General features: G+C 37.5%; 105 protein-coding genes, 5 pseudogenes and 1 other annotated feature (2 of these 111 cut by a window edge). Of the genes and pseudogenes, 43 read left to right on the plus strand and 67 right to left on the minus strand.

Going from position 1 to position 115343, the window contains the following annotated elements:
* The 6 genes from recA to yfmF all read right to left on the minus strand — a co-directional run.
* On the minus strand, positions 1-428 hold the 5' portion of the coding sequence (recA, locus tag ACIFUW_RS12890) for a recombinase RecA (protein ID WP_002287328.1). Its footprint begins 622 nt before the window's first position; the window shows 428 of its 1050 coding nt (coding positions 1-428); it begins with the start codon at positions 426-428; the stop codon falls past the left edge of the window.
* A gap of 108 nt (positions 429-536) precedes the next feature.
* Positions 537-1778 carry a competence/damage-inducible protein A gene (locus ACIFUW_RS12895; protein WP_002296026.1) on the minus strand — a complete coding sequence of 414 codons (1242 nt, stop codon included), beginning with the start codon at positions 1776-1778 and terminating at the stop codon, positions 537-539.
* 239 nt (positions 1779-2017) lie between these two features.
* Positions 2018-2596, minus strand: coding sequence for a CDP-diacylglycerol--glycerol-3-phosphate 3-phosphatidyltransferase (pgsA, locus tag ACIFUW_RS12900; protein WP_002296025.1), 579 nt, complete (start codon positions 2594-2596; stop codon positions 2018-2020).
* Positions 2597-2804: 208 nt separating this feature from the next.
* Positions 2805-3728 (minus strand): RodZ domain-containing protein, encoded by a 924-nt coding sequence (locus ACIFUW_RS12905; protein ID WP_002287423.1) that lies wholly within the window; start codon positions 3726-3728, stop codon positions 2805-2807.
* 738 nt (positions 3729-4466) lie between these two features.
* Positions 4467-5753, minus strand: coding sequence for an EF-P 5-aminopentanol modification-associated protein YfmH (gene yfmH, locus ACIFUW_RS12910; protein WP_002287425.1), 1287 nt, complete (start codon positions 5751-5753; stop codon positions 4467-4469).
* Positions 5746-7014: an EF-P 5-aminopentanol modification-associated protein YfmF gene (yfmF, locus tag ACIFUW_RS12915; protein ID WP_002302836.1), complete on the minus strand. Its 1269-nt coding sequence runs from the start codon at positions 7012-7014 to the stop codon at positions 5746-5748. Before yfmF ends, yfmH begins: the two co-directional genes overlap by 8 nt.
* Positions 7015-7265: 251 nt before the next feature.
* Between yfmF and mscL the strand changes: the two genes are divergently transcribed.
* On the plus strand, positions 7266-7727 hold the full coding sequence (mscL, locus tag ACIFUW_RS12920) for a large conductance mechanosensitive channel protein MscL (RefSeq protein WP_002287431.1): 462 nt from the start codon (positions 7266-7268) through the stop codon (positions 7725-7727).
* Positions 7728-7785: 58 nt separating this feature from the next.
* Here the strand turns inward: mscL and ACIFUW_RS12925 are convergent, their stop codons facing one another.
* The 12 genes from ACIFUW_RS12925 to ACIFUW_RS12980 all read right to left on the minus strand — a co-directional run bounded on the left by ACIFUW_RS12925 (position 7786) and on the right by ACIFUW_RS12980 (position 18167).
* Positions 7786-8232, minus strand: a complete 447-nt coding sequence (locus tag ACIFUW_RS12925; RefSeq protein WP_002305536.1) for a GNAT family N-acetyltransferase — start codon at positions 8230-8232, stop codon at positions 7786-7788.
* Positions 8233-8324: 92 nt separating this feature from the next.
* Positions 8325-8570, minus strand: coding sequence for a Veg family protein (locus ACIFUW_RS12930; protein ID WP_002287434.1), 246 nt, complete (start codon positions 8568-8570; stop codon positions 8325-8327).
* 114 nt (positions 8571-8684) lie between these two features.
* The gene (locus ACIFUW_RS12935; RefSeq protein ID WP_002303450.1) at positions 8685-9263 is read right to left on the minus strand and encodes a sigma-70 family RNA polymerase sigma factor; all 579 of its coding nucleotides are present in this window, start codon (positions 9261-9263) and stop codon (positions 8685-8687) included.
* A 76-nt stretch (positions 9264-9339) separates the two neighbouring features.
* Positions 9340-9870 carry an NYN domain-containing protein gene (locus tag ACIFUW_RS12940; protein WP_002287439.1) on the minus strand — a complete coding sequence of 177 codons (531 nt, stop codon included), beginning with the start codon at positions 9868-9870 and terminating at the stop codon, positions 9340-9342.
* Between the two features lie 3 nt (positions 9871-9873).
* A complete protein-coding gene (gene rlmB, locus ACIFUW_RS12945; RefSeq protein WP_002287441.1) occupies positions 9874-10734 on the minus strand; it encodes a 23S rRNA (guanosine(2251)-2'-O)-methyltransferase RlmB in 861 nt (286 codons plus the stop codon).
* Positions 10727-11122 (minus strand): Mini-ribonuclease 3, encoded by a 396-nt coding sequence (locus ACIFUW_RS12950; RefSeq protein WP_002293091.1) that lies wholly within the window; start codon positions 11120-11122, stop codon positions 10727-10729. The genes rlmB and ACIFUW_RS12950 overlap by 8 nt, the downstream gene beginning before the upstream one ends.
* Positions 11119-12531 carry a cysteine--tRNA ligase gene (gene cysS, locus ACIFUW_RS12955; RefSeq protein WP_002287445.1) on the minus strand — a complete coding sequence of 471 codons (1413 nt, stop codon included), beginning with the start codon at positions 12529-12531 and terminating at the stop codon, positions 11119-11121. The genes ACIFUW_RS12950 and cysS overlap by 4 nt, the downstream gene beginning before the upstream one ends.
* The gene (gene epsC, locus ACIFUW_RS12960) at positions 12528-13064 is read right to left on the minus strand and encodes a serine O-acetyltransferase EpsC (RefSeq protein ID WP_002287446.1); all 537 of its coding nucleotides are present in this window, start codon (positions 13062-13064) and stop codon (positions 12528-12530) included. Before epsC ends, cysS begins: the two co-directional genes overlap by 4 nt.
* Before the next feature lie 85 nt (positions 13065-13149).
* Positions 13150-13389 (minus strand) — a binding site (T-box leader).
* Complete coding sequence (gltX, locus tag ACIFUW_RS12965; RefSeq protein ID WP_002287447.1) at positions 13386-14846, minus strand: glutamate--tRNA ligase; 1461 nt, start codon at positions 14844-14846, stop codon at positions 13386-13388. (Overlaps the previous feature by 4 nt.)
* A gap of 169 nt (positions 14847-15015) precedes the next feature.
* Positions 15016-16173 (minus strand): PIN/TRAM domain-containing protein, encoded by a 1158-nt coding sequence (locus ACIFUW_RS12970; RefSeq protein ID WP_002287448.1) that lies wholly within the window; start codon positions 16171-16173, stop codon positions 15016-15018.
* 33 nt (positions 16174-16206) lie between these two features.
* Entirely contained in the window at positions 16207-17577 is a 1371-nt protein-coding gene (gene radA, locus ACIFUW_RS12975; RefSeq protein WP_002303449.1) for a DNA repair protein RadA, read from the minus strand.
* A 62-nt stretch (positions 17578-17639) separates the two neighbouring features.
* Complete coding sequence (locus ACIFUW_RS12980) at positions 17640-18167, minus strand: dUTP diphosphatase (protein WP_002287450.1); 528 nt, start codon at positions 18165-18167, stop codon at positions 17640-17642.
* A gap of 229 nt (positions 18168-18396) precedes the next feature.
* Here ACIFUW_RS12980 and proB point away from each other — a divergent pair, with 229 nt between their 5' ends.
* The 3 genes from proB to ACIFUW_RS12995 all read left to right on the plus strand — a co-directional run bounded on the left by proB (position 18397) and on the right by ACIFUW_RS12995 (position 20867).
* Positions 18397-19203 (plus strand): glutamate 5-kinase, encoded by an 807-nt coding sequence (gene proB / locus ACIFUW_RS12985; protein ID WP_002287451.1) that lies wholly within the window; start codon positions 18397-18399, stop codon positions 19201-19203.
* Complete coding sequence (locus ACIFUW_RS12990) at positions 19200-20447, plus strand: glutamate-5-semialdehyde dehydrogenase (RefSeq protein ID WP_002298218.1); 1248 nt, start codon at positions 19200-19202, stop codon at positions 20445-20447. The genes proB and ACIFUW_RS12990 overlap by 4 nt, the downstream gene beginning before the upstream one ends.
* A 75-nt stretch (positions 20448-20522) precedes the next feature.
* Complete coding sequence (locus ACIFUW_RS12995) at positions 20523-20867, plus strand: hypothetical protein (RefSeq protein ID WP_002287507.1); 345 nt, start codon at positions 20523-20525, stop codon at positions 20865-20867.
* Between the two features lie 116 nt (positions 20868-20983).
* Here the strand turns inward: ACIFUW_RS12995 and ACIFUW_RS13000 are convergent, their stop codons facing one another.
* Both ACIFUW_RS13000 and ACIFUW_RS13005 read right to left on the minus strand, forming a co-directional pair.
* A complete protein-coding gene (locus ACIFUW_RS13000) occupies positions 20984-21310 on the minus strand; it encodes a hypothetical protein (protein WP_002287453.1) in 327 nt (108 codons plus the stop codon).
* 614 nt (positions 21311-21924) lie between these two features.
* A complete protein-coding gene (locus tag ACIFUW_RS13005; protein ID WP_002296013.1) occupies positions 21925-23127 on the minus strand; it encodes an MFS transporter in 1203 nt (400 codons plus the stop codon).
* 116 nt (positions 23128-23243) lie between these two features.
* Between ACIFUW_RS13005 and ACIFUW_RS13010 the strand changes: the two genes are divergently transcribed.
* On the plus strand, positions 23244-23759 hold the full coding sequence (locus tag ACIFUW_RS13010) for a PadR family transcriptional regulator (RefSeq protein ID WP_002287456.1): 516 nt from the start codon (positions 23244-23246) through the stop codon (positions 23757-23759).
* A gap of 198 nt (positions 23760-23957) precedes the next feature.
* Here the strand turns inward: ACIFUW_RS13010 and ACIFUW_RS13015 are convergent, their stop codons facing one another.
* The 7 genes from ACIFUW_RS13015 to ACIFUW_RS13045 form a co-directional block, all read right to left on the minus strand.
* Entirely contained in the window at positions 23958-24404 is a 447-nt protein-coding gene (locus tag ACIFUW_RS13015; protein ID WP_002287457.1) for a DUF2798 domain-containing protein, read from the minus strand.
* A 46-nt stretch (positions 24405-24450) separates the two neighbouring features.
* Positions 24451-25929, minus strand: a complete 1479-nt coding sequence (gene msr(C), locus ACIFUW_RS13020) for an ABC-F type ribosomal protection protein Msr(C) (RefSeq protein WP_002302681.1) — start codon at positions 25927-25929, stop codon at positions 24451-24453.
* A gap of 353 nt (positions 25930-26282) precedes the next feature.
* Positions 26283-26912 carry a nitroreductase family protein gene (locus ACIFUW_RS13025; RefSeq protein ID WP_002302682.1) on the minus strand — a complete coding sequence of 210 codons (630 nt, stop codon included), beginning with the start codon at positions 26910-26912 and terminating at the stop codon, positions 26283-26285.
* A complete protein-coding gene (locus ACIFUW_RS13030) occupies positions 26896-27360 on the minus strand; it encodes a MarR family winged helix-turn-helix transcriptional regulator (protein WP_002302683.1) in 465 nt (154 codons plus the stop codon). Before ACIFUW_RS13030 ends, ACIFUW_RS13025 begins: the two co-directional genes overlap by 17 nt.
* Positions 27361-27846: 486 nt before the next feature.
* Positions 27847-29115, minus strand: a complete 1269-nt coding sequence (locus ACIFUW_RS13035) for a glycoside hydrolase family 73 protein (RefSeq protein WP_002287463.1) — start codon at positions 29113-29115, stop codon at positions 27847-27849.
* Positions 29116-29345: 230 nt separating this feature from the next.
* Positions 29346-30083 carry an SDR family oxidoreductase gene (locus ACIFUW_RS13040; RefSeq protein WP_002287466.1) on the minus strand — a complete coding sequence of 246 codons (738 nt, stop codon included), beginning with the start codon at positions 30081-30083 and terminating at the stop codon, positions 29346-29348.
* Positions 30084-30149: 66 nt separating this feature from the next.
* Entirely contained in the window at positions 30150-30719 is a 570-nt protein-coding gene (locus ACIFUW_RS13045; RefSeq protein WP_002287468.1) for a DapH/DapD/GlmU-related protein, read from the minus strand.
* 127 nt (positions 30720-30846) lie between these two features.
* On the opposite strand from ACIFUW_RS13045, the gene ACIFUW_RS13050 reads away from it, so the two are divergent.
* The 3 genes from ACIFUW_RS13050 to nagE all read left to right on the plus strand — a co-directional run bounded on the left by ACIFUW_RS13050 (position 30847) and on the right by nagE (position 34888).
* Positions 30847-31719, plus strand: a complete 873-nt coding sequence (locus ACIFUW_RS13050; RefSeq protein WP_002302687.1) for a LysR family transcriptional regulator — start codon at positions 30847-30849, stop codon at positions 31717-31719.
* A 341-nt stretch (positions 31720-32060) separates the two neighbouring features.
* Positions 32061-32933, plus strand: coding sequence for a PRD domain-containing protein (locus ACIFUW_RS13055; protein ID WP_002287471.1), 873 nt, complete (start codon positions 32061-32063; stop codon positions 32931-32933).
* The gene (nagE, locus tag ACIFUW_RS13060; protein ID WP_002302691.1) at positions 32930-34888 is read left to right on the plus strand and encodes an N-acetylglucosamine-specific PTS transporter subunit IIBC; all 1959 of its coding nucleotides are present in this window, start codon (positions 32930-32932) and stop codon (positions 34886-34888) included. The genes ACIFUW_RS13055 and nagE overlap by 4 nt, the downstream gene beginning before the upstream one ends.
* A gap of 331 nt (positions 34889-35219) precedes the next feature.
* On the opposite strand, the gene ACIFUW_RS13065 is transcribed toward nagE, so the two are convergent.
* Positions 35220-36071 carry an SDR family oxidoreductase gene (locus tag ACIFUW_RS13065; RefSeq protein ID WP_002302693.1) on the minus strand — a complete coding sequence of 284 codons (852 nt, stop codon included), beginning with the start codon at positions 36069-36071 and terminating at the stop codon, positions 35220-35222.
* A gap of 122 nt (positions 36072-36193) precedes the next feature.
* On the opposite strand from ACIFUW_RS13065, the gene ACIFUW_RS13070 reads away from it, so the two are divergent.
* A complete protein-coding gene (locus ACIFUW_RS13070) occupies positions 36194-36661 on the plus strand; it encodes an Rrf2 family transcriptional regulator (RefSeq protein WP_002287477.1) in 468 nt (155 codons plus the stop codon).
* A 262-nt stretch (positions 36662-36923) separates the two neighbouring features.
* On the opposite strand, the gene ACIFUW_RS13075 is transcribed toward ACIFUW_RS13070, so the two are convergent.
* Positions 36924-37406: a GyrI-like domain-containing protein gene (locus ACIFUW_RS13075; RefSeq protein ID WP_002295999.1), complete on the minus strand. Its 483-nt coding sequence runs from the start codon at positions 37404-37406 to the stop codon at positions 36924-36926.
* A gap of 99 nt (positions 37407-37505) precedes the next feature.
* Positions 37506-38369: an AraC family transcriptional regulator gene (locus ACIFUW_RS13080; protein ID WP_002302695.1), complete on the minus strand. Its 864-nt coding sequence runs from the start codon at positions 38367-38369 to the stop codon at positions 37506-37508.
* 597 nt (positions 38370-38966) lie between these two features.
* On the opposite strand from ACIFUW_RS13080, the gene ACIFUW_RS13085 reads away from it, so the two are divergent.
* Positions 38967-39842, plus strand: coding sequence for an SWIM zinc finger family protein (locus ACIFUW_RS13085; protein ID WP_002302697.1), 876 nt, complete (start codon positions 38967-38969; stop codon positions 39840-39842).
* Positions 39843-39986: 144 nt separating this feature from the next.
* Here ACIFUW_RS13085 and ACIFUW_RS13090 read toward each other — a convergent pair.
* The 3 genes and pseudogenes from ACIFUW_RS13090 to ACIFUW_RS13100 form a co-directional block, all read right to left on the minus strand.
* Positions 39987-40145 (minus strand): annotated as a pseudogene (locus ACIFUW_RS13090) (FGGY-family carbohydrate kinase); the annotation flags it as partial.
* A 261-nt stretch (positions 40146-40406) separates the two neighbouring features.
* Complete coding sequence (locus tag ACIFUW_RS13095; RefSeq protein WP_002302699.1) at positions 40407-41738, minus strand: PTS sugar transporter subunit IIC; 1332 nt, start codon at positions 41736-41738, stop codon at positions 40407-40409.
* 148 nt (positions 41739-41886) lie between these two features.
* Positions 41887-42600, minus strand: a complete 714-nt coding sequence (locus tag ACIFUW_RS13100; protein ID WP_002302701.1) for a GntR family transcriptional regulator — start codon at positions 42598-42600, stop codon at positions 41887-41889.
* Between the two features lie 174 nt (positions 42601-42774).
* On the opposite strand from ACIFUW_RS13100, the gene ACIFUW_RS13105 reads away from it, so the two are divergent.
* The 3 genes from ACIFUW_RS13105 to ACIFUW_RS13115 all read left to right on the plus strand — a co-directional run bounded on the left by ACIFUW_RS13105 (position 42775) and on the right by ACIFUW_RS13115 (position 45515).
* Positions 42775-44199 carry a glycoside hydrolase family 1 protein gene (locus ACIFUW_RS13105; RefSeq protein ID WP_002302703.1) on the plus strand — a complete coding sequence of 475 codons (1425 nt, stop codon included), beginning with the start codon at positions 42775-42777 and terminating at the stop codon, positions 44197-44199.
* 298 nt (positions 44200-44497) lie between these two features.
* Entirely contained in the window at positions 44498-45205 is a 708-nt protein-coding gene (locus ACIFUW_RS13110) for an AzlC family ABC transporter permease (RefSeq protein WP_002302704.1), read from the plus strand.
* Positions 45192-45515 (plus strand): AzlD domain-containing protein, encoded by a 324-nt coding sequence (locus ACIFUW_RS13115; RefSeq protein ID WP_002302707.1) that lies wholly within the window; start codon positions 45192-45194, stop codon positions 45513-45515. The genes ACIFUW_RS13110 and ACIFUW_RS13115 overlap by 14 nt, the downstream gene beginning before the upstream one ends.
* A gap of 88 nt (positions 45516-45603) precedes the next feature.
* On the opposite strand, the gene ACIFUW_RS13120 is transcribed toward ACIFUW_RS13115, so the two are convergent.
* From ACIFUW_RS13120 to ACIFUW_RS13190, 15 genes are all read right to left on the minus strand, one after another.
* On the minus strand, positions 45604-46641 hold the full coding sequence (locus tag ACIFUW_RS13120; RefSeq protein ID WP_002302709.1) for a zinc-binding alcohol dehydrogenase family protein: 1038 nt from the start codon (positions 46639-46641) through the stop codon (positions 45604-45606).
* A gap of 320 nt (positions 46642-46961) precedes the next feature.
* Positions 46962-47945, minus strand: coding sequence for a tRNA dihydrouridine synthase (locus ACIFUW_RS13125; protein ID WP_002302711.1), 984 nt, complete (start codon positions 47943-47945; stop codon positions 46962-46964).
* A gap of 414 nt (positions 47946-48359) precedes the next feature.
* A complete protein-coding gene (locus ACIFUW_RS13130) occupies positions 48360-49130 on the minus strand; it encodes an ABC transporter permease (protein WP_010729822.1) in 771 nt (256 codons plus the stop codon).
* On the minus strand, positions 49123-50058 hold the full coding sequence (locus ACIFUW_RS13135) for an ABC transporter ATP-binding protein (protein WP_002303703.1): 936 nt from the start codon (positions 50056-50058) through the stop codon (positions 49123-49125). The genes ACIFUW_RS13130 and ACIFUW_RS13135 overlap by 8 nt, the downstream gene beginning before the upstream one ends.
* A 315-nt stretch (positions 50059-50373) precedes the next feature.
* Positions 50374-52023 (minus strand): MutS-related protein, encoded by a 1650-nt coding sequence (locus tag ACIFUW_RS13140; protein ID WP_002303701.1) that lies wholly within the window; start codon positions 52021-52023, stop codon positions 50374-50376.
* Between the two features lie 116 nt (positions 52024-52139).
* Positions 52140-54743 (minus strand): glycoside hydrolase family 38 N-terminal domain-containing protein, encoded by a 2604-nt coding sequence (locus ACIFUW_RS13145; protein WP_002302520.1) that lies wholly within the window; start codon positions 54741-54743, stop codon positions 52140-52142.
* Between the two features lie 11 nt (positions 54744-54754).
* The gene (locus tag ACIFUW_RS13150) at positions 54755-55804 is read right to left on the minus strand and encodes a PTS fructose transporter subunit IIC (protein ID WP_002305530.1); all 1050 of its coding nucleotides are present in this window, start codon (positions 55802-55804) and stop codon (positions 54755-54757) included.
* A 25-nt stretch (positions 55805-55829) separates the two neighbouring features.
* The gene (locus ACIFUW_RS13155; protein ID WP_002302516.1) at positions 55830-56144 is read right to left on the minus strand and encodes a PTS fructose transporter subunit IIB; all 315 of its coding nucleotides are present in this window, start codon (positions 56142-56144) and stop codon (positions 55830-55832) included.
* Between the two features lie 15 nt (positions 56145-56159).
* On the minus strand, positions 56160-56606 hold the full coding sequence (locus tag ACIFUW_RS13160; protein ID WP_002302514.1) for a PTS sugar transporter subunit IIA: 447 nt from the start codon (positions 56604-56606) through the stop codon (positions 56160-56162).
* The gene (locus tag ACIFUW_RS13165) at positions 56607-58529 is read right to left on the minus strand and encodes a BglG family transcription antiterminator (protein WP_002303700.1); all 1923 of its coding nucleotides are present in this window, start codon (positions 58527-58529) and stop codon (positions 56607-56609) included.
* 211 nt (positions 58530-58740) lie between these two features.
* The gene (locus ACIFUW_RS13170) at positions 58741-59637 is read right to left on the minus strand and encodes a sensor histidine kinase (RefSeq protein WP_002303699.1); all 897 of its coding nucleotides are present in this window, start codon (positions 59635-59637) and stop codon (positions 58741-58743) included.
* On the minus strand, positions 59630-60310 hold the full coding sequence (locus ACIFUW_RS13175) for a response regulator transcription factor (protein WP_002303698.1): 681 nt from the start codon (positions 60308-60310) through the stop codon (positions 59630-59632). The genes ACIFUW_RS13170 and ACIFUW_RS13175 overlap by 8 nt, the downstream gene beginning before the upstream one ends.
* Positions 60311-61093: an ABC transporter permease subunit gene (locus tag ACIFUW_RS13180; protein WP_002303697.1), complete on the minus strand. Its 783-nt coding sequence runs from the start codon at positions 61091-61093 to the stop codon at positions 60311-60313.
* Positions 61086-62003, minus strand: a complete 918-nt coding sequence (locus tag ACIFUW_RS13185; protein ID WP_002287502.1) for an ATP-binding cassette domain-containing protein — start codon at positions 62001-62003, stop codon at positions 61086-61088. The genes ACIFUW_RS13180 and ACIFUW_RS13185 overlap by 8 nt, the downstream gene beginning before the upstream one ends.
* Before the next feature lie 163 nt (positions 62004-62166).
* Positions 62167-62421, minus strand: coding sequence for a hypothetical protein (locus tag ACIFUW_RS13190; RefSeq protein WP_002303696.1), 255 nt, complete (start codon positions 62419-62421; stop codon positions 62167-62169).
* Positions 62422-63277: 856 nt separating this feature from the next.
* Here ACIFUW_RS13190 and fss3 point away from each other — a divergent pair.
* From fss3 to ACIFUW_RS13290, 20 genes and pseudogenes are all read left to right on the plus strand, one after another.
* The gene (gene fss3, locus ACIFUW_RS13195) at positions 63278-66505 is read left to right on the plus strand and encodes a fibrinogen-binding MSCRAMM adhesin Fss3 (protein ID WP_010729821.1); all 3228 of its coding nucleotides are present in this window, start codon (positions 63278-63280) and stop codon (positions 66503-66505) included.
* 112 nt (positions 66506-66617) lie between these two features.
* Positions 66618-66932 carry a YdcP family protein gene (locus ACIFUW_RS13200; protein WP_002297366.1) on the plus strand — a complete coding sequence of 105 codons (315 nt, stop codon included), beginning with the start codon at positions 66618-66620 and terminating at the stop codon, positions 66930-66932.
* A 12-nt stretch (positions 66933-66944) separates the two neighbouring features.
* Positions 66945-67319: a YdcP family protein gene (locus ACIFUW_RS13205; RefSeq protein ID WP_002297365.1), complete on the plus strand. Its 375-nt coding sequence runs from the start codon at positions 66945-66947 to the stop codon at positions 67317-67319.
* A gap of 9 nt (positions 67320-67328) precedes the next feature.
* On the plus strand, positions 67329-67664 hold the full coding sequence (locus ACIFUW_RS13210) for a hypothetical protein (protein ID WP_002297364.1): 336 nt from the start codon (positions 67329-67331) through the stop codon (positions 67662-67664).
* Between the two features lie 82 nt (positions 67665-67746).
* On the plus strand, positions 67747-69087 hold the full coding sequence (locus ACIFUW_RS13215) for an FtsK/SpoIIIE domain-containing protein (RefSeq protein ID WP_010729284.1): 1341 nt from the start codon (positions 67747-67749) through the stop codon (positions 69085-69087).
* A gap of 77 nt (positions 69088-69164) precedes the next feature.
* Positions 69165-69839 carry a zeta toxin family protein gene (locus ACIFUW_RS13220; protein WP_002297358.1) on the plus strand — a complete coding sequence of 225 codons (675 nt, stop codon included), beginning with the start codon at positions 69165-69167 and terminating at the stop codon, positions 69837-69839.
* Positions 69832-69996: a hypothetical protein gene (locus tag ACIFUW_RS13225; protein ID WP_002297357.1), complete on the plus strand. Its 165-nt coding sequence runs from the start codon at positions 69832-69834 to the stop codon at positions 69994-69996. Before ACIFUW_RS13220 ends, ACIFUW_RS13225 begins: the two co-directional genes overlap by 8 nt.
* A 75-nt stretch (positions 69997-70071) precedes the next feature.
* Positions 70072-71214 (plus strand): annotated as a pseudogene (gene dcm / locus ACIFUW_RS13230) (DNA (cytosine-5-)-methyltransferase).
* Positions 71204-71494, plus strand: coding sequence for a hypothetical protein (locus ACIFUW_RS13235; protein ID WP_002297354.1), 291 nt, complete (start codon positions 71204-71206; stop codon positions 71492-71494). Before dcm ends, ACIFUW_RS13235 begins: the two are co-directional and overlap by 11 nt.
* Before the next feature lie 258 nt (positions 71495-71752).
* Positions 71753-72937, plus strand: a complete 1185-nt coding sequence (gene mobT / locus ACIFUW_RS13240; RefSeq protein ID WP_002297353.1) for a MobT family relaxase — start codon at positions 71753-71755, stop codon at positions 72935-72937.
* On the plus strand, positions 72934-73071 hold the full coding sequence (locus ACIFUW_RS13245; RefSeq protein ID WP_002317225.1) for a DUF3789 domain-containing protein: 138 nt from the start codon (positions 72934-72936) through the stop codon (positions 73069-73071). Before mobT ends, ACIFUW_RS13245 begins: the two co-directional genes overlap by 4 nt.
* 745 nt (positions 73072-73816) lie before the next feature.
* Positions 73817-75727: a group II intron reverse transcriptase/maturase gene (ltrA, locus tag ACIFUW_RS13250; RefSeq protein ID WP_002286940.1), complete on the plus strand. Its 1911-nt coding sequence runs from the start codon at positions 73817-73819 to the stop codon at positions 75725-75727.
* 103 nt (positions 75728-75830) lie between these two features.
* Positions 75831-76055 (plus strand): hypothetical protein, encoded by a 225-nt coding sequence (locus ACIFUW_RS13255; protein WP_033658092.1) that lies wholly within the window; start codon positions 75831-75833, stop codon positions 76053-76055.
* A gap of 12 nt (positions 76056-76067) precedes the next feature.
* On the plus strand, positions 76068-76571 hold the full coding sequence (locus ACIFUW_RS13260; RefSeq protein WP_002297350.1) for an antirestriction protein ArdA: 504 nt from the start codon (positions 76068-76070) through the stop codon (positions 76569-76571).
* A 59-nt stretch (positions 76572-76630) separates the two neighbouring features.
* Entirely contained in the window at positions 76631-77020 is a 390-nt protein-coding gene (locus ACIFUW_RS13265) for a conjugal transfer protein (protein WP_002297349.1), read from the plus strand.
* Positions 77007-79454, plus strand: a complete 2448-nt coding sequence (tcpF, locus tag ACIFUW_RS13270) for a conjugal transfer ATPase TcpF (RefSeq protein WP_010729283.1) — start codon at positions 77007-77009, stop codon at positions 79452-79454. Before ACIFUW_RS13265 ends, tcpF begins: the two co-directional genes overlap by 14 nt.
* 4 nt (positions 79455-79458) lie before the next feature.
* Positions 79459-81582 carry an FUSC family protein gene (locus tag ACIFUW_RS13275; RefSeq protein ID WP_002297347.1) on the plus strand — a complete coding sequence of 708 codons (2124 nt, stop codon included), beginning with the start codon at positions 79459-79461 and terminating at the stop codon, positions 81580-81582.
* Positions 81579-82583: a bifunctional lytic transglycosylase/C40 family peptidase gene (locus ACIFUW_RS13280; RefSeq protein ID WP_002297346.1), complete on the plus strand. Its 1005-nt coding sequence runs from the start codon at positions 81579-81581 to the stop codon at positions 82581-82583. Before ACIFUW_RS13275 ends, ACIFUW_RS13280 begins: the two co-directional genes overlap by 4 nt.
* Positions 82584-82601: 18 nt before the next feature.
* On the plus strand, positions 82602-83513 hold the full coding sequence (locus tag ACIFUW_RS13285; protein ID WP_002297345.1) for a conjugal transfer protein: 912 nt from the start codon (positions 82602-82604) through the stop codon (positions 83511-83513).
* Positions 83514-83699: 186 nt separating this feature from the next.
* Positions 83700-83936 (plus strand): annotated as a pseudogene (locus ACIFUW_RS13290) (transposase); the annotation flags it as partial.
* 236 nt (positions 83937-84172) lie between these two features.
* Here ACIFUW_RS13290 and ACIFUW_RS13295 read toward each other — a convergent pair.
* The 5 genes and pseudogenes from ACIFUW_RS13295 to ACIFUW_RS13315 form a co-directional block, all read right to left on the minus strand.
* Entirely contained in the window at positions 84173-84388 is a 216-nt protein-coding gene (locus ACIFUW_RS13295) for a hypothetical protein (protein ID WP_002297343.1), read from the minus strand.
* Positions 84389-84636: 248 nt separating this feature from the next.
* Positions 84637-84855 (minus strand): annotated as a pseudogene (locus tag ACIFUW_RS13300) (zinc ribbon domain-containing protein); the annotation flags it as partial.
* Positions 84856-85149: 294 nt separating this feature from the next.
* Entirely contained in the window at positions 85150-86589 is a 1440-nt protein-coding gene (locus tag ACIFUW_RS13305) for an MFS transporter (RefSeq protein ID WP_002297342.1), read from the minus strand.
* Positions 86590-87176: 587 nt separating this feature from the next.
* Positions 87177-87809, minus strand: coding sequence for a hypothetical protein (locus tag ACIFUW_RS13310; RefSeq protein WP_010729820.1), 633 nt, complete (start codon positions 87807-87809; stop codon positions 87177-87179).
* 348 nt (positions 87810-88157) lie between these two features.
* Positions 88158-89609: a glucosaminidase domain-containing protein gene (locus tag ACIFUW_RS13315; protein WP_002297338.1), complete on the minus strand. Its 1452-nt coding sequence runs from the start codon at positions 89607-89609 to the stop codon at positions 88158-88160.
* A gap of 243 nt (positions 89610-89852) precedes the next feature.
* Here ACIFUW_RS13315 and ACIFUW_RS13320 point away from each other — a divergent pair, with 243 nt between their 5' ends.
* The gene (locus ACIFUW_RS13320) at positions 89853-90812 is read left to right on the plus strand and encodes an IS30 family transposase (RefSeq protein ID WP_002303350.1); all 960 of its coding nucleotides are present in this window, start codon (positions 89853-89855) and stop codon (positions 90810-90812) included.
* Here the strand turns inward: ACIFUW_RS13320 and ACIFUW_RS13325 are convergent.
* Entirely contained in the window at positions 90799-92130 is a 1332-nt protein-coding gene (locus tag ACIFUW_RS13325; protein ID WP_010729817.1) for an NAD(P)/FAD-dependent oxidoreductase, read from the minus strand. The genes ACIFUW_RS13320 and ACIFUW_RS13325 overlap by 14 nt on opposite strands.
* 193 nt (positions 92131-92323) lie before the next feature.
* On the opposite strand from ACIFUW_RS13325, the gene ACIFUW_RS13330 reads away from it, so the two are divergent.
* A complete protein-coding gene (locus tag ACIFUW_RS13330) occupies positions 92324-93619 on the plus strand; it encodes an ISL3-like element ISEfa11 family transposase (protein WP_002297218.1) in 1296 nt (431 codons plus the stop codon).
* A 166-nt stretch (positions 93620-93785) separates the two neighbouring features.
* Here ACIFUW_RS13330 and esp read toward each other — a convergent pair whose 3' ends face one another.
* From esp to ACIFUW_RS13345, 3 genes are all read right to left on the minus strand, one after another.
* Positions 93786-100205, minus strand: coding sequence for a repetitive surface protein Esp (gene esp / locus ACIFUW_RS13335; RefSeq protein ID WP_269528372.1), 6420 nt, complete (start codon positions 100203-100205; stop codon positions 93786-93788).
* 616 nt (positions 100206-100821) lie between these two features.
* On the minus strand, positions 100822-101256 hold the full coding sequence (locus tag ACIFUW_RS13340) for a DUF7006 family protein (protein ID WP_002332818.1): 435 nt from the start codon (positions 101254-101256) through the stop codon (positions 100822-100824).
* A gap of 16 nt (positions 101257-101272) precedes the next feature.
* Positions 101273-102478, minus strand: a complete 1206-nt coding sequence (locus ACIFUW_RS13345) for a YSIRK-targeted surface antigen transcriptional regulator (protein WP_002297334.1) — start codon at positions 102476-102478, stop codon at positions 101273-101275.
* 693 nt (positions 102479-103171) lie between these two features.
* Here ACIFUW_RS13345 and ACIFUW_RS13350 point away from each other — a divergent pair.
* The 6 genes and pseudogenes from ACIFUW_RS13350 (at position 103172) to ACIFUW_RS13375 (ending at position 106756) form a co-directional block, all read left to right on the plus strand.
* Positions 103172-103558 (plus strand): sigma-70 family RNA polymerase sigma factor, encoded by a 387-nt coding sequence (locus tag ACIFUW_RS13350; protein ID WP_002297333.1) that lies wholly within the window; start codon positions 103172-103174, stop codon positions 103556-103558.
* Positions 103559-103651: 93 nt separating this feature from the next.
* A complete protein-coding gene (locus ACIFUW_RS13355; RefSeq protein ID WP_002304825.1) occupies positions 103652-103843 on the plus strand; it encodes a helix-turn-helix domain-containing protein in 192 nt (63 codons plus the stop codon).
* A gap of 513 nt (positions 103844-104356) precedes the next feature.
* Positions 104357-104689, plus strand: a complete 333-nt coding sequence (locus ACIFUW_RS13360; protein WP_002311665.1) for a helix-turn-helix domain-containing protein — start codon at positions 104357-104359, stop codon at positions 104687-104689.
* A complete protein-coding gene (locus ACIFUW_RS13365; protein ID WP_002297332.1) occupies positions 104599-104793 on the plus strand; it encodes an IS3 family transposase in 195 nt (64 codons plus the stop codon). Before ACIFUW_RS13360 ends, ACIFUW_RS13365 begins: the two co-directional genes overlap by 91 nt.
* A 38-nt stretch (positions 104794-104831) precedes the next feature.
* Positions 104832-104978, plus strand: coding sequence for a transposase family protein (locus tag ACIFUW_RS13370; protein ID WP_138816292.1), 147 nt, complete (start codon positions 104832-104834; stop codon positions 104976-104978).
* A 437-nt stretch (positions 104979-105415) separates the two neighbouring features.
* Positions 105416-106756, plus strand: a pseudogene (locus ACIFUW_RS13375) (ISL3 family transposase).
* Positions 106757-106996: 240 nt separating this feature from the next.
* Here ACIFUW_RS13375 and ACIFUW_RS13380 read toward each other — a convergent pair.
* Entirely contained in the window at positions 106997-108613 is a 1617-nt protein-coding gene (locus tag ACIFUW_RS13380) for a GTP-binding protein (RefSeq protein ID WP_269528371.1), read from the minus strand.
* 117 nt (positions 108614-108730) lie between these two features.
* Here ACIFUW_RS13380 and ACIFUW_RS13385 point away from each other — a divergent pair, with 117 nt between their 5' ends.
* Together ACIFUW_RS13385 and ACIFUW_RS13390 are read left to right on the plus strand one after the other, a co-directional pair.
* Positions 108731-108949 carry a helix-turn-helix domain-containing protein gene (locus tag ACIFUW_RS13385; protein WP_002317220.1) on the plus strand — a complete coding sequence of 73 codons (219 nt, stop codon included), beginning with the start codon at positions 108731-108733 and terminating at the stop codon, positions 108947-108949.
* A 194-nt stretch (positions 108950-109143) separates the two neighbouring features.
* Positions 109144-109605, plus strand: coding sequence for an IS30 family transposase (locus ACIFUW_RS13390; protein WP_002297325.1), 462 nt, complete (start codon positions 109144-109146; stop codon positions 109603-109605).
* Positions 109606-109797: 192 nt separating this feature from the next.
* On the opposite strand, the gene ACIFUW_RS13395 is transcribed toward ACIFUW_RS13390, so the two are convergent.
* The 9 genes from ACIFUW_RS13395 to ACIFUW_RS13435 all read right to left on the minus strand — a co-directional run.
* Complete coding sequence (locus ACIFUW_RS13395; RefSeq protein WP_002304820.1) at positions 109798-110037, minus strand: helix-turn-helix domain-containing protein; 240 nt, start codon at positions 110035-110037, stop codon at positions 109798-109800.
* Positions 110038-110060: 23 nt separating this feature from the next.
* A complete protein-coding gene (locus tag ACIFUW_RS13400; protein ID WP_182482937.1) occupies positions 110061-111584 on the minus strand; it encodes a zinc ABC transporter substrate-binding protein AdcA in 1524 nt (507 codons plus the stop codon).
* Positions 111585-111601: 17 nt separating this feature from the next.
* Positions 111602-111724: a putative metal homeostasis protein gene (locus ACIFUW_RS13405; protein ID WP_002322279.1), complete on the minus strand. Its 123-nt coding sequence runs from the start codon at positions 111722-111724 to the stop codon at positions 111602-111604.
* Between the two features lie 29 nt (positions 111725-111753).
* Positions 111754-112737 (minus strand): CobW family GTP-binding protein, encoded by a 984-nt coding sequence (locus tag ACIFUW_RS13410; RefSeq protein ID WP_002304819.1) that lies wholly within the window; start codon positions 112735-112737, stop codon positions 111754-111756.
* A gap of 23 nt (positions 112738-112760) precedes the next feature.
* The gene (rpmG, locus tag ACIFUW_RS13415; protein ID WP_002297320.1) at positions 112761-112910 is read right to left on the minus strand and encodes a 50S ribosomal protein L33; all 150 of its coding nucleotides are present in this window, start codon (positions 112908-112910) and stop codon (positions 112761-112763) included.
* Positions 112911-112930: 20 nt separating this feature from the next.
* Complete coding sequence (locus ACIFUW_RS13420; RefSeq protein WP_002297319.1) at positions 112931-113308, minus strand: hypothetical protein; 378 nt, start codon at positions 113306-113308, stop codon at positions 112931-112933.
* A gap of 31 nt (positions 113309-113339) precedes the next feature.
* Complete coding sequence (rpmF, locus tag ACIFUW_RS13425) at positions 113340-113519, minus strand: 50S ribosomal protein L32 (RefSeq protein ID WP_002297318.1); 180 nt, start codon at positions 113517-113519, stop codon at positions 113340-113342.
* A gap of 14 nt (positions 113520-113533) precedes the next feature.
* Positions 113534-113803, minus strand: coding sequence for a 30S ribosomal protein S14 (gene rpsN / locus ACIFUW_RS13430; RefSeq protein WP_002297316.1), 270 nt, complete (start codon positions 113801-113803; stop codon positions 113534-113536).
* Positions 113804-114325: 522 nt separating this feature from the next.
* Positions 114326-115343 carry the 3' portion of an ABC transporter ATP-binding protein gene (locus ACIFUW_RS13435; protein ID WP_010729277.1) on the minus strand. It continues 725 nt past the right edge of the window, so only the last 1018 of its 1743 coding nucleotides appear in the window; its start codon lies off the right edge, out of view; its stop codon occupies positions 114326-114328.

Consider the following 115343-nt stretch of genomic DNA (forward strand, 5'->3'; position numbering starts at 1 on the left):
TCGACTACTACGATATCTACAGCCCCACTTGATACTAAAGCATCAGCGATCTCTAGACCTTGTTCTCCTGTGTCAGGCTGTGAAAGAAGTAGTTCATCGATATTCACACCTAATTTTTGTGCATATTGCGGATCTAACGCATGCTCAGCATCAATGAAAGCGGCCGTTCCGCCATTTTTTTGTACTTCTGCAATAGCGTGTAGTGCAACTGTTGTTTTACCTGAACTTTCAGGTCCATATACTTCGATGATACGTCCACGGGGGTAACCGCCGACACCTAAAGCGACATCTAACGCAAGAGAGCCACTTGGAATTGTAGAGATTTGTTGGTCGATTTTTTCGCCCAATTTCATAATAGAGCCTTTACCATAGCTCTTTTCAATTTTTTTCAGTGCAGCATCTAAGGCTGCTTTACGATCATCTGCCAATACGATAATCCTCCTTATATTTACAAATCAGAGCAACATTTCATTATCCTTATCATATCTTTTTTAGTGAAAAAAAGCAAGAAAAAACCGAACAAATATTCGCATTTATCATTTTCTTAAAAGCTGTTTTCTCAAAAGATCAAATCCTTGCATAACCGCATTATATCTGATAGCAGCACGATCTCTGGCAAAGTGATATTTTTCCGAAACCACGCCGTCTTTAGATGAAATAGCGATCCATACTGTTCCTGCAGATTGACCTTCTAACGTGTCCGGTCCAGCCACTCCGGTGAAAGCTACACTGTAATCTGTTCTTGCTATCTCACGTGCTTGAATGGCCATCTGCTCCACACATTCTTTGCTGACTGTTCCATATTCTGCTAATAGCTCCGGATCAATCTCCAGAAAACCAGCTTTTGTTTGGAGCGAGTAGGTAACGAATCCGCCTGGAAATACTTCAGATACACCAGCAATGTCGCCTAATGCGGCTTGGAAGGCGCCGGCTGTCAAACTTTCCGCTGCTGTTACAGTCTGCTTGTTTTCTTTCAGTAGTTCCACTACGACTTTTGCTAGCGAATTATCATCGCCGTATCCATAAAAATATTCCCCTACTCGTTCTTGGATTTTTTCTTCTAATGCTAAAAGAGCTTGATTCCCTGCCTGAACATCATTTGTTTTCACTGTCAGTCGTAATGTCACTTCATTTGGTTTGGCATATGGTGCGATCGTTGGATTGATCTGTGTCTCAATCAGATCTTTTAGCTCAGTGACCAGTCGCGATTCACCAATCCCATAAAAGCGCAAAACTTTAGAAATTAGTTTTTCTTCAGAAGGAAAACGTTCCTCTAGTAAAGGACGTACTTGTTCCACAAACATTGGTTTCAACTCATTAGGCGGACCGGGAAGAAGGATATACGCATGTGTATCTGTTTGATAAAAAGTCCCTAAAGCAAGCCCTGTACGATTTGGTAGAGGAACCCCGCCTTCGATAATCTGGGACTGTTGCAGATTGTTTTTGGTCATTTTTCGATGGGTTGTTTCAAAATATGCCAATAATTTTTTGTATCCTTCCGTATTTTGTATGAGAGACTTACCGAGGTGAGCCGCAGTTGCTTCTTTTGTCAGGTCATCTTCTGTCGGTCCCAATCCGCCACATAAGAGTATGAGTTCACTTCTTGTTTCAGCTAGAGCAATCAACTCTTCTAAACGCTGCTGATTATCTCCTACAACTGTTTGATAATAAACTTCGATACCTAGATCAGCTAGCTGTTCTGACAAGAAAGTGGCATTCGTATTCACGACTTGTCCTAGTAAAAGTTCTGTTCCGACAGCTATTATTTCTGCTTTCATTACTTCCCGCTCCCTTATATAGTATACGCTGTATTTTTATATTTTTTTATTTAAAAAGAGGGCAAGGAGCTGTGACAAAAATCTTGTCACAGCTCCTTGTTCCAAATAAACAGTGTTCTCCTGCCAAAACCTCGGTCATAAGTCACAATATACATAAAACATGAAAAGCTGTTTTTTGAAATTATCCCTTGTGACTCAGAGTTAGACGGCAGGCTCACAACCTCTCCACTAAACGATACTTACATTGATCCTTTGAACACACCGCTGTTTTTGATGAAGTAATCCACACCTGAATAGATAGTAAAGATCAGACAAGCATAAAGCATGATTTGATCTACTGGAATACCGATCAGGCTGAATGGGATATTATTGATAAACAGCAAGATAATAGCAACCATTTGTGTAGCCGTCTTGACTTTTCCCGGCCAAGCTGCAGCCATGACTTCTCCATGTTCGACAAGTAGTAAACGCAAGCCTGTGACGGCTAATTCACGACAGACAATGATCGCTACTACCCAACCAGGGGCCTTTCCTTGGTCAACCAACATGATAAAAGCAGTCATAACTAGCATTTTATCTGCCAACGGGTCCGCAAACTTGCCAAAATTAGTGACAAGGCCTCGCGCACGGGCAATTTTTCCATCTAACCAGTCTGTGATACTAGCTAAAGCAAAAATAACTGCACCTACTAGCTGTGTGACAGCCAGTGTGGTGTCTCCTACGTTAAATTGTCCCCAATCTAAAGGTAAACCTACAACCAAAATGAAAATCGGGATCATACAAATTCTAAGTACAGTTAATTTATTTGGTAAATTCACACTATCGACTCCTTTCTTCCCTATTCTACGTGACTATCAGCGAAGTTTCCACCGATATTATTTACTTTTCCAAATGAATTTATTCAAAGGAGTATTTTTATTGAAATTGATCTTTTTGAATTAACGAAGAAGGACCGCGACACAGATTTGTCACGATCCTTCTTTTTTATACCTACAAGTAAACAGATGCGTAAACTAATTTATACGATCATTCTGCGTATTGAAGAGTAAGGTTCACATTTTTTGGACTCTGATTGTTTTCCCCTGGATTAACTGGTACGGATTCTCCATTCGCTTTGATCGTTGCATTGCTTGCTGCACCAATCGTGATGGTCGCATTTGTTGCTGTTTCCGGTAACACGGTACTCTGTGTTTCATTTGCTGCCAGTGTCCCTTGATAAACATAGGCATTGTCTACTAGCACACCTAACCATACACGATTGACAGCAGTAAATTCAAGGGTTACAGGCTTGGTAGCGTCTGTGATATTTACTGCGATGGCACTGCCAGAATCTTCTCCTGTAGCTATTGCCATTTTCTTTTCTTCACTTGATTTTGTTGTTGATTCTACTGTAGAAGACTCTTTGGTCTGCGTGCTTTGCTCTGAGGAAGAGGACTCCTCGACTGATCCTTCTACTTTAAGCGAAGAAGCTGTGTCTCCGATTATTGGATCAGCTTGACGATCTTGCCAAGTCATATAGCCCACGACAACGACAATCGCCAAAGCAACCAATCCTAATAAAATGACAGGAAGACTTGTCCAAAAGCGACTTGGATGCGATTCTTCCTGATGCATTGCTTTTCTAGAAGTACTTACTGTTTCAGGCTGCGGACGTTCAGGGACCGATCCTGTCAATTTGCTTTTCCCATCAAAAACATCGACTAAATGGTCTCCATCTTCTCCTACAGCTTCAGCGTATTGCCGAATAAATGCCCGCACGTAAAATTTACCAGGCAATTGGTCAAAATCATCATTGTCGATTGCTTCCAAATAACGTTTTTGAATTTTTGTAATCTGCTGTAATTCATCTAAAGATATTTTTTTATTCAGGCGTGCTTGCCGTAATTTTTCTCCGATGGTTTCAAAAGCCACTCGTTCATCTTCTCCAGTCTGTTTGATTCTCCGAAGCATCTGCTGTTGCAACGAAAGACGTTATGTTTGGGTGCTGTGACAAAAGTCATGTCACAGCTCCTTTTTTCCGAATAAACATTGTTCTCCTGCCAACTCCTCGGTCACAAGTCACAATATCCAATAAATATAAGAAGCTGTTTTTTGAACTTGTTCCTTGTGACTCGGAGTTAAACGGCAGGCTCACGACCTCTTTCTTAAACGGTGTTCAATCAGCTGTTCCTCGGTATTAGCTCAAAAACCGGCAAAATATAAGGAGATATTTTTCCGTATGTTTCTCTAATACTCAGGTCAAAACGCTGATTTCACAACCTCTTCCTTAAACGGTGTTCAAAAGCTTGCATCTGCGGTAATAAGTCCAACCAAGTTAAAAACATTAAGAAGCTGTTTTTACTTGGCTGTTCTTATTACTTGATGCAGGGCAGCTTTTTCACAACCTCTTGGTACACGGTGTTCCAGAAGTAGCTTCTTCGGCAATAAGCCGAAATATCACAAAAATTTGAGAAGCAATTTTCGTAAATTCCTTCTTATTTCTTGAAGCTGACCACTTCTGTCACAACCTCTTTGATTACTTCGTTTGATTTTATTTTAATATAAGTTGATTAAAAGAGAGCATGATTTGTTTTATTTTCTCACTAATTTTTCCAACACAACTAAGAATACCATAAAAGCTGATTTTGGAGGAGGTTCCTACTACAAGTCTAAAACGAAATTTAAGACTTTTCCTCATAAAATACTGGTTTATTTTGGTCTCATGTAAAACTCGCTGAAGGCCTCTTCACTTATAAATGCTTCCCCAGCTGCCAGTACGTCTTTCATTTGGATCGAATCGATGATTTCAGGAAGATCAAATAAAGTTCGATCGCCAAATAAACTTTGCGTAAATTGATTGGCAATATATTCGATCGAATTTAATGATTGGAAATATTGTCCAAGCATTTTCTTCTTCAGCAAATCGAGATTTGTTTCTGACACTTCCGGATCATCAGCGAATCCAAGAATGATTTCTTTGACTTTTTCTGCTGCTTTCTCTGGTTCGTCCGTATCTCCGCTGAAGTCCGCAAAGTGAAATTCACGATCCAAGCTGAATTCAAAACCAAAGCTGTCATCGATAATTCCTTGATTGTACATCGCTAGATAGTTTCGAGAAGTATTGCCTAAAATCATTTGGAACAACAGATTGATTGCTGTTTTATAGCGTAACAGTTCTGTTCCTTCTTGCGGCAATGTGTCTAATCCTTTAATACCAAGTACAAATTTATCTCGTGTAATGGCTGCTTCCAATGCACTTTGTTTGATGATTTCTTTTGTGTTTTCAGGGAAATAACGTACAATTTCTTGCTTTGGAGGGAAATTTTTTGCTTCTTGGTTTTCCCGAATAAGTTTCATCAATTTCTCAGGCTCCATCTTACCAACTACAAATAAAACCATATTGCTTGGCTGATAAAACGTCCGATAGCACGTATACAAGTCTTGAGCTGTGATTTTGTCGATACTTTCAACCGTGCCCGCAATATCGATATGCAATGGGTGTGTAGGATACAAGTTATTTAGTATGCCAAAAAACATCCGCCAGTTAGGGTCGTCTTCATACATTTGGATTTCCTGACCGATGATTCCTTTTTCCTTGTTTACAGTTTCTTCTGTGAAGTAAGGTGCTTGTACAAAATCGATCAGAGTCGTCAGATTCTTTTCTACCTGATCCGTCGTAGAAAACAGATAGCTGGTTTTCGTAAAACTTGTGAAAGCATTGGCGGAAGCTCCTTGTTTCCCAAATAATTGAAAGACATCACCATCTTCTTTTTCAAACAACTTATGTTCTAAAAAATGGGCAATTCCATCTGGAACTTTCACCTTTTCTTTTTCACCATAGGGAATAAATTCGTTATCGATCGAACCATAATTCGTACTGAACAAACCATATGTCTTGTGATAGTCATTTTTAGGCAACAAATACACGGTCAAACCGTTTGGCAGTACTTCATGATAAAGTGTTTCATTGATTTGCTCATATTCTGTTTTATTCATTTGCATTTCCTCCTGCTAAAAAGAAGATTGCCTGCAATTCGATTTGCTCAGCTACTTGTTGTATCTCTTTGATCGTTACGCTCTCCATACGTTTCAACCATTCTTCATCAGATAATTTTGTTTCCGGCAGCCAGCTGTCCAAAAAAGAAGCTTCGATTGCCGCTTGCGGAGAGTCTAGAGAAAGCAGATATTGGTTTCTCAGCATTGCTTTTGTCTGAGACAGTTCCAACTCTGTTATTTCACCATTTCGCAAACTTTCTAATTGCTCGTGAATCAGATGAAGTACTTGATTTCGGTTCTTTTCATCGATACCGGTTTGGACACTCATGAATCCTCGGAACGTATCCACGCTACTAGAGGCATAATAAGCTAGACTTTCTTTCTCTCTGACATTCATGAAAAGTTTAGAGTGAGGAAAACCGCCAAATAAACCGTTAAAGACCATTAGCGCAAAACGTTCTGGTTCATCGTAATACACATTTGTCTGATAAGCTAGGTTCAGCTTTGCTTGAACGATTGGCTCACGTACTTGTCGTTCCTTCACGATATTCACTTGAGGTTGGGTATAAAACAGATCTGGATAAACTGTTTCCCGCGACTCAAATGGTAATTGCCCAACTGCTTCAGCTGCTTTGTCCGGATCAACATCGCCGACAACAAAAATGTCGATTTGATCATTTGCCATCATTTCTTGATAGTAGGACGCTAGCGAACTAGCAGTGATCTTGTCCAAATCTTCGACTACGCCCAACCCTGGGATCTTTTGTTCCGGGCTGTTTTCAAAATAAAGTTCTTGCAAGGCATAGGAAGCAAAAGTTTGTTTATCTTCCTTCAAACTTTCCAAATATAGACGCAGATTGTTCTTTTCCAAGTCAAACGTCAACTGATCAAACTGATGATTTTTAATATTTGGATAAAATAAAACCTCTTTTAAAAAATCTACCGCTTGAGAAAAAAGGTTTGGATCATTGACATATTCACCATTCACAAAACTGATCCCTGCGTTTAGCCAATGTAAATTTCCTTTTTTTCTAACTGATAATCCAAAGCTTGCGCCATAAAGCTCTGCAAGTTGCGCACTTAACTTTGTCTGATCCGAATAATTCAAACTATTTGTTTCCAACATGCTGCTGAGAAGTGAACGTTTCGTGATGACTTCTTGTTGCAGACGCGCAGTAAAACGGATAAAAATCCGGATCGTTTTGTATTGTTTTGTTGGTAAGACATGAAGATTCACGCCTTCTGCCAATTGATACACCATATTTATATGCTCCTTTTCACAGTTGATTGCCCGCTTACTCTTTTAATGGGTCAACCTGCCTTTTTTACTTATTCCTCTGCTTGAAATTTATAAGTTCAGGCAATTCGCCGTTTTTTCTAAATGATGTTACACTTTATAGTATAGCATAGATGTTTTTTATCAAAAGAAACAGACGGCTAAAAGCGTATATTGTTTTTTTATTTTTTATTTTTCGATATACTAAAGACAAATAAAAGAAGGGAGGGTCATTCATGATCAAAGAATTCAAAGAGTTCATCATGCGTGGAGATGTCTTGGATCTTGCTGTCGGCGTTGTTATTGGTAGTGCGTTTACAAGCATCGTAAACCAAGTGGTGCAAGGCTTGATCACACCACTAATAGGTTGGTTTGTCGCAATGATCACAGGTACTTCTGATTTAGAAGGAGCACTTTCAATTCTTGACTGGTCGCCGACAAAAGGCGTCACATTTGCGTTTGGTAACGTTATTAGTGCTATCATTACATTTCTGATCACTGGTTTTGTCTTATTCTTAGTTGTCAAAGCGGCAAACCGTGCGAAGAATTTACGCTCCAAAGAAGAGCAAGTGGAAGTGGAAGAAACTCCTACTGCAGAAGATTATCTTAGTGACATACGCGATCTTCTTGCCAAACAAGTGGCAGAAGACAATACACATCCAGTAGAGCAAACAAATCTTTCCGATACTTCTAAATAATAAAGAATCTAAAAAAAAGAAAGCCGATTTTCAGTGTCGGCTTTCTTTTTTTAGATTCTTAACTTGCTACTTGTTCCTTTTTCATGTCGATATGTGGAATATCATCTTCCAAATACACATCTGAGATTGCCTTGAATCCAAACGACTCATAAAAAGCTTGTAGGTATTCTTGTGCGCCGATCACGATTGGTTTTTCTGGAAAATTTTTCTGGATCATGTTAATCGTTTCTTGAACAATCTTTCTTCCTAAACCATCTTTACGGTTGTCCTGATGAACAAGGACACGTCCAAAATGGATACTCTCCGCTTCTTCATATACTCGCGTGTAGGCAAGGATCTTCCCATCAGTATCTTGAAAAAACGTATGCCAAGCTTCTCCATCAATGTCATCAACTTCTTGATAAGGACACTGTTGTTCCACAACAAAAACTGCGATTCGTTCTTTGACGATCGCGTAAAACTCTGCTGTTGACAATTCTTCAAATTTCTTTACCTGATATTCCACTAAGCAAACGCCCCCTGCTTTTTTATTCTTAGCATACCGATTCGCACACAAAAAAGCAAACGAACCTTACGAATCTCAGGCTCGTTTGCTTTTTAAACTGCTTCAGTTAAAAATTCGATCTCAACTGTCCGAGTAAGTACATCTGAATAGCTGTAAGATACTCGTTCAAAAGAATTTTCTTCAGGATCCAAATCAACAACGAATACTGAAGGATAGGTTTCTGTTAAAACGCCGCGGCGTTCTGTTTGACGCTTTCTTCCTGTCTGAGCAACCAACATGATTGGGCTGCCGATACGACCTTCTAAATCTTTCTTGATTGAAGCTAAAGTTGTTGGCATACAGTTCACCTCTACTATCAACTATACCACATATTTTTAAAATTTTCAAGTTTACCATAAAAAAAAAAGAAATGCAATAAAAATAAATAAGAAGCTCATTAAGATTTTTCTAAATTATTCCTCATTATAAAATTTCAAGTGTTTTTTTATTTTGAGTTTTACTCTCCCGTAAGCGCTCATTACTTGCTTGTGATCCATTGCTAAACATTCAGCCATGTCTACAAAATCAACGCCTTGCATATAATAATGAAAAATTTTAGCTTCTATTTTTGAAAACTGGATTTCGCAATTTTCGATTGCTTCTTTTAATAAAAGATGCTGAATTGCTAAAGGTTCTTGCAATGTGATCTCTGCTAAAAAGTCTGGTCCTTCTGTCTCTATTTTTTGGTCGATTGAGACTTCATCTTTTTGATCACGACGCTTCAGCGCGTTCTGCTTCCTCAACAGAGAATAGATTTGATTGCTTATAACGCTTTTATAATAACTTCCAAAGCTAACACCTTTGCTTTTTTCGTAAGTTCTCAATGCCTGATATAAAGCGATCCTTGCTTCTTGTTCCCAATCCTCAGAAACATAATTTCTTAAATAATAGGTGTTTTTCAAACGTAGTAAAAGTGGAAAATATTTTTGATACAGGGCAGCAAATGCTTCTTCGTCACCATTACGTGCAGCGCGCAATAACTCCTCAGACATAAAATAATTCCTCCATAAATTCGTTTATGGAGGAATCTTATCATCAATGATTCATCGAACTGATTAGAACGATATGTTATTTATTTTTTCTCATTAAATCGTCCAATTTTTGGGACAATTTTTTTAACTGCTCTTCATTCCATGGAGAATTACGTCGGAAATCAATAAAATGCATATCTTTATTTTCTTGGGCTATTGTTTTTTCCGTTTTTTTTATCGTCTTATATAATTCATAAGCAGAAGTTCGTAATGCTCCTTGGGAAAAGATCATCCACTGTTCTGCTAAATCGCTTGTCGCCACTGTCACTTGTGTCAAACGGTCATTCAGCTGACCAGCGATTCTCTCGATATAACTGTCAGCCGTTTCGTCTTCTTTCGTAAAAACAACATCCAACTGGTATTTCTTATAATTTTGTTGGATGCCCGGAACTAGTTGGGCATCGAAGACAACGATGACTTCCATTCCTTCATATTTCGCATAATTTGATAAACGATGTAAAAGAGCTTCTCTTGCATCCGCCATTTTGTCCTGCTTTTTAAGCTGGACAAGTTCCGGCCACGAACCAATCATGTTGTAGCCGTCTACAATCAACAGCTGTTTTTTCATGGTCTACTCCCCCTGACGTTGGGAAAAAGCCTGATACATAAGCAAACCAGCAGCAACACTGGCATTTAAGCTCTGGACGTGCCCGGTCATCGGGATCGTCAGCAATTCATCCATTTCTTTTTTCAATCCTGGACTCATTCCTTTGCCTTCATTACCAATGACTAAAGCAATTGATCCTTTGGCATTCCATTTTTGGAAGTTTGTGCCGGTCATATCTGTGCCAAATACCCAAAATCCTGTTTCTTTGAGCTGTTGCACAGCTTGTACCAAATTCGTCACGCGTGCAACAGGGACATGTTCGACTGCCCCAGTGGAAGTCTTTGTTACGATAGGTGTGATTCCAACTGCTCGGTGTTTTGGTATGATCACACCATCGACGCCACTTGCGTCTGCTGTCCGTAAAATCGACCCAAAATTGTGTGGATCTTCGATGCTATCCAAAATCAAAAAGAAGGGGTCTTCTTTTTTCTCTTTTGTTCGTTCAATCAGTTGGTCAAGGGATAAATATTCATAAGGTGTAATCGCAAGAACGACTCCTTGATGCACGCCGTGATCGCTCAAAGTTTCTAATTTTTGTTTAGGAACCCATTTGACTGGCACAGCTTGTTCACGTGCGATTTCTTTCAGTTCTTCTACTTTTTCTCCTCGTGAATCTTCTTGAAGAAAGAGTTTATTCCCTCGCCCTTGTTGTAGCGCTTCTACTGCGGCATGGTGCCCAAAGACGAAATTATCTTCTAATGCTTCTTCATTTTGATCAGAAACTGACTGATTTCGTCCAGTTTGCTTTTTATTTGAATATCTATTTTGTTTTTTGTCTTCAAATCCACGTTTCGATTGATGTTTGTTTGTTCTTTCTTTACCCATTTTTTTCACCAACTTTCTGAATACACCAGCGGATCAATTCTTCCATCCGCTCGGTTTGTTTTGTCAAATGCAGATAGCCCATGAGCGCTTCGAACCCTGTTGCGACCCGATACGTCGTAACATCAGCATTTTTTGCGCTCGTATGGCTTTTAGCATTTCTTCCTCTGCGATAATAAAGTTCTTCTTCTTCTGTCAAAAGATGTTCTTCCAGCATTTGCTGAATCAAAAAGGCTTGTGCATTCGCAGAAACATAATTCGTTGCCGCACGATGCAGCTTATTGGGTTTTGTTTCTCCTTGATCAATCAGGTGGTCACGAACATAGATTTCGTAAATCGCATCTCCAACATAAGCCAAGGCTAAACCGTTCAATTGTGTGTAATCTCTCATGCTTCTCTTCTCCATCGGGTTCCTTGCGGTGTATCTTCTAATAAGATCCCTTTTTCTTTCAACAAATCACGAATTTCGTCGCTTCGGACAAAATCACGATTGCTTCTTGCTTGATTTCGTTCTTCGATCAATTGTTCAATCTCTTCATCTAATAACTCTTCTGCTGTAAATAAAATACCGAAGATCGAAAGCCATTGCGAGAATAAAGCTTCTCCTTGTGCCAAGACAGCGGCAGAAACTTTCGGCTGGTCTAGATAAGTGTTCAGCCACTTAGCAAGCTCATAGACCACTGTGATCCCATTTGCTGCATTAAAATCATCGTCCATTTCTTCGATGAATCGCTGTTCTAAATTTTCTAACAAAGCGATTTTATCCGCATCATCTGCCAAATTCTCTGAGGCAGTTTCTTGGCGGAATTTCAAATTGTCAAACGTATTCTTCAGTCGTTGTAAATTGGTGGCTGCTTCTTTCATCGTCGTTTCACTGTAGCGGATCGGACGACGGTATTGTGTGGTCGCCATGAAGAAACGCAAGACTTGTGGATCAACGTTTTTGATCATTTCATGTACAGTGATGAAATTCCCTAGAGATTTACTCATTTTTTCATCGTCTTCGCCAATCGTTACATAGCCATTGTGCATCCAGTAATTAGCGAATTTTTTCCCTGTTTTCGCTTCACTTTGTGCGATTTCATTTTCATGATGAGGAAATTCTAAATCTTGCCCGCCACCATGGATATCGATCGTTTCTCCTAAATGTTTTGTTGCCATAACGGAACATTCAATATGCCAACCGGGACGTCCTTTGCCCCATGGTGAATCCCAAGAAATCTCGCCAGGTTTTGCTTGTTTCCATAAAGCGAAATCTAATGGGTCTTCTTTTTGCTGCTGTTCTTCCCCTGTACGCTGACTTGCTCCGACTTCCAGTTCATCGATGGATTGGTCACTTAATTTCCCATAATTTTCAAATTTACGGGTACGGTAATACACATCACCTGAAGATTCATAAGCATAGCCTTTTTCAACCAACACTTGAATAAATGCTAAAATATCTGGCATATGATCCATGACTCTTGGATGCAGTGTAGCAGGTTCGACATTCAACGCTTTCGTATCTTCTTCAAATGCTCGGATGAAACGATCAGCAACTTCTGGTGCTGTAATACCTAATTCGTTTGCTGTACGGATGATTTTATCGTCTACATCCGTGAAATTCGATACGAAATCGACTTTATAGCCTCGATATTCAAAATAGCGTCGAATTGTATCGAAAGCAATGGTGCTACGAGCATTTCCGATATGGATATAATTATACACAGTCGGTCCGCAGACATACATACCGACATGTCCCTTTTGTATAGGGATGAATTCTTCTTTTTTTCTGGTCAATGTATTGTAGATTTTTATCATTCTGATCTCCTCACTTTTTCTCCTTTGATTCGAACGACTTTTGCTGGTACTCCTACCGCTGTAGCGTCGTCTGGAACATCTTTCAACACAACGGCACCTGCACCGATTTTGGCGTTTTTTCCGATCGTTACCGGTCCTAATATCTGCGCATTCGCAGAGAGCATGGCTCCTTGTTTAACAGTTGGGTGTCTTTTACCCGTTTCTTTTCCTGTGCCGCCTAATGTTACGCCATGGAATAAAATCACATCGTCCTCGATTTCTGCGGTTTCGCCAATGACGATTCCCATTCCATGGTCGATGAACACGCCAGTTCCAATCGTTGCTCCTGGATGGATCTCAACACCAGTTAGGAAACGCCAGAATTGAGCATTGATCTTCGCCAATAAAAAGAGCCGGTGCTGATATAAAAAATGAGAGAAACGATGCCAAAACAAGGCATGAAAACCAGGGTATGTCAAAACGATCTCAGCTGTCGAACGTGCAGCCGGATCGTTTCTCTTTGCTGCATCAATCGCTCGGGTAAACCAACTCATGACTTTCCACTCCTTTCGTAAGAATTTTATGTAGGAAATCATCTTCTTATAAAGAAAAGAAGCGCCTTTTAAATAAGTTTCCTTATCAAAAGACGCTTTCCGCGTGGTTCCACTTTTCTTCATAATCAATGATTATCTCTGACAGCTAACGCCTGTTATACGTTCTTGGCTACTTTGTTTCCTATAAAACAGTTTTTCCTGTTTTCTGTGTTTCGCCAAGACCACTCCCAGAGGCATTTCGGCAACCATTCATTGATACCTTGCACCACCCGGTATCTCTCTTGTAATGATCAGCTGCTTACTTTTTTCTGTTCATCGTGTTTAGTTCAGTACTTGATTTAAATGTGCTAATGATTTTTCACGACCAAGCAATTCGATCGTTTCAGGCAATTCTGGACCATGCATTTGTCCTGATACAGCTACACGGATTGGCATGAAAAGATTTTTTCCTTTTACGCCAGTTTCTTTTTGAACAGCTTTGATGGCAGCTTTGACAGTTGGAGCATCTACTACTTCCATTTGTTCTAGCTGTGCTTTGAATGCGTGGAGAACAGTAGGAACTGTTTCACCAGCAAGTACTTCTTTTGCTGCTTCATTCAATACAGGATGTTCATTGAAAAATAGCGTAGACAGATCAACGATTTCTGCAGCATAGCTCATTTGAGGTTGATACAGGCTAACGATCTTCTTCACCCATTCGATTGTCTTTTCATCTGGGTTTTCTGCTACACGTCCATCAGCGATTAGATAAGGCAGACACATGTCAGTAAATGCATCTAGATCCATTGCTTTGATGTAATGGTTGTTTACCCATTGCAGTTTTTTCGCATCGAAAGCTGCGGGTGATTTACTTAGGCGTTTTGGATCGAACATTTTGATCAATTCTTGGTGTTCGAAGATTTCGTCTTCGCCCACAGGTGACCAGCCCAATAATGCAATAAAGTTGAACATTGCATCTGGTAGATAGCCTAATTCGCGATATTGTTCGATAAATTGCAAGATTGATTCGTCACGTTTGCTTAGTTTTTTACCTGTTTCACTGTTGATGATCAATGTCATATGTCCGAAGGTTGGTGGTGTCCAGCCAAATGCTTCATAGATCATCAGTTGTTTTGGTGTATTGGCAATATGGTCATCTCCACGTAAAACGTGAGTGATTTTCATCAAATGATCATCGACCGCAACAGCAAAATTATAAGTTGGCATACCATCGCGTTTTTGGATGACAAAGTCGCCACCGATATTATCGGATTCGAACGAAATAGCGCCTTTCACCATATCTGTAAATGCGTATTCTGTATTGCGAGGCACACGGAAACGTACAACAGATTCTAGACCTTGTGCTTCTTTTTCTGCTTGTTCTTCAGGTGTCAAGTTCGCACATGTTCCTGCGTAATGAGGCATTTCTCCTCTTGCGCGTTGTGCTTCCCGTTCTGCTTCTAATTCTTCTTCTGTGCAATAGCATTTGTATGCTCGATTGCTAGCAAGCAGCTGATCAATCAGCGGTTGATAGATTTCTTTACGTTCAGATTGACGGTAAGGGCCGTATTCTCCAGGATTTTCAGGAGATTCATCCCAATTCATTCCCAACCAAGCAAGGTTTTCCAACTGGCTTTTTTCGCCATCTTCGATATTACGTTTTTGGTCAGTATCCTCAATACGAATAATAAAGTCTCCATCATTGTGGCGGGCAAACAAATAATTGAATAATGCAGTTCTTGCATTTCCAATATGCAGGTGCCCAGTTGGACTTGGTGCATAGCGTACGCGTACTTTCGTCATTTTCTTCCTCTTCTTTCAAACTAGACTTTGACTAACAGCAAAAATTCCGTCAGTTACGGCTTCTCAAATATCATTTATTTAAAGCCACTCAGCACAAATTTTACCTTTTCTAAGGTAAATAGTAAAGCCAACTGGTTGAATTTCCTTACCAGTTGGCTGAATTTCTTTTTTATTTTGATTGTTTAGTCTTTTTCTCTGTCTCTTTTTTATTGTCGATTCCTCGTCCTGCATGTGCAGGTTTAGCAAAGATCATGCGTCCAGCAGCTGTTTGAAGGGCACTTGTTACAACGACTTCGATACGTTCATTCATGTAATGCTGTCCATCTTCTACGACAACCATCGTGCCGTCATCAAGGTAGGCTACTCCTTGTTGGCGTTCTGTCCCGGCTTTTACTACTAGAACATTCATCGTTTCACCAGGGATGACGACTGGTTTTACGGCATTTGCCAACGCATTGATATTAAGAACAGGTACATTTTGGAATTCAGAGACTTTATTCAAGTTATAGTCATTGGTTACAATGACACCATCTAAAAGCTTAGCCAATTTGATCAATTTGCTGTCTACTTCACTGATATCTTCAAAGTCTCCATCGTACATTTCGACAGATATACCCTCTTCTTTTTGCAAGGCATTTAGGATATCTAATCCGCGACGACCACGCACACGTTTCAAACTATCCCCTGAGTCCGCGATGTATTGTAGTTCGTAAAGAACAAAATTAGGGATCATCAAGGTTCCTTCTAAGAATCCAGTCTTTGTAATATCATAAATCCGACCGTCAATGATCACGCTTGTATCCAAGATTTTATATTTATGGAAATTTTCTCCTGATTTTCGTTCTAACAGTTGACTCTCAACTTGACTAGCTGTTTCTTGCTCGATTTTTTTGCTTCGTGAACCAAAAACTTTCTTCCATTCTTCGATTCGTGTCGTTCCCATTCTCAATCCCAGATAGCCTAAGATGATCATCAGTAAAATCGGCAATACACTATTGACGAATGGAATTTCCATATTGTAAAGAGGGGTCGAGATCACAACACCTAAAGTCAATCCGATGATCGCACCGATCGCACCGAAGAGAAGATAAGTCAAGCTGACCTCACTTAGTTTTTGTTCTACTTGTTTGATAATAGCTGAGATATGTTTGGCCAACAGCAAAGATAATAAAAAGAAAATAAGTGCGCCTAACAGGCTGTTGGTAAATGTATTATTCAGCCATCCGTTTGACTGTTGACCGATTGCCTGCCAAGCTGAGGGTAAAAATGAAATACCCAAGCTTGCGCCGACAATGATCATCAGCAAAGTAATGACACGTTTTTGCATCGTTTTTCCTCCGTTTCGACAATCATTTATTAGTTAGCGGAACACACGCTTCAACGTTTCAGCCAAAGTTGCTACTCCAACTATCTCGATTCCTTTTGGCGCTTCCCAGTTACCTAAGTTGTTTTTAGGTAGGTATACTTTTGTGAAGCCGAGTTTTTGGACTTCTTTGACTCGTTGTTCAATATGACTGACACGTCTGATTTCTCCAGTCAGTCCAATTTCACCGATGAAACATTCCGTTGGCTGTGTTCCTTTTTCTTTATAGCTTGAAGCAATACTGACAGCGATAGCTAAATCAATCGCTGGTTCATTTAATTTTACCCCACCTGCAGCTTTTAAGTAAGCATCTTGATTCTGAAGAAGCAACCCAGCTCTTTTTTCCAGCACTGCCATGATCAGAGATACCCGATTGAAATCAAGACCTGTTGTTGTTCGTTTGGCATTTCCGAACATAGTAGGTGTGACTAATGCTTGGATCTCTACCAAAATTGGACGTGTCCCTTCCATTGCCACAACGATAGCAGAGCCAGTTGCACCGTCTAGGCGTTCTTCTAAGAAAATCTGTGAAGGATTAGCGACTTCTTCCAATCCATGCTCATGCATTTCAAAAATCCCAATCTCATTCGTTGAGCCAAATCGGTTTTTTACTGCTCGCAAAATCCGAAAACTATGATGTTGTTCACCTTCAAAATATAACACCGTATCCACCATATGTTCTAACATTCTTGGGCCGGCGATCGAGCCTTCTTTGGTAACATGACCGACGATAAAAATGGCTATCCCATTTGTTTTAGCGGTTTTGAGTAGTTCTGCAGTGGTTTCTCTTACTTGGCTGACACTTCCTGCCACACTTGTGATGTCTGGCTGCGTCATCGTTTGGATGGAATCAATGATAACATAATCAGGGGAGATATGTTCGATGGCACGACTGATTTCGTTCATATCTGTTTCAGCGTATAGATAAAATTCTGTGTTGATACTTCCGAGGCGTTCCGCGCGTAATTTTATCTGCTCTGCGCTTTCTTCGCCGGATACATATAAGACTTTTCCGCCTATGGCTGCTAATTGCTGAGAAACTTGTAACAGCAAAGTGGATTTCCCGATACCTGGATCGCCACCAATCAAGACCATAGACCCTGGCACCACACCTCCGCCTAACACACGGTTCAGTTCTTCTAATTTTGTTTTGATCCGAGGTTCTTTTTTAGGGACGACGTCTGCGATTTTTGTTGGTTTTGCTTTTTCTCCTGTCAAACTTGTCCGAGTTCTGCGGTCCGTTGTATCTTGTTCGATTTCTTCGACCATCGTATTCCATTTTCCGCAATTTGGGCAGCGTCCCAAGAACTTAGGCGACACATACCCGCAATTTTGGCAAACAAATTGTACTTTTGATTTTTTTGCCATTGTACCGCCTCCTTTTATCCTAATCATGAGACATTAAATCAAGCTTAAGTATCTTTAACGTTTTATTTACTGGAAGAACCAAATCCGCCTTGACGTTGAGCAGTCGTTTGATCTTGATCTGCTTTTAAAAACGGCAAAAAGATCCCTTGGCCGATACGCTCGCCTTTTTTGATCACTACATCCTTGAAACCAAAGTTGGTGAATTGGAACATGATATGGCCTTCATTTGCCTCATTATTGTAATAATCACTGTCAATCACACCTACTCCGTTTGTCAACACTAAAAACCGCTTCAACGGATTGCTTGAACGGTTAGCAAGCTGCAAAAATTCATCTTCTCCCATGTAAGCTTTGATTCCAGTAGGCACGAGGGTTGGTTTCAATTGTTTTTCATTTTCTGATACATCTTTTTTCAATCCATCTGCGACTGTTTCCAACCCCTTTTTCCAGCCTGCTTTCCAGATACTTGGAATCACGACCTCTTCTGCTGCTTCAAAATCATAGCCAGCAGCATGATGTGTAGCGCGCTGCGGTAGATTGATATTTTGATCTTTATATTTAGAAATAACTTCAAATCCTCTTTTTCTCACCGGTTTTCCTCCCTAAATAAACTACTCCTATTCTAACATATCCGAGGCTGTAAAAGACTTTCTTTACAAATTCTTCAAGAAATTCTGCTATCTTAAAGTAAACCATTAATTCGTTCTTTTTCCAAACGACTGCAAGTTGTACAAAAAAACTATTTTTTACATGACTTTACTCGTCAAAACAAGTAGAATAGAACGAAATTAATGAGTGGATATTTGATTGAGGTGTCACATGCGTAAAGAAATTAAAAATGCAAAACGAATTATTGTCAAAGTAGGAACAAGTACATTGATTTATCCCAATGGAAATATCAATCTTGCGGCAATCGATCAGTTAGCTTTTGTCCTTTCTGATCTTAGAAATCGGGGAAAGGAAGTGATCTTAGTCTCATCAGGAGCTGTAGGCGTTGGTATGCATAAATTACATTTGTCAGAACGTCCGACTTTGATTCCTGAACAGCAAGCTGCGGCGGCTGTTGGTCAAGCCGAACTGATGAATATCTATAATCAAAGATTCAGTGTATATAATCAACAGACGGCACAGATCCTCGTGACAAGAGACGTGGTAGATTATCCTGAAAGTCGTAAAAATGTGAGGAATACATTGGAACAGCTTTTGATTATGGACACGATCCCTATCGTGAACGAAAACGATACTGTAGCAGTGGATGAATTAGATCATCTGACAAAATTTGGCGATAATGATCAGCTGTCAGCCATCATGGCAAAACTTGTCGCGGCAGACCTTTTGATCGTCCTTTCTGATATCGACGGGTTTTATTCAGATAATCCGACTACAAATCCCGAGGCTCAGATGTATCGCTATATCGATAAAATCGATGAAAAGATTCTGGCACAAGCAGGTGGTGCTGGTAGCACATTTGGAACAGGCGGTATGCAGAGTAAATTAAAAGCCGCTTCTAGGATATTTGAAGCAAACAGCGCAATGATTTTAGCAAATGGAAAAAATCCGGCAATTATTTTTGATATTCTTGCAGGAAAAGAAGTAGGTACTTTATTTAAGGAGGACTTGAAATGACTGACTTGATGCAATTAGGACAACAGGCAAAAGATAGCGCGCAACAACTAGCACTTATGCCTACAAACCGCAAAAATGAGCTACTTGTTCAAATGGCACAAACCATCAAAAAGAATCAACAAGCGATCATTGAAGCAAATCATAAAGACTTAGAAAAAGCAGTCGAAAACAATATCAGTGAAACGATGCAAGACCGCTTGCAGCTGACACCTGAGCGAATCAATGCCATGGCTACAGAGATCGAAAAAATTGCTTCGTTAGACGATCCTATTGGAAAAGTAGATGAGATGTGGACGAACACCGACGGATTGAGAATCGGCAAAAAGCGCGTGCCACTAGGCGTGATCGGCATCATTTACGAATCTCGTCCAAATGTCACGACAGATGCAGCTAGTCTAGCATTCAAATCAGGGAATGCCGTTATCCTTCGCGGTGGCAAAGAAGCATTCTTCTCGAATCAATTATTAGTCCAATTATTGCAGCAAGTACTGGTCAGTGCTGGCGAATCTCCTTATGCCATCCAGTTTGTCGATGATACTTCTCATGAAACTGCAGGACAGTTGATGCGATTGACAGAATACTTAGATGTGCTGATTCCTCGAGGCGGAGCAAAATTAATCCAACGAGTCAAAGAACAGGCAACGGTACCTATCATTGAAACAGGTACAGGAAATAATCACGTATATATCGATAAAGAAGCACAGTTATCTATGGCAGTGAACATCATCGTCAATGCAAAAGCTTCCCGTCCATCTGTCTGTAACGCGGCAGAAACATTGCTGATCCATTCTGAGATCGCACCTTTTTTCTTGCCAGCTATTGAAAAAGAACTGGTAGAACACGGGGTCTCTTTACGTGCGGATGCTCGTGCGTTAGAATATCTAGAGACGGCTGCTTTAGCAGAAGACACAGATTGGGATACTGAATATCTAGATTATATCCTTGCTGTCAAAGTGGTCGATTCTTTGGATGAAGCAATTGCACATATCAATCGGCATAATACTAAACATTCAGAAACGATCGTGACAGATAGTTATGCGGCTAGTCAACGTTTCTTAAATGAAGTGGACGCGGCGGCTGTCTATGTCAATGCCTCCACTCGTTTTACAGACGGATCGGTATTTGGTTTTGGTGCAGAGATTGGTATCTCTACTCAAAAGTTGCATGCCCGTGGTCCAATGGGGTTAAATGAATTAACTTCCACAAAATATATCATTTATGGCGATGGACAAATCCGCGAATAATGTTTCGTGTGAAACATTATTCCCGCCTTTTGCCTTTTTTCTGTAAAGGTTCTATCCAACTAGAAAGGTGTCAATATGTTTGAAATTTTAATGATTTTTTTTATTTACCTTATTTCTCTGAATATCGCTGCTTTTCTGGGAGTCGGTATTTTATCCCTTTTCTTTCAATTCAAAAAACGAAGCATAGGGAGTCAACGGGAAAAATGGTCGCAGTATTTTGACAAAATCGGGCAAAAAGGGCTGGTTACACGCTTGCACATTAGTTACATGGTTGCATTATGCTTATTAGCGACAATCAATTACTATTCTTTTTTCGATCATTCAATCGCTTATACGATTACGCTACTGATTGCTGGGATTTTTCACTTATCTTATAAATATCAGCTGAATAAAAACCACTTGAATCGGACTTTCCGCTAAAAAATATCCGTACGATAAGTAGAGTGCCTTGAAGATCGGCAAAAAACTGCCGGACTTTTTAGAGGCTGTGACAAAGATTTTGTCACAGCCTCTTTTTCCATATAAACGGCGTTCGCCTACCAGCTGCCTGGTAAATCTGTTTCCTCTTCGTTAAGAAGCGAAAATCCGTCAAATGTTTCGCCATCATAATAACGAAGCAGCTCATCCATGGACAAGTTCATCGTTTTTTCTTTTTCTTCTTCCGCTGATTCAGCCAGTAGCTGTTCCCGATACACCTGATACATACCAGCTATTTTTTGCTGCATCGCTTTTCTAGTTTCACCTTCCGCATTGATTATTGGCAATTCTTTGATATAGCCACGATAAATCAACCGATCATCTGAAAATTCAATGGGTAATTCAACGAGTGTCAACCCGACTTCCTGAAAATATTCTTCCAGCATCTATTATCCCCCCATTCTTTTTCTTAAATGAATTTTAGCTTACCTACTGAAAATTTTCCAGTTTCATTATTTTGAGAAAAAAAGGGAATGTGACAAAAATCGTGTCACATCCCCTTTTTCCGAATAAATGGTGTTCTTCTGCCAACTCCTCAATCATAAGTCACAATATTCAACAAACATGAGAAACTGTTTTTTGAAATTGTTCCTTGTGATTCAGAGTTAAACGACAGTCTCACAACCTCTTGGTAAACGGCGTTCAATCAGCTGACCCTCGGTATTAGCTCAAAAAACGGTAAAATATGAGAAGCTATTTTTCCGTTTTGTTTCTCTAATACTTAGGATAAAACGCTGATTTTACAACCTCTGTTAAACGGTGTTCAATCAGCTGTCCTTCGGTATTAGCTCAAAAAACGGCAAAATATGAGGAACTATTTTTCCGTTTGTTTCTCTAATACTCAGGACAAAACGCTGATTTTACAACCTCCTGATAAACGGTGTTCAAAAGCTTGCATCTGCGGTAATAAGCCCAACCAAACGAAAAATATGAGAAGCTATTTTTGTTTGGCTGTTCTTATGACTTGATGCAGGACAGCTTTTTCACAACCTCTGATTTCTTATTCTTCTTCATTTGTAGCAAAATAATTACGGTGATAAATGATACAACATACACTGATAAGAACAATGGCACCTGCAAAATAAAACGCATAGCTTTCACCAATATGTTCACCAATCACACCTGCAATAAATGGTGCTAAAGCTCCACCGAAAAAGCGGACAAAACTATAGCTGGACGAAGCAACGTTTCGTTGCAGACCTGGTATTTCCATAGCAATCGTCGTCAACAGTGTATTGATAATTCCTTGGAAAAATCCTGCTAACACAATGCTGATCGGTACAAGGACTGGCATAGAAGTTCCAGCTCCTAATAACAGCAAACAAATAATGAATAAGACAAATGCTGCTAAAATTGTCCGATAAGTCGTAAACTTCCGCTCAAGAGCCGGTGCAACGAAAATCGAAGCAATAGCCAGAAGCACACCCCAGCCAAAAAATACAAAACCGACTTCTAATTCAGAATAGCCAATCAATAAAAATGGCGCATACGCAAGTAAAGTAAAGAATCCGAAATTATATAACAATGCGATTAGTCCAACTGAACGAAGTTTATGATTGCTTAACGCTTTGACACCTTCCCAAAGGCCTACTTTTCTCTTTGGTTTCTCAGTTTCAGGTAAAAGTACCGCTAGGGCTATAAAACCGCAAAACATCAAAAATGCTACCCCAAAAAATGGATAACGCCATGAACCACTGCCCAAGACCCCACCGACTAGAGGGCCAACAGCCATTCCGCAGCCAAGTGCTGCTTCATACATCATGATTGCTTTTTCTGTGTTACCAACTAAAATACTGACGATCGTTGCTAAAGCAGTAGAGACAAATAAAGCATTCCCGACACCCCAGCCGGCACGTAACCCAATCAGCATTCCGATATTCCCAGATAATCCGCCAAGACCAGCGAATACAACGATGATAAACAATCCTGTCATCAATGTTTTTTTCAAACCGATCCGACTAGATAAGAAACCTGTAAATAGCATCACCACACCAGTGACTAACATGTAACTAGTAAATAACAGGGTCGTTTCAGCTGGCGTAGCGTTTAACTGTGCAGCAATCGTTTTTAAGATTGGGTCTACTAGACCCACTCCCATAAAAGCGATCATACAGGTAGCTGCTACAACTAGCGCTGAACTTTTCCCCTTTGTTTCTTCATTTGTTTGTTCTTGTATATCTATTTGATTCTCCAATATTTCCATCCCTTTCTCTCTATTAGCATCATACATGATTTATTTTACATGTCAATATGCACATGTAAAACGTGGAAACTTTACTGTGATATAATAAAGAAAATAAGACGAGAGGTAGGATTTTTATGAATACTTTAGCCTATATATTATTATGCGTGCTTTTATCCAAACCACGTTCTGGGTATGAATTGAAGCAGCTGATCACAATTTTTTGGGAAGCCCATCACAGTCAGATCTATACAACGCTTGCCAAGTTAGACCAGCAGGGTTATGTGACCGTTTTGGACAAAGACGAGCACTCTCAAAAAAAGATCTACCACTTGACTGATGAAGGACGTGCTCTTGTAGAGGAATGGATCAAAGAGGAAACTCCCGCTCCTACGCAAAAAGATGAATTTCTAGCAAAAATCTATGCTTTTTCGACGCTCGATAAAACAACAGCTACTGGACTGCTATTCACTAGAGAACAACAGCTGAACAAAATCATGCAAAAAAATCAAAAAAAATTGAATGACCTCTCGCTAGACAAGAAACAAGAATTTGGACGTTATGTTGTGATCCAGCGCAGAATTATGCTTTGTCAGCAGGAACTCCAATGGTGTCAGCAAGTAAGAGAACAAATGCAGCAGTTTTTTGAGTAAGGGATAAACAGAACCTTTCTAGAAATATCTATTGAAGAGCAAATTATCTTCAATAAAAGAGCAATACAGTTGGAAAAGAAAAAGCGATCCGAACGACAGGCCAAAACCTATCGTTCGGATCACTATTTTTCTAGAACTGCATTCAAGAGACTATGACAAAAAGCATGCCAAGGCCTTTTTTCAAATAACAGTGTTCCATCATTCATTACTTTGAATTGCTTTTAGCACACTTCTTGAAAGCGGGCCAACGATGATCAACTGCAACGGTAAAGCGGCAATCACATTCATTTTCCAAGCATTCATATAAGCAGAGAATAATTGATCAGGTATTCCTTGTTCCATGATCACACCGAATAAAGACATACATGTCACCATTCCTAAAACCATCAAGCATGAAATAGTTAAGATCATTTGGACCTTGCTTTCTGGATTTACTGGTAGTTTAAAGGCAATTTTTTTCGCCAGCACACCGATGATGAAGACATCCAAAATGAAAGCCACCACGAATCCAGGCACTAGACCAATCAACAAACTTGATAAATGAAGATCTTGATGCAGCCATAAATTATACGCGCTCATCCCCAAGACCATCAAAAAACACATCATTGTTGTAAAAATTATTCCTTCTTTTTTATTTGTAGGCAATCTGTACCACTCCTTTAAATTTGTCACGAAAATCATCGTAGCACATTTAAAAATTTCTCGTAAGTACTTTTTTTATTTTCTGCCCTTTTATTTCATAAACTTCATCAGCCGTACGCTCGACAAAGTAAGAATCATGAGAAGTAAACAAAATCGTTCCCGGATATATTTGCATTAGCTTCTCTAAAGCTTCGATCGTTGCCATATCAATAAAATTAGTCGGTTCATCTAACAGCAACACATTACTTGGCTTAGTAAAAAGCAAAGCAATCGTCAGACGGGTCGCTTCTCCCCCACTTAATGTACATAACGGTTTCGTCAAAGTTTCCTGAGCAAACCCTAAGTGATTCAGCAAACTACGGACAAGCGATTCTGAAAACTCTGTTTGTCTCATGACAAAACGAATGATGGATTCTTCAGATGTCATTTGATAACCCTTTTGCTGATATACTTGAAAGCTTACTTTCGGAGAGAGAAGGATTCCTTCTCCTTGTTTGCGGATATGTTCTAATAAGGTTGTCTTACCTGAACCATTTTCACCGACAATCGCGATTTTTTTACCTAAAGAAAACTGAAAATCACCATTTACCAGTAATGTTCTCCCACTTCTTTCCAATTGGACATTTTGTCCCATGATGGGATAGCGGCTGTGGAGTTCAAGAGATTTTGGTACTGGAAAACGGATTTGTTTCATCTGCTGCGGCTTGGTTGTTTCTCCTATTTTTTGGAGTCTTCTCTCTAATGTTTTCGCATTCTTTTGGATGGCTTTTTGTACACTGTCTTTTTGTTTAGAGGAAGACAACCGATCCAGTCTGATTTGTTGCTTTTTCTTTTTACTGGACACTTTTTCCAACTTTTCCGCTTGTTTTTTCTTTTCTTGGATCGATTTTTCCAATCGTTTTTTCTCTTTCATGATCGACTCTGCTTCTCGTAGCTGAGTCTTTTTCTCCAATTCCTTTTGAGTGAGATAGGCACTATAATTCCCCGAAAACTCTCGGATTTCTCCGTCTTTTACTTCCCAGATTTTCGATGCTAGCTCATCTAGAAAATAGCGATCATGACTAACAAAAACCAGCGTACCATAATAATAACGAAGCTCTTCAATCAGTCGATCAATACTTTTTCTATCTAGATGGGTTGTTGGCTCGTCTAGAAGCATCCCTTGTTCATAAGAAGAAAGAAGACGTATCAACTCGATCTTTCGTTCTTCCCCTCCGCTCCATTTCCGCTCTGAAGTTTCTTCCAGTCTTAACTGGAAATGACTGGCTAATTCCAAATTTAGGTCCTTTGCTTCAGCGAGATAGGTTAATTGAGGCAGGTAGTTGAAGGTGATCTCTGTTTGGATTTTCCCATGATCGGGAAAAAGTTCACCGGCTATTAGTTTGAGCAAAGTCGATTTACCGACACCATTTTCTCCTATGATCCCTATACGATCTTGCTGATAGACACGAAGAGAATCAATAGATAGTTCTAGCTGGTTGCCAAAGCTGACTTGTAGATTTGTTATATTTACTGCTAAATTTTCCATATGTTTTACACTCCTATTTCATGTAAAACAACAATTATCGATACTAAAAAAGAGCAGAAAAATCTGTTTGCAAAAAAACTGCATCACATCTTTTCCTACTCTGAACGAAATAACTATGACTAAATCACCAAATCTGTCATAGCTTTCACCTATTCTACTGTCGTTCGAAAAAATGGACATACTCCATCCATGAAATTGTTGTTTATACATGTCTTTTGAATTTATTTAGTTGTTATTCAAAAGTTCGAAACGTAATTTCATCGATGCAGTCATTTTTCCGACCTCCTTTTTTATTAGGTTACCACACACGATTCAAAAAAAGCAATAGCTACTGAATAGTAACTGAAAACCTTTTATTCGAACATAGTGATCTTTTCTGGTGCTAAACGAACAGACTCGTAACCTTCTTCTACCGCTTTTCCTATTGATAAAATAATAACTGGAACATAACGGTCTTTATCCAAACCAAATGCCTCTGCCAACTGATCTGCTTCGAATCCACCAATTGGATTTGTTTCATAGCCATGATCACGCGCAACTAACATGAATTGCATAGCCGCTAAGCTAGAATCGACTTTGACTACATCGTTCATTTCTTCTCTTGAAAAACTCTTGTAATAAGGAATGATCGCAGCTAATTGTTGATCTCTGACTTCTTTTGGCATCTTCCCTGATTCGTAAGCTTGGTTGTAGATTTCTTCGCCATATTCGTAACATTGCATATCGCCAAAAATCATGACCATTGCAGAAGAAGTATCATTTTGTCTCGTATTGAAACGGATCAAAGGACGCAAGATTTCTTTTGCTTCCTCGCTTTCAGCGACCACAAAGCGCCATGGTTTCATATTGACAGAAGAAGGTGCAGTCGTCGCTTCTTTGATCATTTCCAGCATTTCTTCGTGTGGGATTTTGTATGTTTCATCATATACGCGAACGGATCTTCTACCAGTCATAATTGTTGAAAAATCATTTTTTTGTTCCATTATTATTAACCTCTTTCGTTTCTGTTGTTATATTGCAAAGTTGGGTATTCAATTTATCTAAAAGTGTTAGAAATTGTTTCATTTCTACATCGCTGAAAGCCGGGGATAGCACGGAACCTGTATCTTTATGGTCCATTTCACAATGCTTGATTTTCTTCTGGGCTTTTTCTGTTAGCGCTACATACACTTCCCGGTTGTTCTGAGGATTTCTCTGACGCGAAACATAGCCATTTGCTTCCAATACCTTCAGATGACGAGTAACTGCTCCTTGATCAATCTGCAACTTTTCTTGCAAACTGCTTTGTAGCAATGGATTTTCTTCTTTCAGTCTCATCATGATCTCGTATCTAGTAAGACTTATACCGATATTTTCTTCAAAGATCTGGACGATTTTTTGATCGGCTAATTTGATTTGATATAAAAGGTGACTAATCTCTTCTAAAGACATAATTTCCTCCTTTCTAATAATTGACTCGTCAACGATTGACTTGTCAATAATAGAATAAAAAAAGAAAAAAGTCAAAGAATCAGCTGTGTAATAAAAAAAACGCTCTCAATAGAAAAGTATAGAGAAAAGAAATTTTTTGTAGAATGAACGGAAAAAATGATAAAGAAAGCACAACGCTAAAACCAAGATTATTGATTCTTATCAAACTATAGAAGATAGCTCTTCTGCAGTAGATAATTTTACACCGCCAAAAATTTCCGAAATCGCCTTTTGCAAGAATCCCGTCGAATATTAGAAATTGGATCAGTATGCTTAAACAGTAATAAAAAAGTTATGACAAGATGTTGTCACAACCTTTTTTGAGTAAACGGTGTTCAAAAACTTGCATCTGCGGTAATAAGTTCAACCAAACAAAAAACATGAAAATCTGTTTTTGTTTGGCTGTTCTTACTACTTGATGCAGGGCAGCTTTTTCACTACCTCTTTTTAATAACCATAAAATCCTATTCCTTCATATCTCCAGCCCATCGGTGTTAGCCAATCTCTTTCCTTAGCACTCAAGGTATAGTGATGGGTACCAGTTTTTTCATTTGGATTAAATAGTCGATAAATTGGCTTGGAACCACCAGAATAAAAACTTAGACCTTCATAACGCCAACCGATTTTTGTTAAAGAGTTGATCTCAGATTGTGCCATTGTGTAATGATGGTCTCCACTGTAAGGATTGTATAAACGGTAGACAGGTTGTCCGCTGTTTGGTGCTTGCCAAGCAATCCCTTCATATTCCCAGCCTACAGTTGGCAGATAATTTTTTTCTCCGGCATTCAATGTATATAAATGTTCTCCTGTATGACGGTTATACAGACGATACATCGGAGAAGTTGAAGTTGGTGCTGTATCATACTGTGTCAGATTATAGGTTTCGATTACATTGTTCAATGTAGAACCATAATTAGGCGCAGTGGCATAACGACCTGTTAGCCAAGCCGTAGCATCTTTGTAAGAGTTCGTATTGCTTTTCCATGCACCGGAATAGTAGTAAACGCCTGGCTGAAAAGAAGTCGTCTTCAATACCGTTACGTTATCTTGCAATGATTCTTTGTACGAAGGATATTTTCTAAAAGCGGCATTCACCGTAATCCATTGCCCATTCACATATTCCGAAGTAGGCATCGTAACAGATTGGCCATTATAGCTTCCTTTAATCCCAAATAGATTGTAATTAGGGGCAGAAGCCAAAGTACTGTTCCCCCAGCCACTTTCAACGATGGCTTGAGCAATCATGACTGATGCATATAAGTCATTGGCACTTGCCAAACTTTGTGCAGTTGAGGCAATACTATCAATGAACGCTTGTTGAGAATTAGCAGATGAGCGAGCATAAAAAGCATAGCCAGTATAGTTTTCGAATTCAGACAAATCTGCTTGATGGGTATGTGTCAATGTTTGCCCATCTGTCAATTGGTTCGTGATTTCTTCTGCATTCTCTGGATTGTTCTGAGCTTCTGCTGATGTACTGTCTTCGGTTTGTGTTTGTTCTGTTGTTTCAGTTGTTGGTTCTTCGGTTGAAATTGTATTTTCTGAGACAGTAGCTGACTGCAAAGTACTTTCTGTATCGTTTTCAATTCCTGTTTCTGAAGAACTCGATGTCTGAGTTGCGACAGTTTCTGTCGATTCTTCAGCTAGCACTGTTGTGTTGGCAACTGCTAGATTTCCTAAAAGAATAACGCTAAATAATAAATTCTTTGCTTTCATCTTTTTTCTCCTTTGAATTATGAAACTTTTCCTAAATAACAGTGTAACTAAAAAAGTAAAAGCAAGTCAATGTCCATATTTAAATAACATTTGTTTCTTTTTAATAAATTTGCTTTTTCTGCATAAAAAGACGTAAATGAAGAATATTCTTCTCCATTCACGCCTTAAATTGATGGTCGTTTGAATAACTATTTAACAAGTAATTCTCTCTGGATATTATCCGTTATGGATTATACTTCCTGTGTCGTCGGACGGATAATCATGTTGCTGACAGACATCCGGTCTGGCGTTTCTATCGCAAATGCTACAGCAGAAGCTATATCTTCAGATGTTAATCCCCATTCTTTTTGCGCTTCATGAAGTTCAAGAGCAGCCTTTTTGTCGCTGATGGTTTGATATAATTCAGTTTGAACAGCTCCTGGAGAGATGATCGTAGATTTGATGTTATTTTGCCGTTGCTCTTGACGTAATCCTTCCATGATTGCACGGACAGCAAATTTTGTTCCGCAATAAACGGCGGAATCAGGATAAACAACATGTCCCGCCACAGAATCAGTTGAAATGATATGCCCAGATTTTTGTTTTTCCATGATTGGAAGTACGGCGGAAATTCCATTTAACACACCCATGATGTTGATATCAAGCATATTTTGCCATTCATCACGGTGACCTTCAACTAATGGAGCGGTTGGCATGATTCCTGCATTATTGTACAATACATCGATTCGACCGAACTTTTCCATCGCTAAATCGATAACTGCTTGGACTTGTGCAAAATCTCTTACATCTGCTGTTTGAATATATAGCTCAGCTTCTGGTAAAGATTCTTTTATTGCTTTTAGGCGATCTTCTCGGCGTGCAGCTATAACTAGTTTAGCCCCTTTTTCTGCTAATAGCTTCGTTGTTGCTTCACCGATTCCGCTTGAAGCGCCCATGATGACAATCACTTTTTCTGATAAATCATTCATTCTATTCTCCTCCTGTTTTGAAAAATCTCTTGCTTATACTCACTATCTCTTATTTCATCTTACTGTTCAAATAATCCGTTCGACAGGTTTGACGATTTTGGCAGGGATTCCTGCAACGATGGTATTGTCTGGGACATCTTTCGTAACAGTTGCATTCGCTGCAACAATGGCATTCTCGCCAATCGTTACGCCTGGCAGAATAGTTGCTCCTGCTCCGATCCAAGCATTTTTCTTGATGTGGATTGGCTTTACTGACAAGCCTCTTCGTTCTTTTGGATCGGTTAGATGGTTCACCGTGATGAGGTTGACACGAGGACCAATCAATACTGAATCTTCTAAACAGATGCCACCTAAGTCAACGAACATCACTTGACGATTGATAAAGACATTTTTCCCTATACTAATATGTTTGCCGAAATCTGTATAAAAAGGCAGCAGAACAGTCACCGTATCATCTACTTTGTCACTAATGATATTTTCTAGCCGTTTGCGGATATCTGCTGGTTCATGGTACCCAGTATTCAGCGCTGCTAAAGGCTCTTCGTTTTCCGCTTGGATCTGATGGATCACTTCAAAGAGCGGATCCGTTACTCGAATCTCTTTATTGACGATTTGTTTTTCGATGAGGCTTGTCATTTTGCTCCCTCCTTTTATCCTTACTTTATAACGGACGGCTTATGATGTCTAATACTTATAAAACATACTTAACTATTCCTTTTAACTATACTTAGTGGTATGCTTTTTTAAAAACAGGAGGGAAAAAATGGATATTCGTATACTGACGTATTTTTTAGCAGTAGCTAGAGAAAAAAATATCAGCCGAGCAGCAAAATCTCTGCATATCACGCAACCTACTCTCTCAAAACAACTGAAAGATTTAGAAGAAGAACTTGGTGTGACACTTTTCACTCGAGGCTCCCGAGAGATACAGTTGACGGATTCTGGTCGATATCTTTATTCAAAAGGAAAAGAAATCTTGTCGTTGGTAGAAAAAACGGCGAACAATTTAACAAATGACGCAATCATCTCTGGAGAAATCTACATTGGCGGAGGCGAAACTAAAGCAATCTCTTTCATTTCTGATAGCCTTCATTCGTTGATCAAGGCGCATCCTGATATCCAGTTTCATTTATATAGCGGGAATGCAGATGATATCATAGACAAACTGGATAGCGGATTACTTGATTTTGGACTCGTAATCGAACCGACAAACAAACAAAAATACCAGTCATTTCGACTGCCAGCCCAAGATCGTTGGGGACTTTTGATACATCGGAATCATCCTTTAGCAAAGCAAACAGTCATCCATCCGCAGGAACTGAAAACTGTTCCTTTGATCATTTCCCGGCAAACGTCAGTGGACAGTCAACTAGCTGAATGGCTAGGTTTCAGCATAGATCAGTTATCGATCGTCGGAACATATAACTTATTGTACAATGCTTCTTTGATGGTCGATAACGGGACTTTTGGTGCATTAGCTCTAGATGGGATCATCAATACTTATGGGACGGAAAAAGTATTCATCCCACTCGATCCGCCATTACAAGCTTCACTGAATCTCATTTGGAAAAAAGACCAGCCTCTTTCTCCTGCTGCTCGTAAATTTTTAGATGTCCTAACGGAGAAATACAGTTAAGTAGAGTTTTTTTCCTTCGCTTTCAGCTTTTTAACAACGAATAAGTTAAGCAAAAGATCCAATGATTAAATAACATAAGTTTCTTAATTTGTTCCTTCCTTTTATTTCTGATAATTCCAGTAAATTACTATAATTATAAAAAAAGAATTGACAAAACATAACTGTCTATATAAAATTGATTACGTTAACAATAATTCGTTTCATGTGACTAGATCATACTAGGCATGAAAAATCTCTGAGGAACATGGTTTCCCTAGGAGGTTTTTCGTGTCTATTTTTGTTTGGCCGCAATCAACTGGTCTAGCAAACGTGAAAACCAAATCTTCAAAAAGGGTGCGCGCATGAAAATCAAAAAGATCTTTAATCAAAATGCAGTATTGGTAGATGACGGTGGACAGGAAAAAGTAGCTATTGGAAAAGGGATTGGATTTGACAGAAAAAGAAATGATTTGATTTTTGATCGTGATGTCGAACGGATATTTGTCATGGAACCAGAAGGTCAAATCAAGTTGCAAAATTTACTTAATCAGATTGATGAACGCTTTTTATTTGCAGCAGAAACGATCATTGATCATGCGGAAACTGTTTTGATGGAAAAGTTGAATGAACATGTATTGATCGCTTTGACCGACCACATTGCTTTTTCTGCGGAGAACATTAATAACGGTATCGTCATCCGCAACAAACTTTTAAGAGAAATCGAAGTGCTTTACAGTGATGAATTCAGTATTGCTCAATGGGCAGTAGAGTATCTGACAAAAGAGCTTGGGATTCCATATACTTATGACGAAGCAGGATATATCGCAATCCATATTCACAGCGGACGAAGCGGTCGGAACAATAACCATCGCAGTATCCGTGAAGTGACGATTGTATCTGACATCATCCATTTAGTGGAATCAGAATTGGAAACAGATATCCATTCAGAACCATTTTCACTGAATTATTCAAGACTGGTGAATCATTTACGACTGCTTCTACAACGAACCCATGCGCAACAATATGCTGTTTTAGACACGGAAATCGTAGAAATGGTCAAACGAAAATACCCAGAAAGCTATAAGATTTCTAAAAAAATCCGTGTGTTGCTGACCAAAGAATACCAGCTCGCGATCACGAAAGAAGAACTGGGTTACTTGGCCATCCATATCGAGCGTTTAAGAAGCGCAATCGTACAAACAAATGTTAACAATCATGAGGAGGAAAAAAATTGAAAGCATATCTACAACGAATGGGACGTTCCCTTCAACTTCCAGTTGCGGTCTTACCTGCTGCTGCTTTACTAGTAGGGATCGGAAACTGGTGGGCATCTTATAGTAACGACATTGTCGCTCATTTTTTACAAGCTGGCGGTAACGCAGTTTTAGGTCAATTACCTTTGCTGTTTGCCGTTGGGTTAGCACTAGGGATGTCAGTGGACAAATCAGGTGCTGCTGCCTTGGCAGGTTTGGTCGCATTTGAAGTTCCAGTAAATGTTTTAAAAACTGATTCAGTAGCTACTTTATTGAATATCAAACCAGAATCAGTTGATCCATCTTTTGCTCAGATCAGTAACGTATTTATTGGTATTATTGCCGGATTGATTGCGGCAGCTCTTTATAATCGTTTCCACGAAGCAAAATTACCGATGGCTTTATCTTTCTTTAGCGGCAAGCGTCTAGTGCCAATCTTGGCTGCCTTTGTCATGTTGCTGATCAGTGCAGTGCTACTGCTCGTATGGCCTCCGGTTTACTCTGCTTTAGTTTCTTTTGCTAAATTCATTTTGAGTTTAGGCTGGGGTGGTGCAGGTCTTTATGGCTTCTTCAACCGTTTACTGATCCCTACAGGATTGCATCAAGCAATGAACTCCGTGTTCTGGTTTGACGTAGCAGGAATCAATGATATTGGTAAATTTTTGGCTTCTGAAGGAACAAAAGGCGTAACAGGAATGTATCAAGCTGGATTTTTCCCAATCATGATGTTCGGGCTTCCAGCAGGAGCATATGCTATTTACAGAAATGCACGTCCAGAAAACAAAGCAAAAACAGCTTCCTTGATGTTAGCAGCAGCTTTTGCTTCATTCTTTACTGGTGTAACAGAACCACTTGAATTCTCATTTATGTTCGTTGCTTGGCCATTATATGTCTTGCATGCAATTTTCACTGGGATTTCTTTAGCAGTGAGTGCATTCTTCCATTGGACAGCAGGATTTGCCTTTAGTGCCGGATTTGTCGATTACTTCCTATCTTTGAAAAATCCGATTGCGAATCAGCCATTGATGTTGATCGTCCAAGGATTAGTAACAGCAGTGATTTACTACTTTGGCTTTAACTTTGCTATCAAAAAATTCCATCTGATGACTCCTGGCCGCGAGGAAGCAGATCTTTCAGATGACGATACTGCAACGACTAATTCAGACAATAAATATGCGGCACAAGCAAGCAAAATCTACGCTGCATTAGGCGGAGCCGACAATGTAACTTCTATCGATAACTGTACTACACGCCTTCGTTTGCAAGTCAAAGATACAGGCCTGATCGATCAAAATAAAATCAAAGCCACTGGCGTACCTGGTATGAAGATCATCGACGGAAAAAATGCGCAAGTCATCGTAGGTACAGAAGTACAATTCGTTGCAGATGAGATGGCAAAACTACATGGTGGTGCTGCAACACGACCTGCACAAACAAACACCGTGGTTAAAACAGAAACATTTGCCGGTGGAACGATCGAACAAGATATTTACGCTATCGCAAATGGGAAACTGATTCCAATCACTGAAGTTTCAGATGATGTATTCGCGGAAAAAATGATGGGTGACGGCTATGCTGTATTACCAGAAAATGGAGAAATCTTCTCTCCAATCGCTGGTACGATCACAAACATTTTCCCAACGAAACATGCTGTCGGAATCCAAACAGATGCTGGTATCGAAGTCTTGCTTCATATGGGCATCAACACTGTTGACTTAAAAGGCGAACCATTCACTTTATATGTAAAAGAAGGTCAAAAAGTCGCAAGAGGTCAATTGATTGCTTTAGTTGATCTTGCCGCTATTCAATCTGCAGGCAAAAACACGGATATGGTCGTTGTATTCACAAATGGCGACAAAGTCCAAAGCTTAGAAATCGAACCCGCACGTGATGTAAAAGCAAATGATAAAATCGGCTCTGTTTCCAACAAAGCCTGAGCCATCGTCTTCCCCAGACTTTTTTATCGATAAACAAACAGGAGCTGAGACAAAAATCTTGTCTCAGCTCCTTTTTCCGAATAAAAACGGCGTTCTCCTGCCAACTCCGCGGTAATAAGTCCAGCCAAACGTAACATATGAAGAGCTATTTTTTATTTGACTCTTCTTATTACTTGATGCAGAACAGCTTTTTTACAACCTCTGATAAACGGTGTTCAAAAACCAGTTTATCGGTATGAAGTCAAATTTATGCAAAAATGTGGAAAGCCATTTTCACAAAATTTTTCTTCATACTCAAAACTAATCGGCTTTTTCACAACCTCTTTATACATTATTCCTGATCCAATATTTCTTTTAATGCTGCTTCAAGAGAAGTTAATGGTTTTCCCAATACTTTTTCTAAATCATCAGAGGAAATAGCTAACTGATCCTTTTTAATATCATGTTGGATCGCTAAAAACATGTCAGCTGCTTCTTGAGGGAATCCGGCTTCTTTTAGATTTTCGACAAACGCTGCATCACTTGCTTCAATAATTTCTAACTTTTTACCTGTCGCACGCTCTAATGCCTTGGCTAATTCTTCATAGTCAGTTAGATTGCCGGATAATTCTAAGATTTCTGGAGAGTCACTTTCTACTAGTACTTTTGCTGCAGCTTCTGCATATTCACGTTTCAATGCCCAACCTGTTTTTCCATTTCCTGCAGCATAAACGAATTGACCAGTTTTTAAAGCCTGCCCAATGATAGGTAATTCATTCTCTACATACCAATTATTCCGTAAAAATGTATGGGAAATACCTGAATCCTTAATCATTTTTTCAGTGAATTGGTGATCTGGCGCTAATACACTGATCGAGTGATCGGCATCTGCAAAACTTGTATAAGCGATATAAGATACCCCAGCTGCTTGTGCTGCCTTCACTACATTCTTATGTTCGGCTTGACGATTTCCTGGAACGCCAGAGACAAAAAGCAATCGATCTATTCCTTTCAACGCTTCTTTCATTGAGTCTAAATCATCATAATCACCAATACGTATATTAAATCCAGCTTCTTTCAGTGCTTCTCCTTTTTCTTCACTACGTACTAGTACATAGATTTCATTTTGTGGAACCATCTTTTTTAAGAATTCCAGCGCATAACCACCAAAACCTCCAGTTGCTCCTGTTACTAAATAATGCATATTTGCCACTCCCTATTCTTTTTATTTGTTAAGATTTACAGCTGTACATTTATAAATTACACCTTTATCATAAAGAGTGTGGTAAGATAAGTCAAGCAAAAAAAATGAAAGGATGACAACTGATGAAGTATTCTCTGCAATTTAGTGATGCAATCCATGTACTTGCCTATATTGAAATGTTTCAAGATACCCGATCACTTTCTAGTGAGATGATTGCCAGTAGTATCGAAACAAATGCAGCAAATGTACGTAAAATCATGAGTCAGCTCAAAAAATCCGGTTTGATCTTTACAAAAACCGGAAAACCGCAGCCTTCCCTTGCCAAAAGTCCAGATCAGATTTCTTTACTAGATGTCTATCGCAGCATCGAAGGTAATACACAGCTTATCCAAGTCGATCCAAAAACAAATCCAAATTGCGTCGTTGGTGCGAATATCCAAGAAGCTTTAGAAGAAAGCTACGCTCGGCTGCAGAAAAAGGCAGAAGAAGAAATGGCTAAGATCACACTTGATAGTCTGATACATAAAATAGCCGTTTTGGAAAAAGAAAAAAGACCAGAAAACACAGGCCTCGTAGAGAGATTTTTATAATTCTCTCTACTGTGCCTGCATTTTTCTGATCGGAATCGTCTACATAAATTCTTTTATTCTCCGGGGGACAAAAGCCTTGTCATGCCCCTTTTTCCTCTCTAATGCTCAGGTCAAAGCGCTGAAGTCATGACGTCTTGATAAACGGTGTTCAAGTAGCTGACCCTCGGCATTAGTTCTGAAAAATGCAAAATATGGAAAGCTATTTCCCATTTTTCCTCTCTAATGCTCAGGTCAAAGCGCTACTTTCACGACCTCTATATTATCATGGTTTATTGACTACCGGTATCCAGATTTCTCCCATATATTTCCCGTTGGTAACTCCCATTTCGACTACAGCATTTGGACCCCCAACATAGGCGTAATCTTCTACTTCTCTTAAAACATGCCCAAAGGCCGTATTCGTCAAATCATTTCTTAATTCTTCAGGCGATTCTGCTAAAGCGATTACAACAAGATACGTTCCTTTTGGGAATGGGATGATTCGGGTAGTGTTTGGAACATCCTGACTCGTTTGAACACCGACATAGTACATCATTTTCCCGTTATAGGGTTCGTTGACTGTAAAGAAATAATGATTTTCAGCAGCTTGTTTCAATGCATCTATTGTTCCATTACCGATAACTTTTTGCTCAAATGCTTGTTTCTCTGCAGCCAAACCGACAAAATCCGTATTGCTACTCTTCAATTCCACACCAATACCCGTCACCGTAAAATCTGGTTTTTCTTCGATCCTATACTTTGCCATTTCTCCCACCCTTTCTATTATATTAAGTTCATCTTACATAAAATTAAAGGGAAATGACACGATTACGCTCTTTTTTCTAGGGATATTTTTATTTTTTAACTATTTTTTTGCTTTCACTGCAATCCAAATCTCACTGTAAACATTACTGAAATCCTCTCCCCATTTTGTAAAAGAGATCTCGGGAGCTTCGACTAACTCATAATCTGAAGAAGGAAGCCATTCTGCATAGATTTTCCCCCAAGTATCTTGTAAAGTTTGGGGAAATGGCCCTTTATTAGGAAAAATGGCCCAAGTGTGTTCTTCTATAGCAAGCATTTCTAAATCAGCGTACGGATTTTCTTTTGTCGTAGCAAAGCCAATCATGTGCATCAAACTGCCCTTTTCTTCCAAGCGGGCTCCATCAAATCCATAAGAAACGTTGATTACTTGATTTGGATATAAATCTCCTAACTTATGCATCTCTTCCCTTTGAGTCTCCGTGATCGTCTGCGCTAACTTTTGTATTTCTTGATTGACTCCTTCAAATTTGACAGGAACTTTTTTCGCCACACCTGCCACATAAAACTGTTCTTTCTTTTCGATACGAAATTCCATCGATTTTCCTCCTCTGACATCAATAAAAAATGTCAAGCGTGGAAAAGATTTTTGTATGCCGTATCTGCTGATTTCTGAAGGCAGATATCCTGACCAATCACGAAAAGCTCTTGAAAAACCTTCGACTGTTTCATATCCATATCTAAACGCCGTTTCTGTCACTCTTGATCCATCTAGGAGATCGCGATTAGCCAAAGCCAATCTACGGTTTTTGATATAGTCCATTAGCGACATCCCTGCAATAAACGTAAAGATGCGTTTTAATTGATATTCAGAGATTCCTGTATTTTCGGCTATTATTTTATAGGAAAGTCCTTCTGTCAAATGTTCTTCGATGTAATCGATCAATTGGTTCAGATCTTTAAGCATATTTATCTTCCTCCTTGCTTGCCTTTTTATCATATTATCAAAGAAAGTCAATTACTTGATGAATCAGGAACCAATTTAGTCAGATGTAGAAAATGTTGTATGGATCTAAAGAAAATTCTCAAGCAGCGTTTCGTAACGGATAATTGGTATTATCTGCCTATCTATGTTTTACCTTTAGAAAAATAAATTTTGGGGAAGACACATTCTAAGTAAACAAAGCGGTAAAAATATCTTTTATTCCCTTAGTTAATCCGCTTACTACCTACTGTACAAAGCAAATTGTTGTTCAAACTGCTGATCAGAACGCTGCTTGGATTTTTCTTTGCGATACATCATACCTCTTTTATCAATTGGAACAATTATTTATTTCTAACAAAATCACTTCATTTTTGTCAGATAAATAAAAAACAAAAAAAGTTCCATCTTTAAAACACGCTATTCTTTTACTTTTTCTCACATTCTCTAAGAAAAGAAAAGGAGAATGAATTTTTGACAATTCGAGCAAAAGTGATTATCAAATATGTAAAATCAGCTACTTTTTTCTTAAACGTTTCTTTATACTAAATATAAATAAGTGTTTCATGAAAGGAGAACTAGATGAATAATTGGCTTGAGTATTTTCCTGAAAACGTTTTGGAACGCGGTTACAGCTATCATCTGCACGGTTTTGTCCGTCATTTGAACTATACAAGCAAGTACTTGTCCGCAACAGTTTCTGGCACGGAAGATTATAAGGTAGTGATCACTTGGGATGAAAAGACCAACATGACTTGTGATTGTCTATATGCCATAGAAGGAAAAAAATGCAAACACATGGCTGCTGTCTTATTCGCTTACGAAGAACGTCCAATAAAAAAATCCAACTACTCACTTTCCGAACTCTCGTCCCTTGTTTCCTCCGCTAGTTCCTCTCTTGTACGGGAGCTTTTAACAGAGATTCTTATAGAACATCCGCAATTTATCGAACGCTTCAAAGTTAAGATGCCATTTCATGCAATAAATTATTCAGATAAATTAACAACTATCATCCATAAATACGATCATATTATCAAGAAAAACAAAAACAGGAAAACAGCGAAGTTCATCATGGAGATGCGAAAGTTCATCCAAGAAGCAGTTGAATCGCTCATTCAGCAAAATGCCTATCTTCCCGCATTCGAATTGATCAATGAAGTGATTGCTACTCTCGAAACATTCTATTGGGAGCCTGAGGATGAACGAACCCTTCTTCTGATAGAGGACTGTTATTATTTATGGAAAGAATTATTAGCAGAAGCACCTCATGCAGAAAAAAGGCAAATGTTCTCTTGGTTCGTCTGCCAAGTCGATCATACTGACGCCTCTTATTCAAAACGCTACTCCATAAAAATCCTGAAAGAAGACTTTCGGGAAAAAGAATTTTCTAACCAAAAGAAAAAAATAGATAAAAAAACTAAAGAAACGGTAAAGAAAGACGATTTCAATGAAAAATAGCAAGTAAACGATAACAACCATCCTAAATCCACAAGAAATACAGCAGACCTTGCTTTAAAAACACGAATCATGCAAAGGATGAAGTAAAGAAGACTTAACGCGTACCCAATATTAGTCATTTGACTATTAGGTACGCGTTTTGTTTTATAAGTCATGACAAATTTCCTTCGTTGCTGGGTAGATTTTCCGGCATTGTTGATAGATTTTATGATACTTTTCTACATTTTGTAAGAGAGGTTCCACTGCATCTGTATATTGGATAAAATTCTGACAACAACTTTCAGGTGTGTCGAACCACTCTAATCTTTAAAGATAAATATTAAAATAACGATTAATAATATTAACAGTCTTTATTTTTCACCACCAAAAACCTATCTTTGCATATACTAAATAGACGTATATACACAGATAGGTTTGTCTTGTGAAAAATAATGATTATCCTTACCAAAAAATGTTTGTTTTTCTACATGTTCGTACTTATCAAAAAATATGATCCTTATTGAAATTACTGGCTATTTATATTCCAACGACTTCTTGTGTTAATTTTTGTTATCTCATAGTAAATTATGTTTCATTTTCACTTAATTTAGTTGTCACGTGTTCGTCAATTCGTAAAAACGGTAAATATATAAACACACTTGCGGCTATAATTAATATTTGTAAAACAGCTGCTCGCCAGTCTCCGGCTGTTGCTAAAAATCCCGATATAACTGGTGGCGTAGTCCAAGGAATTTGCACTACTACATGATTAATTAATCCCACAGCAGTTGCAAAATATGCTACTGTCAAAGAAAAAATCGGTGCAAGCACAAAGGGAATAATCAGACTGATATTAAATACAATAGGCAATCCAAAAATAATAGGTTCGCTTATATTGAATATAGCGGGAGTTACCGATAATTTAGCAAAGTCCTTATAATCTTTTCTACGACTGAAGATAAATATTGCAATCAATAAAGCAATCGTATTTCCCGATCCACCCATTACCGCAAAGGTATCTTTAAAGGCCATATTGATAATATGTGGAATTTGCTCTTTGTTTGCATAAGCTGCCATATTTTCTTGCATATTCTGAATCAAAAACGGATCTAACAATGAACCTGATATTACTGCTTGATGGATACCAAATCCAAAAAATAGATTAGCAATAGATGTAATTAACAAAAATCCTGGTAAACCAGTTGTAATTTTACTTAATGGCTCTGTAACTATCGTGGTAATTAGCTTATTTATATCCATATTAAACAATTGAATGATTATAAATGACAATAAAGCAAACGAGGTAATCGTAATAATGATTGGGATTAATACATTAAAAGACTTTAAAACAGCGGGAGGAATATTTCCGGATAGCTGAATCTGTAGTTTCTTATTATTAGAAAGTTTAATAAATAATTCTGTAGCCGCTAATCCAACAAATATACCTACAAACATTCCTGAAGCTCCTGTATAGGATATAGGTATCACACCCGTCACTTCAACAGCTTTATCCGCATTTTCAGGAGTAAACATCATCTGCATAGGTGTTAATACAACAAATGTCGAAATAGCAACTAATACCGCTGCAATATGATTTGTATAATTTCTGCTTGCACACATATGATAAGATACTGCTGCTACAACTAATAATGTAGTTATGCTTAATGTACCATTGGCAATTGAAGTACCAATTTGTTGTAACGTGGTCAATGTACTAGTATCGACAATTTCCCCCATGAATCCTGTTGGTTCTAAGATCACTGAATTAATAAGTGTCACAAATCCTGCTAACATCATAAATGGCATAAATGTAGCAAACGCATCTCGCAAAGTTCTTAAATGGATCTGATTCCCCAACTTAGTCGCAACTATACCAAATTTTTCAAATACAATGTCCTTCCTGCTACTTTTGCCCATATTTTTTCTCCTTTATGCTTATTGTAATCGATTACTTTTTCCACCCAAATAATACATCACTTATCAAAAAAAGTAAATACTTTTAATTAAATATATATATCTTTTTTAGTATAAAAAAATAAGCTCTGAAAAAATAATTTTCCCGAGCTTATTTTTCAACAAAAACAGCTTCAAAAACAAAGTCTTGATATAAATGTCTCGATACCGAATACTCGAAAGGTTTACCAGACGATAGAGCAACAACTTTGTCTATCTCAATCATAAATTCACCTGGATCTATTTTTAATATTTTTGCGTCAAATTCATTCGCAGTATCTCCTTTGATACGTATGTGCGAAGTCTTTATTTCCAGACCCAGTTCATTTGTGATATAAGCATATACAGATTTCTTTAAATGTTTTGGTTCCAAGCCTGGTATGACTGCTAATGGCATGAATGTTTGCTCAATCGAGTATGGTTGACAATCAATAAAACGGCTTCGTACAATATTATATACATAGTCTTTTACACTGATACTTAATTTATCAGCTACTTTTTTCGATGGAAGTTCAATTGAGAAAGTATGGATTTCTGAATCTACGTGTTCTTCACCAACCACGCTAAACAAACCTTCGTTTGGACCAAGAACTCGTGAGTTATCAATTGGTGTTCTGACGACTTCAGTCCCATACCCACTTCTACTTCGCAAAACTCCTTCGGAAACAAGTAAGTCTACGCCTTTCTTTACTGTTAACTTGCTTGTATGATAAATAACTGCCAATTCATCTCCTGTAGGAAGTTTCTCACCAATTTTATACTCTCCATTTACAATTTTTTTCTTTATATCTAAGTAAATTTCCATATACTTCGCAATTTTTTTCAATGGTGACCCTCCAATCAAAAACATATCTTCATCTATACTTTAACATAAATAAACCGATAAAATCCACATCAAAATTATACACACAATAAAAAAGATATATATATTTAAACAAAACTATTTACTTTAAGTTGTAAGCGGTGTTATCATTAAGTGGAAACAGGAGGTAAAAAAATTATGACAACTATGAAAAAGCTAACTTTTCCAGATGATTTTTGGTGGGGTTCCGCTTGGTCAGCTGAGCAAGCAGAAGGAAAAGGAGAAACAGGAAAAGCAGAGACTATCTGGGATCGCTGGTTTAAAGAACAACCTTACCGGTTTTATCAACGAATCGATTCCTCTATTACAACCGATCACATCCATCAATATAAAGAAGATATAGAACTAATGAAAAAAACTGGGCATAACTCCTTTCGCGTTTCTATTTCTTGGGCACGAATGTTTCCAAATGGCGGTACCGGAAAAGTAAATCCCAAAGCCATTTCTTTCTATCGAAAATTATTTTCCGAAATGAATAATAACGGAATCAAAGTATTTGCCAACTTATATCATTTTGACATGCCTGCTACTCTTCAAGATAAAGGAGGATGGGAATCACGTGAAGTAGTTGATGCTTATGTTCATTACGCTGAAACTTGTTTTAAAGAATTTGGTGACTTAGTTTGTCATTGGTTTACCTTCAATGAACCACTTGGGCCTATTTTAGGTACTTATCTTGAAGATTTTCATTATCCAAACCTCATTGACTTTAAACGCGGAGCGCAAGCAGCATTCTTCACTATACTTGCACACGCAAAAGCAATACAAGTATTTAAAGAACTAGCTCTTCCTAGTAAAATAGGCGTTATTCTAAATTTGAGTCCTACTTTTCCTCGTAGTCAAAATCCTGCTGATGTGAAAGCAGCAGAAATCGCTGATTTATTTTATACGCGGAGCTTTTTAGATCCTATGGTTAAAGGGAATTTTTCTAAAAAGCTTATCCTGTTATTACAAGAATATAATCAGCTTCCTGAAGATTATACGAAAGAAGATCTTGTATGTATCTACGAAAATACCGCTCAAATTCTTGGACTAAACTATTACGAGCCACGTCGCGTCAAATCTCGTTCTTCTATGGTGGATACATCTAGTCCATTTTTACCAGAGTGGTTTTTCGAACCACATATCATGCCTGGACGACGAATGAACGAATACCGGGGATGGGAAATTTACGAAAAAGGAATTTATGATTTGTGCATGGATATCAAGAACCATTATGGAAACATCGAAGCATTTATCTCGGAGAACGGAATGGGCGTTGCGGATGAAGAACGTTTCATGGATGATACAGGGCAAATAATTGATGATTATCGGATTGAGTATATCAAAGATCATCTTGCTTACTTATGGAAGGCAATAAATGAAGGATGTAACATTAAGGGGTATCATCTTTGGACATTTATTGATTGCTGGTCATGGATCAACGCCTATAAAAACCGATATGGGCTGGTTTCACTCGACCTTACTACTCAAAAAAGAACAATTAAAAAAAGTGGCGAATTTTACAAGCAATTAAGTGATACAAATGGATTTAGATACGATGTAGACTTGTTAGTTGAATAATATTCTAAAATTCCACTTGAAGTGAACACATTAGAAAACAAGAATAATGAGAAATACCAATAACAAATACTTTTTCTTCATACTTCATTTATACTTGTCAGTATAAGAGACTGTGACAAATGTAGTGATCCTCAGAAGTTAGGTCTGGAAATCTAACTTGAGAAGATTTTTTTAAACTACGTCCAGTCTTTTTTATTTGTTTAAAATTGAAGTTGACAAGTCTTCATTAAAAATTTAGAATATTCACAAGTTTGACGACAATTATGAAAATTTATGTCGTGCTAAAGGAGTTTTGTTATTGGATGAAAAGTTAGATATAAAAACTGCGATCAAAGACACGTTACCTACCGTTTTTGGTTATATCGGTATTGGACTTGCATTTGGTATCGTTGGGAAAGCTGCCGGGTTTCATCCGCTGGTCGTCACGTTGATGTCCCTGCTGATCTATGCTGGTTCTGCCCAATTTATCACGGTCAGCATGCTTGCTAGCCATAGTCCACTGCTCTCCATCGTTCTCTCGACCTTTCTAGTCAATTCCCGAATGATTCTGATGAGTATGACGATTGCTCCTTATTTCAAGAAAAATCGGCTGCTTCAAAATCTGCTGATTGGCACATTGCTGACAGATGAAAGTTTCGCACTGGGAATGAATAAATTGAACTATACTGGACAAAAGTTAAACTTTCGTTGGATGAATACAGCTAATTGGATTTCTTATTTGACGTGGGTGGGTTCTTCTCTTGTTGGCGCACTTTTAGGGAATTTTATTACTGATCCGAAAAAGTTTGGTTTGGATTTCGCCATCGTCGCTATGTTTATCGGGTTACTTTATCTTCAAGTCATTTCTGATAGAAACACCTCTAAACGATTACAGTTGATCCTGATTGGTCTCACTTTGATTCTGGTATATGTCGGACTGATTTTTATCCCAAGTAACTTAGTGATTTTAGTTGTAACACTGATTGGGTGCGGATTGGGGGTGTGGATCAAACATGCCTTCTTTTGAGTTTACATTGCTGACTATTTTAGGTTGTACTTTAGCAACTTGGCTTTCTAGGATCCTACCATTTGTCTTACTGAAAAAATTCGATTTGCCGCAACCGTTGCTTGAGTATTTAAGTTTTGTCCCGATCGTCATTATGTCTGCTTTATGGTTCAGCAGTCTATTTACCCAAAATATCGGACATCTGCCGCAGATCAATCTCGAAAATGCTTTGGCTTCAGTTCCTACACTTTTAGCTGCTATTCTTTCAAAAAGCTTATTGGTGATCGTCTTGGTAGGAATTCTTTCCCTTTCGTTGATTCGCTTATTATAAATAAAAAAACAAGAGCTTATGGCAAATTACTGTCATGCGCTCTTGTTTTTATCAAAGTCAAATAAGAAAAAAATCGGCGTATTCTTGCTTATCCGTTGAACGGACCACTAACAACGACTTTTCCTAATATATGTCCTGTTTCTACGTCTTTGGTTGCTTGTTTCAAGTTCTTCGCATTCATCCCATCTGAATAGACCTTGCTCAATGTACTGCGGATAATCCCTTCATTTGCTAAAGCAGCAATGTGCGCTAAAGCTTCTCCTTGCGTTTCGATTTCATAGTTATAGTCTGTTTTAGCGAACATATACTCCCAGTCGAAGCTGATAGATTGGTTTTTCCAAACACCTATATCTAACGGCTCTTTGATCCCTACGATCGTTCCCACATGTCCAAATGGTCGGACAAGGTGTTTGATTTGATCAAAGTAGCGGGTAATATCGAATAATACAGCGACATACTCTACTTGATCGATTCCTAATTCACGAAAACTTTTACTTAAGTCGTGATGATAATCGATTGGATAGTCTACACCTGTTTTTTTCAGCCATTCAAAATTCTTCGGACTTGCAGTCGCGTAGACTTCTAGGCCAGCCCAATGCGCTAGTTGATTCAAAATCGAACCGACGCCCCCAGCTCCGTTGATCACTAAGATTTTTTTCCCGCGGTTGGCATTTTCTTCTGGAGTCAGACCAAATTTTTCAAATAACAATTCATAAGCGGTCAATGAGGTCAACGGCAAGGCTGCGGCTTCTTCATCTGAAAGATTTTTTGGTGCAAGAGCGACAATACGTTCGTCAACCAGTTGGTATTCTTGATTGCTTCCTGCTCTTGTCGTTGTACCTGCGTAAAAAACGCGATCGCCGACAGAAAATTTTTGCACTTCATCACCTACAGCAACAACTTTCCCGACTCCATCAAACCCTAAGATACGTAAAGCATTTCTTATCCCGTTATCTTGGCGAAGTTTCGTATCGACAGGATTAACAGATACTGCGTTGACTTTTACCAGAAGATCCCGTGAACTGGGTACAGGTATCTGTTCTTTTTCATCAATAAAGCTTTTTGGATCATCGATCGACAACCCTTCATAAAAACCGACTACCTTCATTAATTCCTTTTCTGACATACGAATTCCTCCTTAGCTTCATCAAGTTGGAGCATCCATACAGTTTTCATTTCAATATATATAGTATGCTATTTGTTCCACTTTTATTCATCATAATTATTCTCTTACTTAAAGTAAACTATTTGCACTTTTTTGGTTAAAAAAGAGGTTGCGACAAGACTTTTGTCACAACCTCTTTTAAACGGTGTTCAATCAACTGACCCTCGGTATTCGCTCAAAAAACGACAAAATATGAGGAGCTATTTTTGTTTGGCTGTTCTTATTACTTGATGCAGGACAGCTTTTTCACGACCTCTAATTCACGGTGTTCAAGCAAGAAATCATTGTTCACTGAAAAGCGTTGGATGTTCTTTTTCAAAGGTGTCTAAGATCTCTCGTACTTCATCAGTAGATTTCGTATTCATCAACTGAACTCGCAAGTCATTTGCTCCTGGAAATCCTTTGATATAGATTTTAAAGAAACGATGTAGTCCTGTGATGGAACGCGGGATGATTTCTGAATAATGATCTTGCAGATCTAGTTGCAGACGAAGTAGTCCGATCAGTTCTTTTTCTGTATGTTCCCTCGGTTCTTTTTCAAATGCATAAGGATTCTTGAAAATCCCCCGGCCAATCATGATGCCATCTACGCCATATTTTTCGGCCAATTCTTCTCCTGTCTGGCGATCTGGGATATCTCCGTTGATCGTGATCAGTGTTTGCGGAGCGATTTGGTCACGTAAAGCAATGATTTTAGGGATGACTTCCCAATGTGCATCTACTTTACTCATCTCTTTACGCGTACGCAAATGGACAGAAAGATTGGCTATATCTTGATGAAGTAGGTGACTGATCCATTCTTCCATCTCAGACATTTCCGTATAGCCGATACGCGTCTTGACGCTGACAGGCAAACCGCCAGCTTTAGCCGCTTCAATCAATTGTGCCGCTACTTCTGGGCGAAGGATCAAGCCACTGCCTTTTCCACGTTCTGCTACATTAGGGACTGGGCAGCCCATGTTGATATCGATTCCTTGGAAGCCCATTTCTGCCATAGCAATGCTCATTTCTCTAAAAAATTCTGGCTTGTCTCCCCAAATATGGGCAACCATCGGCTGTTCATCTTCTGTAAAGGTCAATCTTCCTCGTACACTGTCTTTTCCATCTGGATGACAGAAACTGTCTGAGTTTGTAAACTCAGTAAAGAAGACATCCGGTGCTGCTGCATGCTTTACGACATGGCGAAATACAACATCTGTTACATCTTCCATTGGTGCTAAAACAAAAAAAGGCTTTGGCAGCTCTTTCCAAAAATTAGTAGTCATTTATTTGTTACTCTCCATTCTATCAAGCAGTGAAGTCGCAATCTTTCTCAAAAACATTGTCATTATACTAGGAAACAAAAAAAGAAGCAAAGTGAACAGCTTAAAAGATGTTTCTGATTGAGCAAAAAAAGACTGTGACAAAAATCTTATCACAATTCCTTTTCCGGAATAAATGGTGTTCAAAAGCTTGCATCTGCGGTAATAAGTCCAACCAAACGAAAAATAGGAGGAGCTATTTTTGTTTGGCTGTTCTTATTACTTGATGCAGAACAGCTTTTTCACAACCTCTCCACTAAACGGTGTTCAATCAGCTGACCCTCGGTATTAGCTCAACAAACGACAAAATATGAGGAACTATTTTCCCGTTTGTTTCTCTAATACTCAGGTCAAAACGCTGATTTCACAACCTCTTTTCTAACTTCTCAATCCTCTTCCTTTATTGATCAAATACCAAGTAACGGCGTACAAAACAACGATGAATAGCACAAGTACGATCATCGATGTTGCTACTGGCACATCGATTGTTCCAAGGAATCCGTAACGGAAACCGAAGATCATATAAACGATCGGATTGACTTTCGAAACAGCTTGCCAAAATGGCGGCAACATAGAGATGGCATAGAAAACGCCACCTAGATAAGTTAACGGCTGCAAGACAAATGTAGGCACGATCGATACATCGTCATAAGACTGAGCAAAAATCCCGTTGAGCAGTCCTGCTAACGAAAACAAGATTGCCGTCATCAATAATGTAATGATGACCATGAACCATGAATACACATGAAGTGGTACAAAGAACAAGGAAATGATCGTTACGAGAGAGCCGACGAGAATACTGCGACCCACTCCGCCAATCACAAAGCCCCAAATGATCACATGCGTAGGAACAGGCGCTACCAAGATTTCTTCGATGTTTTTCTGGAATTTTTGAGAGAAGAAGGACGAAGAAACGTTGGCATACGAACTAGTGATAGCAGACATCATAATCAAACCAGGCACGATGAATTCCATATATGAAAAACCACCCATGTCACCGATCCGACCACCGATCATTTTTCCGAAAATAACAAAGTACAAGGATGTCGTGATCACAGGCGGAACCAGTGTTTGGACCCAGATACGCAAATAGCGGTTCGTTTCCTTGATAGCTAAACTTTTTAATGCAGTAAAATAAAGATTAAACATTTTTCTCCTCCGTATGATTATTTTCTTCTGTGATTTTCAAAAACAGTTCTTCTAAACGATTCGACTTATTCCTCATAGAAAGAACTTTGATTCCTTGTCTTGTCAGCTGATCGAAGATTCCGTTCACCCCTTGATTTCGTTCAACTTCGACAGCGATTGTCTGTTCATCTTCAAATGTACAAGCGTATCCTTCAATCACAGGTTTGGTCTCATATGGCGCTAAATCAAAGATAAATGTTTCAAATTGCAGTTTGGATAGAAGCTCTTTCATACTAGTATTCTCGATCAGTTCACCTGATTGGATGATCCCGATGTTGCGACAAAGCATTTCAGCTTCTTCTAAATAATGCGTCGTCAAAATGATCGTTGTACCATTTTCGTTCAATTCTCGGAGAAACTCCCACATCTCGCGTCTCAATTCAATATCGACTCCTGCTGTTGGTTCATCCAAGATCAGCAAACGTGGTTCATGCATCAATGCCCTAGCAATCATCAGTCTTCGCTTCATTCCCCCGGAAAGCATACGTGCACGGACATTTCTCTTTTCCCAAAGATTGGACTGCTTCAAATATTTTTCGCTGCGTTTCATCGCTTCTTTGCGAGAGACACCGTAGTAGCCTGCTTGATTCACGACGATTTGCTGGACCGTTTCAAAGGGATTGAAATTGAACTCTTGCGGGACTAATCCAATCTGTTGCTTTGCTCGGACTAGATCCGTATCCAGATCATAACCGAAGACATTCACTTTTCCAGATGTTTTATTGACTAAAGAAGTAATGATTCCGATCGTTGTAGACTTCCCAGCTCCATTTGGTCCTAATAGCGCATAGAAATCTCCTTCTTTCACGGAAAGATCGATTCCTCGCAATGCTTCGACCCCACTTCCATAAACCTTTTTCAAATTATTTATTTCAAGCGCATTTGCCATTTATTTCCTATCTCCTTATAGACATGATTCTTTATTGTATCATGGAATACAGCAGATGAAAAAACAACTTGGTTCCAGCGAAAAATCAGGTTGCTGGGCTCAGGAAAATCTCCTAATGAAAGACATCAATCGGACGAAGTCAGACAACCTTTTCAGAAAAAACAAATCGAAGATAAAGGATTACTATTCATATGTGCAACAAAAGGAGCGTGAGACAAAAGTAAAGAACACTTTTGTCTCACGCTCTAAACACGTATAAACGGCGGAAGCAAAAGCCAAGATTTTTGATCCAATAAATACTTTCGATCACTTCGCCTATCCCAATACATGCCACTGCCGCTTTTCATCAAATAACGCGGCTTCCGTTTTTGCGGTTTCTACTAAAGTCTCTGGGTAATCCAAAACTTTCAGCAAGGCAATCGCATTTCGGGTCCTTGAAGGTCCTTCTTTTAATTTGAAATCAAAACTGATTCCTTTTCCTTCTGTTACTTGTTCTTCAAAGTGGACATTCTCACAATAATTCTTTAAAATCTCTGTCAATTCGATATCATGTGTGGCGACAAATGCTAAAGATGGATACTCCGCAAGCCACCGAACGACTGAAGCGGAAGAAGCAATCCGTTCGATCGTATTTGTCCCTTTTAAAATCTCATCTACGAAGCAGTAGCAGCGTTCTTTGGAAGCCACTTGGTCCAACAAACGTTTGATCGATTTGATTTCTGAAACAAAATAACTGTCGCCTTCAAATAAATCATCTTCGATTGCCATGGAAGTCAACACATGTCCAGGTTGCAGGGTAAACTGTTCTGCAATCGCTGTTTGGATCGTCTGTGCTAGAATACAGCTGATGGCTATACTTTTGACATACGTAGATTTTCCTGATGCATTGGAACCCGTGACTAATGTATTCTTCTGCCAGTTGACCGGATTCACTACCGCTTCTTTTAACAATGGATGATAGATATCTTTCGCTGTCACACCGCCCTCAGTAAACTCTGGTCGGCAAGTGATGGGCATATAAGTACGGTAATTCAATATTGCAGCGGCTACTTCTAATTCTCCCAGCAATTCCCACAGCTTGATGGCTTCAGTTGAATGCTTTTCTAATTTAGTGAGAACGAAATGATAGGAGATAAATGGCAGCATGAACATGATGTTGACATATTCAAAAATCAACTCTGCTTCACTCCCACTCTTCATACGAAATGAAAAACCTAATTTAGGGATGTCTCTTAATGGTTTAGTTTGCTGTTTCAGCTCTTCTTGAAGTGGTGTCGGCAGTTTTGCTAGCTGATTGGCGGCTGAAATCGTTGAAACCAAATAACTCATGCTATTCAGCTCTGTTTCTAGTGTTTGTTTCTTCACTAGATAATAGACCGTATTGAATACTAACCCACCGATTGCCAAATAGATTCCTAGTACTTGTCCTAAAAGAAGCAAACCCAAACCCACCAGCGGAAGCAAGCCAAGAAAAATAAATAAACCTACGCGTCCAATCTTTTTACTTTTTCCATCCGCTAGATATTGTTTTGCAAAATTATGATCTTTTTTTCCTAAACGAGCGAATTGATATTGGATTTTTTCTCTCAGTTGAGGATTTTCCTGATAAAAAGCAATCAGTTTTTCTAACTGCTGATCTTCACCAAAATCAAAGCTGCGTAAACGTTGATACAACGCTTCTGAACCTACACTAGAATAGGTACTGTTGATTCCTTCGAATACTTCGAACATATCCAGGTCATACCAAGTAAGATCATCGATTTCGCTATCCCATGAACGGAACTTCTTCTCCGTGAGCCATGCTTCCTTCAAGCTTTCTTCTTTATCAAATCTCGGTTGATAAGGAATTTTTTCCCATTTGCTACGAACTGTTTCCTTTAATTTCAAACGTGAAAAAATGTCTAAAGCAACTAATAAAATAACAGCTGCAATAATAATTAAAACGATAAATTCTCTTTGACCCATATCCCTCTCCGTTCCTTTATTTGTTAGCTTTAGTATAGCACTGTTGCGCTATTTGAAAAGAGGGTAAAAAAACACCTTTCAAAATAAAAGGTGTTTTTTTCTTGTATATTACATATTTATCTCTCATTTATCAAAATTGACAAATAATCATAGGGAGGAATTGTTGTTAATTCTTGTTTATTCTCCAGTGCATTGACAACTGTCCCAAGGGAAAGGATAGCCTCAGGTACTATTTTTTCTTGTTCTGTTGGATTAGCTAAGCGAAGAACAAATCCTTGTTCATGAAAATAAGAAGGATAAATCGATGATACAATTAAGTCTTCAGGTAATTCAATCAATGAAAATTTACGAGGAACATCAAGTTCATTTTGTAATGGCCAAATCTTGTTATCTAACCTGTGAATAAATACATTCAGTTTCTGCTTTTGATAAGAAATAGATTGTTCTAACCGTTTTTCTGCCTGTTTTGCCACTTTGAACTCATTAAATCTTCCTTCTTCTACATTAAATCCAAAAGTGACTTTATACTCACCTATCTCTTGAGCTAGCGGTGTTTCCATCATGACATGCCCTTCATTTGTCGTATCTCCTGAAGCTCGCCCAGGTCGCCAAGCAAGATTAGGTTTTCCAAGTTCCCCTGTTGTTGAAAATAAGGTTATGATTAATTGATTTTCTATACGTTCATACTCTTTTAAACCATCTGCATAAAACGTAAAATAATGATCATTTTCTGCCACAGAGACACTCTTATCGAATATTTCTAAATTAACAGGTTTCTCTACCATAGTTTCTGACCAATTCGGAGGAATGACATCAGGGGTATTTTCAATAAATCCGTTTTGAATTTGTGCAATTGATTTTTCAGATTTATCTAAAACATTAATTGCTAAGCGCATACGATGCGAGTAAACAGTATTATGAATTTTGAGTGTGCCTTCAACGATTTGACTTTCTCCCAGACTGAACGATATTTCATAAGATATTTCTTCCATTTCGGGTTTTTCAGATAAACGATCTTTTAAATCTTTAGGAAGTTGAGCTTTTCCGTAAACAACTAATGTTTCTTGTAAAGAATCTTTATATACTTTAGCTGTTTCTAATTTTAGAGATAGTTCTGTATCTCCTTCTAATGGTGAATAATCATACGTATCGCCATCATTTGCTGAATCGATCAAATGAACGAAATCAAGATATTGTCTATCTCCAACTATCAAATTCAATTGCCCATCTTTAAAAGAAAGTTTATATTTATTGTTACTTATCTCAGTTTTGTCTATCTCGATTGCTGTTTCTAATTTTTCATTATTTTTCTCAAATTCAACAACAGTGTATCCTAGTGCTGGCACATTTACATTTATTTTTATGTCAAGTTCATAATAAGCTGGTTCATCAAAATATTCGAAACCTGTAGCAATCATCCGATAAGCATTTTTCCGTTCTGGAAAATAAACTTCTTTTTCAATGATATTATAGGGACTACCTTTGAAGTGTATTTTCTTTGAATCAGCTACTACATGCACGATTTTCGATCCACTATAATTCTCAGTCGTTGTGTTGAAAACAAGGACTTCATTCGATTTTAGCTTTAATGCATCAGCCATCCGTTTTACAATAAGGTTTTCGATTCCGTCAGCTATCTCATTAGCTTCTTTGATTCGATGGAAAATATCTTCCGCAACATTATCTGAAACACAGCCACCAATACTATCATGAGCCTGGTTTTGCAAAATCTTTTTCCATAACCGACGAAGTAGGCCTTTACTGATATGGATACCATTTCTTTCTGCAATCAGCATGAGCGGCTCAACTCGTTTTAGAATTTTTTGTTCCAATTTAAAATTTTCTATTTTCATTTTTGTTCTTACTGAGCCAATAGAACGATGAACACGAGAGTAAACCGGCTGACGAAGTTCACCTTTATATTCAGGTAATTCTTTTTTGTTTCTGATAACTTCTACATAAGAAGGATAATCTGAAATAATATTGTGGAATTTACTGTATTTATTCAACTTCTCTACGACTTGATCAAAATTTAAAATCATTGACTTTTGATCTACACCCGAAGGTACTAAAATATCTTTGTTTTTTCCTTGCATATGAAGCATTTCAACTGCTTCATCCAACTTTTCTTTTGCAAATTCAGGAATATCTTTAATTGCGTCTAAGGTCATCATTCCAGTCATATAACCAAATGGAAAATTCATGGCATAAACAAATTTATCTCCCAATCCTTTCCAGATAAAATAAGGAGATGGAACCATCGTTTCAAAGTTTAATCCTCGCCAACACATGAAATTATCGATTTCTACTTGATGCAAAAGTGTAGGCAAATTCGCATTGAACCCAAACGTGTCAGGCAAATACCCTACCATCATTGGATCTCCATATTTAAGGATCGTATCACTGATTCCAATCATTAAGTTTCTTAAAATTGATTCAGCATCCACTAATAAGGCATCTGTTTGTGCATACCACGGTCCCACGAATAGTTGTCCTGTTTTCATCAGTCGTTGGATAACCTTAAGCTTTTGCGGATTGATCTCCAAATACTCATCGACGATTGAAGTTTGTCCATCTAAACAAAAGTTTACTTTAGGGTTCCTTTCCAATTCATCTAGAACTTCAGTAAAGACCTGATCAGACAATACGATGGCATCTTCATTTGTAAAATACCATTCTCTGTCCCAGTGCGTGTGTTGAATTATATGTGCATTTACCATATCAGATTCTCCTACTTTCCTTCTTCTACTGAATTTACTTGTTGTTCTTTTTTATACTTGATGGATTTTAGTGCATTGACCATTAACGCTGTAACCACTCCCCCAATAACAATTGATACTAAATATAAAGGTATATTCGTAACAAAAGGAATTGCCATAAAGGTTGAAAGCATTGTTTCTTGAGTAACACCAAAAAATCCATTTAGACCACATGCTACTGCAGTGCCCACCACGATGCTTGGTATTACTCGTAAAGGATCTTTCACGGCAAACGGGATCGTCCCTTCAGTAATCCCCACAAGGCCCATAATCATAGCTGTCTTTGCATTATCTCGTTCCGATTCATCATAAAGTTTTTTGTTTAAAATTGTTGCTAAAAACATTCCAAATGGCGGAATAGCAATTCCTAATAACATGGCTGTACTAGGTCCAAAGCTTCCGCTTGAAAAAGAAGCAACCCCAAAAGCATATGCGATTTTATTGATAGGTCCTCCCATATCAAACGCCATCATTCCTCCTAAAATAGCCGACATCAAAGCAGCATTTGCTCCTGACATGCCTTCTAGCCAATTAGTCAGTCCTGTTGTCATTGCTTGAATAGGCGTAGCTAGTACATACCATAATATGATTCCAACAACTAATGTAGTAACAAAAGGAATCAGCATAATTGATTTTAGACTAATAACTTGCATCGGTACTTTTACTTTTTTCAATGCATTAGCTAAATAGCCACAAGCTAATCCAGCAACCATTCCTCCAATAAATCCCATACCAAGATTTTGACACATCATCCCAGTGATAAAAGCTGGTGCTAGACCGGGACGGTCAGCAATTGAATATGCGATATAGGCTGAAATCATCGGTACGATAAACTGTAATCCCGTCTGACCAATCATTCGCAGGACTCCCCAGAATGTATCCGTCTGGTCCCAAACACCTGTGCCACCAAAAATGACTGCAATAGAAGTTAGTAACCCTGCTGCTACGACAAGCGGGATCATATAGGAAACCCCACTTTGGAAATGATTTAGAATTTCTCTTCCTTGTTTCTTGAATTCCATTAGTAACTCCCCCACGATATATTTTTTATTTGTTAATTAATGCAATTGCTTCATCAATCGTCTCTTCACCATCTTTTACTACCTCTGAGGTCCCTACTGTTAAAATCGGTTTACCGTCAAAGCGACCTCGTTCTGAAACATTTGTATCTACTGCAAATATGACAACATCTGCCTCGGAAACATCCGAAATTGAAAGTTTGTTTTCTATCCCCATAGCCCCCTGTGTTTCTACTTTAATATCTAACCCTTTCTTCTTCGCAAACTTTTCTAAATTAGCTTTTGCCATATAAGTATGGGCAATCCCTGCGATACATGCTGTTACTGCTACTATTTTTGTCATATGAAATTCCTCCTTTTAAAATGATAGAGCTTTTACCAATTCTTTTTTATTTCTCGAATCTTTTATTCTTTTAACAAACTCGTCATCCATCAATCTTCCAGATAATTCTGCTAAAATACGTAAATGATTAGTACCTTTATCAGTGTCTTTTATTGCTAACAAAAAGACGAGATCAACTGGTTGATCATCTAATGCGCCCCATTCAACAGACCGCTTTAACTTGGCTACAGCCACTGTTGATTCAATTACTGCTAGGCTTTTGCCATGAGGAATGGCGATATTTTTCCCAATTCCTGTGGTCATATGGTTTTCTCTGTCAAATACGTCTTTTTGAAATTGTTTGTGGTCAGACACAAACCCATTAGTCTCTAACAATTTCGATAATTTTTCGACTACACTTTTTTTATCAGATGCATTTAAATCTATCACTATATTATTTATATTGATTTTTTCACTGATCATTTATAAGCCTTCTTTCAATATATAAACTAATTTTTCAAACGACGAACTCGTTTTTAAATTTGCTAATAACTCATGATTCGAAGCGATTTCATTGAATGTTTCATAAATTTTATTCAATTCAGGTTTTACTTTTTCATTAAGTGCAAAAAAGAAAACAGAATGAACAAGTGTCCCATCCCAATCAATTCCTTCTGGATTAACGTAGACACAGATTACTGGCTTTTTTATAAAATCTACTTCGATATGCGGCATAGCAAAATCATTCATCGCTGTTGAAGATAGTTTTTCTCTTTTGATTGCTCCCTCTAGTATCCCTTCTTTCGCGTAATTTTCTTTTACCAATTTTTTGGTAATTATATTTAAAACGTTCACTTGATTATCCTTTATTTGGTGGGTAAAAAAGCAAAATCGTTTATCTAATAAATTTAGAAAAGCATCTTCTGTTTGTTCATTTAACTGTAGATACTGTTTTACTTTTCTGACATCTGCCCCTAACATCAAAGGACTAACAACAATAACAGGAAAATTTGTATTTTCAATCGGAATCGTGCTTATAACAAGTTCATCAGTGACTTTTCTATCTTGTAGTTCATTGATGCTTAGTACATCTTCTATCTCAACCATATCTGCAAAACCGTTATTTATTCTTTGCTCTAATAATTTTGATGTTCCATATCCGCTACTACAAACTAATATCACTTTCGTTTTGTCAGGTTTGTAACGATCCAAAAGTGATTGAATATGGAGTGTTACGTAAGCGATTTCATCTTCATTAAAATGTATACAGAATCTCTCTTCGATTTCCTCTAATAAATCTACACTTATCATAAATGACCTTTTAAAAGAATATTTGATTTTGTCCGTATAAGGGTTATAGATATTTACTCCCAATTTGAGTCTTTTAACTGCTGCATTGAGATGTAATACTAGATTATTGATCAATTCTTCATCAGGATAAAATTCATTTAATTTAATTCTTACTAACTCTTGTAGCTCAACACCCATATCTAAATAGGAAAGCTTCGTTTGATCTAAGTCGTGATTCATAGCATTTTTTTCAATCGAAGTAATGTGAATGTCAACATAAGCTTGTTCATCTATTGGCACAATAATTGAAAATGCTTTTTCAATCATTTTGATTAAAATAAGTGTATTCTTTGAGATTTCTTCTTCAGAATTATTACTACGTGATAAGAAATTGCTTGTTTCAATCCTTTCTATCGCAATAGCAAGGTGGATAGCTAAAGTTTGAAATTCATAATCTGTAAATTTCAATTGTGTCTTATTCATGTATCGATTAAGCAATTCGGCTACTTTTTTCAATATGTCCTTATTTAAGAAATTATTCGCTTCACCAATGAAATTGATATTCAAGTCTAAGAGATCTGTTTTACTGTTAGATGCTGTAAAGCCACCCCAATAATAGTTCACAACTTCTGACATCAACCTTCTTTTACTTTTTTCATCAGCTTTGATGCGCACGCCATTTCGATCTGAAACTAAGGACATCCCATGCTTGTTTAGTCTTTTTCTAACATCTTTCATTGTGCTTTCTACCGTCGACCTGCTCACGTATAATTCGTCAGCAAGATTTTGAATCTTTAGAGAATCATTAGTATTCAATAATTTAGCAAACACATAAGTTAGACGGTCCTCCGGAGAGTCTGCGATATTGATTTTATGACTGGATAATAAATTTCGAAGTGTTTCTTTTTTTCCAATAAGCGAAACGCCTTTTTTAGGTTGAACCAACATTTGTACATCTGGCATTTTTTGGATTATTTCTTTCAAAATTAAAATATCTTTGCTAATTGTTTTCGTAGATACATATAATTGTTCTGATAATTCTTTGTAAGTTGTGTGCTCATTTTCAATCAAAAAGTATAGTATTTTCATTTGCCGTTCGCTAAATTCGATGCCCATTATCTTCACCTCCTGAATACAGCTTAAGTGTACAATTATTATCTCTATTTTCATACAGAAGAAAGTTCTTGATTAATGTAGAAGTTTCTAATATTCTTGATTATTTCAAATCAATAAAAAAGCCTGCAATATTTATATCACAGGCTTTTTTCTCTATTAAATATATATAAGATAATACATTTTTCTACTAGTTCTCACTAATCTTGTATAATTAAACCCTCCGCAACTTGACGGAGATGGAGAAGATGCCCCCGTCTAATCTAGCGGTCATCTCTCCTCCCATTCCTTCCACCAATTTTTTTGACAGGTAAAGCCCGATTCCGCTAGATTCCGTATTTGTGCGGCTGGTATTTTCGGTATAAAAACGCTGGAAGACTTTTTCAACAGAGGTTTGCGTTCCTGGTTTGATAGGATTGGCCACTGTTAATCGAATGAATGGATCCTCTTTTGAAAATGTCACCTTTGCTTGTCCATCTGCATAACGCAATAAATTCTGTATGATATTTTGCAGCACTCGCAGCAACATGAGCGGATCTGCTAATACAGTTGTATTTATCGAGTGTTCAGCGAACGCTACCTCGATATTTTTCTCAGAAAATTGTTCATAAAAAGAGAAAAATACTTCTTCCACCTCTTTAGAAAAAGAAAGCGTATGGAGATCCATTTCTTTTTGCTTCGTCTCTATTCGAGCAAGATCATAAAACTGATCCGTCATACTGAGTAATCTTGCAACAGATTGTTTGATGATCGTTAAATACTTCTCCCGTTTCTCCGTATCCTCTACCTGTTCCAGTAATTGTACATAACCGTTAATAGCAGTCAAAGGAGTTCTGAGATCATGAGAAAGGCCGACGATCGATAGTCTGATGTTTTCTTCCATTTCTTGAAATGCTTGTCCTTTTTGTTCATTTTCATCCAACCATGTATTCAGTGCATCTACTAGGTCCATTAGATTCTTTTCTCGAAATTCGACTGAAAGACGACCACCATATTCTTGTCGTTCAGAAAGAGTGGCGATTTTCTTAGTTAATCTCTTGATTTCCCTTTGCAGGAAGAAAATAAAACTTCCCATAAAGATAACAACGAGAAGCAACAGCCATTTAATCAAATCTAAACCCCACTCCCCACACCGTATGAATATACACAGCATGTGCCTTTGCTAGCTTCCCTCGAAGATTGGAAATATGCATATTCACTGTTTTCTCACTATCAAAATATGGTTCTTGCCAAACTGTTTCATAAAGATTTGCTCGCGAAAATACTTTTTTCGGATGTTCTAAAAAAAGCTTCAGCAGATCGAATTCTCTTCCTGTCAAATGGACAGCCACACCATTCACATTTACATCCCTCGACTCTTTGTCCAGTAAGATTTCCTTGTAATAGATGCGTTGCGACAGATCTTTTACTTGGACAGAAGTCTGATGACGAAGTTGGATGCCGATTCGTAACAAAAGTTCTTCGATATCAAATGGTTTCGTCACATAGTCATCCGCTCCTGCTGCCAACAAGGAAACTTTATCTCTTTGATCGCTTTTTGCTGAAAGAACGATGATCGGAACATTCGATGTCTGTCGGATTTCTGCTAACAATGCTTCACCTGAAAGCCCTGGAAGCATGAGATCTAGAAGGATCAAATCGACAGGATATGTGCTTAACAATAATTTTCCTTCCGTACCTGAATAAGCATCAAGAAGTTTGTATCTCTGTTCAAGAACCTCCTCCAGTAAGGAATGAACAGCTTCATCGTCTTCGATAATCAAAATAGTTTCCAGCAGGACCACCTACTTAATGTCAGATTTTTGGAAAATAAACATTCCTAGAGCTGATGATACCACGATTGTTACTAGACTGACCAGAATCATTTTCGGTGCTTGCGAATAAGTTGCTTGTTGCGCAAAGTCCGTATACATGAGCCACGTTTCCGTAAACCACTCCGTTAGAAATTCCAAGCCTTTGATTTTTGCGAAAACACCGGGAATGAAGGCCGTTCCCATGATATAAAGAAAAGAAAGAAGCAAACTGACACTGGTACTTCTAGTGATGAATGTCAAAGCCACTGGAACAGATAATGTCCCTAATGTCAGCAGAAGCAATACAGGAAATACTTTTAGAACATAATTTCCATAGTTTTTGATTCCCTCAACTTCACCAAATCCGAAAGCAAGTGTGTAAGCAAGCATGGCTAGTCCCGTGATCAAAACCACGCCAAGTGTTGTGATCAAAAGCGTAACGAGAAGTTTCGACACATAATAAGTCATTCGATTCCGTCCTAAAGATAACGTATTGCGAATCGTACCGTTTTGAAATTCTTCCCCAATATAAAAGCACGCAAATGCTGCGAAAGCCAGAAGAATCCATGCAGCCATTTTTTCTACCATTAAAATCCCTGTTGCACCGTTGATGACTGTATCCGTTGCTTGGTTTAATTCATTGCCGTATTTTGTATGCATATACCATTCGTTCCAAGAATAAAAAAGCGGAAGTACGACCATCAGTCCTAGTGAGACCCACATTTTACGGCTCTTCCATACTTTTATTTTTTCAGCAGTTAATAGATTAAACATGTGGATTGCCTCCAGTTAATTGTAAGAAATAATCTTCCAGTTTTTGCCCAACTAGGTGAATACCATCCACAGGAACTTTTGCTTCTACCAATGCTTGATTGATGGCTGCTACTTGGTCAATTCCTTCAAAAAGCTGGATAACACGGCTAGATTGTACAAAATAATCCCTATAACCAAGAGAGTCGAGAACCGTTACTGCTTGTTCCGTCGCCGAAGTGTCAATTTTTATAAATTGACGAGATTCTTGTGCCAATTCTTCTTTCGATAATTCTTTGATCAAGTGTCCTTCATGCAAAATACCATAGTGAGTGGCGATCTGTGACAATTCATCTAGCAAGTGGCTAGAAAGCAAGACGGTGATGCCCCGTTCTTTTACCAAACGTTGGATGATTTCTCGCATTTCTGCCATCCCTGCTGGATCCATCCCATTCGTCGGTTCATCCAAAATCAAAAATTCTGGATTCGTGATCAGTGCATTTGCAATAGCTAAACGCTGGCGCATACCTAAAGAGAAATTCTTTGCTTTCTTTTTCCCTGTATTTTCCAATCGCATCATTTTCAGCAGGTCTTCGATTTCTCTATCCGACACACCGCCGTTCGCTGCTTGGATACGTAGGTTATCTCTTGCAGTTAATTCTGGATAAAGAGCAGGGGTTTCAATCGATTGACCCATACGTCGTCTTGCTGCCTGCAAATCCGTCGTTCCAAATAATTCGATCGAACCTTCATCAATCGAGATCAAACCCATAATAGTTCTCATAAAGGTAGACTTACCCGCTCCATTTTCCCCAATCAATCCATAGATCATTCCACGTTTGATTTCGATTGATACTTTATCTAATGCTTTGGCAGCACCGTATTTTTTGGTTATACCAGTTGCTTTCAAGACCGTTTCATTTCCAAAATCCATACTTATCCTTCTTTCTTATTGATGAGTGAAGTATAGTTGACGGGTATAAAGAAAGCAGCCAGAAATGTATAAAGAAAGTGTAAATTTTCCAATTGAATGTCAAAAAAAACAATCGGACAATACGTGTCTTTCCTATTATCAGGCAGTTTGTTATACGCTTGTATCAGTTTCCTGATTCTTTCTTTTCGACCAAAGTCGTTTCTCTGTATTCCTCTTCACTGAAAATTTTTGCTTCTTTCAGATCAAGCTTGAGTAATTTTACCAGACCGGTTATAAGGATAACTATAGCAAGACTCCCTCCCAGAAAAATTAGACTGTCTCGCAGACGTGGTTGCGTTGTCTTCCAATCAAAGAGCGCACCAAACAGTGCTAATCCAAGTGGACTGGCCACCATGGTAATCGTTGTTATCGTTGACATAAGTCGTCCTTGTATATGCGTTGGAACTTCTCGCTGAAGCCAGACCATATAAAAAGCAAAAGAAAACATTAATCCTTAAAAACGGACTTATGAAAAATAATACATGCCGTTTGGGATTTACAATTAGCTACCAAATAAGAGGTTATGACAAAAGACTTTTCACAATCCCTTCTTCCGAATAAACGGTGTTCTCCTGCCAACTCCTCGGTCACAAGTCACAATATTTATCAAACATGAGAAGCAATTTTTGTAAATTCCTTCTTATTTCTTGAAGCTGACCACTTCTGTCACAACCTCAGAAGCGGATAAATAATATTGTTTGATGATACTTTATCTTTTTCCCGTTTGTTTATAGATCGAATGATATTATAGACCAAGAATCCTACCTATTAACATAGCTAAAAACACAAAAAAGGCACTTTCCAAATTGTGGAAAGTGCCAGAAAAGTTAGGATTAAGGTAACTGCGCTCAGCATTGCTTCGCCCAGTACGATTCTCGTAACTCGTGAACTCGAACGATAATCGCAATTAACGTTTTGAGAACTGTGAAGCTTTACGGGCTTTCTTAAGACCTGGTTTTTTCTTCGTATCATTGAATAAGTTTGAAAAACCTTGATTTATAAAGGTTTTCCCGTAAATATATTTTATTATATTTGATTAAATTTGAAATGTTTGTGTTCTAAAATGTGTTCTAATTTAAAGGCAGTATATTTCGTATTTTAGATTAAATTTTTAGGCTCATTCATTCTCAAATCCATTCTATTCAGTCAATAAAAATTTTAAAAAGACTTTATAAACAAAGATGTTCAAGCGAGCATCTTATTTTTTTGTGCTTAATTTGAAAGGAGAACATTTCATGTATAAAAAACAAAAAAAGAAATTATGTGTATTAACTATTTTGAGTTTGGCTGTTCAAGCAATTGTTGGAGCAATTGCTCCTACGATTACTTTTGCTGATGAAATTACCCATCCACAAACGGTAACCGTAGAACTAGATTTAGCACATCAATATGCTGTTGAAGGAACTTTTAGTGATGGTCGTCCAATGTCAGAAGTCACTGTTCCGCATTATGCAGTGTACAACGGCTTTAAACAAGATATTTTCTGTATTGAACCAGGAGTCCCGATTTACAATGAGTTCACTCCTGGCTATGAGAAAAACCCGTTACCAGATATGTCCGATAAAGCCAAATTAGTTTCCGTTTTATGGAAAAAAGTAGGTACAGATGCAGATACTCATATTGTGGCACAGAAGATGATCTGGCAAGAAGTTAATGGGTATACCCTTCACTCAATAAAACGATCAGATGGTAGTGCCGTAAATATCGCAGCCATTGAGGCAAAAATAAATCAAGCCATTGACGATTATCAGAAGAAACCAACCTTCCATAATAGTACGGCTAAAACAGTATTAGGGCAATCGACTACTGTGACGGATACGAATAATCTGAATTTGTCAGAGTTCGATGAGGTTGTGGAAAATGCCGCAAACATTGATTATCGTGTGAATGGTAATCAGTTGATAATCACCCCAAATGCCAATTCAAAAGAAAGTGGTGTGCTGACGCTTAAGAAATCTGCTGGTACCGGAACACCTGTCGCCTATAAAAAGGCTGGCCAACAGACTTTAATGGCCGGGGCGATTGATAAACCTAATACCTACACAATCAAAATTGATGTGGAAACGGAGGGTTCTTTAAAGATCAAAAAAGTCGATAAAGAATCGGGTGATGTTGTACCAGGAACGGTTTTCCATTTAGACTTTGGAAAAACTTTACCTGCAAAAGACGTGACTACTGACAAAGAAGGCATTGCTACATTGGATGAGATTCCTCATGGTACAAAAGTAACCATTACCGAAAAATCAGTACCGGCGCCTTATACGATTGATACCACCCCCATGACTACCACCATTAAAGCAGGCGAAACCATTTACGTGACTTCAAAAAACGCACGGGAAAAAGGGCAAATCATTCTGGATAAAAGCGGAGTTGAAACAGGGAGTGATCTTTGGAATGACAATTATTCCTTAGCTGGTAATACGTTTGCCATTCGCAAAGACAGTCCAACCGGTGAAATCGTTCAAGAAATGACCACGGATGAAAACGGTCATGCGGAAACACCAAAAGAGATTGCTAATGCGTTGGAATTGGGAACCTATTATGTGACCGAAACTAAAGCTAGTCATGGGTTCGTGAATACGTTCAAACCTGTAAAAGTCGAATTGAAGTATGCCAATCAAACCGTAGCCCCTGTTACCAGTAACGTAAAAGGGCAAAATCAAGAAGTCACTGGCGAAACCACTTTGACGAAAGAAGACAAAGATACTGGGGATAAAGCACAAGGTAAGGCAGTCTTTGAGGGTGCTGAATACACCTTGTTTACTGCTAAGGATGGAAAAGCTGTTAAATGGAGTGAGGCTTTTAAACCAGAGTTAGCGAAGGGAACGAAAGGTTCTGATGAAACGGTCACTTTGACTTTAGACGAAAAGAACCAAGTTGCCGTTAAACATTTAGCTATCAACGAGTATTATTGCCAAGAAACAAAAGCGCCCGAAGGATATAGCCTTGATGAAACAAAGTATCCTGTATCCATCAAAAAGGTGGATGATAGCGAAAAAAATGCCGTGATTACCCGAAATGTTACGGCAAAAGAACAAGTGATTCGCTTTGGCTTTGATTTCTTTAAATTTGCTGGATCAGCTGCGGGCACTACCGAAACTGGCTTCAATGATCTGACCTTTAAAGTGTCGCCATTGGAAGGGACCAATGAAATCACAGGTGCCGAAGATGAAGCGACCACAGCTTATAACGAGCAATTAGGGTTTGATGGTTATGGCAAGTTTGAAAATCTTCCTTATGGGGATTATTTACTTGAAGAAGTAGAAGCCCCAGAAGGTTTTCAAAAGATTACGCCATTAGAAATCCGTTCTACTTTTAAGGAAAACAAAGAAGACTTTGTGAAGAGTGAGTATGTCTTTACCATTACCGAACAAGACCAAAAACAACCAATTAAAACGGTGACCGTTCCTTACGAGAAGCTGACGAACAAAGCATTTTCTGTTAGTTTGAACCGTTTAATGCTCTATGATTTGCCTGAGGAAGAAGATAGTTTAACTTCTCTTGCGACTTGGAAAGACGGAAACAAAGAATTAACTTCTCTGGATTCTACCGAGCTAGTTGATAAATTGAGTTACAATCTACATGAAATCAAAGAAGACTGGTATGTGGTAGCGCAAGCCATTGATGTGGATGCGACAAAAGCTGCCCAAGAAAAAGATGAAAAAGCCAAACCAGTGGTGATTGCAGAAACAAGCGCAACGTTGGCGAACAAAGAGAAAACAGGAACTTGGAAAATTCAGCATAAATTAACCGCCGAACAAGTTTTAAATAAAACTATTGTCTTATTCAACTATGTGTATGAAAATAAGGAAGCTTTTGAAGCAGGCGATAAGCCAGTAGCGAAGGATGTTAGCTTGAATAACCAAGCCCAAACTGTCAGTTGTACAGTGGAACACCATGTTTCTATCCAAACAAAGGCCCACCTAGAAAACGGTTCTCAGACCTTTACTCATGGTGATGTGGTGGATATGTTTGATGATGTGTCGATTACTCATGATGTACTGGATGGCTCAAAAGAAGCTTTCGAAACAATTCTGTATGCTTTATTACCGGATGGTACAAACAAAGAAATTTGGAAATCTGGCAAGATTGATTATGAAGTAAATGATAAAGAATTCACCAAAACTGTGCTTGCGAAAAAAGTAGATACCGGAAAATATCCAGAAGGAACCAAGTTTACTTTTGCGGAAATCAATTACGATAAAGATGGGAATATCAATGGAAAACACAATGAAGATTTGAAAGAAAAATCTCAAACCTTAACACCAAAAGAAGTTCCAACCATACTAAGTACGCCGAAACAACCGGAAACACCAACTGTTCCAAGTGGCTCTCAAGAATCTAGTCCCACAGTGAAGACCTTCCCTCAAACCGGGGAGAAAAATTCCAATGTTTTACTGTTCATTGGTTTTACTTTGATTTTTGCGACGGCGGGCTATTATTTCTGGAATCGCCGGAACTAAGGTGATGAGATGATACAAGTAAATCCTAAGAACCAACGTGCGCGACCGCCTCCTAAAAAAGTAGTCGCGCTATTTTTGTATCCAAAACTAACAATGAAAAGAGGAAAAGAAGATGGAATTGAAATTTGTCGTGCCAGATATGGCTGAAACCTTTGGAAAGTTAAGTTATGCCGGTGAAGGAGAAATTATAACAGAAGGATATGGACGGAATACTACGGTGATTGGTCGCAGTTATCATTTGTATTCCAGTAAGCAACGGGCCGATGATATTGAGGTGGTAGTAGCTGCGGAAGCCGGTGAAAAGGATTTTGATCAAGACCAACCGCTAAAAGCCGTGAATCCCCATTTGGTTGCCAAAGGCTATGAGATTGAGAATCGTGGGTTTACTGATTACGTGTTGTATGTTGATGATTTAGTGAAAGCATAGGAGGAAAAGAAGATGAGATTAACAGAAGGTATTGTCGTAGATTCAGGTTTAACATTTGGGAAGTTGCGTTTTTCCGCATTACGCCGAGAAGTACGGAAGCAAAATGAGGATGGAACAATTGGTAATGAGGTAAAAGAACGAACCTATAATTTAAAATCCTCTGCACAAGGGCGAATGATTCAAGTTAGTATCCCAGCTAATGTACCCTTACGCGAGTTTGCTTATGATGCAGAGGTAGAGTTGGTCAATCCAATCGTGGATACCGTTGCCAATTATGTTTTTCGAGAAGGAACTACCGTTAATTGGTTCATTAAGGCGGATGATTTAGTCTTGAAGCGGCAGCCGAATCAAGGAAATCCTACGAACCAAAATGAAAGAAAGAAATAGGTGAAGATTATGGAAATTAATGTTGAACATATTTTAGATTGTCTCGATCAATATGGAAAAGGCGAGCTGACTGAGGAACAACTCGTTAAAGCATTAACCTCTGATGAAAAAATGTTTCTGATTATACATCAAGGTTTACTTGGAGAAAATAGCGACAGTGAAGAAGACTCTGATGTACTAGACTGGTTAGGAGAAGAAGAGTCTTTCTTTATAGTTGTCGAAGTAAATGAAAACTTATGTCGGCAGGCAGAATCCATTTTGGAAGAAATTGGTGTGGAGATGCCGGATGCTATTGAAGGCTTTTTAAATCAATTGGTTGAAACGAAACAACTCCCCTCCTCGTAGCAGTAAATGACTAGCATAACTTTTTGAAATTGCCTAATGAAATCCTATTGGGCTTTTTCGATTGGAGGTGGAAACCATCAAAATGTACAAAGGACATCGCATACGCGCAGGAGATCAGCACTTGGTTTATCACTTTGTTCTTGGCTGGCTACTCGCTCTGTTCATCGGTTGGATGAGCGTCTTTTATTTTCAAGAGTTTAGACAATTTGATATTTCTAAGCTATCACTTTCTACTATTGAAATCGTTTGGTCTATAAAAGATTTAGTATGTCTGCTTGGAAGTCTCGCTTTTTCAGGAGCTATGATATTGCTTTATATTCACTTTTTTCTTGATCATTGGCGAAGCTTGTGGCATCGACAAAAGCTAGCTCGGATGATTCTAGAGAACCATTGGTATGAAGTGAAACAAACTCAAAGTGAAGGCTTTTTCAAAGATTTGAATAGTAGCCGAACCAGAGAGACTATCAGTTACTTCCCCAAAATCTGTTATCGAATGAAAGATGGATTACTGTCTATTCGCGTTCAAATTTCACTTGGGAAATACCAAGATCAGCTTTTAAAATTGGAAAAGAAGTTAGAAAGCGGACTGTATTGTGAGTTAGTAGAAAAGGAACTCAAAGACTCCTATGTGGAGTATACTTTACTGTATGATATGATCGCCAATCGAATTGGGATAGACGAAGTAGTGGCAGAAAATGGGACTCTGCGATTGATGAAAAATCAAGTATGGGCTTATGATTCTTTACCCCATATGTTAATCGCTGGTGGCACGGGTGGAGGGAAGACCTATTTCCTCCTCACCATTATCGAAGCACTATTGAAGTCAGATGCAGAATTGTTTATCCTCGATCCCAAAAATGCAGATTTAGCTGATTTAGGTACGGTGATGCCTCATGTTTATTCACAAAAGGAAGAAATTTCTGCTTGTGTGGAAGATTTCTATGAACGTATGATGGCTCGTAGCAAGGCAATGAAAGAAATGTCTAACTACAAAACAGGAGAGAATTATGCCTATCTTGGACTTCCACCCAACTTTTTAATCTTTGATGAATACGTGGCTTATATGGAGATGTTAACGACGAAAGAAAGTGCGGTGATTTTGAATAAGCTCAAACAAATCGTGATGTTGGGTCGTCAATCTGGTTTCTTTCTGATTTTGGCTTGCCAAAGGCCGGATGCGAAATATTTAGGAGACGGAATCCGCGATCAATTCAACTTTCGCGTGGCTTTGGGTCGTATGAGTGAACTCGGATATTCCATGATGTTTGGGGAGGTCGAAAAAAACTTCTTTATGAAGCACATCAAAGGTCGAGGTTATGTGGATACAGGTGGCAGTGTGATTAGTGAGTTTTATACGCCACTTGTACCAAAAGGGTATGATTTCTTAGATTCAATTAGTAAATTAGAAAAGATGAATGATTGAGTGATCTTCAATACTGACTTTATACTTCAAGTAACGTATAATACTTTTATATAGTAGGAAGAAAGGGGATAATTAATATGGAAAGTAATGATTCTTATTTAGAGTATGCAAAAGCAAATAAGGATAAGTTTATTTCTTATATTATCAAAGGGAAATCCCCCGAAGTTGGACGAGACGCAGTTTTTATGGCAGGGAGTCCTGGGGCTGGAAAATCAGAGGTTGCCATTGGATTAGCTGAGAATTATGATAACCATGTGATTATTGATGCGGATTACTTTCGCACCCAGTTTCCTGATTATAATGGAAAAAACTCTAGTCTCTTTCAAAAAGCATCTTCTTGGTTGGTAGAGCAGGCATTTAGATATGTCTTAGATCATGGCTATTCTTTTATTCTGGATGCAACTTTTGCAATATTAAGTGCTGAAAAAAATATCTCGCGGGCGTTGAAAAAACATTTTCGAGTGACGATTTTCTATGTTTATCAAGACCCTAAAATCGCTTGGAAATTTACACAAGAACGTGAAATTGCAGAGGGACGTCATGTGCCGAAAAAGGCATTTATTAACGCTTTTTTCAAATCAAGAGAGAACATTGCAAAAGTAAAGAGTAAACATCCAGATGTATTGCTTCATATCATAATAAAAGATTATACGAATAATATTTCCGAAGTTCATTATGCTACGGATAATCTAGAATTATTTTTACCACTAGGGTATAGTAGGAAAGATTTGGAGGTTCAATTACATGACTGAGAAAGAACAAGTAACGAAAATTGTAAAGAAATACAATAAGAGCATTGCGGATTTATCGGAAAATGCTACTGCAAAAGAGTTCAAAACGGTGATTAAATATGTAGCCGATCAGGCCAATGAAAAACAACGGAAATTAGTTGGATTAAATAAAAAATAGTAGGACAAATTAATAATGTATGAGCCAAGAGCAAAATGTTCTTGGCTTTTTTCTTTGCAATGAATGAGGTAATGTATGAGATTTTTAGATTTATTCGCCGGTATTGGTGGCTTTCGTTTAGGTATGGAACAGGCGAGCCATCATTGTATCGGTTTTTGTGAAATTGATAAATTTGCTAGACGTAGTTATAAAGCAATTCATGATACAAGTAAGGAGGTGGAAATGCATGACATCACAAGTGTATCAGATGAGTTTATTCAATCCCTCGGACCAGTGGACATCCTTTGCGGCGGATTTCCGTGCCAAGCTTTTTCAATTGCGGGAAAGCGGCAAAGATTTTCCGATACTCGAGGTACTTTATTCTTTGAAATCGCTCGGTTCACCACTCTTCTCCGACCTAAGCTTTTATTCCTTGAGAACGTCCGAGGATTGCTCAATCACGAAGGAGGGGCTACGTTCGAGACGATCCTCCGAACGCTGGATGGATTGGGGTATGACGTGGAGTGGTAGGTGCTTAACTCAAAGGCCTACATTCCCCAAAGCCGGGAGCGGATATTCCTTATCGGACATTCTCGAGACGCATGTACCGAACAAGTATTTCCTATCATTGGACCGTCTTCAACATCTGATCAAAACATCAGAAATTTGGTAAATATCAATCCTTCCAATCGAGGAATGGGTGGACAAGTCTATGGTTCAGATGGCGTAGCGCCAACCTTAACAGGTGATGAAGGAATCAAAATCGCACTGCCAGCAAGGGATGGAATCTCTGTAGCAGGACTATTACCGGGAAAGTTTGAACAAGGTAATCGAGTTTATGAAGTTACTGGAACCGCCCCCACCTTGTCAACGAAACAAGGTGGTACAAAAATCATGATTCGAAAAAATGAAACAGAATATCAAGAGGTGAAGCCAGAAGACAGTGTGAATCTGGCTTTTCCTAATTCCACAAGTCGCCGAGGTCGTCTGGGAAAACAGAGTGTTCATACCTTACTAACAGGAGACCAACAAGCGATCGTCACGGATCAGTATCAAATTCGGAAGCTAACACCTAGAGAGTGTTGGCGACTTCAGGGCTTTCCCGATTGGGCTTTTGATCGAGATTCTCAAGTCAATTCAGATAGTCAGTTGTATAAGCAAGCCGGAAACTCTGTAACAGTTCCGGTCATTTTTGATATTGCCAGAAGATTAAAAGAGTTGGATGTACATGGTTTATGATGAGTTGATTGGAGAAATTTATTGGGTGATTGGAAAGATTCAGTCAGACCCAGAATTAGAAGAACAATTGCGACGGTTAAAATTTGATATTCGCAAGAATGGTGTCAAAGTCGCTGGCGATCCATATTTAATGAATGAGGAGACGGATGCTCGAATTGAAATAAATCAAGTAATTGCAGAATTTGAGCGGATTGCGGACCAAGCAAAAGAACCAGATATTCGTCAATACTTGTTAGAAATGAAAGCAGAGTTGGAAGTAAATGGTATTACAGATGAGTAACCTAAACCAACACAACTGACTGTTAGGCGCTGACCGCGGAGGATTCGCGAAGCAGAAATCCTCCGTGGTGCTGTGCCTGTTCATGGACGGCGTTAGCCGACCATGATGTCTCACCCCCGTATCTAACAGGGGGGTACAAAAACACAAAAAATAAGTAAGCAACCATTAAGAATGCTTGTTGTATCAAAGATAGTAAGTAATTTGTATAGGTGTTAACTCATTTGAAAAAGTTAACACCTTGAATTTGGAGGTGAGAACTTGGCACAACGGAATTTAGATTATCGGCTATTAAAAGACCGACGCAACGAATACGGCGTTTCACAAAATAAATTGGCTACGGCTTGTGGACTTAGTCGGCCGTACTTAAATCAGATAGAAAATGGTGGCGTAACCGCATCTATAAAAACCATGAGGAAAATTTTTGACCAACTGGAAAGCTTTAATCCCGATTTGCCTTTGACGTTACTGTTTGACTATGTAAGGATTCGCTTTCCCACAACGGATGCACGAAAAATTATTCAAGAAATTCTCCATTTGAAATTTGAGTATATGCTCCATGAAGATTATGCCTTTTACTCCTATCAAGAACAGTATGTCATGGGTGATATTGTGGTGATGTTGTCTCATGAAGAAGATAAAGGTGTGCTTTTAGAATTAAAGGGGCGAGGTTGCCGACAATTTGAAACTTTTTTACTCGCTCAAAAGCGTAGCTGGTACGACTTTTTCGAGGATTGTCTAAAGGCCGGTGGCGTGATGAAACGCTTGGACTTGGCAATCAATGATCGAGTGGGGCTATTGGATATACCTGAGCTAACGAAAAAATGTCAGAAGGAAGAATGTATCTCCTTGTTTCGTACCTTTAAAAGTTATCGTTCCGGGGAACTTTTAAAGGCTGATGAAAAGGACGGCATGGGCAATACCTTATATATCGGCAGTCTCAAGAGTGAGGTTTATTTCTGTTTGTATGAAAAAGACTATGAACAATATATCAAGTTAGGGATTCCATTAGACCAAACTGAGACGAAAAATCGTTTTGAGATTCGACTGAAAAATGACCGTGCTTTTCATGCGATTCAAGATTTGTTAAAAGGTCGTAGCATTGAGAGCACCACGTTTTCCATTATCAATCGTTACTTGCGATTTGCGGATAAAGTAGAAGGTAAAAGGCGAACCAACTGGCCCTTGAATGAACAATGGGGGCGTTTTATTGGACGGAATCGGAAAGAGATTCAATTAACTTCCGAGCCAAAACCGTATACCATTGAACGAACCTTGAATTGGCTAGGCCGACAAGTCGCCCCTACGTGGAAAATGGCTAAGGAGTTGGATCGATTGAATCGGACAACCTATATCCAGGATATGGTACAGAATGCACGCTTATCAGACCGACATAAAAAGATTTTGGAGCAACAAAGTATGGCAATTGAAAATTTGATTATATGAAAAGAGGAATCGTCATGGGAATTGTAAAAGATATTTTTTTGGTATTTGGTGGCAGTATGCTTGGTGTTACTGTGATGTGCTTGATGAATGCAAGTGCAGCAGCGGATCGAGCAATGGAAAAGAAAGGAAAGTGACAAGATGAATTTCGGACAAAATTTATGTGCGACTCGTTCCTTAGTGAAAAGCTAAGGCACTAATAAAAGAACGAAAAAGTTTGGTTATTAGGAGAACTGATAATCTGACAGGTGGAATGATGAAGTAACGCTCTGAAACGCCTGCCCTGAGCCTCCGACAAGCATTGTATGAGGAAACTCAGAATGTTTGAAGCTCGGTAAAGACGGCTGAAAGATACCGTAATAGTTGATGAACATATATCTTCTATCGAAAACTATCCAGAGGTGGGTAGCGTATCCAACAGGTCGGGGGTCTATAAAATATCTATGGTTAGAATGTTCTATAAGGAACTGACGAAACAGCGAATGTACGGGTCTAAATTTGAACTTTGTAGAAATGCAAAGGTACGAGAAATCGTAGCTGGTGTGGCAAAGTAAGAATATAGGTTATGAAATGCCATATAACGTTACAGGCGGTATCAAGCCAGCAGGCTTATAGCTAGTGACCTAAGGATATATATGTATAGATAAGATTATCGGAACGAGGAAAGGTATTGGGTTCTCATCAAGAGAATAAACTGACGAAGAACAATAAGCAGTTGAACTAATGCTGAAAAGCAGAGGGCGAACCTAAGAAATTCTTGTAATGAGAATGGAGGAATGCCCTCAAGTCGTGTATATATTAGAAAAGTATTATGTTGTTTCAATAAGGATTACGAGTAAGATAAAAAAGCTCACTCAATTTCAAGTAAAGGAGTGAAGCCTTATGCCTAAAAATAAAAATGAAACATTGTGTGTAGAAGATTTAAGACACGCTGAATATTACGAAATGCAAAACACCTTTGATGATTTATATGCCAAAAGTAAGAATGGAGATATTTTCACTCATCTTATGGATATTATCCTATCGAGAGAAAATATATTACTGGCATATCGAAATATCAAAGCAAATGCAGGCAGTAAAACAGCAGGAACAGACGGTACAATAATTAAAGATATTGGCAAATTGCCAGCAGAAACAGTTGTCAAAAAAGTAAGATACATTGTTGCAGGCAGTCCACATGGGTATCGACCTAAGCCAGTGAGGCGAAAAGAAATACCAAAACCAAATGGTAAAACCAGACCTCTAGGTATTCCTTGTATGTGGGACAGGCTTATACAACAATGTATAAAACAAGTATTAGAACCAATCTGCGAAGCTAAATTTAGTGAAAACAGCTATGGTTTTAGACCTAATAGGTCAGTTGAAAATGCAATAAAAGCAACCTATAACCGCCTACAAATCAGCCAGCTACATTATGTGATTGAATTTGATATTAAGGGTTTCTTTGACAACGTGAACCATTCCAAGCTGATAAAACAGATATGGGCTATGGGAATACGGGACAAGCACTTGATATTCATTTTAAAAAGGATATTAAAAGCTCCAATCAAAATGACTAACGGTACAATAACATATCCAGAGAAAGGAACTCCGCAAGGGGGAATAATATCCCCACTACTAGCAAACATTGTTCTTAATGAGTTAGACCATTGGGTAGAAAGCCAATGGCAGGAAAATCCTGTTACAAAAAACTATGTGGTTCATATCAATAAAAGCGGTAGCCCATGTAAAAGCAACGCTTACAAAGAAATGAAGAAAACAAAGTTAAAGGAAATGTATATGGTTCGTTATGCAGATGATTTTAGAGTTTTCTGCCGCTACAAGGAAAGTGCTGAAAAAGCCAAAATAGCAATCACTCAATGGATTGAACAACGATTAAAATTGGAAGTATCACAAGAAAAAACAAGAATTGTAAATGTTAGAAAAAGATACTCCGACTTTCTTGGTTTCAAGATTAAAATGATACCGAGAAGAAAGAAGTTAGTTGTTAAATCACATATAAGTGATAAACAATTCAAAAACCAAAAAGACAAGCTGGTATCACAGGCAAAGAAAATTGCTTCTCCCTCAAAAGGGAAAACGGAATTAGAAGAAACAAGACTTTATAATTCAATGGTATTAGGTATGCAAAATTATTATCAGATTGCAACGAATGTAAATCTGGATTGTATGAAACTGAATAGAGCTGTAATGGCTATCTTCACTAACAGATTAGGTACAAACAAAAGGGGCAGATTGAGAAAAACAGGCAGACAACTTACGACAAAGGAGGCAACAAGATATGGTAAATCTAAAATGCTTCGGTATGTTGCTGGCGAGGGCGAACCTATTTTCCCTGTTGGATATATCCAACACAGAAAACCAATGGCAAAGGTGTATTTAGCGAATTGCTACACTCTAGAGGGAAGAAAATTTATCCACACCAATCTAAGTGTTGATAAATTACTGATGTACCAGTTAATGAAATTATCTTTGGAAAATCGCACAATAGAATACGCAGACAATCGAATTTCGCTATTTTCTGCTCAACATGGAAAATGTGCTATAACTCTGGAAGAATTTCAACAAGCTAATGAAATACATTGTCATCATATTGTACCAACTGGAGCTGGTGGAAATGACGATTATAAAAATCTTATTTTGGTAAAAGAGGCGGTACACCGTCTAATACACGCTAAAACAGAAGAAACAATACAAAAATATATAGCTCTATTGAAGCTAAATAAAGTCCAGCTCATAAGACTAAATAAATATAGAGTATTAGCTGGCAATCAAGAATTAAACTTGATATAGGTCTACTACATAAATACTTTTCAATATAAACACGATGGAACGCGGAGTGCGGTGAAAGTCGCACGCTCCGTGTGAATGGGGGGAAAAGTTTGAGATATTTATAATATCAGGAACTTACCTATCCATATATCAATGGTTTTTAACCAATGCCCAATCCTTAGTCTTACTGGCAATTGTGGTCATTGGTTTGTTTTTAGGATTTAAGCGGGAGTTTTCCAAACTGATTGGCTTTTTGGTGATTGCTTTGATTGCGGTCGGATTGGTCTTTAATGCTTCTGGGGTGAAGGATGTCTTACTCAGTTTGTTTAACCGAATTGTCGGTGCGTAAGGGGGAAGCACGATGGAACAGATGCGTGTTTATATTGCGAACCTCGGGAAATATAACGAAGGTGAATTGGTGGGGGCGTGGTTTACCCCACCTGTCGATTTTGATGAAGTGAAAGAACGAATTGGGTTAAATGACGAATACGAGGAATATGCAATTCATGATTATGAACTTCCCTTTGAGATTGATGAGTATACGCCAATTGAGGAAATTAATCGGTTGTGTGGCTTAGCGGAGGAACTTGAAGGAACGCCAGTTGGTGAAGTTGCTTCTGAGATTCAACATGCTTTCTTCAATTCTTTTGAGGAGATGGTAGAGCATGTGGATGATATTATCTATTATCCAGATTGCGATGATATGAGTGATGTAGCATATTTCTTGATTGTAGAAGCTGGTGATTTTGGAGAAGTACCAGAACACTTGAAGACGTATATTGATTTTGATGCGTGTGGTAGAGACTTGGAGATTGGAGGCAATTATTTGGTAACGAGTCGAGGTGTTTTTGAGTATCCATATTAACAAAATTATTGAAGGGTAGTTGATTTCTAAACTATCCTTCTTTTTAAAGGAATGATTTGATGAAGAAAATAAAAAGCTACACCAGTATTTGGGCAGTTGAAAAGGTCATTTATGCAATTAATGACTTTCAACTGCCTTTTCCTGTGACTTTTAACCAGATGGCTTGGTTTGTTTTATCCTTGCTGTTTGTCATCGTATTTGCCCATGTGCCTCCACTATCTATGATAGAGGGGGCCTTTTTAAAATACTTAGGTATACCGGTGGCAGTTACTTGGTTCATGTCGCAAAAAACGTTTGACGGTAAGAAACCATTGGGATTTTTACGATCTTTTATTAGCTATCACTTACGATTTAAGGTCACTTTCGCAGGAAAGAAAGTCAAAGAACAGAAGAAACGATGGGACGAACCCATTACTCTGGTAAGGAGTGTGAACTATGTACCCGATTAAGTATATTGAAAATAATCTTGTCTTTAATCAAGAGGGAGAATGTTTTGCCTACTATGAGTTAATACCTTACAATTACTCCTTTTTGTCACCTGAACAGAAATATCAAGTCCACGATAACTTTCGTCAATTGATTGCGCAAAATCGTGAAGGCAAGATTCATGCCTTACAAATTGCCACAGAAAGTAGTATTCGTGCCACGCAAGAACGATCAAAAAAGGAAATTACCGGGCGATTAACAGAAGTAGCGAAACAACGAATTGATTTACAGACAGAGGCATTAGTATCCATGATTGGCGATAGTCAGATTGATTATCGCTTTTTTATTGGCTTCAAACTGATTGCGACAGATGAAGAGGTCAATCTAAAGAATCTCAAGAAATCTTTCTTCTCCGGCTTTCAAGAATTTGTCTATGGAGTGAATCATCATTTGATGGGCGATTTTGTTTCCTTATCCAATGAAGAAATTCGCCGATATACCAAGCTTGAAAAACTAATGGAAAGTAAATTGGCTCGAAGATTTAAAGTCAGACGAGTCACACCGAGTGATCTGATGTATTTGATTGAACATATCTATGGCGAAAAGGGTACACCATTTGAAGAATATGAATTTCAGCTACCAAAGAAAAAGCTGAAGTCGGAAACTTTGGTGAAACGTTACGACTTATTACGTCCCAGTCGTTGTTTGATTGAAGAAAAGCCCCGGTACTTATGCATGGAACATGAGAATCATGAATCATATGTAGCGTACTTAACAATTAATACAATTGTGGGGGAAATGGAGTTTCCCTCCTCAGAACTTTTCTATTACCAGCAACAACAATTTACATTCCCAATTGACACTAGTATGAATGTGGAGATTGTGACGAACAAAAAGGCACTTGCTACCGTTCGCAATAAGAAAAAGGAATTAAAAGACTTGGACAACCATGCCTATCAATCTGACAATGAAACAAATTCCAATGTCTTAGATGCATTGGATTCCGTAGATGAATTGGAAACTACCTTGGATCAGTCCAAAGAATCCATGTACAAACTGAGCTATGTGGTTCGAGTAAGTGCCGAATCAGTAGATGAACTAAAGCGCCGGTGTGATGAAGTGCTAGATTTTTATGATGATACCAATGTAAAACTAGTCCGGCCTTTTGGCGATATGATGGGGCTACATGAAGAATTCTTACCTTCTAGTAAGCGATACATGAATGATTATATCCAGTATGTTACGTCTGATTTTCTCGCCGGACTTGGTTTTGGCGCCACTCAGATGTTAGGGGAGTTGGAAGGCATTTACTTTGGTTATAACGTAGATACGGGGCGCAATGTTTACCTGAAACCGGCATTGGCCTCACAAGGGGTCAAGGATTCAGTTACCAATGCGCTAGCAGCGGCATTCCTCGGTTCACTCGGTGGCGGAAAGTCCTTTAGTAACAATCTCTTAGTTTATTACGCCGTCCTTTTTGGTGGACAAGCTGTGATTGTCGATCCAAAAGGGGAACGGGGTGGCTGGAAAGAAACCTTGCCAGAAATTGCGGATGAAATCAATATTCTCAACTTAACTAGTAAGCCAAAAAATCAAGGATTACTTGATCCTTATGTGATTATGGAGAAAAAGAAGGATTCTGAAAGTCTAGCAATTGATATTCTGACCTTTTTAACAGGAATTTCTAGTCGAGATGGGGAGAAGTTTCCAGTGTTGCGTAAGGCCATTCGGACGGTTACCCAAAGCAATCAACGGGGATTATTACAAGTAATTAATGAGCTTCGAAAAGAAGGCTCACCAGTTGCGGAAAATATCGCGGATCACATCGAGTCCTTTACCGATTATGATTTTGCCCATTTGCTTTTCTCAGATGGTTCGATTACCCAGTCGATTAGTTTAGATAGGCAGTTAAATATCATTCAAGTAGCGGATTTGGTTTTACCAGATGCAGAAACCACTTTTGAAGAATATACCACCATGGAATTGCTTAGTGTTTCCATGCTAATCGTCATTTCCACTTTTGCCTTGGACTTTATCCATAGTAATCGAGAAATCTTCAAAATTGTAGACTTAGATGAGGCGTGGAGTTTTCTTCAAGTAGCGCAAGGGAAAACATTATCGAATAAGCTCGTTCGTGCTGGGCGGGCTATGAATGCCGGGGTTTACTTTGTCACGCAAAATAGTGATGATTTACTGGATGAACGCTTGAAGAATAATATCGGGTTGAAGTTTGCGTTTCGCAGTACCGATATTCATGAAATCAAGAAAACCTTGGAATTCTTTGGCTTGGATCGAGAAGATGAAAGCAATCAAAAACGCCTACGAGATTTGGAAAATGGCCAATGCTTGATGCAGGATTTGTATGGTCGGGTAGGCGTGGTTCAGGTACATCCAGTCTTTGAAGAACTCTTCCATGCCTTTGATACCCGTCCACCTGTTCAAGAGAGAATGGAGTGAGGGGATGAAAAAGAAACTTTTTCGGATTGTGGGAATCGTTTTTATTAGCATACTCACTCTGATAGTTCTATTGAGTTTAGTTGGTACGGTAGCCGAGGCGACAGGGCTAGTTGATGATACAGTTGAAGCAGGAAATCTATATTCCAAATATTCACTGAACAACTATCAACTAGATTTCTTTGTGGATAGCTCTTGGGATTGGTTGCCTTGGAATTGGGGTGATGGCTTAGGGAAAAGCGTGATGTATGGTCTTTATGCCATTACTAATTTCATTTGGACGGTGAGTTTGTATTTGTCGAACGCCACGGGTTATGTGGTTCAAGAGGCTTACAAATTAGATTTCATTTCGGATACGGCTGAAAGTATTGGAAAGAATATCCAAACATTGGCTGGTATTACTGAAAATGGACTCCAGACCTCCGGATTTTATTTTGGGTTTCTATTATTGATGATTTTAGCTCTGGGGGTGTATGTGGCGTATACCGGATTATTAAAACGAGAAACCACGAAAGCAGTTCGAGCCGTGATTAATTTTGTGATGATTTTTCTACTATCGGGTTCGTTCATTGCTTATGCGCCTACCTATATCACAAAAATCAATGACTTTAGCTCAGATGTTAGTGAAGCGGCCCTTACCCTTGGAACCGAGATCGTTGTACCCAATTCAGAAAGCCAAGGAAAAGATAGTGTGGATTTGATTCGGGATAGTTTGTTTTCGATTCAAGTCCAACAACCTTGGTTACTACTGCAATTTGATGATTCCAACATAGAAGAAATTGGTGAAGACCGGGTCAACAAGATTCTATCTGTGAGTCCAGATGAAAACAAAGGCAAAGATCGGGAAGAAGCGGTCAAGGCAGAGATTGAAGACAATGACAATGCGAATCTCAGTATTACCAAGACCATGAACCGTTTAGGGACCGTGGTCTTTTTGGTATTGTTCAATATTGGCATTTCCTTCTTTGTTTTTCTTCTAACAGGGATTATGTTGTTCTCGCAAATTCTCTTCATTATCTTTGCGATGTTTCTGCCAATTAGTTTCTTATTGTCCATGTTGCCGACTTATGAAAGTTTAGGAAAGAAGGCGATTATTCGTTTATTCAATACGATTATGATGCGAGCGGGTGTTACTTTGGTGATTACGACTGCATTTAGCATCTCCACGATGTTTTTCAATATTTCGGCAACCTATCCATTTTTCATGGTTGCTTTTCTGCAAATTGTGACCTTTGCCGGTATCTATTTCAAATTGGGCGACATTATGAGTATGTTCAACCTCCAGAGTAATGATAGCCAGTCAATGGGAAGACGCGTCATGCGAAAACCGCAAATGTTAATGAATCGAAAATTGCGGCAACTCAATCGAAATGTGGGACGAGCTTTGGCTTTTGGTGGTGGTGCAGCAGTCGGAAATAAGTTGGCAAAGGAACAATCAAAATCCAAATTTAAGCCATCCGGTTCTTCTCTACGAAAGAATTCACGATTACCGAACGATCACGAAATACTATCTGACTTAACTAAGGAGAATCCAGTTTCAAATAATAAGAAACAATCCCGAATGAATTTGGCTGGGAGAAAAATCGGCAAAGTTTTGGATACCCAAGCTTTGGTGAAAGATAAGACTAAACAAGTAAAGGATCAGGTAAGGAATACGCCAACGAATTTGAAATACAATCTCCATAAAGGAATCGAAAAGTCGAAAAAAGCACCAGAAGAATTCAAGCGCGGACTGTTCCAAGAAAAAGCGGATCGAGTGGATTTGCGAGAAAAACAACGACAACGAAGAAATGCGAAAATGGACGAAAAACGCAAGATACTGAGTGAAGCAACAAATCGTCAGGGAAAAAGAAGGGCGAATATTCCAATAGATAAAGCAGCTCAACCTCAGAAAGATATGATGCTGAAAAAAGAAGCACCAAAGCGGATTGTGAGAGCAAATCTGAATCCCGAAATCAAACGAAAACTAACTAGTCAAGAAATCATTTCAAAAGGGAAAAGCCAATCAGCAAGTAAGAAAAATTCTTTCCAACAAGTGAAACAGAGGTCCACTCTGCCAAAGCAGACCAATCAAAAAGTACAAAAAAGAATGAACCATCGTCCAAAATCAAGGTCAGGTGAGAAAAAATGAACTTGAAGAAAGTGGGTGTTATTTCATTAACTTTTCTGACCATCTCTTTTATGGGTATTTTGATGTGTGTGGGTTTGTTGTTTGGTGAAGACAGTGAGGGAAATGGTAGTTCTGGCACTTCTCCTGGCGGAACTAGTGTCTCAGAAGAAGTATTGAAACACCGTGCAATGGTGGAAAAGTATGCCAAAGAATCGGATATAACAGAGTATATTCCAATTCTTTTGGCGATTATTCAAGTGGAATCTGGTGGCACAATGGAAGACGTTATGCAAAGTTCTGAGTCAGCCGGATTACCACCTAATTCATTAAGTACCGAGGCATCCATCAAACAAGGCTGTCTCTATTTTGCGTCTTTGGTTAAGCGTTCCAAAGAACTAGGGTGTGATCAAGATAGTATTATTCAGGCCTATAACTATGGTGGCGGGTATCTAGATCATGTCGGGAAAAACGGGAAGAAGCATAGTTTTGCTTTAGCTGAATCTTTTTCAAAGGAAAAATCAGGTGGTCAAAAAGTCGATTACCCCAACCCAATCGCGATTAAGGAAAATGGTGGGTGGCGGTATAATTATGGCAATATGTTTTACTGTTTATTAGTGAAGCAATACCTAACTACAACTCAGTTTGATGACAAAATAGTCCAAGAAATTTTTGATGAGGCATTTAAGTATGAAGGAACGGCCTATGTGTTTGGTGGCTCAAGTCCAGAAACGGGGTTTGATTGTAGTGGCTTGACCCAATGGTGTTATGCCAAAGTTGACCTGAAACTTCCTCGGGTGGCTCAGGATCAATATGATGCCATGACTCATATTGATCTAAAAGATGCCAAACCAGGTGATTTAGTTTTCTTTCATTCAACCTATGATGCCGGTACTTATGTGACCCATGTGGGCATTTACGCAGGGGAGAATCGCATGTTTCATGCAGGAGATCCAGTGGGGTGGACGAATCTAACGGAAAACTATTGGCGGCAGCATCTTATCGGAGCTGGCCGATACAAATAAGAGAAAAGAGGAAAAAGAATGAAGATAAAAATTGAACGGAATCAAAAGGAAAAGAGCCCAAAAAAGAAAAAAGAACGAGTTGTATCCGTGGGTAAGCATCGAAAAATGGTGCTTGCCCTTTGGCTTTTATTGTCTTGTAGTCTTGCTTTTGGCGTTTATAAAAATTTCACCGCCATTGATCAACATACAACTCATGAAAAAGTGGTTATAAAAGAGAAGGTAGTGAATACTTCTGGCGTTGAAAGTTTTACAGAGGATTTTGCGAAAGAATATTTTTCATGGAAAAATAACAAAGAAGCAATTGAAAAGAGAATGAGTAATCTCGAACAGTACCTTACAGAAAACGGTCTCGCTTTAATCCAAGATATGGTTCGAGCAGATATTCCCACGAGTTCCGAAGTTCAATCTGTAAAAATTCTAGATGTTGAAAAACACTCGGAAGAATTTGTCGTTTCATTTTTAGTGGAGCAACATATTACAGAGGGAAAAAAGACGCAATCAATTTCTTCTGCATATCGAGTGACAATCTTTGAAGATGAAAACAGGAATCATTTAGTAACTAGTTTGCCAACAATGATTGGAAAGCCAGACAAGGCAAAATATGAAGCAAAACAAGTAGAAAACGATTCAGAAATTGATGCCAAAACAACGGAAGAAATCACCGATTTTTTAGAAACATTTTTTAAACTTTATCCATCAGCTTCTGAAAAAGAATTGGAGTATTATGTTGAAAATGGTGCGATGCGACCAATCAATATTGACTTAAAGTTTTCGGAGTTAGAGAATCCAGTTTATCTACAAAACGGAAAAAATTTTCTAGTGAGTACAAAGATAAAATACCTTGATAATGTATCAAAAACCACTAGCTACTTTCAGTACAAATTAGTATTACAAAAAAATGGAAACTGGAAAATCGTTGATGTTAAATAATAATGACTCAATCTAATTTTATTAGAAGTTATAAGTAGTGTAACTTATTTCAGGCAGAAGTCGCCCATCCTCTATAGGTGGGTGATGAATGCCATTCGGTAACTCGAAAACCGACAATTAAGACATAGTGCCTTTTTATTTTAATCCATGTCATAATCAGTCTATATAGGAAATGGTTGATATACCATGGAATTAGATACAAATAATCATTCAGTTTTTCTTCTTGGTTACCCCCTTATTTTAGTAGTGAAACATTGTAAACATGTCATTGATGATGTAATGTCAGCTTATGCAAAAACTGCCTTTGAAAGAATTTCAGAATCACATCACATTACCTTAGATGAATGAAATCGTGATAAAGAATACTTTCATATTATGCTCAAAGCACAACCTAAAACCGAATTAACAAAATTCAGCAATGCCTAAGCTCACGTCTGATAAAATGAGACTTTCTAAGGGTCAAAAATTTCCTTTGAATACGATTATTGCTTAGATAAAAGTAAAAGCCTTAGAACTACGGGGATAGCTTGGTTAATAAGAGATATCGTTGTTAGTAAAGACATAGGCTTGCAAGTATGCTCTATTCCCAAGAATCTCCCCCTTCAAGCACCAAGGATCGTTAAATTCAGCTAAGTGGCAAGTAATTCACTAGACGATAATTATCTCCATATTTCAATCTCAGCTTTTCCATTTTTCATAGCAAATTCCGTTATTTTTATAGCATCTAAAAGATTCAGCTTTTCCACTGATCTTTCACCACTTTTCAGCTTTTTTATTGTGCTTAAATTGATACCAGTACCTTTTGATATTGAATTGGAAGTAAAATCATTAAGGGTTTTTTTTATTAAATTCATATCCGCAATTCCAGCGTTCATAAGAATGAAGATTCTCCTCTCATAGACTACTTTGAAAATGGTACTACAGTGGCTGTTTATATATTTCAGTAGGTTACTGTAGTGGTCATCTTATTATAATTAGAAAAGGAACCTAAATCAAAAATGCTAAAGAAAATTTTCATAGTATTAAGCCTCTCATGACTAAAGCCACGGAATTCTTGATAAAAGAGTATACTTGCAAGCCTAAACAGCGGTATCTCTTATTAACCAAGCTATCCCCGTTGTTCCTAAGGTTCTTGATGTTTTCTAAGGCAATGCTTGTATTCATAGCCCTTGGTCAAAATATTGATACTATCGTTGACGTTTCGATTATGATGTATACGGCAAATAGGACAAGTCCATTCTCGAATTGTGAGTGACTTCTTACCATCTGTGTGTCTACATTCTGAACCAATTTGACTAGACGGAAATCATTTATCTATCTTAATGATTTTTTGACAGAAGTATCGAAAATCTTTACATAATCTGGGTGATGTATTCTTATGCAGATGAGAGCGTTGGCTCCGTATTCATAACCAGTAGCCTCTAAAACGTAGTCCATCGGTGGGATACCTAGCTTGCGGTTGCCAGCGGCTTTCGCAGTCTTCTTGTGATCAAATCAAGCATCTCATTGAGCACTAGTATTTTGAAGATAATACTTGAGTTTTTCGGCTTTTAGAAGTTCACTTCATCTTCCATCATCCATGGAAATCCCACTCACCCATACGCAGGCCTCCAAAAATTCTTCAACAGTGGTTTTTTCAGACATTTTTCTGAATACCTCCTTGTTTTTTGATACGCCAGATAGTCAGGAAAAAGGCAACAAAACACAAAACAAAGCTGCCTAAAAAGGTAATCTTCATTCCATATAAAAAGACATCCGGCCGATTTGCGATATAGTTAGTTACTTGCTGGCCCATCTTAGCAGACATCGCTTGATATAAGACCGTCGTAGAAAGCGAAATCCCGCTGACCATCCCCAAATTTCGGGCAAAGGAATTCATCGAGCCTGCCAGTCCCAAGTTTTCGATAGTGACCGAGCTCATAACCATCGTATTATTGGGGGACTGGAACAAGGCATTGCCGGCACCCATGATGGCAGTAGCGACAATGTATAGCCACAAAGGAGAGTCCACTGACAAAAACATATACATGACCTGGGTTACCGACAATAAGCCCAAGCCTACTAATACCAAAATCTCCGGGCCAACCCGGTCGGTCAGGTAGCCGCTTAAAGGCGCCCCGACGACCATCATCAAAGGAAAGACCATCATCAACAGCCCAGCATAGCTAGGACTCAACCCGCGAGCATTTTGCAGATAAAAAGGAATCACTACATTGACAAAGAAGTTGGAAGAAAAAATCAACAAGGCTGTAATCAAGCTCATGGTAAAAATCTTGTTCTTAAAAATACCGAAAGAAATCAATGGAGAGGCTGCTTTCTTTTCAACTTTTAAAAAGCTGACAAAGGCAATCACTGAAATTACGAACAGTACAAGGGGGACTGGATGGAAAAAGCCACTTTCTTGCCCCAAAAAGATTGCTCCAAAAAAGCTGATAATCGTAGCCGCAATGGCAGCAAAGCCCCCTCCATCGATTGTATGGCCGCTCATGGTGATATCTTTTGGTAAGAATTTTTCAGCAATCAACATCGTTACGATTCCCACCGGTACATTGATCCAAAAAATGTACGCCCAAGAAAATTGGGACAAAATCAAGCCGCCAAGACCTGGTCCAGCAATCGAGCCTAATGAAACAAACGCACCTATTGCTCCCAATGCCCGACCACGTTCATGTATGGGAAAGACTTCCGTGATGATTCCGGCATTTGTAGCCATAGTCATACTAGCACCAATGGCTTGTACCACCCGTGCGAACAATAAAATACCTAGCGAATGATTGAACCCACACAACAGCGATCCCAAGACAAAGATCAGCGTACCAATCCGAAATACTTTGATTTTCCCACGGCTATCGCCAATTTTACCAAACAGCAACAAACAAGAACAGACAATCATCAGATAAACGGACACTACCCATTCCGCTTGATTCATTGGTATGCCCATATCATCTGAGATGGTAGGTAGTGCAATATTGACAATACTGCCATCCAATGTGGACATGAAGGTAAACATAGATATAGCAATCAAAATCCACCAGCGATTTTTTTGGACTTTTGCATCTTCTTGATAACTATACATAATAGGATTTCCTTTCTAATGATCGTGTAGCTAAGAACAATATAACCTATGTCTACTGCCCAACAACTTCTCGCGACTCTAGCCATAGGAAGCTTGAGTAATTTCGATTTGATATCCTCATGTAACCATGTAAGTTGGAGATGCTTTATTTGAACTTACTCTATAGTAACTAGTGATAATTCGCTTTACTTTCTTCTAGCAATTTCTAAAAGTCGACTTCATTGTTCTTCAGATTAATAGTGTGAGCTATCTCGTGAGACGTAAGCAAATTTCCATTCTACTTTTTCCCAATTTTTTCATATTTATGGTGTTGCACCTATTTGTTTTCCAATTTGCTTTTCAAATACATTGCTATGATATTCAATTCCATAGGATTATACTAAATATCAATAGTATGAATAATATATTATAGATGTTTATATATCACTGTTAATTATTATCCACAATAATTAATGATTACCTCGATATTTGTCAATCAAAGGTTGAAACAATTTATTTTCAGCATCTTTTCTAGCTTGAGCTGCACTCTTAATAGAATCATACGATCCTAAATAGTACCTCTTTTTTTTTAAAGTTATATACGCAATCTATTTCTCTTTAGAACGATAAACTCCCTTAACACCACTTGTATTATTTTTCGGTAATTTTGACGTTAGACACTCTATTACTGTCCCTTCAACACATGTCCTTGTTTCTTGCCTTTTTAAACATCCACAACTTTGAGTATGTCCAAAAAATAAGTTACTATAACTTATCTCACACATACTGCCACACTCACAATGACAAACCCATTTTGTTTTCCATGAACAGTTATTGTCCAAAGGATACTTTGCAGTAAGTAATCCGAATTTTTTATTTTCAATGTGATGCTTTTTTGATTTCAAACATCCACAGCTTTTTACATCACCTTTTAGAAGTCGCTTTGCCGATACTAACTTTTTTCTCCCACACAGACATTGACATTCCCAAACAACAGTTCCTTCACTTCGCAGTTTAGTTGGCTTGATTGCAACTAACTTACCAAAAGTTTTATTTGTCAAATTTTTATATTTATGCCTATTTTTATAATTTCCACATCCACAACTTTTGGTTCTACCTGTTAGTAAGTTTGATCGATATACAATCGTTTCATTCCCACAGTCACATAGGCAACGATATTTTTTATATCCATTATGAGTAATCTCCTCAACAACAGTAAGGTGACCATATCTTTCCTTCACTGCACCTACCCTCCCAAGAAAGAAGTACCATATAATTTCAATTAACTTTTAATAAATCAGAAAAAAATATTTCCAATTTTTCTTAGTCTGATTTTATGACTAATTTACAATACAAGACTGAACGATACGTACACGAAATCCTCAAGATAGATAAATTGTTTTCATCTAGTGAAACCTGCTCAAAATATGAGCATAAAGACGGCAATAATACACTCGATATTCGATAATGGACTTGTTTTATTTGTCAAACCCATCGTAATCGAGATATCAATTCCAGTCTCAATATCCTGATCAAAGGTCTAAGAATCCAACCATTTTCTTGTTACTTTGTCAGATTGATTACCTTTTTTAGTCTCCGAATAATAAGGTTTTCGGATCAACTAACATGCTCTGAGAAAGACTACTATCTTTGCAAATTTCCAAATGAAGGTGTGGGCCAGTACTATTCCCAGTACTTCCTACATAGCCAATTATTTGTCCTTGCAAAACATTATCTCCAGTTTTTACTAGGTATTGTTGCTGGTGAGCATATAACGCGGTTGATCCATCTTCGTGTTGTATCACCACGTAATTTCCCCAAGAGTAGTGAAACTCTGCTTTAACAACCTTACCAGCTTTAACTGCATGAATCGGCTCACCCTGTGTAGCTGCCATATCAAGTCCTCGGTGAAATTCATTTCCACGATTTCCAAACAAACTGGTTATTGAATAATTATGAATAGGCACTTGGTATCCAGTCTTACTCATTTGTGGACCTTTAACTTCTTTATCATAGTTGGTTAAATCGTAGGTTTTAATTAATTCATTTAGCTTCAAATAGTATTGTGTATCTGTTGCATACCGTCCTGTAAGGAATTTAGTTGCTTCTCGATATGTTTTACTATTAGCTTTTAATGCTCCTGCATAAAAATCTTTATTTCCACTAATTCCCTTAGTTAATAATTTGGCATAATCTTCAAAGCTTTCCTCATAGTTTTCATACACTCTAAATTTTGATTGGGTCGTATAAAGCGTTCCATTACCCAAATCTTCGTTTGTTACCATAATGACAAAGTTTCCATTATAAGTTCCTTTTATCCCAAATAAATTGTAATTCGGTGCCTGAGCTAACTGGCTTTGACCACTGGCAGATTCTAAGATCGCTTGTGCAATCATAACAGAAGCATATAAATCATATTTCTGACCAATTTTTCTCGCAGACTCACCAATTTTCATAATAAAATTTTCTACAGATTCATTTTTGTCAAAATGAATTTCTTCATTACCAGATAGTATTGGTTGTGATTGGAAAGATTCTGTTGATTCTATTTGCTGTGGTGTCGAAAAAGTTTTTGTTTGTCCTTCCGTTTTTGGCGCTTCCTTTTTTGAAGATTCTATATGGTTTGGTTTTGTCACTTTCGAAGAAGTTATTTCACTTGTACTACTTGAAGTTGTTGAAGATTCGGTACTTGAAATCGTACTACTTTCACTTGACGAAGTTGTTGAAGACTCGGCATTTGAAGTCGTACTACTTTCACTTGATGAAGTTGTTGAAGACTCGGCATTTGAAGTCGTACTACTTTCACTTGATGAAGTTGTTGAAGACTCGGCATTTGAAGTCGTACTACTTTCACTTGATGAAGTTGTCAAAAGTTCACTACTCTCTGCTGTTACATCGGAATTACTCATTTCAGTCGTCTCGGTTCTTTCTTTTGCAATTTTGTATGTTGAATTTTCGCTTGCCAACACATGGAAAGGTGTTGCTATAAGGAGTTGGGACATTAATATAACTGCTGATGCAAGTTTTAAAGATTTTTTCATTTGATTTACCTCTCTTTTTTCTCTTTAATAGTGTTTTCTATTAAAAATTATGATAAATATTTTCAATGAATTGAGTAATACAGTATATTTCTTGATTTCATTTAGTAACGATTATGTTTCAATGTTTAATCCTGTTACTGCCTTTAAAACGCCGATTGTAAAATTAAGCTAGACAACTAAAAAAAGTCATTTGTGCTACACTCAAAATAGTTCCGACGAAAGAATTATAAGGAGTGAGTACAAATGACCTATAACCATCTTACACCAACTGAACTCGTAATGATAGAAGCTTATTTCAATCAATCACAACCTGTTTCAAAAGTAGCCAATCTGTTACAACGTTCTCGACAAACTATTTATAAGGTCTATCGTTTTCTTAAATCTGGTGGAAGCGCAATGAGCTACTATAAACAATATAAGAAAAACAAACGTAACTGCGGAAGACATCCGATTGTTTTACCTGATGAGCAACAGGAATACATTCAAAAAAAGGTTGTTCAAGGGTGGGCTCCTGATGTCCTTATTGGTCGAGCAGAGTTTCCTATTGCTTGTTCGGTACGCACACTGTATCGAATGTTTAAAGATAAAACCTTTGACACTCACGATTTACCAATGAAGGGAAAAAGAAAACCAAACGGTCATAAAGAAAAAAGAGGAAAACAAGGGTTTCGCCGGTCAATCCGAGACAGAAAGACAGACTATACCCAGTTTGATCATGAATTTGGTCACCTGGAAGGTGACACTATCGTGGGTGGAAAACATAAAAGCGCGGTCATCACATTAGTTGAACGGCTATCTAAAGTCATCATTACCTTGAAACCCGAAGGCAGACAGGCTAAAGACATTGAAAATAGGCTGAATCAATGGTTTCGTTGTGTCCCAAAAAACTTATTTAAATCCATCACATTTGATTGTGGAAAAGAATTCTCAAATTGGAAAAAGATTAGTAATACCAACGATATTTCAATTTATTTTGCGGATCCAGGAACACCTTCTCAACGAGGATTGAATGAACATTCAAATGGCTTATTACGTAAAGATGGTTTGTATAAAGCTATGGATTTTAATGGTGTATCTGAAACCTTTATCCAATCGGTGGCATCGAAACGAAATCATATTCCTAGAAAATCATTACACTATCGGACACCAATGGAAGTATTTTTGAGTTACGTCACAAAAGATGATTTGTCTAACTTAATTTGACAAACGAAAAAATAAAATTATAGGGTTGGCTAAAACTAGGATGAAATAAATAATCTAACATTTTCAATTTGTCTAATGTAATTTGTTCTTCTATAGCAAGAGAAAACATTGATAATAGTCCAGATAAATCTTCTTGACTACAAAGTTGTACACCTACTATTCTCTTTGTATTTTTTTCAAAGCTAATTCTTAATTTTACACGACTATTTTTTCTCAAAAAAGCAGGTCTAATGAAATCTTCTATTTCTATATAATCTATAGACTCACTTAATAATCGTGCTGTTTTTAAATTCAAACCTGCTGCGTAAAAATTGTAATTAAATATAGAAAAGCCATTTGTAAATTGGGAACCAGAAGGTGTAAAATCTTGATTGTTAATATGTTGAGTTGCAATATAAGCTGTTCTTAGAGCATTAGAAATAGAAAAATCAACACTACTTCTATTAATGGACGTAAAAAAAGTTGTAGCACAATCCCCAATAGCATATATATCTTTTATATTTGTTTGCTGGTATTCATTAGTTAGATATGCTCCACTAACATCTCTCAAGAGTTCCTTTTCCCCAATTGGACTATTAGATAGAAATCCTATAGCTTGTACGACCATATCCATAGAGTATTGGGTACCACTTGTAGTGACTATTTTTTCAATCTTTTTTCTTCCTAAATATTTTTTAGGACTTTCTGATAGACAAAGATGTATTCCATTTTTTGATAGTATTTCTTCAACTTTATCTGAAAAACTACGGTCGTAATAAGTCGACAACACTCTATCTGCAACATCGAAAAGATATACTTCTTTCCCTCTTTTTCTTATGGCTTCAGCAATTTCAACTCCAATATATCCTGCTCCAATAATTCCTACTTTTTTAATAGTACTATCATCCAAAGCTTTAAAAATCTCTTTTGCATTTGGAAAATTCTTTATCGAAAAAATATTAGCTAAATTATTCCCCGGTATATCTAGCATAATTTGCTTTGAACCTGTAGCTAATATAACTTTGTCATATTCTTGAGAGAATCTTGTACCATCTTTTTTTACACAACTAATCTTTTTATTTTGAATATCAATTTTGTCAACTTCTGTCTCTAGAAATAACTTTTTTATCTCAGAATTTAGTGTCATTCTATTTTGATAAAAAAGATCTTCTAAATTACTTACTTCTCCTTTTATAAATAACGATGTCCCACATTCCAAGTAACTAATTTCTGATTTTTTATCGATTAGAATAACTTCATAATTTGAATCGCTTAAGTTTAGAAATCGAGCTGCGGCTAGCCCTGAATGGTTTGAACCAATAATTACTATTTTTTCCACTTAATTACATTCTTTTCCTTTCTATAAAAAGTATATTCATCTTTAACTAACACTTATGGCTCTATAATTTATGGGACTGATGAATCAGAATTGATTCTTCAGCCCCATTTTCATTTTAGGTATTAAAAAACATATCGTTCTCTAGTATGATTAAATCACCACAAAATAAACAACTGAGAGGACGATACGCTATATGAATGATTCTATCAAAAAAATGCTGAGAATAACAGAGAAAGATTTGATGATTACAGAGGTCTCTTACGAGACCCTTCAGAAGAAAAAGACGTTGGTCGTCGATGCTGTTCTCTCGCCTACTCCTCGTGCTTGTAGAAGTTGTGGTTCTACTGTGGTAGATGGAAACGGGAAAGCAATTATAGTGAAAAATGGAAAAAAGGAAACGATTGTCCGTTTTGAACAATACAATCATATGCCTTTGGTTATGCGCCTAAAAAAGCAACGCTATACCTGTAAAAACTGTCGCACCCATTGGACGGCTCAAAGTTATTTTGTCCAACCCAGACATTCAATCGCAAATCATGTTAGATATAAAATTGCTTCTTTACTGACTGAAAAAGTATCTTTATCTTTTATTGCGAAAAGCTGTCAGGTATCTTTGACCACCGTTATTCGTACATTGAAAGAGTTTAAAAGCTATTTACCAAAGCAATCTAAGAAGATCCTCCCCAGAGTATTGATGGTTGACGAATTTCGTTCGCATGCTTCCATAGAAGATAAGATGAGCTTTATTTGCGCGGATGGCGAAACAGGAAAATTAATAGATGTTTTGCCTACGCGTAAATTACCTCGATTAACAAGCTATTTCTTAGGTTGTACCAATCCAGAAGAAGTAGAATTCTTGGTGACAGACATGAACGCCGCCTACTTCCAGCTCACCAAACGTGTTCTGCCAAATGCGAAAGTCGTGATTGATCGGTTTCATATTGTCAAACACATGAATCAAGCGTTCAATGAGTTGCGTATCCGTGAAATGAATGAACTTCGTAAAGCCGGACAGAAAAGCCAGGCAGAAAAACTGAAAAAGAACTGGCGCTTTTTGCTAAAAAATCGTGCAAACATCAACCATTATGAATACAAAACATGGAAAAGTTTCCGAGCACCAAAATACCCATTTCTTACTGAAGCAATGATGATTGATCGATTGCTTGAGTTTTCTCCGCCCCTAAAGGAGGCGTATCCCTTTTTTCATGAATTAGTTGAAGCCTTTCGAGACAAAGACCCTGACTTATTTTTCTCCTTATTGGCAGAACTTCCCGAAACGTTAGATGACAGCTTTCGGGAAAAGCTTCAAAACCTTCTGACCTATGAAGAAGGCATCACCAACGCAATGATCTATCCTTATTCCAATGGAAAAATAGAAGCGAAGAATACCCACATAAAGACAATGAAACGAGTATCCTACGGATTTAAATCATTTGAGAACATGAGAATTAGAATCTTTTTGATCAATCAATTAATCAATGTAAGATAACAAAAAATCTGAGCCAGAATGTGGTTCATTCTGACTCAGATTTGATTTTGCACAACTCATCAGTCCTTATTGACAAAGAGCCACACTTATTTCCCATCATAAAAAAGCAAAAAGAGGAAGAAAAAGATTCTTCCTCTTCTCAGAGAAGACTTAAGAAATTGATTTTCTATTCATTCTCTTTTTTTCGATTTTTATACCCTAATAATCCTAACGTTCCTAACAGTATTAAACCACCGCTAATAGTAAAGATATTACTGTCACTCTCTCCCGTCTTAGGAAAAACTTTTGAGGACTGGCTTTTGCCTCTATTTTTGTCTTGATTGCTGTTGCTACCTTGATTGTCAGTCTTACTACCTTTACTACCGTTTTTTCCACTGTCTTTTTTGTTGGAAGAAACAACTACATTAGTAGGTTCACTAGTATTACCAGATTCATCAGTTGCAGTTACTATCACTTTTGTCCCTGCCTCTAATTTAGGAACTTTAACTGTAAAATTACCATTTTTATCAGCTGTCCCATGGTGTTGACTTCCGTCTGGTAATGTAACTGTCACCTCTGCATTTGGTTCAGTTTTACCAGTAACAATTTGGTCACCCTCTGTAATAGGATCAACTTGAGGTTTATTCGGTGCTTTTTTATCTACTACAGAAATAGTAACTTCTACTTCTTCTTTAGATCCATCTGGATATGTTACTACTACAGTACCTTTTTTGTTTCCAGCTGTACTAACATCTACTTTTTCTTTCCAAGTATAAGTAGTTCCTTTTGGTAGATCTTCTTTGTTCTTAATTCCCTCAGATGCATCTGGCTCTTTATTTAAGTCTGTAGTCACTTTTTGTCCTTCAGGATTATATTTATCTGCATCGGAACGAGTATCTGTCACTGTAACGTCTACTTCAACTTCATCAGATGATCCATCTGGATATGTCACTACAATAGTACCTTTTTTATTTCCAGCTGTGCTAACATCTACTTTCTCTTTCCAAGCATAAGTAGTTCCTTTTGGTAAATCTTCTTTGTTCTTAATTCCCTCAGATGCATCTGGCTCTTTATTTAAGTCTGTAGTCACTTTTTGTCCTTCAGGATTGTATTTATCTGCATTAGAACGATTGTCTGTCACTTCTACTGGAACTTTCACCGTATCTTTCGTACCGTCTGGATACGTTACTTCAATGACACCTTCATAATTGCCTGGTGTGTTGGTATCAATTGTACCGCCGGGAGTAACATCTGTTACTGTTGTTCCTTCTGGTAACGCTGGCAAGTTAGTAACATTATCTGTTAAATCTACTGTGCCTCCAATTTCTACTTTTTCGCCTTCTACTGTTGGTTCATATTTATCGGCGTCAGAACGATTGTCTGTCACTTCTACTGGAACTTTCACCGTATCTTTCGTACCGTCTGGATACGTTACTTCAATGACACCTTCGTAATTACCTGGTGTGTTGGTATCAATTGTACCGCCGGGAGTAACATCTGTTACTGTTGTTCCTTCTGGTAACGCTGGCAAGTTAGTAACATTATCTGTTAGATCTACTGTGCCCCCAACTTCTACTTTTTCGCCTTCTACTGTTGGTTCATATTTATCGGCATCGGAACGATTGTCTGTCACTTCTACTGGAACTTTCACTGTATCTTTCGTACCATCTGGATACGTTACTTCGATAACCCCTTCGTAATTACCTGGTGTGTTGGTATCAATCGTACCACCAGGAGTGACATCTGTTACTGTTGTTCCTTCTGGTAATGTTGGTAGGTTGGTTACATTATCTGTTAGATCTACTGTGCCTCCAACTTCTACTTTTTCACCTTCTACCATTGGTGTATATTTATCGGCATCGGAACGATTGTCTGTCACTTCTACTGGAACTTTCACTGTATCTTTCGTACCATCTGGATACGTTACTTCGATAACCCCTTCGTAATTACCTGGTGTGTTGGTATCAATCGTACCACCAGGAGTGACATCTGTTACTGTTGTTCCTTCTGGTAATGTTGGTAGGTTGGTTACATTATCTGTTAGATCTACTGTGCCTCCAACTTCTACTTTTTCACCTTCTACCATTGGTGTATATTTATCGGCATCGGAACGATTATCTGTCACTTCTACTGGAACTTTCACTGTATCTTTCGTACCATCTGGATACGTTACTTCGATAACCCCTTCGTAATTACCTGGTGTGTTGGTATCAATCGTACCACCAGGAGTGACATCTGTTACTGTTGTTCCTTCTGGTAATGTTGGTAGGTTGGTTACATTATCTGTTAGATCTACTGTGCCCCCAACTTCTACTTTTTCGCCTTCTACTGTTGGTTCATATTTATCGGCATCGGAACGATTGTCTGTCACTTCTACTGGAACTTTCACTGTATCTTTCGTACCATCTGGATACGTTACTTCGATAACCCCTTCGTAATTACCTGGTGTGTTGGTATCAATCGTACCACCAGGAGTGACATCTGTTACTGTTGTTCCTTCTGGTAATGTTGGTAGGTTGGTTACATTATCTGTTAGATCTACTGTGCCTCCAACTTCTACTTTTTCACCTTCTACCATTGGTGTATATTTATCGGCATCGGAACGATTATCTGTCACTTCTACTGGAACTTTCACTGTATCTTTCGTACCATCTGGATACGTTACTTCGATAACCCCTTCGTAATTACCTGGTGTGTTGGTATCAATCGTACCACCAGGAGTGACATCTGTTACTGTTGTTCCTTCTGGTAATGTTGGTAGGTTGGTTACATTATCTGTTAGATCTACTGTGCCCCCAACTTCTACTTTTTCGCCTTCTACTGTTGGTTCATATTTATCGGCATCGGAACGATTGTCTGTCACTTCTACTGGAACTTTCACTGTATCTTTCGTACCATCTGGATACGTTACTTCGATAACCCCTTCGTAATTACCTGGTGTGTTGGTATCAATCGTACCACCAGGAGTGACATCTGTTACTGTTGTTCCTTCTGGTAATGTTGGTAGGTTGGTTACATTATCTGTTAGATCTACTGTGCCTCCAACTTCTACTTTTTCGCCTTCTACTGTTGGCTCATATTTATCGGCGTCAGAACGATTGTCTGTCACTGTAACATCTACTTCAACTTCATCAGATGATCCATCTGGATATGTCACTACAACAGTCCCTTTTTTATTTCCAGCTGCGCTAACATCTACTTTTTCTTTCCAAGTATACTTAGTATCTTTTGGTAAATCTTCTTTGTTCTTAATTCCCTCAAATGCGTCTGGTTCCTTATTCAATTCTGTAGTCACTTTTTGACCTTCAGGATTATATTTGTCAGCGTCAGATTTATCATCCAGTTTTGTTGCACTTGATACAAATTCTGTATCATCTGCTGTAATTGGTTGAGTTGCTTCCTCTGGCCATTTCGCATCTGTATAACCATCTTTTGCTTTCAACACTGGAAGTTTATCTTCTGGTAAGCTTACGCCGTCTTTCACTGCAAAGACTGTTGTTCCACTTTCAATACTTGTTCCTTCTCCTGCGGTGAAGGTTACTTTGTGGTAGCCTGCAGGAATGTTTTCTCCTGGATTTTCAATGATATCATCCAGTTTTGTTGCACTTGATACAAATTCTGTATCATCTGCTGTAATTGGTTGAGTTGCTTCTTCTGGCCATTTCGCATCTGTATAACCATCTTTTGCTTTCAACACTGGAAGTTTATCTTCTGGTAAGCTTACGCCGTCTTTCACTGCAAAGACTGTTGTTCCACTTTCAATACTTGTTCCTTCTCCTGCAGTAAAGGTTACTTTATGATAGCCAGCCGGAATGTTATCCCCTGGGTTTTCAATGATATCATCCAATTTTGTTGCACTTGATACAAATTCTGTATCATCTGCTGTAATTGGTTGAGTTGCTTCTTCTGGCCATTTCGCATCTGTATAACCATCTTTTGCTTTCAACACTGGAAGTTTATCTTCTGGCAAGCTTACGCCGTCTTTCACTGCAAAGACTGTTGTTCCACTTTCAATACTTGTTCCTTCTCCTGCGGTGAAGGTTACTTTGTGGTAGCCTGCAGGAATGTTTTCTCCTGGATTTTCAATGATATCATCCAGTTTTGTTGCACTTGATACAAATTCTGTATCATCTGCTGTAATTGGTTGAGTTGCTTCTTCTGGCCATTTCGCATCTGTATAACCATCTTTTGCTTTCAACACTGGAAGTTTATCTTCTGGCAAGCTTACGCCGTCTTTCACTGCAAAGACTGTTGTTCCACTTTCAATACTTGTTCCTTCCCCTGCGGTGAAGGTTACTTTGTGGTAGCCTGCAGGAATGTTTTCTCCTGGATTTTCATAAATATCTTTACTTACAGTTACTGCTAAATCGGTCGTGCCTACAGAACCATCTTGGTAAACAATTTTAATAGGAATTGTTCCAGTAATCGGCTCCGATTCTCCTACACCTTTAGCTGGAGTGAATGTAACAATACCAGTGTTTGCATCAACACTTGCATTACCGAAGTACTTATTATAGACATCTGAAATTGAAAAGGCATCTTTAGCTAAAGGAACATCTGGTTTATCAAATGTAGGTTTTCCACTTTGAACTGTCGTTTCTGGAGTTGTTGTTATAGGTACGTATGTTGCATCATTTTCCATAGCTTGAGAAGCTTTTACAGCAAACTCTACATCCACGTCGAAAGTTCGATTTCCGATCTTAACAGTTACAATACCTTTCGTACTATCAGTAACGTTAGAAGTATCAGGCTCTGTTTTCCATGAATACTCTGCATCTTCAGGTAAGTTTTTATTATTCCGAATTGATTCTTTAGCATCTGGTTTAAATCCAACTACCACGGTTTGTTTATCAACCGCTTTTGGTGATTCCTTAATAACGGTTGAACCTTCTTCTGGTTTATCAAAACCTGGAGAAACGATTTGGATTTTTAATTCATCTTTCGCGATTAATTTACTTGAATCTACACCCGTAAATTCAAATTCTACAGTATCTGAAATTGGAGCCCCATCTTTTTCATTTGGAGCGATAGTTTTTTCTGCTAATACAGTACCTTCTTTATCAACAAGTTGGGCTTTGTGACCTGTTCCCGCTAACTCGTGGATGAATACTTTCCCCTTAACTGTTGTGTCAACATCATATACTTCTTCTAATTCAGGTTTCCCGATATATGGATTCGTGTCTCCGCTCTCTTCTTTATCGTCAGGGTTTCCATCACCATCAATATCTTGCAAATAATAATAACCTGTTCCATAAGTGTTCTGGATTAATTTTTTATTCGTATCCGACAACCAAGAATCAAAGATGAAATCTTCACCAAATGGTTTATTTTCTTCAACTTGTGCTGTTGCTTTCATATCTTCTAAGATTTCATCTAATGGCTTAGTCAATTGTAAAACATATCGAATAACGACTGGACGTGGACTTGCATTAGCAAAATCGATAAGTTTAGTTAAATCATTATTAGTTATTGAACCTATGCCATAATTTTCATGACCTTCCCGTCGCTCGATTGCTAAATCAGCTACTTTTGTTCCGGATTCAAACGAAACATCATATGTTACTTTGTCAGCCTGAACCATGTGCATCTGTATACCCGCTACATATGGAACTAATCGTTCATCAATTTTGTAATTAGCATACCAAGGCGTGCCCTTTGCGGAAGATGAATATGAGAAATTATAATTTTTCGTTAACTTATGATCTAAGATTATAGCTCCATTAGCACCTGTGGATCCTGAACCATCTTTTGTTTGAGTATTAGGTTTCTCATATTTTGCACTTACTGATCCATGTTTAAACTGGTCAGGATTATTTTCAGATACATCTAAGCTATTATAGAAATCATCTGAATCTGTTAAAAAGTAGCCCGTACTATCAATACCCGGTACAATTTTATCATCGTCTTGATGACTTACCAAGTAGATTCGATACATTAAACGATCGGTCTTGAGATTGTCTATGCCTATCTCTTTAAAAATTTCATCTAGGCTCTTTTCAAACGTAATTACCCCATTAGGAGCGGTTTGCGTATCGGTTGTTTCTGCCCCAGCAAATAATCCATCACTTGCACGAATATAATTGACCTTCCAAATATTTGTAGGTCTACCCAGCGAATCATTAATTCTTACAAAGGTCCGTCTAGAAGATCCAATTCCTTTCTTTGGATCGACCTGAATTTTTTCTACATATTTAGCTAATCGTTCATCTAATTGAAGACGGATTTCCCAGTTTTTAGTTGATGCTGCAATATTATGTTTTCCGTAAACTTCAAATCCAATTGTATTGCCTTTTAGTGTGTCTCCAGTTAGTTCTTGAGGACTAAATTGTAAATCCGAAAAGTTATAATTTTTCGTATAACCAGGATTCTCCTGAAAAGTATTCCCCGAAGCTACTTTGTCACCTACTTGTACGGAGCTTATCGCTGTTTCAAGTGGGCTGCTTGGAGAAATTTCATCTTGTGCTTTAACTAGTTCAGTTGTTCCCAAGACAAGACCAACACCAATCAAAACAGATGCAACCCCAACACTTAATTTTTTGATACTGTACTTCAATACTCGTTTCTTTGTTTTTTCTAGAAATACTCTCTTATTATTCTTGCTAACCATTATTCAAATCAACTCCCTTAATAATTACTTTCCTAGTAAGAATAAAAGATAAATCTGATACGTATTATTCACAGAATAGGAATCTTACTAACCTTATGTTAACTAATTTACTTAGAGAATTTCATGAACATTACAACAAAAAAAGTACATTTCTTCATGTTTTTTTCGGATATTTGTGCTTTTTAACCATTCAGCAGCTGAAAACATATAAAAAGATATGTATGTATTCTTTCTGAAATTAAGTTCATTTCTATGCGATGAAGCATGTTTTCAAAATATTACCCTTTCTTAGATTAAACTTCAGAGTATTCAAATAACGGAATAAGGAGCCTTATCCCGCATTACTGAATGAGACTGTGACATAAGTAAAAAGGTGACTTCAAATTCCTTCTTCGGAATTTGAAATCACCTTCTTTATAATTATAAAGTATCGGTTTCACAGCATTTCTGAATGATTCCTAGAATCTTAAACGAATGATTGGAGTTATCAACATTTTTTCACTCGTTTTTAGCGAAACAAAAAATGACATTTGTCACAGCCTCATTAAATTATTGATTCTTTTTCTTTATAATTGAATTGTCCATATTTAAAGTGTCTAGTACTCTACATGAATAATTAATTGCTTTCACTCAAATACTTATAATCTATTAACTTGTAGTTGTTTAACTTTTCTGAAAAAGTTAGACCCACGTAATAATCTTCCCAGCTTTCTCTTTCAATTAACTGATCCAATTTTTGATAATCCATAAATTCATCATGTATCAAAAAGAATAAATAACTTGATATTTTAGCATCTAGCTTAATCAGATTAAATAATGTTTGTTTAAAATTGCTACCATTAATATGACTGATAGATTCTCTAGCTTCTTCACATAAACTTTTTACTTTATTAATTACTACTTTGTCATATTCATTTAACACACTATTATTACCATTACTTAGACGCTCAGATTCTACGAAACAACTCAAATCAGAAATTTCCCAAAAAAATTTTTTGTTAAAATCCAATTTCCTCAACTCCTCCAAACTACGTAAATGATATAGTCTCATAATAAAATAAAACCTCTCAGCTAATGTTGTTGAAATTGTCCACTAAACCTAATTGATATTGCTTAGGAGATACACCTGCGTACTTTTTGAATACTCTCGAAAAGTGTGAAGAATCTGAAAATCCTAAACCTAAAGAAACTTCACTGATAGTATGGTTTGATTTCAACATTATTTTAGCCGTAGAAATTTTTCGCTTAGAGATATAATTATAAATCGTAATATGCATTTCATTCTTAAAGCTTTCTCTTAATTTAGTTTCACTTACAGAAAAATAATTAGCTATTTCCTTTACAGTAATTCTTTTATAGATATTTAAGCCGATGAATTGAACGACAGAAGAAATTAAGGGAGAAAGATGCTCTATCTTAGTTTTTCCGATTTCCTTAGTATAATAAACAATCCCAGAATCCCTCACTTTTAAGACCTCAGGTAACGATACAGCTAATTCGTTTTCTTGTATCAAAGCATCTCTACTTTGATACGCTTCTATTATATCCATTCCTAATGTTATAGACGTTTGTGCTAACTTTTCAAAAACAATGATAGAATAATTTTTTTCAGACCGAATCGTATCTCCACTAACACTTGGAATTATTCCATTACTCAGATTAAAAACCATGTTTTCTAAATTTCGAATATCTCCATTTTTAACATATTCCAGTATTTTATTTTCATAAAGAAACAGATATATTTCTGGATCGTAATTTTGTGATAACAGATTATCTATTTTGATTTGCTCGATAGTTTTACTTAGATTTTCTGTATATTCAATTAACGGTTCATGGAATAGATCTTCTATTTTTCCAGTAAAAAAATAATGAACTAAAATCAGAATATCTCGAATGTCTCCTAAAGAATACAAAGTCAAATTTTGCAATGAATTATAGAGTCGTTCTCTATCAGCCATTGCAACATTCAAATTGTTCATTTTTAGTTTAAAAAAAACTTTATCAATATTATTTGCTCTAAATGGACCAAATAAGTAATATCTGGTTTTAAACATGTATAGAAGAAACATCTCATTAAAATCACCAGTAAAGAAATGGAAATCTTTAGTTTTTTTAATATTATCAGTTAGTAACTTTTTATAATCATAAAAAAAATAAGTAGTTCTATCTGAGCGATACTCTTTTATAATACTGAATTCGGAATTAAAAACCACGATAGGTAACTTTAAACAAACATGAAGAGACTTTAATAAGACTTCTTTATCTGAAAACACTTTTGTTTCTCTCTTTCCTTTCTACATCATTAAATAGTATTTTATACGTTATCTAAAATACTATTCCTCTGTCAAAATAAGCTAACTTACTTCATTATAAAATATCCACTTATCGCTTTCATGTATATTCCACCGTAAAAAGTACATTTTATCACCGAGAACTCATCATTTTTCATCATGATGAATACTATTTACATATATCTAGTTCAAAGACAATAATTATTATGATCCGTTATTATCTAAGCACTATACAGATAATAGGAATTTTTCGTTTCTAAATATTCCAATTTGGGAATCCAATAAAAATTTTCGTTCAAATACGTGTCTATTCGAACTCTTTTCTAGTTGTTAATTATGAAGGGGGAAGAAATAAAAAATACAATCTATACACGAATAAGAATATTATCCAAAAGGAGGTTTTAGAAAAGATTTATTATACGTAAAAAGCTCAAGACATTTTCTTAGCCATAAGGACATGTTTGATATTTAAGAAGATATATGAATTTTCTTTTCTAAGTATAAAGATAACTATCCATTATCAACTAAAAAAACATTTTTGAAAATAAACATCAGCAGTCCTATCAATGCATGTGAGCTTATAGAAGTTATTCGCAGCGCAGCATAATTGCATTAGCTTCTTTTCGTGTTTTTTGCCTCTTTTCCCTTTAAATCTTAATGGAGGAGGTGTGCAATATGTCAGATAACGACGAACGCGTAAATGCCCAGTTGATTCGATTCTTTGAAAAGGTCATTTTGAACACCGCTAATACTTATTATAAAAAACAAGAAGAAATTCAAAAACATGAACAACTTGATCAACTCCCACCATATTTGTTTACTAAAGATACTATAAAATTTAAACAACCGATTAATGTTTTAAATGTGACTCTCCTTGTTGAAGATATAAAATTAGCAAAAATCCTTCCTTTGTTGAAAGAACCTGAACAAATTTTTCTTATCGAAAAATTTATCTTTGATAAAACTGATAAAGAAATTGGAAAGGTTCTGGGGATTACAAGACAGGGTGCGACAAATTTAAAACATCGACTTTACAAAAAAATTCAAAAAATGCTGGTTTAATATCTGCATAATAACTAATTTTGTATGCTTCTTTGCTCGTTCTCCTCCTTCCCAAAGAAATAGATTATAAGTCCATGGGAAGAAGGTAGATTTATGAATTCTTTAAAAGAAGATTTCATTTTAGCAAAGGCTGGAAATGAAGAAGCTGTTGAGGCAATTCTCAAAAGATTTAGCTCTTTGATTCATAAGCAATCCTGGAGAACTGGAAAATATGATCAAGATTGTTATCAAGAATGTATGCTTGCAATATATCTAGCTATCTCGAAATTCGAAATTAAAGAATAACTCAACTAAGGGAGTCTGTGACATAAGTAAAAAGATAGTTTCAAATTTCGAACAATAAATTTGAAACTATCTTCTTTATAATTATAAAGTATCGATTTTACAGCGTTCTATAATGATTCATAGAATCTAAAACGAATGATTTTAATTATCAACGTTTTTTAATTCGTTTTTAGCTTAAAAATAACTTTTGTCACAGTCTCACTCCTAAAATTACTTTATTTACGTATGAAGTGGGCAGGAGGTCGAATCCAGAACTGGGCTATGGTACTTCAACGAGGACTTCTCCTCTAGAATTGAAAAGCATGCGATTTACCTTCCGTAACGACGGTAGATTTATTCAACTATGTGTCCAATCAAAATTTGTCTGATTTCAAAAATAGTCAAGAGAATTTTGGTTGTTAAAAACTCTTATCTATCAACTTCCACAGTTTAGTTGACAAACCCTGATACTAAGTTGGGCTATGATACACTTTTCTTGACTATCAGTTACGTTACCGGAAGGAATGAACTCTATTGAGAAAAACATATGATCGTAAATTTAAACTAAAGATTTCACAGGATATCCTTGAGAAAAAAGTAACTACCAAGAAAATTGCTGAAGAATACAATATCTCTCGTCCAACAATTTCCCGATGGGTTTCAGAATATCGTCGATACGGGAAAAATGCTTTTGCTGGACAAGGAAAAAGATTACCTGATAAAGCAGATTTCTACATTCTTGAACAGGAAAATAAACGACTAAAAGAGGAAGACGAGTGTTCTACGAACACAAAGATCGATACGGATCTCCAGGGATCACTCAAAAACTTTACGATGAAGGAATCGAAATCAATAAACGTGTTGTAGCTGTTCTTATGCGTGAAATGAATTTATGCACAAGAGGATTTCATCGACGCAAATCTTCTCATGGTAGAGAAAAAACAATCAAAGAAATGGTAAAAAAATGTTGAATCGATAATTTGAACAGAACCAAATTGATGCTGTTTGGGTGATGGATATTACTTACATTCCATGTAATGACGGTCGCCTCTATTTGTCCACCTATATTGACTTAGCAACTCGTATTCTACGTTACTATATGGTAGATTCACACATGAAAAAAGAGATTGTCGTCCGTCCATTACAAATTTATTAAGGAGAATTGCCTACGGTAATTCATTCCGATAGAGGTAGCCAGCATCGGTCTTTTATTTATCAAGAGCTGTTGAACGACCACCACATCACACATTCAGTGAGCCAAACTGGGACTCCTGTTGACAATGCAGTAATTGAAGCGTTTCATCGATCAATCAAATGAGAATTAATCGACTCCAACAAATATAAAAGTAAAATAGAGATGAAGGTGTTAATCCAAGATTATTTAGAAGACTACTACCCAAACAAAAGAATCCATACAAAATTTATGATGACTCCTTGACAATTTGAAGCGAAGAAAATAAGGGATCTATAATATCTAGTGTTGGTGACGCCTTCTGTTGCCAATACTTTTTCTTTTTTCTAATAAACGCAAACAGACACCTTAAAATCCTTTAGAATAAAGTCGACGAAAACCATTCAAAGGAGTGTTTCAAGATGTCCTATTCAGAGTTTACCAAAGAGTTACTAGATATTCTAGACCTAAATCTTATCTTTCATGAAGATGCCTTTCGCAAAGAGCGAATCAATGACGAAACATGTTTTGTTTTTGATGGCACATTGACCTATCAACCGGAGGAATGCTTTCATCGCCACTATCAAAATGAACAAACGATCATTAAATAGGGCTGGAAAAAAGTATCCATCTTATTGAATGATGTCAGTAACTACAAGACCATTCTGCGGATTAACAAACAGCGCTTCAAATGTAAACACTGTGGAAAGACTTTTTTAGCAGAAGATTCAGTTAGTGATCGTCGCTGCTCCATTGCTCGCAGAGTCAAACAAGCCATTCTTGAGCTATTAAGCGAACCTCTTTCTATGTCTTTGATCGCACGTATGAAGCACATTTCTCCGACCACTGTCATTCGAATACTTCGCAGCCTTCGGCCTAAAACCATTTCTTTGAGCCAGCTGTTACCAGAAGTGGTGTGTTTCGATGAATTCAAATCAGTGAAAAATGTCTCGGGAGCCATGAGCTTTGTCATGATGGACGGCAAGACCCATCAACTGATTGATATTGTGGAAAATCGGCAACTCAATCCTTTACGCGACTATTTCTTGCGCTACCCTATAAAAGTCCGTGAACAAGTGCGTCTAGTGGTTTCAGATTTCTATACACCCTATCGCACATTGGTGAAAGAGTGTTTTCCGAATGCCCGAATCGTCGCCGATCGCTTTCATATTAGCCAACACATTGGTCGGGCTTTTACCAACCACCGAATTCAAGTAATGAAGACCTTTAAAAAAGGGGATCGTCGGTCGAAGCACTTAAAGAAATACTGGAAACTACTTCAAAAGAATGCGTGGGAATTGAAAGGTCAGCATCGCTACTGGCGTCCGTCATTTCGAGATCATCTGACAGAAGCAGAGATAGTCGATCGGCTATTATCTTATGATGATTCCTTAAAGCGAGGCTACGAAGTCTACCAGGATTTTCTTTCCGTTATCAGAAGACAAGATGTTCCTGAATTCGTCGCGCTCCTAAAAGAAGACTACAAGGAGTTGCCAGAGCACTACCAACCAGTGTTCACGACCTTCAAGAAATACCAAACAGAAATCAAACGAGCGTTGCGCGTTCCCTATTCCAACGGCCCTATAGAATGTTTGAATAACCATATCAAAGTACTAAAACGAATTGCCTATGGCTATAGAAACTTTCAAAACTACCGAGAACGAATCTTTTTATATCGAGGAAAATATTTTAAGAAAACTAAGAATACTACCCAACTGACTAAAGCCAGAACAACAACACGGCTAGACAAGATAGCTGTCTAGCCGTGTGAGTATCTCGATTATTCTATTGAATTTCTTCACCAACACTCATTGACGAAGAGCCAAAATAAGTAATCTAACCGACTGTTAACTAAACCATTGCAGGTCCCGTTAAAGATACTTGTGCCTGTTGTCACCGCTTCTTTTTCTTGTCCACAAGCGCTTAACACACTTAATAAAGCCCCTGCTATTATTAATAATAATATCTTTTTCTTATTAAAAACCTCCTCATCTATTTCCAGATTAGTAAATGTAGTAATCTGTGCTTTCTTTTTTCTCAATACTAATAACTAACTTATGGGGTAAACAAATACTCGTTTGACCGGGTTTTGAGATCCATCCAGTTCTAACCGCGATTTGATCAGGACTATTATCTTCTTTAACTCGAATTCTTCCATCTTTAATCTCAACAATATTATATTGTCCCTTCGCAGGATGATAATTCACGAGTTTATGATTGATCTTATCCAAATCGAAGCGATCCATTTCCTTGCCATCAATTCGAACGATGGCATATTTGATAGCATCTTCAGTTGTTTCATTCTCCTTTTCTATAGAGAATACAAATAAGGGAATAAAAGAGGTAATAATCAAAATGCCAATAATTATGACATCGCCTATCTTGACACCAGCTTTTCTTAAAAATTTCATTAACGATATCTGGCTAAACATATTAGACTTTTTCCATGGAAATGGTGAAATTTTTCGGAAATTATCTGCATTAAGAGAATCAGTTAAACAACCCTCAAGTTGTTCCTTAATACATTGTTGATCCATCTTCATACCAATAAAAACTAGTTTATTAATGCGTTCATCAAACAACGGATGCCAGGCTTCCTTCAATTCGGGATTTTTTTGTATAATCATTTGACACTCAATTTTAGGTAAACTAGCTACCCAATAATTTAATGATTCAATACTTTTATAGCTACCCGATGTTTCAAAGATCGTCGAAAAATCACTATGTTGGGCAAACCAAAGAAACCCTTTTGCTCTTGTAATATTGCCAGGAAAATTTTTATCCGTAAGATGGGCAAATTTTTGTGCGTCAAGGAGTAACCGATTTCGATAGATAAAACTTGAGATACCATATTCTTCTGTTTCAGGAATATGATTTTGATAGCCAAGCTCTAACTCTTTGAACCAGCCCACTGAATAGGAAGTCTCATCTATATTAAAAAGATTTGTATTTAGAATTTTCGATAAGTCTACTTCACCTTTAATTGTCCTAATTATTTTGGCATTGGACTGTAACTTAGCAATTAGACCGTTAATTTTGTAAATCGTCTTGGTTGACACTAAGTCACTATTATTTAAAAGTAATATGTTACAACACTCGAATTGATCAATTAACAAGCCACGAATATCCTGTTCTTCTTCAACTACATTACCTTCAGCTTTTCTTTCCTGAATCTTTTCACCCGTTTCGAAATTATCCCAAAAACGTTTTACATCCACTACTATAATAATGGCACCAATCTCTAATCGTTGGGTCAAATCAATGTCTAAAGGGTTTTTAGCTAATATAATTGCTTGAATAATTGGAATTGGTTTGCTGATTCCTGAAGCTTCAATAACAATTTGATTCAAGTCAGAAAATTGCACTAATTGATCTAGTTCAACAATCAAATCTTCGCGTAATGTACAACAAATGCATCCATTCGGCATCGAAACAAGTTTTTCTCCAGTTCTTTTAAAACCTTTCTTGTCGACTAATACCCCATCAACATTTACTTCCCCTATGTCATTTACAATGACAGCAATTTCCTTTCCGTGATCACCGTACAGAATATGATTTAGAAGTATCGTTTTTCCTGAACCAAGATAGCCAGTTAAGATTGTAATAGGTATTTTTTTCATAGGGAACCTCTTTCTATACCTTGAATTTACACTTTAAGTGCAACACATAAAAATGAGTCATAATCGATATCCAACTAGTATAAGTTTGTCGAGAACACTCCTAGAAGGAAAATAATTATGAGCCAGTATCGTCATCTTACTATACTCGAACGAGAAAGAATCTTTCTGCTTCACGAAGAAGGATTTTCTATTAGTATAATTGGCAACGACATTCAGCATAGCCCGTTTACTATTTTACATGAACTGAGAAGAAACAAGAAAAAAACTATTCACCTTCCAAAGCGGAAAAAAATTATGCTTATCGAAGAAAAAAATGCGGACGTTATCACATTCTAAATGATCCGTGAGTTTGGTCAATTGTTCGTCATTTATTTGTCGATTTTCAGTGGTCGCCAGAGGAAATCTCGAATCGTTTGAAGCATGAACATATGGACTTTTCAATTAGTTTTATCACGATCTAACGTGCAATTTGCAATGATCTTTTCGATACAGAACCCCTCTCACACGGCAATAAAGGCCTGATCCGTTCATTGCACCATCGAGGAAAAACAAGACATACAAAAAATCATGTCGAGTCTCGTGGAAAGATTTGCCTTACTCATTCGATCCATGGCCGTCCAAAATCCGCAGATGATAGAAGTGATTTTGGTCATTGGAAAGCCGATATTGTAGCTGGCAAAACTGGTGGTACTTGTTTAGTGACTTTGACAGACAGAAAATCATGCTTCCTTTTAGCAGGAAAGAAGGTCCCCAGAAAGAAAGCCGCTTATGTGAGCGAGAAAATGATTGAACTTTTAAGCAGTATTCCAAATGAGGCGGTCAAAACGATCACTCCAGATAGAGGAAAAGAATTCTCCAATCATTTCGCAGTTACAGAAGCATTGAATAATATGCCCTTTTATTTTCCAGATCCTCATGCCCTTGGCAACAATGAACAAATTAAAATACGAATAGACTCATTCGAGAATACTTGCCAAAATCGAAAGAGATAGCTACGGTAGATAACTCAACGATAAATCAGATGATTGAAAAACTGAATAACAGACCTAGAAAGTGTTTAGATTGGAGAACACCTTATGAAGTCTTCTTTGATAAAGTGTTGCGCTTGATTTGACAATTCAAGACATAATAAAAAGCAGATCAAATCCAAATAAGGGAAAAATGATCTACTCTGGTATTATCAATTAATTGGCCAAGCTATTATGCCGTTTTGCTAAACGTCTACTTCTTCCAGTATTGACCTTGATAAAACAACAATCAGGATCCCGTTTTAATACTCTATGAACTGTGTCAATACTAACATGTAAAGTTGCAGCAATATCAGCTAATGTACTCCCATTTAATCTCATTTGCTTTGCAAATCGATAACGCCGATAAGCATCAATATTCTTGGAATCCATAGACAATAATACTTTTCTTACCATGTATTTCCTCCAAAAATTGAATTTTAATGAGCCATCATTTCTTGAGCAATTTCATGTTTAGACAATGAAGCTGGATAGAAAGTAGGCCAATTATGCAATTCATTATAGAGTTTTTCTTGACTTTCTCCACCAAAGAAAATATGGAAATGCTCTGCCTTACTTGGTGCAATTCCATGATCACTAAATTGAATATATTTAAAACGACCAGCACCTGCATCATCAGTTTCAAAATTAAAACGAACACCACGGTTTCCTTTTTCATAATTCAAAATTTTGTATCCAACATATTTGTATGTGTATTGATGATGTTCACCGTTGACTACAAAATCAATGGTGTTGTCTTTAATGTTGATAGTATCAATATCTGTCTTATAGCCAGTAGTATAATAATCTTTGTACTCGGCAGCTGTCATGTCTTTATTGATTTTTGCTTTGTAATCGAAAACTTCATCCAAAATTCCATCTTTTAACAACGGATAAACAGATTGCCATTCGCCTGTATAATCACTCAATTCGCGATCCTTCACATCGGCATCTTTAAAGTACCCATTAGCAACTGTCTTTTCATCCTTCGCTTCTTTTTCTGGAACTACCTCTTCACCAGCAACCATAGTTGTTTTTTCTAACGCTTTTAGATTGTCTTCCATTACTGAAACATAATCTTCACCATTATCCATTTGTTCTTTTGTAAGACTTTCAAGAGGATTCAGTACTTCCAATTTTATCCCAGCTTCGTTGGCCAAAGTTTTTGCAATTTTATCATTAGCATTCTTTTCAAAGTAAATATAATTGATCTTATTTTTTTTAACATACTCTTTTAATTCAGCTAATCGACCAGAAGATGGCTCTTCTTCAGGACTTAGTCCAGCAATAGGAACTTGTTTCAATCCATAATCCAAAGCTAAATATCCAAAGGCTGCGTGTTGCGTCACAAAACTTTTTTGTTTCGCTTCTTTAAGACTAGTGGTATAGTCAGCATCCAACCGTTTCAGTTTAGTCAAATACTTTTCAGCATTTGTCTCAAATACTTTTGCTTTTTTCGGATACAATTTAACTAACTGATCCTTGATATTTGAAACTTCCTTAATTGCCATTTTGGGTGAAACCCACGTATGAGGATCTAGTTCATGATGGTGATCTTCTTCTCCGTGATCATGATCTTCTTCTTCACTACCTGGCAATAAAATCATGTCTTTTGTTCCTTCTACTACATTAGGCCCAGCTTTCTTCCAACTTTCTTTAGCTTTTGGTACCCATGATTCCATGTTTTCGTTATGATATACAAAAACATCAGCATCATGAGCTTTTGCCATATCCTTAGCTGAGGGCTCATAGTCATGAGGTTCTGATCCCGCTGGAACCATTAAATCCACGTTCGCTTCATCGCCGACGATGTTTTTGGTGAAATCATACATTGGATAGAATGTTGTTACAATTTCTAATTTTCCATCTTTATCATTCGATACTTTTGCATCATTAGTGCTGGAGCAAGCTCCCAATAATCCTAGAGCTGCTATCCCAACAAGTCCTACACTGATTTTCTTCATTCTTTTTCCTTCCTTAATTATGCTAATTTCTTCATTTTATTTCGTTTATGTTCTTTGATAATTTTTAATGCCCTTTTTCTAGTTTTAATATTCGGGCTTTTAAGTCGTCGATATGCACTAGATATATCCGTTTTCTCCATTAGAAATTACCCCCAATCACTACTTATCATTATTTGCTTTCCGCCAGTAATTTATCAAAACTCTGTTTGATCCTTTCTTCATCCAACATTTTTCCGATTAGAATAATAGTGGTTTGGTCTTTTTGTCGAGTGGTGTATTGAAAATTAACCTGTTCGTTTACCTCTTGCATGGCAACTATAAAATCCTGCTCTTGTAAAGCAATCAATCCTTTAAAACGATACAGGCTCCCTTGGTTGGTTAAAATCAGCCAGTCAATCCATTGGAGTAAAAAATCTTTTTTTATGTCTTGATCTGAAGTTAAGAGAATTGATTTAAACTCATGTACTTGATGGTGTTGATGATAGTATTTGCCATTATAGTGATTTTCTGATGAATCACTTTCAAAAACTAAGGGATGATTAAATTTTTTCAAATTATAAAAATCCTTTTTTTGAATCGTTTCACTATGTGTGAACATTCGAATATCGGATAAAGGGTTAATACTTTTGATTTCTCTCTGTAATTTTTTTAGTGCAGATAAATTCAAGTTTTGTTTTCTAGACACAAAAATGCGATCTGCCATGACAAGTTGCTTAAGGGCTTGTGGTTCTCTTTCAATAAGTTCAAAACTGTCACTATCAATAACAGTCAATAAACTATCGATATATACTCTTCCTCTTAGTTGAGGCGCTGTTAAAAGTGTTTGAATGATTGGTTGGGGATCTGCTATACCTGTAGTTTCAATGATGATTTGTGAAATTGGTTGTTGATGTTCTTCTATTGTTTCCAGTAAAGAAATCAATATTGCTAATAAATCACTGCGAAGACTGCAACACATACATCCATTATTTAGTTGTAACACCCGTTCCTCGCTATGAACTAATAATTTGTGATCAATCCCAACTTCACCAAACTCATTTTCAATTATAATAATTTCTTCCCTGGGGTAGGGTGAGACTTGCAAGGCTTGATTGATTAGCGTTGTTTTTCCAGCCCCTAAAAACCCAGAAACGATTGTAACTGGTATGCCCATTTTGTCACCTTTTTACCACTTAGCTATTTCACTTCTTTAAAAATTGCCCGTCTGCGCAATTTTGGCGAATACTTTTTTAATTCTAACCGTTCAGGGTTATTCCGTTTATTTTTGCTGGTGAGATACAGACGTTCTCCAGTTTCGACACATTCCAAAATAATATTTTGACGCATAAATCTTCCTCCTTCAATACTTATCGATCTTCAAGATATGCTTGAATTTGTTGTGCATCTTCAAAAGTTAACTCGCCAGATTCCAATTGTGAAACTAAATTTTCTTTCATATCAACAGGTATCTCCCAATAACCATCGATACATTGAAATAACTCCTCGTCATACTCTTCAAAAATTGGATAGATTCTTAAAAAATCATCAAATGATAAGCCTTGGTCCTCATAGTAATCTTTGACTAATCCATTTTCAATTGCCTGTTGGGTCGGTAAACCCGTTTCAGTAATAATTCCTCTCTCTACCATCGAACGATAAAAAGTGCATTTATCTAGCGATTGCTGGGTCGTTTCAAGATAATACTTTAATCCTTCTTCAACTAAAGGTGGGTAAATAATTTCCATTTTGATTCCCTCCTAAAAGTTATATATTAAACTATTTTGAAGCTCCTTTAATTACTTTCTTTCCATTATAGTACCCTTTTAAAGATACATGATGGCTACGTCTATAATCACCATTCGCTTCGTCAAATGAAATTTCTGGTTTTACTACAGTTTGATGAGTTCTTCTTAACCGTTTCTTCGCCTTAGATGTTTTTCTTGCTGGTACTGCCATGATATTTCCTCCTTTTACCAACTTGCTTTTTTTACTCCAGGAATCAACCCTTGATGGGCAAGTTCTCTAAACTTAATACGGGACATACCGAACTTTCGCATATACCCTCTTGGACGACCATCCGTCTGATCACGAAGCCTCAGACGATTCGGATTTGAATCTCTTGGCAATTTAGCGAGAGCGGTGCGATCTCCTGCGGCTTTTAATTCCTGACGTTTATCTGCATACTTTTCAATCATCGCCATTTGTTTCTTTGCTTTAGCAATTTTCGACTTTTTTGCCATATACCTTTATACTCCTTTTATTTTGATTTAGACACCTCAAATCGTAATCGTTACGTTTTGACACTGATACTTTACCAACAAGAGTTGCTCTTGTCAACAATAAATAACATGAAATAAAACTCATATGAATAGATAACTATTTGAAAACGAATTTATCGGTACATAGAGATAATCAAATCATTTAAAAGAATATGCAGTTTAGGCTCTGAAAAATAAGAATTCACTTTTATTAGTCCAATCAAACACAAATACCGTTTTAAGTAGCTTTTCCTCTACTTAAAACGGCAATATGAAAGAAACTATAACTTTTTATTCAATCTTTTATGTTTAACTGGTTTATCGCCAATTTTTTAAAACTTTGATTATTCCTTATATTATAAGAATAGACATTAAGTGAACTAATTCAATCATACTGATTCTTTCGTGTATTCAAAATTAGATGCTGTTTAATAAAATTATTCTTTTTGAAAAAGAATTATAACTATATCCCAAAAATTGTAGGTTAATTTAAAGCCTATTTCATCATCGTGATTGAGCTTCTTTTTCATAGACGAATTTCTCAGATAGTTTAGTTTTCTTTATGAGATTTTTGTATATTTCTGACCTTCGATACAACTCATTATGAGTACCTTGATCAACTAGTTTTCCTTGATCCATCACTACAATTTTATTTACCTTTTCAATAGACTTCAAGCGATGCGATATAATTAGTACTGTCTTATCTTGTATTAAACGATTTAAACTTTCCTGAATACGTTTTTCATTTTCCGCATCTAAACTGGCAGTAATTTCATCTAAAATTAAAATTGGCGCATTTTTCAAAAAAGCCCGTGCTATGGATAGGCGTTGTCGCTCTCCTCCAGAAAGTGAACTTCCGTTTTCTCCGACCAATGTATGATAACCGTCAGGTAGTTTTTCAATAAAGTCTTCGCAGTTAGCTAAACGAGCTGCTTTTTTCACTTCCTCATCTGACGCTTGACTATTTCCAATACGTATATTTTCCAAAATACTTGTATTAAACAAAGTTACCTCTTGAAAAACAATAGCGATTTTGCTAAACAAAGAAGCTGGAGATACACGTTTAATATCATACCCATCAATTAAAATACAGCCTTCATCATAATCATACAGTCTAGACACTAATTTCAAGATACTAGTTTTCCCGGAACCACTAGCACCTACTAACGCAGTCACTTCTCCTTGTTTAGCCGTAAAAGAGATATGATCTAAAATTGGGGTATTGTTATCATATGAGAAAGAGACATCTCGCAACTCAATGTCAAAAGATTTCAGAGGACTATCTGATCCCTCTTGGATACTGGTTTCCTTCATAGCTCTAATTCGCTGTATTTTAGGAGCTAAATAAAATATTTCAAGCACTGCTTCTTTCATAGAATCGAAGGAATCCTTTATTTTTATTGCGGCTAGTAAGTAACCAACGACGTAGAGTATAGTCACTTCACCCGTTAACAGTAAGTGAACACCTACTAGAATGACTACTGCTAAACTAACATATGAGAAAATAGAGGATAAGGCCATG

It is taken from the genome of Enterococcus sp. PLH-Efm8, assembly GCF_053011625.1.

What these genes read in the sequence shown, in the direction of transcription:
- ACIFUW_RS12895 (WP_002296026.1), bottom strand. Translation starts at nt 1,778, where the DNA reads ATGAAAGCAGAAATAATAGCTGTCGGAACAGAACTTTTACTAGGACAA.
- ACIFUW_RS12905 (WP_002287423.1), bottom strand. Translation starts at nt 3,728, where the DNA reads ATGCTTCGGAGAATCAAACAGACTGGAGAAGATGAACGAGTGGCTTTT.
- yfmH (WP_002287425.1), bottom strand. Translation starts at nt 5,753, where the DNA reads ATGAATAAAACAGAATATGAGCAAATCAATGAAACACTTTATCATGAA.
- yfmF (WP_002302836.1), bottom strand. Translation starts at nt 7,014, where the DNA reads ATGGTGTATCAATTGGCAGAAGGCGTGAATCTTCATGTCTTACCAACA.
- mscL (WP_002287431.1), top strand. Translation starts at nt 7,266, where the DNA reads ATGATCAAAGAATTCAAAGAGTTCATCATGCGTGGAGATGTCTTGGAT.
- ACIFUW_RS12930 (WP_002287434.1), bottom strand. Translation starts at nt 8,570, where the DNA reads ATGCCAACAACTTTAGCTTCAATCAAGAAAGATTTAGAAGGTCGTATC.
- ACIFUW_RS12935 (WP_002303450.1), bottom strand. Translation starts at nt 9,263, where the DNA reads ATGTCTGAGGAGTTATTGCGCGCTGCACGTAATGGTGACGAAGAAGCA.
- ACIFUW_RS12940 (WP_002287439.1), bottom strand. Translation starts at nt 9,870, where the DNA reads ATGAAAAAACAGCTGTTGATTGTAGACGGCTACAACATGATTGGTTCG.
- rlmB (WP_002287441.1), bottom strand. Translation starts at nt 10,734, where the DNA reads ATGGGTAAAGAAAGAACAAACAAACATCAATCGAAACGTGGATTTGAA.
- ACIFUW_RS12950 (WP_002293091.1), bottom strand. Translation starts at nt 11,122, where the DNA reads ATGAGAGATTACACACAATTGAACGGTTTAGCCTTGGCTTATGTTGGA.
- cysS (WP_002287445.1), bottom strand. Translation starts at nt 12,531, where the DNA reads ATGATAAAAATCTACAATACATTGACCAGAAAAAAAGAAGAATTCATC.
- epsC (WP_002287446.1), bottom strand. Translation starts at nt 13,064, where the DNA reads ATGAGTTGGTTTACCCGAGCGATTGATGCAGCAAAGAGAAACGATCCG.
- gltX (WP_002287447.1), bottom strand. Translation starts at nt 14,846, where the DNA reads ATGACGAAAGTACGCGTACGCTATGCACCAAGTCCAACTGGGCACCTG.
- ACIFUW_RS12970 (WP_002287448.1), bottom strand. Translation starts at nt 16,173, where the DNA reads ATGCAAAAACGTGTCATTACTTTGCTGATGATCATTGTCGGCGCAAGC.
- radA (WP_002303449.1), bottom strand. Translation starts at nt 17,577, where the DNA reads ATGGCAAAAAAATCAAAAGTACAATTTGTTTGCCAAAATTGCGGGTAT.
- proB (WP_002287451.1), top strand. Translation starts at nt 18,397, where the DNA reads ATGCGTAAAGAAATTAAAAATGCAAAACGAATTATTGTCAAAGTAGGA.
- ACIFUW_RS12990 (WP_002298218.1), top strand. Translation starts at nt 19,200, where the DNA reads ATGACTGACTTGATGCAATTAGGACAACAGGCAAAAGATAGCGCGCAA.
- ACIFUW_RS12995 (WP_002287507.1), top strand. Translation starts at nt 20,523, where the DNA reads ATGTTTGAAATTTTAATGATTTTTTTTATTTACCTTATTTCTCTGAAT.
- ACIFUW_RS13000 (WP_002287453.1), bottom strand. Translation starts at nt 21,310, where the DNA reads ATGCTGGAAGAATATTTTCAGGAAGTCGGGTTGACACTCGTTGAATTA.
- ACIFUW_RS13005 (WP_002296013.1), bottom strand. Translation starts at nt 23,127, where the DNA reads ATGGAAATATTGGAGAATCAAATAGATATACAAGAACAAACAAATGAA.
- ACIFUW_RS13010 (WP_002287456.1), top strand. Translation starts at nt 23,244, where the DNA reads ATGAATACTTTAGCCTATATATTATTATGCGTGCTTTTATCCAAACCA.
- ACIFUW_RS13025 (WP_002302682.1), bottom strand. Translation starts at nt 26,912, where the DNA reads ATGGAACAAAAAAATGATTTTTCAACAATTATGACTGGTAGAAGATCC.
- ACIFUW_RS13030 (WP_002302683.1), bottom strand. Translation starts at nt 27,360, where the DNA reads ATGTCTTTAGAAGAGATTAGTCACCTTTTATATCAAATCAAATTAGCC.
- ACIFUW_RS13035 (WP_002287463.1), bottom strand. Translation starts at nt 29,115, where the DNA reads ATGAAAGCAAAGAATTTATTATTTAGCGTTATTCTTTTAGGAAATCTA.
- ACIFUW_RS13040 (WP_002287466.1), bottom strand. Translation starts at nt 30,083, where the DNA reads ATGAATGATTTATCAGAAAAAGTGATTGTCATCATGGGCGCTTCAAGC.
- ACIFUW_RS13045 (WP_002287468.1), bottom strand. Translation starts at nt 30,719, where the DNA reads ATGACAAGCCTCATCGAAAAACAAATCGTCAATAAAGAGATTCGAGTA.
- ACIFUW_RS13050 (WP_002302687.1), top strand. Translation starts at nt 30,847, where the DNA reads ATGGATATTCGTATACTGACGTATTTTTTAGCAGTAGCTAGAGAAAAA.
- ACIFUW_RS13055 (WP_002287471.1), top strand. Translation starts at nt 32,061, where the DNA reads ATGAAAATCAAAAAGATCTTTAATCAAAATGCAGTATTGGTAGATGAC.
- ACIFUW_RS13065 (WP_002302693.1), bottom strand. Translation starts at nt 36,071, where the DNA reads ATGCATTATTTAGTAACAGGAGCAACTGGAGGTTTTGGTGGTTATGCG.
- ACIFUW_RS13070 (WP_002287477.1), top strand. Translation starts at nt 36,194, where the DNA reads ATGAAGTATTCTCTGCAATTTAGTGATGCAATCCATGTACTTGCCTAT.
- ACIFUW_RS13075 (WP_002295999.1), bottom strand. Translation starts at nt 37,406, where the DNA reads ATGGCAAAGTATAGGATCGAAGAAAAACCAGATTTTACGGTGACGGGT.
- ACIFUW_RS13080 (WP_002302695.1), bottom strand. Translation starts at nt 38,369, where the DNA reads ATGCTTAAAGATCTGAACCAATTGATCGATTACATCGAAGAACATTTG.
- ACIFUW_RS13085 (WP_002302697.1), top strand. Translation starts at nt 38,967, where the DNA reads ATGAATAATTGGCTTGAGTATTTTCCTGAAAACGTTTTGGAACGCGGT.
- ACIFUW_RS13095 (WP_002302699.1), bottom strand. Translation starts at nt 41,738, where the DNA reads ATGGGCAAAAGTAGCAGGAAGGACATTGTATTTGAAAAATTTGGTATA.
- ACIFUW_RS13105 (WP_002302703.1), top strand. Translation starts at nt 42,775, where the DNA reads ATGACAACTATGAAAAAGCTAACTTTTCCAGATGATTTTTGGTGGGGT.
- ACIFUW_RS13115 (WP_002302707.1), top strand. Translation starts at nt 45,192, where the DNA reads ATGCCTTCTTTTGAGTTTACATTGCTGACTATTTTAGGTTGTACTTTA.
- ACIFUW_RS13120 (WP_002302709.1), bottom strand. Translation starts at nt 46,641, where the DNA reads ATGTCAGAAAAGGAATTAATGAAGGTAGTCGGTTTTTATGAAGGGTTG.
- ACIFUW_RS13125 (WP_002302711.1), bottom strand. Translation starts at nt 47,945, where the DNA reads ATGACTACTAATTTTTGGAAAGAGCTGCCAAAGCCTTTTTTTGTTTTA.
- ACIFUW_RS13130 (WP_010729822.1), bottom strand. Translation starts at nt 49,130, where the DNA reads ATGTTTAATCTTTATTTTACTGCATTAAAAAGTTTAGCTATCAAGGAA.
- ACIFUW_RS13135 (WP_002303703.1), bottom strand. Translation starts at nt 50,058, where the DNA reads ATGGCAAATGCGCTTGAAATAAATAATTTGAAAAAGGTTTATGGAAGT.
- ACIFUW_RS13140 (WP_002303701.1), bottom strand. Translation starts at nt 52,023, where the DNA reads ATGGGTCAAAGAGAATTTATCGTTTTAATTATTATTGCAGCTGTTATT.
- ACIFUW_RS13145 (WP_002302520.1), bottom strand. Translation starts at nt 54,743, where the DNA reads ATGGTAAATGCACATATAATTCAACACACGCACTGGGACAGAGAATGG.
- ACIFUW_RS13150 (WP_002305530.1), bottom strand. Translation starts at nt 55,804, where the DNA reads ATGGAATTCAAGAAACAAGGAAGAGAAATTCTAAATCATTTCCAAAGT.
- ACIFUW_RS13155 (WP_002302516.1), bottom strand. Translation starts at nt 56,144, where the DNA reads ATGACAAAAATAGTAGCAGTAACAGCATGTATCGCAGGGATTGCCCAT.
- ACIFUW_RS13160 (WP_002302514.1), bottom strand. Translation starts at nt 56,606, where the DNA reads ATGATCAGTGAAAAAATCAATATAAATAATATAGTGATAGATTTAAAT.
- ACIFUW_RS13165 (WP_002303700.1), bottom strand. Translation starts at nt 58,529, where the DNA reads ATGGGCATCGAATTTAGCGAACGGCAAATGAAAATACTATACTTTTTG.
- ACIFUW_RS13180 (WP_002303697.1), bottom strand. Translation starts at nt 61,093, where the DNA reads ATGTTTAATCTATTAACTGCTGAAAAAATAAAAGTATGGAAGAGCCGT.
- ACIFUW_RS13185 (WP_002287502.1), bottom strand. Translation starts at nt 62,003, where the DNA reads ATGGATTTTGGAAATGAAACGGTCTTGAAAGCAACTGGTATAACCAAA.
- ACIFUW_RS13190 (WP_002303696.1), bottom strand. Translation starts at nt 62,421, where the DNA reads ATGTCAACGATAACAACGATTACCATGGTGGCCAGTCCACTTGGATTA.
- fss3 (WP_010729821.1), top strand. Translation starts at nt 63,278, where the DNA reads ATGTATAAAAAACAAAAAAAGAAATTATGTGTATTAACTATTTTGAGT.
- ACIFUW_RS13200 (WP_002297366.1), top strand. Translation starts at nt 66,618, where the DNA reads ATGGAATTGAAATTTGTCGTGCCAGATATGGCTGAAACCTTTGGAAAG.
- ACIFUW_RS13205 (WP_002297365.1), top strand. Translation starts at nt 66,945, where the DNA reads ATGAGATTAACAGAAGGTATTGTCGTAGATTCAGGTTTAACATTTGGG.
- ACIFUW_RS13210 (WP_002297364.1), top strand. Translation starts at nt 67,329, where the DNA reads ATGGAAATTAATGTTGAACATATTTTAGATTGTCTCGATCAATATGGA.
- ACIFUW_RS13215 (WP_010729284.1), top strand. Translation starts at nt 67,747, where the DNA reads ATGTACAAAGGACATCGCATACGCGCAGGAGATCAGCACTTGGTTTAT.
- ACIFUW_RS13220 (WP_002297358.1), top strand. Translation starts at nt 69,165, where the DNA reads ATGGAAAGTAATGATTCTTATTTAGAGTATGCAAAAGCAAATAAGGAT.
- ACIFUW_RS13225 (WP_002297357.1), top strand. Translation starts at nt 69,832, where the DNA reads ATGACTGAGAAAGAACAAGTAACGAAAATTGTAAAGAAATACAATAAG.
- ACIFUW_RS13235 (WP_002297354.1), top strand. Translation starts at nt 71,204, where the DNA reads ATGGTTTATGATGAGTTGATTGGAGAAATTTATTGGGTGATTGGAAAG.
- ACIFUW_RS13245 (WP_002317225.1), top strand. Translation starts at nt 72,934, where the DNA reads ATGAAAAGAGGAATCGTCATGGGAATTGTAAAAGATATTTTTTTGGTA.
- ltrA (WP_002286940.1), top strand. Translation starts at nt 73,817, where the DNA reads ATGCCTAAAAATAAAAATGAAACATTGTGTGTAGAAGATTTAAGACAC.
- ACIFUW_RS13260 (WP_002297350.1), top strand. Translation starts at nt 76,068, where the DNA reads ATGGAACAGATGCGTGTTTATATTGCGAACCTCGGGAAATATAACGAA.
- ACIFUW_RS13265 (WP_002297349.1), top strand. Translation starts at nt 76,631, where the DNA reads ATGAAGAAAATAAAAAGCTACACCAGTATTTGGGCAGTTGAAAAGGTC.
- tcpF (WP_010729283.1), top strand. Translation starts at nt 77,007, where the DNA reads ATGTACCCGATTAAGTATATTGAAAATAATCTTGTCTTTAATCAAGAG.
- ACIFUW_RS13275 (WP_002297347.1), top strand. Translation starts at nt 79,459, where the DNA reads ATGAAAAAGAAACTTTTTCGGATTGTGGGAATCGTTTTTATTAGCATA.
- ACIFUW_RS13280 (WP_002297346.1), top strand. Translation starts at nt 81,579, where the DNA reads ATGAACTTGAAGAAAGTGGGTGTTATTTCATTAACTTTTCTGACCATC.
- ACIFUW_RS13285 (WP_002297345.1), top strand. Translation starts at nt 82,602, where the DNA reads ATGAAGATAAAAATTGAACGGAATCAAAAGGAAAAGAGCCCAAAAAAG.
- ACIFUW_RS13295 (WP_002297343.1), bottom strand. Translation starts at nt 84,388, where the DNA reads ATGAACGCTGGAATTGCGGATATGAATTTAATAAAAAAAACCCTTAAT.
- ACIFUW_RS13305 (WP_002297342.1), bottom strand. Translation starts at nt 86,589, where the DNA reads ATGTATAGTTATCAAGAAGATGCAAAAGTCCAAAAAAATCGCTGGTGG.
- ACIFUW_RS13315 (WP_002297338.1), bottom strand. Translation starts at nt 89,609, where the DNA reads ATGAAAAAATCTTTAAAACTTGCATCAGCAGTTATATTAATGTCCCAA.
- ACIFUW_RS13320 (WP_002303350.1), top strand. Translation starts at nt 89,853, where the DNA reads ATGACCTATAACCATCTTACACCAACTGAACTCGTAATGATAGAAGCT.
- ACIFUW_RS13330 (WP_002297218.1), top strand. Translation starts at nt 92,324, where the DNA reads ATGAATGATTCTATCAAAAAAATGCTGAGAATAACAGAGAAAGATTTG.
- esp (WP_269528372.1), bottom strand. Translation starts at nt 100,205, where the DNA reads ATGGTTAGCAAGAATAATAAGAGAGTATTTCTAGAAAAAACAAAGAAA.
- ACIFUW_RS13340 (WP_002332818.1), bottom strand. Translation starts at nt 101,256, where the DNA reads ATGAGACTATATCATTTACGTAGTTTGGAGGAGTTGAGGAAATTGGAT.
- ACIFUW_RS13350 (WP_002297333.1), top strand. Translation starts at nt 103,172, where the DNA reads ATGTCAGATAACGACGAACGCGTAAATGCCCAGTTGATTCGATTCTTT.
- ACIFUW_RS13355 (WP_002304825.1), top strand. Translation starts at nt 103,652, where the DNA reads ATGAATTCTTTAAAAGAAGATTTCATTTTAGCAAAGGCTGGAAATGAA.
- ACIFUW_RS13380 (WP_269528371.1), bottom strand. Translation starts at nt 108,613, where the DNA reads ATGAAAAAAATACCTATTACAATCTTAACTGGCTATCTTGGTTCAGGA.
- ACIFUW_RS13385 (WP_002317220.1), top strand. Translation starts at nt 108,731, where the DNA reads ATGAGCCAGTATCGTCATCTTACTATACTCGAACGAGAAAGAATCTTT.
- ACIFUW_RS13395 (WP_002304820.1), bottom strand. Translation starts at nt 110,037, where the DNA reads ATGGTAAGAAAAGTATTATTGTCTATGGATTCCAAGAATATTGATGCT.
- ACIFUW_RS13400 (WP_182482937.1), bottom strand. Translation starts at nt 111,584, where the DNA reads ATGAAGAAAATCAGTGTAGGACTTGTTGGGATAGCAGCTCTAGGATTA.
- ACIFUW_RS13405 (WP_002322279.1), bottom strand. Translation starts at nt 111,724, where the DNA reads ATGGAGAAAACGGATATATCTAGTGCATATCGACGACTTAAAAGCCCG.
- ACIFUW_RS13410 (WP_002304819.1), bottom strand. Translation starts at nt 112,737, where the DNA reads ATGGGCATACCAGTTACAATCGTTTCTGGGTTTTTAGGGGCTGGAAAA.
- rpmG (WP_002297320.1), bottom strand. Translation starts at nt 112,910, where the DNA reads ATGCGTCAAAATATTATTTTGGAATGTGTCGAAACTGGAGAACGTCTG.
- ACIFUW_RS13420 (WP_002297319.1), bottom strand. Translation starts at nt 113,308, where the DNA reads ATGGAAATTATTTACCCACCTTTAGTTGAAGAAGGATTAAAGTATTAT.
- rpmF (WP_002297318.1), bottom strand. Translation starts at nt 113,519, where the DNA reads ATGGCAGTACCAGCAAGAAAAACATCTAAGGCGAAGAAACGGTTAAGA.
- rpsN (WP_002297316.1), bottom strand. Translation starts at nt 113,803, where the DNA reads ATGGCAAAAAAGTCGAAAATTGCTAAAGCAAAGAAACAAATGGCGATG.